The sequence below is a fragment of the Agrobacterium sp. SORGH_AS_0440 genome (assembly GCF_031453135.1).
Lineage (GTDB): Bacteria > Pseudomonadota > Alphaproteobacteria > Rhizobiales > Rhizobiaceae > Agrobacterium > Agrobacterium pusense.
Genome location: NZ_JAVIYR010000002.1, coordinates 2,501 through 117,843, shown reverse-complemented (window position 1 = coordinate 117,843; position 115,343 = coordinate 2,501). Strand labels below are relative to the sequence as shown.

The 115,343-nt window shown below is 58.8% G+C and carries 102 protein-coding genes, 2 tRNA genes, 2 rRNA genes, 1 other RNA gene and 1 riboswitch (1 of these 108 cut by a window edge); of the genes, 51 read left to right on the top strand and 56 right to left on the bottom strand.

Features of this window, described 5'->3' with window-relative positions; genetic code table 11:
- The 5 genes from QE453_RS09790 to QE453_RS09770 all read left to right on the top strand — a co-directional run.
- Window positions 1-308 carry the end of a DUF1045 domain-containing protein gene (locus tag QE453_RS09790; protein WP_161794455.1) on the top strand. 391 nt of this gene lie to the left of the window's left edge, so 308 of the gene's 699 nt are visible here — the last part of the coding sequence; its start codon lies off the left edge, out of view; its stop codon occupies window positions 306-308.
- Window positions 305-1,441, top strand: a complete 1,137-nt coding sequence (locus QE453_RS09785; RefSeq protein WP_004439239.1) for an alpha-D-ribose 1-methylphosphonate 5-triphosphate diphosphatase — start codon at window positions 305-307, stop codon at window positions 1,439-1,441. Before QE453_RS09790 ends, QE453_RS09785 begins: the two co-directional genes overlap by 4 nt.
- Window positions 1,438-2,034 (top strand): phosphonate metabolism protein/1,5-bisphosphokinase (PRPP-forming) PhnN, encoded by a 597-nt coding sequence (gene phnN, locus QE453_RS09780; protein WP_022555393.1) that lies wholly within the window; start codon window positions 1,438-1,440, stop codon window positions 2,032-2,034. Before QE453_RS09785 ends, phnN begins: the two co-directional genes overlap by 4 nt.
- 86 nt (window positions 2,035-2,120) lie before the next feature.
- Window positions 2,121-3,161, top strand: coding sequence for an AraC family transcriptional regulator (locus QE453_RS09775; protein ID WP_022555392.1), 1,041 nt, complete (start codon window positions 2,121-2,123; stop codon window positions 3,159-3,161).
- Window positions 3,162-3,616: 455 nt separating this feature from the next.
- A complete protein-coding gene (locus QE453_RS09770) occupies window positions 3,617-3,862 on the top strand; it encodes a LuxR C-terminal-related transcriptional regulator (protein ID WP_037089505.1) in 246 nt (81 codons plus the stop codon).
- Window positions 3,863-4,082: 220 nt separating this feature from the next.
- Here the strand turns inward: QE453_RS09770 and QE453_RS09765 are convergent, their stop codons facing one another.
- From QE453_RS09765 to QE453_RS09730, 8 genes are all read right to left on the bottom strand, one after another.
- Window positions 4,083-5,072, bottom strand: coding sequence for an Ldh family oxidoreductase (locus QE453_RS09765; RefSeq protein ID WP_022555390.1), 990 nt, complete (start codon window positions 5,070-5,072; stop codon window positions 4,083-4,085).
- 119 nt (window positions 5,073-5,191) lie between these two features.
- A complete protein-coding gene (locus QE453_RS09760) occupies window positions 5,192-6,121 on the bottom strand; it encodes a TonB family protein (protein WP_022555389.1) in 930 nt (309 codons plus the stop codon).
- A complete protein-coding gene (gene exbD / locus QE453_RS09755; RefSeq protein WP_004439234.1) occupies window positions 6,118-6,603 on the bottom strand; it encodes a TonB system transport protein ExbD in 486 nt (161 codons plus the stop codon). The genes QE453_RS09760 and exbD overlap by 4 nt, the downstream gene beginning before the upstream one ends.
- 6 nt (window positions 6,604-6,609) lie before the next feature.
- Window positions 6,610-7,767 (bottom strand): tonB-system energizer ExbB, encoded by a 1,158-nt coding sequence (gene exbB, locus QE453_RS09750; protein ID WP_309776974.1) that lies wholly within the window; start codon window positions 7,765-7,767, stop codon window positions 6,610-6,612.
- 189 nt (window positions 7,768-7,956) lie between these two features.
- A complete protein-coding gene (gene hutC / locus QE453_RS09745; RefSeq protein WP_184285127.1) occupies window positions 7,957-8,694 on the bottom strand; it encodes a histidine utilization repressor in 738 nt (245 codons plus the stop codon).
- Window positions 8,695-8,728: 34 nt separating this feature from the next.
- Window positions 8,729-9,514 carry an ABC transporter ATP-binding protein gene (locus QE453_RS09740; RefSeq protein ID WP_004439229.1) on the bottom strand — a complete coding sequence of 262 codons (786 nt, stop codon included), beginning with the start codon at window positions 9,512-9,514 and terminating at the stop codon, window positions 8,729-8,731.
- Complete coding sequence (locus QE453_RS09735) at window positions 9,514-10,287, bottom strand: ABC transporter permease (RefSeq protein ID WP_004439228.1); 774 nt, start codon at window positions 10,285-10,287, stop codon at window positions 9,514-9,516. Before QE453_RS09735 ends, QE453_RS09740 begins: the two co-directional genes overlap by 1 nt.
- A 134-nt stretch (window positions 10,288-10,421) precedes the next feature.
- Window positions 10,422-11,363 carry an ABC transporter substrate-binding protein gene (locus QE453_RS09730; protein WP_309776973.1) on the bottom strand — a complete coding sequence of 314 codons (942 nt, stop codon included), beginning with the start codon at window positions 11,361-11,363 and terminating at the stop codon, window positions 10,422-10,424.
- A gap of 205 nt (window positions 11,364-11,568) precedes the next feature.
- Between QE453_RS09730 and QE453_RS09725 the strand changes: the two genes are divergently transcribed.
- Window positions 11,569-12,279, top strand: a complete 711-nt coding sequence (locus QE453_RS09725) for a YoaK family protein (RefSeq protein WP_112766038.1) — start codon at window positions 11,569-11,571, stop codon at window positions 12,277-12,279.
- Between the two features lie 12 nt (window positions 12,280-12,291).
- Here QE453_RS09725 and QE453_RS09720 read toward each other — a convergent pair whose 3' ends face one another.
- Complete coding sequence (locus QE453_RS09720; RefSeq protein ID WP_004439222.1) at window positions 12,292-12,810, bottom strand: hypothetical protein; 519 nt, start codon at window positions 12,808-12,810, stop codon at window positions 12,292-12,294.
- 77 nt (window positions 12,811-12,887) lie between these two features.
- Between QE453_RS09720 and QE453_RS09715 the strand changes: the two genes are divergently transcribed.
- A complete protein-coding gene (locus tag QE453_RS09715; protein WP_004439220.1) occupies window positions 12,888-13,526 on the top strand; it encodes a trimeric intracellular cation channel family protein in 639 nt (212 codons plus the stop codon).
- Window positions 13,527-13,601: 75 nt separating this feature from the next.
- Here the strand turns inward: QE453_RS09715 and irrA are convergent, their stop codons facing one another.
- Window positions 13,602-14,021, bottom strand: coding sequence for an iron response transcriptional regulator IrrA (irrA, locus tag QE453_RS09710; RefSeq protein WP_003493135.1), 420 nt, complete (start codon window positions 14,019-14,021; stop codon window positions 13,602-13,604).
- A 316-nt stretch (window positions 14,022-14,337) separates the two neighbouring features.
- Here irrA and fabA point away from each other — a divergent pair, with 316 nt between their 5' ends.
- The 5 genes from fabA to QE453_RS09685 all read left to right on the top strand — a co-directional run bounded on the left by fabA (window position 14,338) and on the right by QE453_RS09685 (window position 18,338).
- Entirely contained in the window at window positions 14,338-14,853 is a 516-nt protein-coding gene (fabA, locus tag QE453_RS09705; RefSeq protein WP_003507274.1) for a 3-hydroxyacyl-[acyl-carrier-protein] dehydratase FabA, read from the top strand.
- Window positions 14,854-14,928: 75 nt separating this feature from the next.
- On the top strand, window positions 14,929-16,152 hold the full coding sequence (gene fabB / locus QE453_RS09700; RefSeq protein ID WP_309776972.1) for a beta-ketoacyl-ACP synthase I: 1,224 nt from the start codon (window positions 14,929-14,931) through the stop codon (window positions 16,150-16,152).
- Window positions 16,153-16,158: 6 nt separating this feature from the next.
- The gene (fabI, locus tag QE453_RS09695; protein ID WP_022555382.1) at window positions 16,159-16,965 is read left to right on the top strand and encodes an enoyl-ACP reductase FabI; all 807 of its coding nucleotides are present in this window, start codon (window positions 16,159-16,161) and stop codon (window positions 16,963-16,965) included.
- 186 nt (window positions 16,966-17,151) lie between these two features.
- Window positions 17,152-17,748, top strand: a complete 597-nt coding sequence (locus tag QE453_RS09690; RefSeq protein WP_004439213.1) for a TadE/TadG family type IV pilus assembly protein — start codon at window positions 17,152-17,154, stop codon at window positions 17,746-17,748.
- Entirely contained in the window at window positions 17,745-18,338 is a 594-nt protein-coding gene (locus QE453_RS09685; RefSeq protein ID WP_107339878.1) for a TadE/TadG family type IV pilus assembly protein, read from the top strand. The genes QE453_RS09690 and QE453_RS09685 overlap by 4 nt, the downstream gene beginning before the upstream one ends.
- A 36-nt stretch (window positions 18,339-18,374) precedes the next feature.
- Here QE453_RS09685 and QE453_RS09680 read toward each other — a convergent pair whose 3' ends face one another.
- From QE453_RS09680 to QE453_RS09670, 3 genes are all read right to left on the bottom strand, one after another.
- On the bottom strand, window positions 18,375-20,144 hold the full coding sequence (locus tag QE453_RS09680; RefSeq protein WP_309776971.1) for a sulfite reductase flavoprotein subunit alpha: 1,770 nt from the start codon (window positions 20,142-20,144) through the stop codon (window positions 18,375-18,377).
- On the bottom strand, window positions 20,141-25,645 hold the full coding sequence (locus QE453_RS09675) for a glutamate synthase-related protein (RefSeq protein ID WP_309776970.1): 5,505 nt from the start codon (window positions 25,643-25,645) through the stop codon (window positions 20,141-20,143). The genes QE453_RS09680 and QE453_RS09675 overlap by 4 nt, the downstream gene beginning before the upstream one ends.
- 405 nt (window positions 25,646-26,050) lie before the next feature.
- Window positions 26,051-27,379, bottom strand: coding sequence for an MFS transporter (locus tag QE453_RS09670; RefSeq protein WP_244405416.1), 1,329 nt, complete (start codon window positions 27,377-27,379; stop codon window positions 26,051-26,053).
- Between the two features lie 306 nt (window positions 27,380-27,685).
- Here QE453_RS09670 and cyoA point away from each other — a divergent pair, with 306 nt between their 5' ends.
- The 9 genes from cyoA (at window position 27,686) to QE453_RS09625 (ending at window position 36,484) form a co-directional block, all read left to right on the top strand.
- The gene (cyoA, locus tag QE453_RS09665) at window positions 27,686-28,759 is read left to right on the top strand and encodes a ubiquinol oxidase subunit II (RefSeq protein WP_034496355.1); all 1,074 of its coding nucleotides are present in this window, start codon (window positions 27,686-27,688) and stop codon (window positions 28,757-28,759) included.
- A gap of 72 nt (window positions 28,760-28,831) precedes the next feature.
- Window positions 28,832-30,835 carry a cytochrome o ubiquinol oxidase subunit I gene (cyoB, locus tag QE453_RS09660; RefSeq protein WP_004439200.1) on the top strand — a complete coding sequence of 668 codons (2,004 nt, stop codon included), beginning with the start codon at window positions 28,832-28,834 and terminating at the stop codon, window positions 30,833-30,835.
- A gap of 6 nt (window positions 30,836-30,841) precedes the next feature.
- On the top strand, window positions 30,842-31,468 hold the full coding sequence (cyoC, locus tag QE453_RS09655) for a cytochrome o ubiquinol oxidase subunit III (protein ID WP_006699805.1): 627 nt from the start codon (window positions 30,842-30,844) through the stop codon (window positions 31,466-31,468).
- A complete protein-coding gene (gene cyoD, locus QE453_RS09650) occupies window positions 31,468-31,863 on the top strand; it encodes a cytochrome o ubiquinol oxidase subunit IV (protein WP_004439196.1) in 396 nt (131 codons plus the stop codon). The genes cyoC and cyoD overlap by 1 nt, the downstream gene beginning before the upstream one ends.
- 173 nt (window positions 31,864-32,036) lie before the next feature.
- Window positions 32,037-32,798 carry an SURF1 family protein gene (locus QE453_RS09645; RefSeq protein WP_309776969.1) on the top strand — a complete coding sequence of 254 codons (762 nt, stop codon included), beginning with the start codon at window positions 32,037-32,039 and terminating at the stop codon, window positions 32,796-32,798.
- Window positions 32,799-32,911: 113 nt separating this feature from the next.
- Window positions 32,912-34,132, top strand: a complete 1,221-nt coding sequence (locus QE453_RS09640) for a phosphopentomutase (RefSeq protein ID WP_278067138.1) — start codon at window positions 32,912-32,914, stop codon at window positions 34,130-34,132.
- Window positions 34,129-35,106, top strand: a complete 978-nt coding sequence (locus tag QE453_RS09635) for an adenosine deaminase (protein WP_060942476.1) — start codon at window positions 34,129-34,131, stop codon at window positions 35,104-35,106. Before QE453_RS09640 ends, QE453_RS09635 begins: the two co-directional genes overlap by 4 nt.
- Window positions 35,107-35,201: 95 nt before the next feature.
- A complete protein-coding gene (gene upp / locus QE453_RS09630) occupies window positions 35,202-35,831 on the top strand; it encodes a uracil phosphoribosyltransferase (protein ID WP_004439188.1) in 630 nt (209 codons plus the stop codon).
- A 131-nt stretch (window positions 35,832-35,962) separates the two neighbouring features.
- Window positions 35,963-36,484: a TIGR02281 family clan AA aspartic protease gene (locus QE453_RS09625; RefSeq protein ID WP_004439183.1), complete on the top strand. Its 522-nt coding sequence runs from the start codon at window positions 35,963-35,965 to the stop codon at window positions 36,482-36,484.
- Here QE453_RS09625 and deoA read toward each other — a convergent pair.
- The 10 genes from deoA to QE453_RS09575 all read right to left on the bottom strand — a co-directional run bounded on the left by deoA (window position 36,477) and on the right by QE453_RS09575 (window position 45,702).
- Window positions 36,477-37,793, bottom strand: coding sequence for a thymidine phosphorylase (gene deoA / locus QE453_RS09620; protein ID WP_107339871.1), 1,317 nt, complete (start codon window positions 37,791-37,793; stop codon window positions 36,477-36,479). The genes QE453_RS09625 and deoA overlap by 8 nt on opposite strands.
- The gene (gene deoC / locus QE453_RS09615; protein ID WP_244405422.1) at window positions 37,790-38,563 is read right to left on the bottom strand and encodes a deoxyribose-phosphate aldolase; all 774 of its coding nucleotides are present in this window, start codon (window positions 38,561-38,563) and stop codon (window positions 37,790-37,792) included. The genes deoA and deoC overlap by 4 nt, the downstream gene beginning before the upstream one ends.
- 2 nt (window positions 38,564-38,565) lie before the next feature.
- Complete coding sequence (locus tag QE453_RS09610; RefSeq protein ID WP_022555368.1) at window positions 38,566-39,366, bottom strand: purine-nucleoside phosphorylase; 801 nt, start codon at window positions 39,364-39,366, stop codon at window positions 38,566-38,568.
- The gene (locus QE453_RS09605; RefSeq protein ID WP_004439175.1) at window positions 39,366-39,782 is read right to left on the bottom strand and encodes a cytidine deaminase; all 417 of its coding nucleotides are present in this window, start codon (window positions 39,780-39,782) and stop codon (window positions 39,366-39,368) included. Before QE453_RS09605 ends, QE453_RS09610 begins: the two co-directional genes overlap by 1 nt.
- 4 nt (window positions 39,783-39,786) lie before the next feature.
- On the bottom strand, window positions 39,787-40,758 hold the full coding sequence (locus QE453_RS09600) for an ABC transporter permease (RefSeq protein ID WP_004439173.1): 972 nt from the start codon (window positions 40,756-40,758) through the stop codon (window positions 39,787-39,789).
- A gap of 6 nt (window positions 40,759-40,764) precedes the next feature.
- The gene (locus tag QE453_RS09595) at window positions 40,765-41,868 is read right to left on the bottom strand and encodes an ABC transporter permease (protein WP_004439171.1); all 1,104 of its coding nucleotides are present in this window, start codon (window positions 41,866-41,868) and stop codon (window positions 40,765-40,767) included.
- A gap of 7 nt (window positions 41,869-41,875) precedes the next feature.
- On the bottom strand, window positions 41,876-43,381 hold the full coding sequence (locus QE453_RS09590; RefSeq protein ID WP_034496172.1) for an ABC transporter ATP-binding protein: 1,506 nt from the start codon (window positions 43,379-43,381) through the stop codon (window positions 41,876-41,878).
- Window positions 43,382-43,463: 82 nt separating this feature from the next.
- Complete coding sequence (locus QE453_RS09585; RefSeq protein WP_004439166.1) at window positions 43,464-44,456, bottom strand: BMP family protein; 993 nt, start codon at window positions 44,454-44,456, stop codon at window positions 43,464-43,466.
- Between the two features lie 214 nt (window positions 44,457-44,670).
- On the bottom strand, window positions 44,671-45,321 hold the full coding sequence (gene msrA / locus QE453_RS09580; RefSeq protein WP_309778115.1) for a peptide-methionine (S)-S-oxide reductase MsrA: 651 nt from the start codon (window positions 45,319-45,321) through the stop codon (window positions 44,671-44,673).
- A gap of 63 nt (window positions 45,322-45,384) precedes the next feature.
- Window positions 45,385-45,702 (bottom strand): hypothetical protein, encoded by a 318-nt coding sequence (locus tag QE453_RS09575; RefSeq protein WP_004439161.1) that lies wholly within the window; start codon window positions 45,700-45,702, stop codon window positions 45,385-45,387.
- 220 nt (window positions 45,703-45,922) lie between these two features.
- Here QE453_RS09575 and QE453_RS09570 point away from each other — a divergent pair.
- From QE453_RS09570 to dnaJ, 3 genes are all read left to right on the top strand, one after another.
- Window positions 45,923-46,012 (top strand) — tRNA-Ser (locus QE453_RS09570).
- A 307-nt stretch (window positions 46,013-46,319) separates the two neighbouring features.
- Window positions 46,320-48,221, top strand: a complete 1,902-nt coding sequence (dnaK, locus tag QE453_RS09565; RefSeq protein WP_004439158.1) for a molecular chaperone DnaK — start codon at window positions 46,320-46,322, stop codon at window positions 48,219-48,221.
- A gap of 89 nt (window positions 48,222-48,310) precedes the next feature.
- Window positions 48,311-49,447, top strand: coding sequence for a molecular chaperone DnaJ (gene dnaJ, locus QE453_RS09560; protein WP_004439156.1), 1,137 nt, complete (start codon window positions 48,311-48,313; stop codon window positions 49,445-49,447).
- Window positions 49,448-49,513: 66 nt separating this feature from the next.
- Here the strand turns inward: dnaJ and QE453_RS09555 are convergent, their stop codons facing one another.
- From QE453_RS09555 to polA, 10 genes are all read right to left on the bottom strand, one after another.
- The gene (locus QE453_RS09555; protein ID WP_244405428.1) at window positions 49,514-50,065 is read right to left on the bottom strand and encodes a DUF924 family protein; all 552 of its coding nucleotides are present in this window, start codon (window positions 50,063-50,065) and stop codon (window positions 49,514-49,516) included.
- A 12-nt stretch (window positions 50,066-50,077) separates the two neighbouring features.
- The gene (locus QE453_RS09550; RefSeq protein WP_006699817.1) at window positions 50,078-50,290 is read right to left on the bottom strand and encodes a SlyX family protein; all 213 of its coding nucleotides are present in this window, start codon (window positions 50,288-50,290) and stop codon (window positions 50,078-50,080) included.
- A 148-nt stretch (window positions 50,291-50,438) separates the two neighbouring features.
- On the bottom strand, window positions 50,439-51,944 hold the full coding sequence (locus QE453_RS09545; protein ID WP_004439149.1) for a tripartite tricarboxylate transporter permease: 1,506 nt from the start codon (window positions 51,942-51,944) through the stop codon (window positions 50,439-50,441).
- Window positions 51,945-51,953: 9 nt separating this feature from the next.
- A complete protein-coding gene (locus QE453_RS09540) occupies window positions 51,954-52,415 on the bottom strand; it encodes a tripartite tricarboxylate transporter TctB family protein (RefSeq protein ID WP_004439147.1) in 462 nt (153 codons plus the stop codon).
- A 100-nt stretch (window positions 52,416-52,515) separates the two neighbouring features.
- Window positions 52,516-53,499, bottom strand: a complete 984-nt coding sequence (locus QE453_RS09535) for a tripartite tricarboxylate transporter substrate-binding protein (protein WP_004439144.1) — start codon at window positions 53,497-53,499, stop codon at window positions 52,516-52,518.
- A 198-nt stretch (window positions 53,500-53,697) separates the two neighbouring features.
- Window positions 53,698-55,044: a sigma-54 dependent transcriptional regulator gene (locus QE453_RS09530; protein WP_244405430.1), complete on the bottom strand. Its 1,347-nt coding sequence runs from the start codon at window positions 55,042-55,044 to the stop codon at window positions 53,698-53,700.
- Entirely contained in the window at window positions 55,041-56,867 is a 1,827-nt protein-coding gene (locus tag QE453_RS09525) for an ATP-binding protein (RefSeq protein ID WP_404977889.1), read from the bottom strand. Before QE453_RS09525 ends, QE453_RS09530 begins: the two co-directional genes overlap by 4 nt.
- 160 nt (window positions 56,868-57,027) lie before the next feature.
- Window positions 57,028-57,213, bottom strand: coding sequence for a 50S ribosomal protein L32 (gene rpmF, locus QE453_RS09520; RefSeq protein ID WP_003507205.1), 186 nt, complete (start codon window positions 57,211-57,213; stop codon window positions 57,028-57,030).
- A gap of 192 nt (window positions 57,214-57,405) precedes the next feature.
- Window positions 57,406-58,125, bottom strand: coding sequence for a DUF1868 domain-containing protein (locus tag QE453_RS09515; protein ID WP_184285121.1), 720 nt, complete (start codon window positions 58,123-58,125; stop codon window positions 57,406-57,408).
- A gap of 75 nt (window positions 58,126-58,200) precedes the next feature.
- Window positions 58,201-61,197, bottom strand: a complete 2,997-nt coding sequence (gene polA / locus QE453_RS09510) for a DNA polymerase I (protein ID WP_184285735.1) — start codon at window positions 61,195-61,197, stop codon at window positions 58,201-58,203.
- A 90-nt stretch (window positions 61,198-61,287) separates the two neighbouring features.
- On the opposite strand from polA, the gene QE453_RS09505 reads away from it, so the two are divergent.
- The 4 genes from QE453_RS09505 (at window position 61,288) to QE453_RS09490 (ending at window position 64,391) form a co-directional block, all read left to right on the top strand.
- Window positions 61,288-61,671, top strand: coding sequence for a hypothetical protein (locus QE453_RS09505; protein ID WP_184285120.1), 384 nt, complete (start codon window positions 61,288-61,290; stop codon window positions 61,669-61,671).
- 42 nt (window positions 61,672-61,713) lie between these two features.
- A complete protein-coding gene (locus QE453_RS09500; RefSeq protein WP_184285119.1) occupies window positions 61,714-62,082 on the top strand; it encodes a hypothetical protein in 369 nt (122 codons plus the stop codon).
- A gap of 318 nt (window positions 62,083-62,400) precedes the next feature.
- Entirely contained in the window at window positions 62,401-62,835 is a 435-nt protein-coding gene (locus tag QE453_RS09495; protein ID WP_035206501.1) for a MarR family winged helix-turn-helix transcriptional regulator, read from the top strand.
- A gap of 164 nt (window positions 62,836-62,999) precedes the next feature.
- Window positions 63,000-64,391: a dipeptidase gene (locus QE453_RS09490; RefSeq protein WP_006699824.1), complete on the top strand. Its 1,392-nt coding sequence runs from the start codon at window positions 63,000-63,002 to the stop codon at window positions 64,389-64,391.
- 385 nt (window positions 64,392-64,776) lie between these two features.
- Here the strand turns inward: QE453_RS09490 and QE453_RS09485 are convergent, their stop codons facing one another.
- Window positions 64,777-64,986, bottom strand: coding sequence for a cold-shock protein (locus QE453_RS09485; RefSeq protein ID WP_003492998.1), 210 nt, complete (start codon window positions 64,984-64,986; stop codon window positions 64,777-64,779).
- A gap of 470 nt (window positions 64,987-65,456) precedes the next feature.
- Between QE453_RS09485 and QE453_RS09480 the strand changes: the two genes are divergently transcribed.
- The 3 genes from QE453_RS09480 (at window position 65,457) to QE453_RS09470 (ending at window position 69,389) form a co-directional block, all read left to right on the top strand.
- Window positions 65,457-65,915: a YbaK/EbsC family protein gene (locus QE453_RS09480; protein ID WP_153776437.1), complete on the top strand. Its 459-nt coding sequence runs from the start codon at window positions 65,457-65,459 to the stop codon at window positions 65,913-65,915.
- A 143-nt stretch (window positions 65,916-66,058) separates the two neighbouring features.
- Window positions 66,059-68,371 (top strand): transglycosylase domain-containing protein, encoded by a 2,313-nt coding sequence (locus QE453_RS09475; protein ID WP_244405432.1) that lies wholly within the window; start codon window positions 66,059-66,061, stop codon window positions 68,369-68,371.
- 289 nt (window positions 68,372-68,660) lie between these two features.
- On the top strand, window positions 68,661-69,389 hold the full coding sequence (locus tag QE453_RS09470) for a sugar transferase (RefSeq protein WP_244405434.1): 729 nt from the start codon (window positions 68,661-68,663) through the stop codon (window positions 69,387-69,389).
- A 79-nt stretch (window positions 69,390-69,468) separates the two neighbouring features.
- On the opposite strand, the gene QE453_RS09465 is transcribed toward QE453_RS09470, so the two are convergent.
- On the bottom strand, window positions 69,469-70,044 hold the full coding sequence (locus QE453_RS09465; protein ID WP_045533163.1) for a cytochrome c family protein: 576 nt from the start codon (window positions 70,042-70,044) through the stop codon (window positions 69,469-69,471).
- 149 nt (window positions 70,045-70,193) lie between these two features.
- Between QE453_RS09465 and QE453_RS09460 the strand changes: the two genes are divergently transcribed.
- Together QE453_RS09460 and QE453_RS09455 are read left to right on the top strand one after the other, a co-directional pair.
- Complete coding sequence (locus tag QE453_RS09460) at window positions 70,194-70,949, top strand: 3-deoxy-manno-octulosonate cytidylyltransferase (protein WP_004439098.1); 756 nt, start codon at window positions 70,194-70,196, stop codon at window positions 70,947-70,949.
- An 11-nt stretch (window positions 70,950-70,960) separates the two neighbouring features.
- Complete coding sequence (locus QE453_RS09455; protein WP_004439096.1) at window positions 70,961-71,824, top strand: prephenate dehydratase; 864 nt, start codon at window positions 70,961-70,963, stop codon at window positions 71,822-71,824.
- A gap of 15 nt (window positions 71,825-71,839) precedes the next feature.
- Here QE453_RS09455 and nudC read toward each other — a convergent pair whose 3' ends face one another.
- Window positions 71,840-72,802: an NAD(+) diphosphatase gene (gene nudC, locus QE453_RS09450; RefSeq protein ID WP_077986523.1), complete on the bottom strand. Its 963-nt coding sequence runs from the start codon at window positions 72,800-72,802 to the stop codon at window positions 71,840-71,842.
- Window positions 72,802-73,230, bottom strand: coding sequence for an HIT domain-containing protein (locus QE453_RS09445; protein WP_006699828.1), 429 nt, complete (start codon window positions 73,228-73,230; stop codon window positions 72,802-72,804). Before QE453_RS09445 ends, nudC begins: the two co-directional genes overlap by 1 nt.
- A 65-nt stretch (window positions 73,231-73,295) precedes the next feature.
- On the opposite strand from QE453_RS09445, the gene ffs reads away from it, so the two are divergent.
- The 3 genes from ffs (at window position 73,296) to QE453_RS09430 (ending at window position 75,693) form a co-directional block, all read left to right on the top strand.
- Window positions 73,296-73,392: signal recognition particle sRNA small type (gene ffs / locus QE453_RS09440), an RNA gene on the top strand.
- 78 nt (window positions 73,393-73,470) lie between these two features.
- Window positions 73,471-75,345: a DNA polymerase III subunit gamma/tau gene (locus QE453_RS09435; protein ID WP_309776968.1), complete on the top strand. Its 1,875-nt coding sequence runs from the start codon at window positions 73,471-73,473 to the stop codon at window positions 75,343-75,345.
- Window positions 75,346-75,369: 24 nt separating this feature from the next.
- Complete coding sequence (locus tag QE453_RS09430) at window positions 75,370-75,693, top strand: YbaB/EbfC family nucleoid-associated protein (protein ID WP_004439084.1); 324 nt, start codon at window positions 75,370-75,372, stop codon at window positions 75,691-75,693.
- Between the two features lie 64 nt (window positions 75,694-75,757).
- Here the strand turns inward: QE453_RS09430 and QE453_RS09425 are convergent, their stop codons facing one another.
- Window positions 75,758-76,393: an MOSC domain-containing protein gene (locus QE453_RS09425; RefSeq protein WP_244405438.1), complete on the bottom strand. Its 636-nt coding sequence runs from the start codon at window positions 76,391-76,393 to the stop codon at window positions 75,758-75,760.
- A gap of 37 nt (window positions 76,394-76,430) precedes the next feature.
- Here QE453_RS09425 and recR point away from each other — a divergent pair, with 37 nt between their 5' ends.
- Window positions 76,431-77,036: a recombination mediator RecR gene (gene recR / locus QE453_RS09420; RefSeq protein ID WP_003507177.1), complete on the top strand. Its 606-nt coding sequence runs from the start codon at window positions 76,431-76,433 to the stop codon at window positions 77,034-77,036.
- A gap of 32 nt (window positions 77,037-77,068) precedes the next feature.
- Complete coding sequence (locus QE453_RS09415) at window positions 77,069-78,334, top strand: lytic murein transglycosylase (protein WP_244405440.1); 1,266 nt, start codon at window positions 77,069-77,071, stop codon at window positions 78,332-78,334.
- Window positions 78,335-78,497: 163 nt separating this feature from the next.
- Here QE453_RS09415 and QE453_RS09410 read toward each other — a convergent pair whose 3' ends face one another.
- Window positions 78,498-80,126 carry an MFS transporter gene (locus QE453_RS09410; RefSeq protein WP_004439071.1) on the bottom strand — a complete coding sequence of 543 codons (1,629 nt, stop codon included), beginning with the start codon at window positions 80,124-80,126 and terminating at the stop codon, window positions 78,498-78,500.
- A gap of 287 nt (window positions 80,127-80,413) precedes the next feature.
- Here QE453_RS09410 and rimP point away from each other — a divergent pair, with 287 nt between their 5' ends.
- The 9 genes from rimP (at window position 80,414) to QE453_RS09365 (ending at window position 91,698) form a co-directional block, all read left to right on the top strand.
- Window positions 80,414-81,010 (top strand): ribosome maturation factor RimP, encoded by a 597-nt coding sequence (gene rimP / locus QE453_RS09405; protein ID WP_004439068.1) that lies wholly within the window; start codon window positions 80,414-80,416, stop codon window positions 81,008-81,010.
- A 63-nt stretch (window positions 81,011-81,073) separates the two neighbouring features.
- On the top strand, window positions 81,074-82,690 hold the full coding sequence (gene nusA / locus QE453_RS09400; protein ID WP_003524306.1) for a transcription termination factor NusA: 1,617 nt from the start codon (window positions 81,074-81,076) through the stop codon (window positions 82,688-82,690).
- A complete protein-coding gene (locus tag QE453_RS09395; RefSeq protein ID WP_004439062.1) occupies window positions 82,687-83,388 on the top strand; it encodes an RNA-binding protein in 702 nt (233 codons plus the stop codon). Before nusA ends, QE453_RS09395 begins: the two co-directional genes overlap by 4 nt.
- A 102-nt stretch (window positions 83,389-83,490) precedes the next feature.
- A complete protein-coding gene (gene infB, locus QE453_RS09390) occupies window positions 83,491-86,226 on the top strand; it encodes a translation initiation factor IF-2 (RefSeq protein ID WP_244405442.1) in 2,736 nt (911 codons plus the stop codon).
- 134 nt (window positions 86,227-86,360) lie between these two features.
- On the top strand, window positions 86,361-86,777 hold the full coding sequence (gene rbfA / locus QE453_RS09385; protein WP_004439055.1) for a 30S ribosome-binding factor RbfA: 417 nt from the start codon (window positions 86,361-86,363) through the stop codon (window positions 86,775-86,777).
- A gap of 3 nt (window positions 86,778-86,780) precedes the next feature.
- Window positions 86,781-87,728 carry a tRNA pseudouridine(55) synthase TruB gene (gene truB / locus QE453_RS09380; protein ID WP_045533173.1) on the top strand — a complete coding sequence of 316 codons (948 nt, stop codon included), beginning with the start codon at window positions 86,781-86,783 and terminating at the stop codon, window positions 87,726-87,728.
- 181 nt (window positions 87,729-87,909) lie between these two features.
- Entirely contained in the window at window positions 87,910-88,179 is a 270-nt protein-coding gene (gene rpsO / locus QE453_RS09375) for a 30S ribosomal protein S15 (RefSeq protein WP_004439050.1), read from the top strand.
- A gap of 279 nt (window positions 88,180-88,458) precedes the next feature.
- Window positions 88,459-90,606, top strand: a complete 2,148-nt coding sequence (gene pnp, locus QE453_RS09370) for a polyribonucleotide nucleotidyltransferase (RefSeq protein ID WP_006699832.1) — start codon at window positions 88,459-88,461, stop codon at window positions 90,604-90,606.
- A 75-nt stretch (window positions 90,607-90,681) separates the two neighbouring features.
- Window positions 90,682-91,698 (top strand): class I SAM-dependent methyltransferase, encoded by a 1,017-nt coding sequence (locus QE453_RS09365; RefSeq protein WP_309776964.1) that lies wholly within the window; start codon window positions 90,682-90,684, stop codon window positions 91,696-91,698.
- A gap of 5 nt (window positions 91,699-91,703) precedes the next feature.
- Here the strand turns inward: QE453_RS09365 and QE453_RS09360 are convergent, their stop codons facing one another.
- On the bottom strand, window positions 91,704-92,648 hold the full coding sequence (locus tag QE453_RS09360; RefSeq protein ID WP_004439041.1) for an AEC family transporter: 945 nt from the start codon (window positions 92,646-92,648) through the stop codon (window positions 91,704-91,706).
- A 463-nt stretch (window positions 92,649-93,111) separates the two neighbouring features.
- On the opposite strand from QE453_RS09360, the gene QE453_RS09355 reads away from it, so the two are divergent.
- Window positions 93,112-94,104 carry an adenosine kinase gene (locus QE453_RS09355; RefSeq protein WP_004439040.1) on the top strand — a complete coding sequence of 331 codons (993 nt, stop codon included), beginning with the start codon at window positions 93,112-93,114 and terminating at the stop codon, window positions 94,102-94,104.
- On the opposite strand, the gene QE453_RS09350 is transcribed toward QE453_RS09355, so the two are convergent.
- Entirely contained in the window at window positions 94,097-94,630 is a 534-nt protein-coding gene (locus QE453_RS09350) for an SH3 domain-containing protein (RefSeq protein WP_034496360.1), read from the bottom strand. The two genes, QE453_RS09355 and QE453_RS09350, sit on opposite strands and share 8 nt — an antisense overlap.
- 180 nt (window positions 94,631-94,810) lie before the next feature.
- Here QE453_RS09350 and QE453_RS09345 point away from each other — a divergent pair, with 180 nt between their 5' ends.
- On the top strand, window positions 94,811-95,815 hold the full coding sequence (locus QE453_RS09345; protein WP_004439034.1) for a D-glycerate dehydrogenase: 1,005 nt from the start codon (window positions 94,811-94,813) through the stop codon (window positions 95,813-95,815).
- A 67-nt stretch (window positions 95,816-95,882) separates the two neighbouring features.
- Here QE453_RS09345 and QE453_RS09340 read toward each other — a convergent pair whose 3' ends face one another.
- Genes QE453_RS09340 through recF form a run of 3 tightly spaced genes read right to left on the bottom strand, consistent with a single transcriptional unit; the run spans window position 95,883 to window position 98,273 of the window.
- Window positions 95,883-96,359, bottom strand: coding sequence for a GNAT family N-acetyltransferase (locus tag QE453_RS09340; protein WP_244405446.1), 477 nt, complete (start codon window positions 96,357-96,359; stop codon window positions 95,883-95,885).
- Window positions 96,356-97,123, bottom strand: a complete 768-nt coding sequence (locus tag QE453_RS09335; RefSeq protein ID WP_244405448.1) for a molybdopterin-synthase adenylyltransferase MoeB — start codon at window positions 97,121-97,123, stop codon at window positions 96,356-96,358. Before QE453_RS09335 ends, QE453_RS09340 begins: the two co-directional genes overlap by 4 nt.
- Before the next feature lie 22 nt (window positions 97,124-97,145).
- A complete protein-coding gene (gene recF / locus QE453_RS09330) occupies window positions 97,146-98,273 on the bottom strand; it encodes a DNA replication/repair protein RecF (protein WP_006699836.1) in 1,128 nt (375 codons plus the stop codon).
- Between the two features lie 152 nt (window positions 98,274-98,425).
- Between recF and QE453_RS09325 the strand changes: the two genes are divergently transcribed.
- The gene (locus QE453_RS09325) at window positions 98,426-99,538 is read left to right on the top strand and encodes an alpha/beta hydrolase (RefSeq protein WP_006699837.1); all 1,113 of its coding nucleotides are present in this window, start codon (window positions 98,426-98,428) and stop codon (window positions 99,536-99,538) included.
- A gap of 25 nt (window positions 99,539-99,563) precedes the next feature.
- On the opposite strand, the gene nrdF is transcribed toward QE453_RS09325, so the two are convergent.
- The 8 genes from nrdF to QE453_RS09285 all read right to left on the bottom strand — a co-directional run bounded on the left by nrdF (window position 99,564) and on the right by QE453_RS09285 (window position 107,750).
- On the bottom strand, window positions 99,564-100,538 hold the full coding sequence (nrdF, locus tag QE453_RS09320; protein ID WP_045533183.1) for a class 1b ribonucleoside-diphosphate reductase subunit beta: 975 nt from the start codon (window positions 100,536-100,538) through the stop codon (window positions 99,564-99,566).
- Window positions 100,539-100,554: 16 nt separating this feature from the next.
- On the bottom strand, window positions 100,555-102,741 hold the full coding sequence (gene nrdE / locus QE453_RS09315) for a class 1b ribonucleoside-diphosphate reductase subunit alpha (RefSeq protein ID WP_081950447.1): 2,187 nt from the start codon (window positions 102,739-102,741) through the stop codon (window positions 100,555-100,557).
- Entirely contained in the window at window positions 102,729-103,127 is a 399-nt protein-coding gene (nrdI, locus tag QE453_RS09310) for a class Ib ribonucleoside-diphosphate reductase assembly flavoprotein NrdI (RefSeq protein ID WP_004439016.1), read from the bottom strand. Before nrdI ends, nrdE begins: the two co-directional genes overlap by 13 nt.
- Window positions 103,128-103,138: 11 nt before the next feature.
- Window positions 103,139-103,360 (bottom strand): glutaredoxin-like protein NrdH, encoded by a 222-nt coding sequence (gene nrdH / locus QE453_RS09305; protein WP_004439013.1) that lies wholly within the window; start codon window positions 103,358-103,360, stop codon window positions 103,139-103,141.
- Between the two features lie 295 nt (window positions 103,361-103,655).
- Window positions 103,656-103,880: riboswitch (cobalamin riboswitch) on the bottom strand.
- Window positions 103,881-104,012: 132 nt separating this feature from the next.
- Window positions 104,013-104,642: a nucleoside triphosphate hydrolase gene (locus QE453_RS09300; RefSeq protein WP_309776961.1), complete on the bottom strand. Its 630-nt coding sequence runs from the start codon at window positions 104,640-104,642 to the stop codon at window positions 104,013-104,015.
- Window positions 104,639-105,421, bottom strand: a complete 783-nt coding sequence (locus QE453_RS09295; protein WP_004439010.1) for an ATP-binding cassette domain-containing protein — start codon at window positions 105,419-105,421, stop codon at window positions 104,639-104,641. The genes QE453_RS09300 and QE453_RS09295 overlap by 4 nt, the downstream gene beginning before the upstream one ends.
- Window positions 105,421-106,503, bottom strand: coding sequence for an ABC transporter permease (locus tag QE453_RS09290; protein ID WP_004439008.1), 1,083 nt, complete (start codon window positions 106,501-106,503; stop codon window positions 105,421-105,423). The genes QE453_RS09295 and QE453_RS09290 overlap by 1 nt, the downstream gene beginning before the upstream one ends.
- A 224-nt stretch (window positions 106,504-106,727) precedes the next feature.
- Window positions 106,728-107,750 carry a sugar ABC transporter substrate-binding protein gene (locus QE453_RS09285; protein WP_004439006.1) on the bottom strand — a complete coding sequence of 341 codons (1,023 nt, stop codon included), beginning with the start codon at window positions 107,748-107,750 and terminating at the stop codon, window positions 106,728-106,730.
- A gap of 264 nt (window positions 107,751-108,014) precedes the next feature.
- On the opposite strand from QE453_RS09285, the gene QE453_RS09280 reads away from it, so the two are divergent.
- Window positions 108,015-109,247 (top strand): ROK family transcriptional regulator, encoded by a 1,233-nt coding sequence (locus tag QE453_RS09280; RefSeq protein WP_309776959.1) that lies wholly within the window; start codon window positions 108,015-108,017, stop codon window positions 109,245-109,247.
- Window positions 109,248-109,298: 51 nt separating this feature from the next.
- Here the strand turns inward: QE453_RS09280 and recQ are convergent, their stop codons facing one another.
- The 4 genes from recQ to QE453_RS09260 form a co-directional block, all read right to left on the bottom strand.
- Entirely contained in the window at window positions 109,299-111,098 is a 1,800-nt protein-coding gene (gene recQ / locus QE453_RS09275; RefSeq protein ID WP_309778112.1) for a DNA helicase RecQ, read from the bottom strand.
- 402 nt (window positions 111,099-111,500) lie between these two features.
- A tRNA-Met gene (locus QE453_RS09270) sits at window positions 111,501-111,577 on the bottom strand.
- 219 nt (window positions 111,578-111,796) lie between these two features.
- A 5S ribosomal RNA gene (rrf, locus tag QE453_RS09265) occupies window positions 111,797-111,911 on the bottom strand.
- 264 nt (window positions 111,912-112,175) lie between these two features.
- Window positions 112,176-114,974, bottom strand: a 23S ribosomal RNA gene (locus QE453_RS09260).
- Between the last annotated feature and the right edge of the window lie 369 nt (window positions 114,975-115,343).

The following is a 115,343-nucleotide window of genomic DNA, read 5'->3' as shown; positions in this document are numbered from 1 at the left end:
CCGAAACAGATATTGCCCGCCGCCGGCCGCAGATGCTGACCGAAAGCCAGCGGGAAAATCTTTCGCTCTGGGGCTATCCGCATGTCATGGATGATTTCCGTTTTCACATGACGCTGACCGGCCGGATCGACGAAAGCGAACAGCCCGCCGTGCATGAGCTTCTCTCCGCACGATTTGCCGAATTCACCGACAAACCCCTCACCGTTTCCGGCCTCGCCCTGTTCATTGAAGAAACGCGCGGCGCCCCCTTCACCGTTCACAGCTGGCACCCGCTTGGCCAGCAGCCAAAGGAAGATGCGACACCATGACTGAGCACGCCCTTTCCAACGCCCGTATCGTTCTGGAAGACGATATTATTCTGGGCTCCGTTCTGATCCGCGACGGCAAGATCGCCGATATCAGCGAAGGCGCCTCCAAGACCGGAGAAGATCTTGAAGGCGATTTCCTGATTCCCGGCCTGGTGGAACTGCATACCGACCATCTCGAGCAGCATTATTCGCCGCGCCCCGGTGTCATCTGGGACAAGATTGCCGCCATTCAGGCCCATGACGCACAGGTGGCGGCCTCCGGCATCACCACCGTATTCGATTGCCTGCGACTTGGCTCGGATGAAGACGGTGGTTTCAAAAAAGGTGAAATGCGGGAAATGGCTGACGCCATCGAGGCGGCGGCGGATCAGAACCGCCTGCGCTCGGACCACCTGCTGCATCTGCGTTGTGAGGTCGCTTCCGCCGATGTGCTGGAGCATTTTGAAGATTTCGAAACCGATCCGCGCGTGCGGCTGATTTCGCTGATGGATCATTCCCCGGGCCAGCGCCAGTTCCAGTCGATGGACCAGTATATTTTCTATTATCAGAAGAAGCGCGGTCTGAGCGACGAGGCGTTCGCCGAATTCGTGCGGCGCAGGCAGGCGGCATCGGCGGAATATTCCGCCAAACATCGTGATTATCTGGCTGCCCGCTGCGCTGAGCGTGGAATCACCGTTGCGAGCCACGACGATGCAACCGAAGCGCATGTCGGCGAAGCAATTGGTCACGGCGTGAAGCTGGCGGAATTTCCCACCAGCGTCGAGGCGGCAAAAGCTTCGCACAGCGCCGGCATGAGTGTCTTGATGGGCGCCCCGAACATCGTTCGCGGCAAATCCCATTCCGGCAACATCGCCGCCCGCGATCTGGCCGAAATTGGTGTTCTGGATGTTCTCTCTTCCGACTACGTGCCCTTCAGCCTGCTCTTCGCGCCGTTCCTGCTTGCCGATCAGGTGGAAGCCATCACGCTGCCGGAAGCTCTGCGTATGGTCACCGCCACACCGGCGCGGACCGTTGGTCTTCACGACCGCGGCCGCATAGCCGGCGGTCTGCGGGCCGATCTGGTCCGGGTTCACCGCGAAGATGGCGTTCCCGTGGCACGTTCCGTCTGGCGTCTGGGCAAGCGCGTGGCATGACCGGCGACGGACAAGACAGCCGGCGCGAGGGATCGCCCGGAACCATGATCGTCATTGTCGGCCCCAGCGGGGCCGGCAAAGATACGCTGATGGATTATGCGTCAATGCAGCTGTCCGGCCGGCCGGGCTTTCACTTCACCCGCCGCGTCATTACCCGCAGTAGCGACGCGGGCGGTGAAAACCACGACGCAGTTTCCATGCAGGAATTCAACCGACTTGAGAGTGAAGGCGCTTTCGCAGTCTCCTGGCAGGCGCATGGGCTGAAATATGGCATTCCGGCCGCTGTCTATCGTCAGCTGGACGCCGGGGACGTGGTTATCGCCAACGGTTCCCGGTCGGCCCTGCCTCAGTTCGGTATTGCTTTTTCCCGCCTGAAGGTCGTGAATATCGTGGCGCGACCGGAGGTTCTGGCACGAAGGCTGGAACAGCGAGGACGGGAGAGCCGCGACGATATCCTGCGACGGCTGGAACGTAGTGCTCTCTGTGTCGACGGCGATTTTGACGTGATCACTGTGGACAACAGCGGCGCGATCGAAGATGCGGGAAAAACAATGATGGAGCTTCTGGAGCAAAGCGTCCGCAACCGTACATAAAATCCCCGGCCGCGCTGCTCGACAAACGGGTGCGCGAGGCTTACCATCAGGCGACAATTTCCAAACATGGTACGCCAAGGCTAGGGATGCCCGAAAAGAGGCTCAGCGACGAAATAACTGTGGTGGCCGGTCTGGCCGCTGGCGTCAGCAATTATGCGCGGGGGCGTGGCATCGATATCGCACCCATCTGCAAGGCTCTTGAGATCGATCCCGGCAATTTCGGAAGTCTCACAGAGCGCATCAGCCTCGATAGATTATGCCGTCTGCTGGAAACCTGCGCCCTGATATCCGGCGACGACGCTTTCGGATTGCAGTGCGCCTCCACTTTTCCCGCCGGCGCGTCCGGTGCTTTCGGATATGGCCTGATCAGCGCCCCGACGGTGCGGGCGTTTCTGCGCTTTCTTCAGGATCACGTCTATTATGCGACCAATAACAGCAATTTCACCATGGTTGCAGATGCGACCGGGGTGACGCTGTCATGGTCCTTTGCACCGGTGATTGTCAAGCGTGATCAATATGTCGATCTGTCCCTGGCAATCCTGATACAGCGGCTCCGCGATATTCTGGGAGAGCGCATCCATCAGATCGAGATTGGGATGGAGCGACAGAAACCCGATAATATTCAATTATTTAAAGAAAGAATGACGAAGCGGATCAGCTTTTCCCAACCGATCCATACCATGCGCCTTCCCCTATCTCTCCTTGAGGTGGCCAATCCGAACGCCGATGAACGCCTGTTCGAATTGATGAATTTGCAGTGCCGGATGCTTCGACCGGAGACATCGGCCGACGCGACGCATTTCATCGATCAGGTGAAGCGGTATATGCAGATGAGGCTTTCCGATGCGGAGCTTTCGCTCAGCGAGATTGCCCCCTATTTCAACCTTTCGGAACGCAGTTTTCAGCGGCGCCTTGCCGAACTCGGGACCAATCTCAACGAGATAAAAGATGCCATTCGCAAGAATGCCGGATTCAAGCTTCTAGTGGAAAGTGATCTTCCGGTCTCCGACATCAGTTACCGGCTTGGATATTCGACCCCAGGTGCATTTTCCCGCTCCGTTTCCCGCTGGTTCGGGGCAACACCTACGGATATTCGCCGGAAACACGCGCATCATTCCGCCGGATAATACATGGCTACAGCATCAATATTTCGGAACGAGGCATTAAAGTTGATGAATATATCAACAGTTGTCGCGATGTGTGCCGAAACATAACAATAAAATGAAAAACTTGGCGCGTCATGTTATTTTATCGGTGGAACACATCGATTATTAGAGCGCCGATCTCCTTCGGGTGTGACGAAAACATTCCAAAGCTTTGAAACTGCATTTTACGCCAGACAGATTGTCGTCGCTGGGCGTCGTTGTCGCAGGCCCTCAATGGCTGGAATAGAACGTCCGCATCGGATTTACAGGCTGCGAAAGCGGCCCCTTACCGCAAAACTCCTGAGGCCAGATGAAACCTATTGGCGAAATTGGCGTTTCTGTTCGCGTGTGGACGGAGCGGCCAACGAGCTGGTGTCGGAGAATGAACACTGCCTGCTCCTGCCCGGGAAGGGCAATCTTTTTTGAGGCTGAAAGAAATGTCTTCAAATACGCCGCATGAACATCGCCAGATGCATGAAGTCGTCCTCTCGGAGCGTGAGCGGCAATATCTGGGGCTGGTCGCGCGGGGCAAACATCCCTCACACGTCGCCGTGATAGTCGGCGCCGACGAGGCGGACGTCAAGGATACTCTGGAAAAGGTGCGCCACAGGCTGGGTGCGACCAATCTGCTGAATACCGTCAGTATTGCCCTGCTGCGCGGCCTGATCGAACAGGAGGCATAATCGCCACCTGCTCAACTCAAGCTTCCGCGACAAAGTCCTTTCCGGAAGCTGAAAACCGGATGAGCGGCTTTCTGCGTCAAAATCCTTCCATATCAATGGCGGGATCGGCGGACCAAATGGCGGCTGGACATGATGTCCGGTCCCATCGATGCAGATAAACGCAGCCATTTACGGTTTACCCGGCGGGTCACGGTCGACCCGCCGGGTTTTTAATGTCCGGTCAAAGCGATTGAATTTCGCCAAGAATATCGCTTTCGATCACGATACCGCTTTCCAACGCCTGTTTGCGGATACCTTGGCTGCGGCGACCGGGCAGGCGGACATTTTCCTGTTTTTCTATCTCCTGGGCGATGAGAGCCAGCCTTTCGGTAAAGGCAGAGCCGCCTGATGATACAGGGTCTATTGCGATAATGGTGTGTCCGAGCGAGGGGGGCGCACCCTTGTCGTCCAGAAGGGAGGAAGCCTCGAAGGCGAAGTTTCCGCCGGTAATTGCAGCGGCCATGATTTCCACCATCAGCGCCAGCGCTGCGCCCTTGGCTTCGCCCGCAGGAACCATGGTTCCTTCTATGGCCTCCTCCGGATCGGTGGTCGGTCGGCCATTTCTGTCAAGCGCCCAGTCGCCCGGAATCGTCTCCCCCTTCTGGCGCGCCGCCATGATTTTTCCGCGTGCGACCTTAGAGAGAGCCAGATCGATGACGAGTGGATCAGCGCCGCCAACGGGCGTGGCAAAGGCAATCGGGTTCGTACCATAAAGCGGCTTGCTGCCGCCCCAGGGTGCCATGGACGCAGGCGCATTGGCGAACATCAGCGCCACGAGACCCGTTTCGGCAATACGTTCGACAGTCAGCGCCATGACGCCGGCGTGATGGGAACGGTGGATGGCGGCGAGCGCGATCCCCTGCTGGCGCGCCATTTCAGGCAATTCCTCAAGCGCGAGATCGATCGCCGGATAGGCGTAACCATGATTGGCGTCGACCGAGAGGACGCCGGGCTTCACCCGTGTGGCCACCGGACGCGCCTTGCCATCGACCTTGCCTACACGGGCCTGACGCACGTAAACGGGTATACGGCGAAAACCATGACCACCCTGCCCGGCGGCCTCGGAGGCGACGAGCGCCTTTGCCACCGAGCGGGCGTTTTGCGGTAGGACGCCGTTGCGCTCAAAGATAGAGGATACGAGATCCTCCGCCTCTGCGATTGAGAATTTCATTCCGGAATGCCTCTGCTTGTGATGTCGTCAAGACCTACACCATCGAAAACATTCGCGAAATATCATTGAGGCCACACCGCGGCACAGGTCGGAAAAAATCGGTCCCGCCAGGGGAGCTGCTAGCGGATGCTGATCGGCAGCGTGATCGTCCTGTTTGCTTCCGGCGGCGGGGCGGGCACGGGCGACGCGCTCTGAATCCAGGCTGCGATCTGCTGATCCACGGACGAATCGCCGGTGGACTGAACAACGCTGACACCGCTGATGGCACCGGCATCATTGACGCGGAACCGCACCGTCGCAGTCATTGCATCGCTGCGGAGTGAACGTGGTTTGCGGCGCTGAATGTGCGAGCGGACTTTCGATCCCCATTTTGCCGGGGAGGCGGACGAGGAAGAAAAGAAGCCGGCATTGCTGCGCGATGCGGCCGTGCGGTCGGATTGCTGGGCTTCCACCTTCGCAGTTTCACGCAGTTCCGAGGCCTGCTGCGGTTTGGGGCGCTGGCGCTCGACCTTCTTTTTCTCTTCAGGCTCTTTCTTTTCCACCTTCTTTTCGACGGGCGGAGGCGGAGGCCGCATGACGGGCAAGGGGACCTCGACATTTTCAAGTTCCGCCATCATCTGCTCCTGAACGGGATCGACGGTCTCAACCGGCTCGGGAACTTCCTGCGGTTCGACGATCTCCTCGACCGGTGGCTCAGGCGGCTGCACCGGCTCCGGCGGCGGCGTTTCGGCAACCGGTTCAGGTGGTGGCGGGGTCTCTTCAGGAGCAGCTTCCTCAACCGGTTCGCTGCTGTCGCTCTTCACTTCCTCGGCGTCCTCGACATCCTGCGCCTGCGTCGTTTCTTCAGTTTGGACGGCTTCCGGTATCGCCGCCATTTCGATCATGATGGCGGCGGGGGGCGGCCCGCCGGCCTCGAGCTCGTCCGGCTCCTGCATCAGATAATAAGCGAACCCGGCATGGACGCTGAGCATCAGCAACGCCGCGGCGGACCACAGCGTCACCTCCCAAAGGCGGGAATGTCGGGCCTGTGGATAGCCGTTTTCACTCATGGCGTCGCGTCCTGCACCGCCGACGGGGCGGGCTGGCCAGCAGCCGGAGGCTGCGACACGGCAGCGGCATTTTCCAGCCCCACAAGGGCGATCTTCAGATAACCGGCATCTCTCAGCAGGTTCATGATTTCCATGAAGTGGCCGTAATCAACCGCCTTGTCTGCACGCAGGAAGATGCGGGTATCCTTCTTGCCACCCGTCTGGCGGTCGATGGCGGCCGCCAAGGCTTCGCGGGCGACCGCATCATTGCCCAGAGTAAGCGAGAGATCGTCCTTGACCGTAAGATACAGCGGCTCCTCCGGTCGCTCCGCGGGTTTTGCGGTGGATGCGGGAAGATCGACATTCACATCGACGGTGGCGAGCGGCGCGGCCACCATGAAGATGATGAGCAGAACCAGCATCACATCGATGAAGGGCGTGACATTGATCTCATGGTTTTCGGAGAGATCGTCACCGCTGTTTTCGCGAATTCCTCCAGCCATGTCCGATCACCGTCCAACCAGCGATACTGCGGGTTTGCTGGTGCTGCCCGGCGGAATGCGGCGGAAATCGAGGTCGCGGCTGACGAGGCGCTCCACGCCGGCTGCGGCATCCGCCAGCAGATGGCGGTATCCGGTGATCGAGCGCGCGAAGACGTTATAGATCACCACTGCGGGAATGGCGGCAACGAGGCCGATGGCGGTGGCCAGAAGCGCTTCGGCAATGCCGGGCGCGACGACGGCGAGATTGGTGGTCTGCGATTCCGAAATGCTGATGAAGGAGTTCATGATGCCCCAGACGGTGCCGAACAGGCCGACGAAGGGGGCGGTGGAACCGATCGTTGCCAGAACGCCCGTCCCGCGTGACATGCGGCGACCGGCATGGGTTTCGATACGCGACAGCGCCGAGGAGACACGTTCCTTGATACCGCCGCCATCGGTGTGTTCGACCACAGCATCGGAAAGCTGCATTTCATGAGTTGCCATGCGCAGCATGAGCGCCGCAGGTCCGCCCTTCTTCTCGACAGCCTCGGTAGCCTCGTTAAGAGTTTTCGCCTTGCGAATGACCCTCAGCGTTGCGCCGGCCCGAACACGCGCACCTGCAAGTTCAACCGACTTTGCAACCCACACCGTCCAGGTCACCAGCGAGGCGAAGGCCAGACCGATCATGACACCCTTCACGACCCAGTCCGCCGCCATGAACATGCCCCAGGGGGACAGGTTGTGTGGGATATCCGCGCGATGTTCGGCACTTGCCGGGTCGGCGCCGACGGGCTCTACCGGGGTTGAAACCTCGTTGGTCGGCGCGGCACCTTCGGGTGTCAGGGCGGGAGCGACTGAAGATTGTGCGGACTGTGCAGGCGCGGCTTCATTGTTTTGAGGTTGTGCAGGCGCCACGGCTGCCGGCTGTTCCTGTGCGGGCATGGAAGGCTGGTTCGGCTGAACGACCGGAGCGTCCGGCGCCGCCGGGGTTTGTGGGGACGGCTGTGCCGGCTGGACCGTTTCCGCTTGCGGTGCGGACTGAATCTGGGGTTCGGATGCCGTCTGAGCGAAAACCGCACCGGCGCTCAATCCAACCAGTAAGGTAACCGTCGTGGCAAGGGAAATGCGCCGTGTCCTGCTTGCCTTGTTGAGAGACGCGGAAGAAGTGGTGGTCGCAACTGACATGTTTTTTATCCCGGATTTCCGTCGATGAACCCATCCGCAGATTGACCGGTTTGAAACCGGGGTCATAACGGATGCCGTCGTAAAAGCTTGACGTTCCGATAATAAACCTGAGTTCTTTTGACAACTATTATATTGCCAAAAGACGACCCGTAAACTCTTCTTTACAAAAAATTGACCGATCTACCGTCTTCAGCTGCTCTGCGAAGGCGAAAACTGCGCAACGAGCGCGTGTCGGTCACCGGGATAGGTGACCGACACGCGGGTGATGTAATCCGTTCCGTGCCAGGTCCGGCGATCGATGACCAGACAGGCGGCTCCCGATCCGATACCCAGCGCGGCGGCATTTTTGCGGTCGGCCGAGACGGCGCTGATGCGATGTTCGGCAGCGCTCCAGGGCACCATCTTCAGCAGCCACGTTCCGGGGCCGATATGCGAAAAATCGGCAAACTCGGCCTCCGGTACAGCAGTGACATTGATGAGGCGCTCTTCCAGACAAAATGGGACACCGCCGGCAAAATGCGTGCAGGTGAGTTCCAGCACGGGCGCATCGGCCGCAAGCGCCATAGCCGCTCCATCGTCTTTACCCGCTGGCCGCAGACGCCGCTGATCGAGGCGATACCTGTAAACCAGCCCGAGTGCCTGCACCTCTCGTTCGATATCGTGGATTTCCAGCACGGCCGATTGCGCGTGGGGCTGACGGACGAAACTACCGAGACGCCGGCGTCTTTCGATAAGACCCCGCTGCACCAGTTCTCCCAAAGCCTTGTTCACCGTCATGCGCGAACAGGCATATTGGCGCGTCATTTCGTGTTCGAATGGGATACGATATCCCGGCGGCCATTCGCCTGACATGATGTGGCGCTCCACATCGTTGCGGATTCGCTCGTGCAGTGACTTTTCCTGAAGATCGGCGCCTGTGCCCCTCATCCCGATGCTTCTATCCTCCCCGTTCCATACCCTGCTATCCGTGAGCGGCGGCGGCGATCGCTTCGCTGCGGATTTCTTCCGTCAGCCTTGCACGCAGTTCGGAAAATTCCGGGCTGGCCTTGACGGTGTAGTGGCGCGGATGCGGCAGGTCGACCGGCGTGATCGATTTGATACGGCCCGGCCTCGCAGACATGGTCACCACGCGCGATGCCATGAAAACCGCCTCCTCAATATCGTGCGTGACGAAAATGACCGTCTTTTGCTCACGCTCCCATATGCCGAGCAACAATTCCTGCATCAGCCCGCGGGTCTGATTGTCGAGAGCGCCGAAAGGCTCGTCGAGCAGCAGGATTTTCGGGCCATTTGCCAGGGCGCGGGCAATGGCCGTTCTCTGCTGCATGCCGCCGGAGAGTTGTTTCGGCCAATGGTTTTCGAAACCACGCAGGCCGACCTTGTCGATATAGCTGTCAACGATCTCCCATTTTTCCTTCTCCGCAACGCCGCGTTCGCGCAGGCCGAAAGCGACGTTTTCACGGATCGTCAACCAAGGGAACAGCGTGTAGGACTGGAACACCATGCCGCGGTCCGCCCCCGGGCCAGTCACCGCCCTGCCTGACAACAGCACCTCGCCCGTTGTCGGACGGTCAAGCCCGGCGATGATGCGCAGCAGGGTCGATTTTCCGCATCCCGAAGGACCGAGGATGGTAACGAAATCATTGCGCGGGATTTCCAGATTGGTGGGCTGCAGGGCCAGCGTCGGCTGCCCGCCATGTACGCCTGGAAAGGTGCGGCTGACGCCCTTGATAACGAGTTCGCTCATCAGGCAAGCCTCCAGGCAAAAAGCTTCCGGTTCAGCGATTTGAACGCGAAATCAGAGATAAGGCCGATAACACCGATGACGATGATGCCAAAGATGATCTGGCCGGTCGCCATCAGCGCCTGGCTGTTGATGATCATGTAGCCGATACCGGAGGAGGCGCCGATCAGTTCCGCGACGATGACATAGGTCCAGGCCCAGCCGAGGACGAGACGGAGGATTTCGGCAATGTCGGGCGCATTGGCGGGAATGAGGACACGGCGCACCACGCCCCGATCCCGCGCGCCCAGCGTATAGGCGGCCTCCACCAGATCCCGCCGCGTGCCGGCGACGGCCACAGCCACCATCAGGATGATCTGGAAGACGGCGCCGATGAAGATCACCAGCAGCTTCTGCATCTCGCCGATGCCGGCCCAGAGAATGAGGAGCGGCACAAAGGCGGAAGCCGGAAGGTAACGCGCGAAGGAGACAAAAGGCTCAAGCAGCGCCTCGATGGGCTTATAAGCCCCCATGGCGATACCGAGGGGGACGGCGACTATGGAGGCCAGCACGAAACCGCCCACGACACGCCAGATCGTCATGCCGATATCGCTGGCAAAACCCTGATCCGTCAGCAGATAGATACCATCCTTCAGCATGGTGACGGGGTCGGCCAGAAAGGTCGGCGACACGAAACCGCCCAGCGTGGCAAAGCCCCAGGCAGAGAAAAAAAGCACGAAGAACAGGATGCCGAGCGCTATCCTCGTGCTGTTCTTTATGGGTTGAAGTGGTTGCATTCTGTCGCCTGTCCCGAACCGGCGCGGCACTTCGCCACACCATCAACATGTTCCCGCACTCAAGACGCGGGAACACTGTCGCGCTTCTTACTGGCTGCAATATCCGGAGAGGGAAATGCAGCTGGCTGTTTCCGTCACTTGATGAAGGACGTGTCCGCGAGGGTCGAAAGATCGGGCTTCGACTTGATTACGCCGATTTCGAGCAGCAGGTCAGCCGATTTTTCGGAAAAAGTCTTGAACTCGCCCTCGAAGAATTTCTGGTTGGCGGCCTTGTCCTGCCATTCGAGGAATTTTGCCGAAGCGGCAAAGGCCTCGCCGGACTGTTTCACATCCGCGCCCATCGTCGCATAGGATTTTTCGGGATCGGCCTTGATAAGATCAAGTGCCTGGAAATAGCTGTCCGCCAGAGCCTTGGCTGCCTGCGGATTTGCCTTCAGGAAGTCTGGCGTGCAGCCAAACGTGTCCATAACCGCGGGATAATCCAGTGTCGTGGCAAGAATCTTACCCTTGTCGGGAGCGGCGCGCACGGTAGAGAGATAGGGTTCATAGGTCATGGCTGCATCGTTCTGTCCGGCGACGAAAGCCTGCGCGGCCGGCCCCGGCTCAAGGTTGACGACCTTCACATCCTTCAGTGTCAGGCCGTTTTCCTTGAGGATCCAGGCGAGGAAGAAATAAGGAGAGGTGCCCGGTGCGGACGCGGCCACCGTCTTGCCCTTGAGGTCCGCGACCTTCGAGACATCGCTGCGCACCGCGATGCCATCGGCACCGTGCGATTTGTCCATCTGGAAAATCTGGGTGGATTTCACGCCATTGGCGTTCCAGGCGATCCAGGTTTCCACCGTGGTGGCGGCGCACTGGATGTCACCGGAAGCGAGAGCGAGATGGCGGCTGGCCTGCGGGATTTTCTTGATCTCGACCTTCAGGCCGTTCTTTTCGAAAATGCCGGCCTGTTTTGCAAGCGTCAGTGGTGCAAAACCCGTCCAGCCCGACATGCCTATCGTCACGGACGTTTCGGCATAGGCGGAAGCGGATGAGAAAAGTGCCGCCAGAGCGGCGAAAACCCAGGTTTTTTTCATGATCGGAACCCCTTTTGATTTATTTTTGTGCGACATTGTTTTTCGCTTTATTTGAGGCATCGTAGGCAGGCATTTTGTATTTGTCTAGACAAAACAGAAAGCGCACGCACATCCCTGGAATGATTGCAAATGCACGGCCAGCCATTCTAGACATAGAGAACGCGGCCGGCGAGCAGGCCCAACGATTTCCCGTATCGAGCTCTCCATGACCAGACAGAGACGTCGTAATATCATCAAGGCCAGAAGGACCGGCACGGGTATCGCGCTGGTTGCCGCCATTTCCTTCATCGCGGGCATGACGGATGCGGTTGGACTGCATATTTCCGGCGACTTCGTATCCTTCATGACCGGCAATACCACGCGCGCCGCGGTTTCAGCGGAAGCGGGCATCTATTCCCACGCCGTGAAACTCCTTGTCGCGATCATTGCCTTTGTGGCGGGCAACGCGGGCGGGATCGTGGTGGCCCACAAGTTCGAGCGGCGTATATTTGCAGTCCTCATGGCGGTCGGATCGCTTGTGGCCATTTCGGCACTGCTTCGTGGCGAGAGCTCGGGCCTCGTGCAATTTTACCTCGTGGTCTTCGCCATGGGCATGGTCAACGCGGCCGTCGAGCATATCGAGGGACTGCCGATCGGCCTTACCTATGTGACGGGTGCCCTTTCCCGTTTCGGCCGAGGCATCGGCCGCTTTCTTCTCGGTGACCGGAGCTTTGATTGGGGCATCCAGATCGTGCCGTGGCTGGGCATGCTGAGCGGTGCGATATGCGGTGCCGTTCTCGGGGCCAAGATGCAGTCGGATGCTCTCTGGGTCGTGGCGGTCGCTGTCTTCGTTGTCGCCATCGCCACACTCATCATTCCGCGCTCACTCCGACAGCGCTATAATCAGAGGGTGAAAATCCGGCGGATTACGCCGTAGCAACCGTTGCGCTCACTTTCGCGAGATCGTGACGAATTTTGTCCCGCGCACCCGCACTGTCATCAGGCAGGGCTCCTTATCAGTACGCTCGCAATAACGCGGATGCATCTTCAGCACGAAGACCATGTTACCAAAACGCTTGATGAAGTCATAACCGTAGATGCGGGCCGTCGCGATCATCAGGTAGCCGCCTTCTTTCACCTGCACGTAAAAATTATAGGGGCATCCCTCGTCATCACAGGCGCGGCCTTTTTCGCCGTCGCAATCCAGAACCCCGTGATTGACGATGGCATCCATCAACCCGTCATTGTTGATATCCAGCCGTGTGACAAAATCGTCGCCGAATGCTGCCACCTTGCACTCGTTGCGGAAATGATCCTTCTCGTAAATCTCCGGATCGCTCACCAGCTGCTGCTGCGCCGAGAGCGCCACCGGGAACATCAAGAGAACCAGCGCCTGAAGAGCGGCAACGAGAGCGATTCGCACGGCATTTTCCTTTGCATCCGTTTGGGTTATGGATGTTGCGATCATCCGGGCGGCCAGCCTAGAGTTTAGTGCTTGCGCGACACTGACGTGTTCGCCGCCCGTGTTCCGGGGGGAACCTTTTCATGACACTTCTGGGTTTTCTCGACTATGCCGGCGTGGCAGTGTTTGCCGCAACCGGTGCGCTTGCCGCTTCGCGCAAGCAGCTCGACCTGATCGGCTTCCTGTTTTTTGCGGCGGCCACCGGTATCGGCGGTGGCACGGTGCGTGATCTCGTGCTCGGCAGAACGCCGGTGTTCTGGGTCATCAACCCCACCTATATTCTCGTCTGCGTCTCGGTGGCGGTGCTGCTGTTCTTCACGGCACATCTGTTCGAATCCCGTTACCGGGTATTGATCTGGCTCGATGCGCTCGGCCTTTCTGCTTATTGCGTCATGGGAGCGGCCAAGGGCCTCGCAGCAAGCGGTTCGGCAACTGTCGCCATTGTCACCGGCGTTCTGACGGCAACATTTGGTGGGGTTTTGCGCGATATTCTCGCCGGTGAGCCCTCCGTGCTCTTGCGGCCGGAAATCTACATCACCTGCGCGCTTCTGGGCTCTTCCACCTTCATTGTCGTCTATTTCTTCGGCGCGCCGCTTTATGCCGCTTCGGCAGCGGGCGTGCTGATGGCCTTTGGGATCCGGTCCGGCGCGCTGATCTTCGGCTGGACTTTCCCGCCCTATAAAGGCAAGCCCGGCAGACGCCCGGAAGATGTCATGAAGTGACCCATGGAACGACGCTGAAAACAGAAATGGCGCCCGCGGGCGCCATTTGCACATCCATTGTCGAACCGAAGAAGTTCAGCCGCGCTTGCGGCGGAGGCGGATCACCACATCCACATGGGCGATTTCCATGCCCTCAGGCGCTTCCGGCAGATTGCCGATCTGGAGATTGTTGACAGGTATATCGAGAACCTCGTTCTCGCCTTCTACGAAGAAGTGATGGTGATCCGACACGTTGGTGTCAAAATAGGTACGGGCACCTTCCACGGCGAGAACCCGGATGAGACCGGCCTCGGTGAACTGATGCAGTGTGTTGTAGACCGTGGCGAGAGAAACGGGCACGCCAGCTGTCACAGCCTCATCATGCAGTTCCTCGACGGTGAGGTGGCGGTCACCTTTCGCGAAGAGAAGATCGCCCAAAGCCACGCGCTGGCGCGTGGGCCTCAGCCCAGAGCGCCGCAGCCTCGTTCCGATATCCAATGTGGCGTCAAATGCCATGCAATCCCATTCCAAACAGAGGTATGCCACCCGTCAATTGCAATAGCATATATCTTTTGCAGGGAATGCTTTCAATAGTTTCAGCGCCGCCGAGTGTCGCAAATGGCCGCAAACCGGCCATTCCTGCAAATTTCCTCTGGTTCCGGCCGGATGGTTCCTGTATGCGGACGGCATATTGAGGTAATGACTTCTGCAAAGAAGGTTCGAAGACAAAGAATGGGGGCGGAACCGCCTCTGCCCTTGCAGCGCTTCATTTTGAACCTAACTTGCTCTAGTGAAGTCGATCAACACCAGTAATTGGGGAAGTGAAAGCGGTATGGCAACGAGGCAATCAAGTTACAATTACGAGGAGATCCTGTCCTGCGGTCGCGGCGAATTGTTCGGCCCGGGAAATGCACAGCTCCCATTGCCCCCCATGCTCATGGTTCACCGCATCACCGAAATTTCAGAAACCGGTGGCGCGTTCGACAAGGGTTTCATCCGTGCCGAATATGATGTCAGCCCCGATGACTGGTATTTTCCCTGCCATTTCCAGGGCAACCCGATCATGCCGGGGTGCCTCGGCCTTGACGGCATGTGGCAGCTGACCGGCTTCTTCCTCGGCTGGCTGGGCGAAGAAGGCCGCGGCATGGCGCTTTCCACCGGCGAAGTGAAGTTCAAGGGCATGGTGCGCCCTCACACCAAGCTCCTTCAATATGGTATTGATTTCAAGCGCGTGATGCGTGGCCGTCTGGTGCTTGGAACTGCTGACGGCTGGCTGAAGGCGGACGGCGAAACCATTTATCAGGCGACAGACCTGCGGGTCGGCCTGTCCAAGGAAAAGGCTGCCTGAGGCAGACGGAATAGTTCAGACAAACGCCGGGCGGCTTCGGTTGTCCAGCCGAAATCTTAAGAAAAGGTCCCTTTCATGAGACGAGTTGTTGTCACCGGCCTCGGTATTGTTTCTTCCATCGGCGGTGATGCCGCTGAAGTCACCGCGTCGCTGCGCAATGCCAAATCCGGCATTTCTTTTTCGCCGGATTTTGCCGAACACGGTTTCAAGTGCCAGGTCTGGGGCAAGCCTTCTCTCGACCCCACCGATCTGGTCGACCGCCGCGCCATGCGCTTCCTGTCGCAGGGCGGCGCGTGGAACCATGTTGCCATGAAGCAGGCAATCGCCGATTCCGGTCTGGAAGAGAGCGATATCAGCGGCAATGAGCGCACCGGCATCATCATGGGCTCGGGCGGTCCTTCCACCCGCACCATCGTCGAAGCTGCCGATATTACGCTGAAGAACAACAGCCCGAAGCGCATCGGTCCGTTTGCCGTGCCGAAGGCGATGTCCTCCACCGCTTCGGCCACGCTCGCGACCTGGTTCAAGATCCACGGCGTCAACTACTCCATCTCTTCGGCCTGCTCCACCTCGGCGCACTGCATCGGCAACGCCGCCGAGATGATCCAGTGGGGCAAGCAGGACGTGATGTTCGCTGGCGGCCACGAGGACCTCGACTGGTCGATGTCGAACCTTTTCGACGCCATGGGCGCCATGTCGTCCAAATATAACGAGACCCCCGACGTCGCCTCGCGCGCCTATGACGTCAACCGCGACGGCTTCGTCATCGCCGGCGGTGCGGGCGTTCTGGTTCTCGAAGAGCTGGAACACGCAAAGGCACGCGGTGCCAAGATTTATGCCGAAATCGTCGGTTATGGCGCGACCTCTGACGGTTACGACATGGTTGCCCCTTCAGGCGAAGGCGCGATCCGCTGCATGCGGCAGGCTCTTTCCACCGTCAAGGGCGACATTGACTACATCAATACCCACGGCACCTCGACGCCGGTTGGCGACAGCAAGGAAATCGGCGCGATCCGCGAAGTCTTCGGCGACAATATCCCGCACATCCAGTCGACAAAATCTCTCACTGGCCATTCGCTTGGCGCGGCCGGGGTGCAGGAATCGATCTACGGCCTCTTGATGATGCAGGAACGTTTCATCGGCGAGAGTGCGCATATTTCCGAACTCGATCCGGAATTTGCGGGCGTTCCGATCGTTCGCAGCCGCATCGACAATGCCAAGATCGACACCATCCTATCCAATTCCTTCGGCTTCGGCGGTACCAACGCCACGCTCGTCTTCCAGCGTCATAACGGATAATTGCCCATGAACGGCATCATGCAGGGTAAACGCGGCCTCATCATGGGCGTCGCTAACAATCACTCCATCGCCTGGGGTATCTCTAAGGCACTTGCGGCACAGGGCGCGGAACTGGCCTTCACCTATCAGGGTGAAGCGCTCGGCAAGCGTGTCAAACCGCTCGCCGCGGAACTTGGCTCCGACTTCATCGTGCCTTGCGATGTCGAAGATATCGCTTCTGTGGACGCGCTGTTTCAGACGATTCGCGAAAAATGGGGCGCGCTGGATTTTGTCGTGCATGCCATCGGCTTCTCCGACAAGAACGAGCTGAAGGGCCTTTACGCGGATACGACGCGCGAGAATTTCAGCCGCACCATGGTCATTTCCTGTTTCTCCTTCACGGAAATCGCCAAGCGCGCCGCCGAGCTGATGACGAATGGTGGCTCCATGCTGACACTGACTTATAACGGTTCGCAGCGCGTCATTCCCAACTATAACGTCATGGGCGTTGCCAAGGCGGCGCTCGAGGCTTCCGTGCGTTATCTCGCTGCAGATTTCGGCCCTCGGGACATTCGCGTCAACGCCATCTCGGCCGGTCCCGTCCGCACGCTTGCGGGTGCGGGCATTTCCGACGCGCGCGCCATTTACGCATGGAACCAGAAGAACGCGCCGCTGAGACGGACGGCGGATATCGACGATATCGGCGGGTCTGCGCTCTACCTTCTGTCCAACCTCTCGCGCGGCGTGACGGGTGAGTGCCATTACGTAGACTGCGGCTATAATATCACCTCGACACCCACGCTCGAGGTACTGTCCAAAGCGGACGCGGAATAATCACCGTCCCTCGTTTATTAAAGCCCGGCCCCGTGCCGGGCTTTTTTCATTTGGCGTCTGTGTCATTTTCATAAATCACTAAAGTATAAATCACCGAGGTAACTGATTTTAAACATCGGTTGATTATGGTCCGCAACAATTCAACGGTTGCGCTTGCCGCATATGCTTAGAGATCGACACTGCCTCATGCGACTGGCCAAACTGAAGCCATTGCTGGAAAAATTCGGAGTTTCGCGCGACGGGACCGCAGCCATCGAATTCGCGATCCTCGCCATCCCTTATTTCCTGGTTGTTTTCGCAATCATCGAAACCTTCATCGCCATGATCGCGGAGCAGGTGGTCGTCAATGCCACCGAAAGCATGGCCCGGCGGCTGAGGACGGGGCAGATCAGCAGTTCGATTTCGAAAGAAGATTTCCGAAAGAACTTCTGCAACGAAGTCTCGGTGATAATCACCTGCTCGGCGGATGAGATCAAGACGGAACAGAAGCTCTATATCGATCTTCGCTCCTTCACCACCTTCAAGGATATCCCCACCGCCATACCTTTGAAGGCCTTCGGAGAATATTACGATCTTGATACGGCGCAATTCGGCTTCAAGCCGGGTGGGCCGGAAACGATCAACATGCTGCGTGTCTATTATCGCTGGCGGGTGACGGCCGATATCATTCGCCCCTATCTTACAAAAATTCGCCCGGCCGATGGATCGATGCCTTCTCACTTCCTGATCGTCGCGACCGACGCTTTCATGAATGAAAAATACACGACAAGCGGGGGCTCCTGATGGCAGGTCTGATTGCCGCCGTGACGCACGGCAGGCTGCGTTTCATTGCGCTTGCTTCACGCTTCGCAAGAGATCGCCGCGGTGTTGGCGCGGTGGAATTCGCGATCATTTTCCCGATATTGCTCGCACTTTATGTGACGTCCTTCGAACTCACCATCGGCTACAATACCTACAAGCGGGCAAGCAGCGCCGCCGCGACGATCAACGACCTGATTTCGAAAACGGGTTCTGTAGACAAGACCTATCTTGCAGGCATGGGGGATGTAGCATCCGCAGTCTTCGCGCCCTATAGCACGAAGGGTCTCCGCCTGAAGATCAGCGGTATCAAAATCGATGCCCAGAAGCAGGCGAAAATCACCTGGTCCTGGGATGAGAAGAACCAGCGGCCCTATGCGGTCGGCTCTGCGGTGGTGGTGCCGACCCGCCTGCTGATTGCTGACAGCTTCCTCATCCATGTCGAACTTTCTGTCCCGCATGAACTGTTGATGTTCATGACCGACATCTCCTCCTCTGGCGTCAAGTCGATCACCATCGGCCGCGATTATTTCTTCAAGCAGCGCGATGCGGAGACAGTCTGCAGCAATTGCTGAATGCACCGTTGCATCTGGATCCCCTCGCGCTGACGACTAGTAGACATCGCGAAGATAGCGCTTTTCGCGCTTCAGCTGGCTGACATATTCGCTTGCTGCTTCCGCAGAGAGGCCGGCCTCGTCAATGATGATCCGGTGCAGGGCATCGTCTACGTCCTTCGCCATGCGGGTCGCGTCACCGCAGACGTAAAAATAGCCCCCCTCTTCGAGCCACTGATAAAGCGCCTTGCCATTCTGCCGCATGCGCGTCTGCACGTAGATCTTTTCCGCCTGATCGCGCGAAAAGGCGAGATCGAGACGCGTCAGCACGCCCGCACGGCTCATTTCACCCAGCTCACTCTCGTAAATGAAGTCCGACTGCCGGTGCTGGTCACCAAAAAACAGCCAGTTCCGGCCGGTGGCGCCCCGCGCCAGCCGTTCCTGCAGGAAGGCCCGGAACGGCGCTATTCCCGTGCCCGGACCCACCATGATAACCGGCGCATCGTCGTTCTGCGGCACACGGAACGCCTTGTTGTGCGAAACGAAAACCCCGGCCGTCCCCCCGGCCTCCACCCGATCTGCCAGATAGGTGGAGCACACGCCGCCGCGCTCGCGGTCGTGAGCGCGATAACGCACGCTGGCGATCGTCAGATGCACGCTGTTTCCCGCGGCAAGGGGGCTGGAGGAGATGGAGTAGGCCCGATGCTGCAGCAGTTTCAGGAAAGTCACGAATTCAGCAAGATCGAAAAGACGCCTGCCGCCAAGATTGAGCAGGTCGAGAATATCCTTGCTCCAGAGAAAGGCGGCCAGCTGCTCCCTGTCGCCGTTCGCAAGAACATGCGCCAGTTCGTCATGACCCGCGCGCTTGCCGATTTCGGCGACCAGTTCGCGCGAGGGCGTCGAGATTTCGAACATGCGGAGAAATGCGTCTCCCACCGAACGATCCAGCCCGGCCACTTCGCTATCGGCTCCCGCCTCGAAATGGTCGAGCAACGCACCAGCCAGTTTCGGGCAGTTGACGGGAACGACACCAAGGGCATCACCCGCCTCATAGCTGAGGCCGCTTTCCCCGAGATCGAATTCGTAATGCCTGATTTCCTTCGATGAAGCCGGACCGGAAAGACGGTGATTGACGCTTAGCCGCGTCAGATAGGGATTCTTCCGGTTCCATTCCTGTGTCACCCGCCTGGGGAGTTGGGCCGGACGAGGCGTCACGACAGTCGCCGCCTGGCCGCCATCGAGCGCAAGTGCAATGGGCAGGGTCTCATCGATCCAGGCGGCGGCAGCGTCCTCGAAGTCTATATCGCAATCAATCCGCGTTTTCATACGTTTGCCGCCGAGCTGCTCAAAGCGCGTATCGATGAGTTTGCCGGCCTGGCAAAATCCGTCATACCCCGTATCACCCAGCGCCAGCACGGCGAAATTCATCGCCTCCAGTCGTGGCGCACCATCAGCGGCAAGCGCTTCCCAGAATAGCTGCGCATTATCGGGCATTTCACCCTCGCCGTAGGTCGAGGTCACGACAATGACCCGTTTCATCGAACCGAGGCGCTCCATGGACACGTCGTCAAGCGCCATCACCTCCGGCTGCATACCCTGCGTGCGGGCGGCGCCGGCGATATCCATCGCCAGCGCCTCGGCATTGCCGGTCTGTGTGCCGAAGAGGATGTTCAGCACGCTCGCCGCCGTCTCGGGAGCGGCAGCGGCGACAGATGCCTCCAGGCCAATGGCCGCGCGGGAGTGGAGCCCGGCTAAAAAACCCGCAAGCCAGGCGCGCTGGTCGCCGTTAAAGGGCGCGTCTTCGGGAATGTAGGGTATCTTCATCATGCTGCCCTGTTCTGACTGGATGCGGCGGTTAGGTCAGGAATGACGCGGGCCGCGAAAAGCTCTTCGAAGCCCGGCAGATGACCGATCTTCTCGATGTTTTTGCGGCTCTGCTGAATGATCCAGCCATAGGTGCCTGGACTGTCCACCGACCAGATGTTGCGGCGCGCCAGTGCCTGCTTGTAGTCATCAAGTCGCTTGGCGGCGATCATCACCGCAAGCTGTCCGTCGCTGTGGTCGGAAAGAGCCTCGCGCGCATATTTCATCAGACGCTGCATTAGGGCATAATCTTCCGTAAGGATGAGATTGCGTACCGCTTTTTCGATGCCGGCGTCGGAAGGACCCGATGCCATCGGCAATCGCTGCAAGGCGATAGCCTGCGCCATGCTCAACACAGTGTAATTGTTGATCAGTGCGTACATGTCTTCCGTATCCGTTTCGCCATAGGCCGGCACGGTGCCGTTCAATACGGACTTGCGATCTCGATAGGCCAGCTTGAACTTCCGCAGCTGATGGGCAGCAAGTGCGGAAGCCAGTTCCTCCAGCAATTCCTTGCGCGGCTTGGCCTTGAGAATTTCGTCACTGTCCTGATAAAGCAGCAGCGCGCGTGGCATGCCGTAAACGAAATTGTGCTGTTCGCTCTCCCAGTTTTCTAGCAGCCATGCGGCCTTCGCTGAGCCAGTCTCCACCGCGTGCCAGTTCAGAAGCTGGTGAACGGCGTGACGATGGATCGCCGCCTGCTCGTCCTCGCCCGTGATGGAGCCAAGCAGGATCGAATCGTGGCTGACTTTCTTCGGCAGGTCGCCATAGGGGTCGTATTGATAGACGAAACCGCCACTCATGCCGTTGCCGAAGCCCTTGCCAAAACTACCGAGGTTAAGCACCGCACCGTTGGTCATGTATTCGCAGGCAAAATCCCCCACGCCCTCCACAACGGCGGTCGCGCCGGAGTTGCGCACCGCAAAACGGTCGCCTGCCTGCCCTTCCACAAAGGTGCGGCCGCCGGTTGCGCCGAACAGTGCGAAATTACCGACCAGCACATTCCCGCCCGCCTCCTGCGAACCGCCGCCGGGAGAACGCACGACGATGGTGCCACCGCAGGCGCTTTTGCCGACGCCGTCATTGCAGGTACCGGTATGGACCATGATCATGCCGTCGTTGCAGAAAGCGCCAAAGGATTGTCCAGCCGAACCTGATGTATCGATGCGCACGGAACCCGCTTCCAGAAATCGACGGCCACGGCTGTCCCGCCTGACGGCCGGCAGCGCATCCGCCTCTTCGTCGGAAAGCTCATGGTTCAGCATACGTTCGATATCGACGGCGAGTTGGCCGCCGACGCTCTTGTTGCAATTGTTAAGGAAAATGTTGCCGCCAAGCTCGATGCTTTCGCGCCCGCCGTCGACCAGTGCCGAGCACACGAGTTCGATGAAGGCATCGTCCAGCGCGAAGTCCTTTTCCATATAGACCGGGCTGTCGATCTTCACTTCCTCGACCACGGTTAGCATTGCCCGGAGGTCAAGCTGGCCAACGCTTGCGGGATGATCGAGTAGGTGAAGAAGATCTGAGCGGCCCCGCGCTTCCCGCAGCGAACGCAGCCCGAGTGCGGCCAGGATCTCGCGCGTTTCATGGGCGATGTTCATGAGATATTGCGCCAGCGCCCGCGGATCGCCGTTAAACGCCTCCTGATTGGTGGTGAGACCGGCCGGGCATTTGATGTTGCAGTTCTTCGCCATGACGCATTTCAACATCATCAGCGCCGTGGTGCCGAATTCGAAACTATCCCCGCCGAGAAGAGCTGATTTGACAACGTCGCTCGCCGTCTGGTGTGCGCCGGAGCAGCGCAACAGCACCTTGGCGCGCAGGCCGGTGGCGCAAAGCGCCTGATGCACCTCGGCAACGCCGATTTCCGCGGCGCGACCAGTATATTTGAGGCTGGTGACGGCCGCCGCCCCCGTGCCGCCGGTATTGCCGGCGACGTTGATGACATCCGCTCCCGCCTTGGCGACACCGACCGCGATCGTGCCGATGCCTTCTGACGAGACCAGCTTGACGATGACCCGCACGCGCGCTGCCTTGGCATCGTGGATGAGTTGGGCCAGATCCTCGATGGAATAGGTATCATGATGCGGCGGCGGCGAGACAAGCTCGACGCCCGGCGTACCGCCACGCGCGGCGGCGATTTCCACCGTGACCTTTGGAGACGGCAATTGTCCGCCTTCGCCGGGCTTTGCGCCCTGGCCGATCTTGATCTCGATCTCTTCCAGCATCGGATCGGCAAGATAACCGGCCCAGACACCGAAGCGGCCCGATGCGAACTGCTTGATGCGCGAGGCGCGAATGGTGCCGTATCGCGATATATGCTCGCCGCCCTCACCGGAATTTGACATGCCGCCAACCATGTTGGTGCCGTGCGCCACAGCCTCATGGGCGGCCGCGACAAGCGCGCCATGGCTCATTGCACCAGAGGCGAGGGTCATGGTGATCTCGCTGGCATTTTGCACGGCATCGAGCGAAATGCTCGCCGGCGCGGCGCGAACAAGCGAGAGGTAATCGGAAGCCTCGCCCCTCGCCTGAACCAGAAGAGCGCCCCCTTCAAGCCAATGTCCGACTATGTCCTCGCCGAAGCGATCGATCAGCGATTGGCCAAGTGCTGCGAGCCTGGCAAGCTCATGGCCGTGCGGGCCGGTCAATCGCAGCCGGAAGGCGCCTTCCTCTGCGCCTTCGCAGAGCAAGCCCCGTACCATGAAGCTGTTATTGCCCTTGCGGGAAAACCGACCCATTTCACGGCGAAACTCTTCCGCCGAACCGGCGAACGTCACATCCGCCGGCAATTCCAGGACATCGCGCAGGGCGGCGGGGCGACGTGCTCTTTCTTCCGCCATCATACGGGCAAATGCGCGGTAGCCGGTCGTCACCTCGAAGGCATCGATCGCCTCCGGGGTCAACCGGTCAAAACTGGTGTGATAATAGGCCGCGTCGTCGAGACCGAAGGCATCTTCCAAGCGGTTGAGCGGCAGGAGACGTAACGCCTCTTCGTTTTCGGTCCCCTTGTCGAAACCGATCTTTTCCTCCGTCATATCCACGAAACCGCGCACGGCCGTCGTGCCATAGGAATGGCCGGCCCCTTCGGCACGCTCCTTGAAAAGACCGAGCAGCGGAATGTCGCTTTTTCCCTTTACAGACAGCGCCTTGCGGTGCCAGTCCGCCACGGCCTGGGCGATGACGGCGAAGCTCACGCCGCCGACCGGCGTTTTCACATTCGGGAAATAACGCTTCAGCACGTCATCTTCCGTATCGAGGAAGTTCGGCTCGAAGAACTCGCCCCCGATATAGCTTTCCGCCGTACACAGGCCCACCTTGCCCATGGTCTTCATCAGCGATTTTTCGGCCGCCTTGGCGAAGCGCTTGAAGGCCTTGTCGGCTTCGCTGCCGAATTTCTCCTCGGCGCGGAACTGCACGGCGAGCGGATAGACCGCCGAAGCGCCAAAGCCGAGACCGGCTGCAATGTGATGGGAGGAGGAGAATTGTCCACTTTCTACGATCAGGGACACACGCAGCCTGAGGCCTTCCTCGATCAGTCGCTGATTGATGGCGGAAACGACCATGATCATCGGCAAAGCGGCACGACGTGCGGAAACATGCCGGTCAGTGATCACGGCAATGCCACCTTCGCCAGCGGCAAAAGCGGCGACCTCGGCGCACAGTCCGTCTATCGCCTCTCTCAATGCCGCTTCATTGGCCTCCCCTGTATCGAAGACGGGCGCATAGAGCATTTCGAAACGGCACACCGGCGTCTCGGTCTGCTCGCGGATGCGCAGCATGTCCAGGTGGCTAAGGATTGGCGAGCGCACGACGATCTGGCGGGCCTTCTTAGCGCCGCTGTTCGGCTTGGCACCCAGGGCCACCCGTAGCGTCATGCCATCAGCTTCGCGAATACTGTCTAGCGGCGGATTGGTGACCTGCGCGAAACGCTGCGAAAAATACTTGGCGACCCCACCTTCCTGATCGGAAAGCGCGTTGATGGCATTGCCGTATCCCATCGCCGAAATTTTTTCGGAACCGGAAGCCAGCATCGGGTCCATCAGGAATTTGAAACTTTCCTGATTGTGCGAATAGGCGACGTAACGCTGGTGACGTTCGAGATCACCATTATAACGCAGCGGTGAGCCCTGCTTTTCCGCTGGCACTTCCGGCAGATCCTCCAGCATGACACGGGCTTCGCGCAGCAGGGATGAATAGTCGCGGCGCGCGGCGAGAAGCTCCAGCGCCTCGACGGTGGAAAAGGCGCGGCGCGCGGCGTGGTCGTAATAAAGCATGCCGCCCGCCTCGATGCGGCCGCGCCGGATAACGCTCTCCGCCGGAAAGGCGATCTGCCCGGCCTCCGACATGACGCAGAGATATTCGTCCGTCTCGACGGTGCGCAGCGGGCGCAGGCCAAGCCGATCGAGGCGCGCGCCGACAATAGTGCCGTCGCCGAAGATCAGCGCGGCCGGACCGTCATTTTTCTCCTCATAGAGAGAGAAATATTCCAGCATCGCCTTCACGCCCGGCGACAGGGTGTCGTCGTTTTCCCAGGCTGGCGGCATCATCGAGACCACAGCGGTAACGAGGTCAAGACCGTCCTCCATAACCCGTGCCTGCAAGGTCTGGTCCAGACGGCAGCTATCGGACTGGCCTTTCGGCCTGACGATGCTGGCATTCTTCGCCAGGGCGACTGCCGCTTCCGACAGGCGGTTCTTCTTGTCGGTGTTGAGTTCGCCATTATGCGCCATCAGGCGGAAAGGCTGCGCCATGGATGGGTGCGGATCGGTATTGGTGGAGAACCGCGTGTGGAAATACATCGTATGCACTTCATGGCGCGGATCCGTCAGGTCGCAGAAATAGGGCATCACCTCATGGGAGTTCAGGCGGCCCTTCAGGACCTGCGTGCGGGCGCTGAGCGAGAGCGGATAAAAGCCGGCGAGATCAGGCACGGTATAAGCAAGCGCCTCAATGGCAATCAGTGCCTTGTGGATACGCCAGTCGAATTCGGCCGGAGTTGCGCATTCGGCCGGAGCAGAGAAAACCCATTGGCGGATCGGCAACCGGTAAGGGATGGCGGCAGCACGGATGGCCGCGTCATTTACCGGTACATCACGGACGGTGAGGACCGAAAATTCCTGCTCCTGCAGCGCGCTGCCGATAATGCCAACCGCCTCATCGTGGAACGCGGAGTTCTGCGGCAGGAAAAAATTGCCGACGCCGAAACGGCCGGCCTGCAAACCGTGTTCGCCAGTTAATTTCCGAAAGAAGGAGAGCGACAAGTCCAGCGACACCCCGGCACCATCGCCGACACCTTCCGCCGACATGCCACCGCGATGCGGGACGGCGCAGAGCGCCTCGTGGCCGCGCTTCAACACATCGTGAGTCTGCACGCCGTCCTTGCGGGTGATGAAACCAACGCCACAGCTGCTTTTTTCAAAAGCGGCATCGTAAAGGCCGAATTTTTGCTCCGTCACGCTCAAGGCTCTCTCCTCTCATTGCGCAATTCGCGCGGCATCGCCTTTTTCCCGAATCCGGCGCGTCAGCCGGCGCTCTGCGGGCGGAGCCGCAGGCGACCTGGCTGCTCCTCTTCTTCTGCTTATCGGCGTTTGATGGCGCGAACGGTCGTTTTGCGGCCGTCAAACGGCTGGGCGGCAATCGCCGCATTTTCGCAAATAATGATCGTGTTCGTTCGCATCGCGTTCCCTGATGGTCGATTTTCAAGCGCAAAAAATACGCCGAATTACGTCAGTATTGCTTACGTAATATTTCATGATTGGGAAAGTCAAGATTAAAATCGATCCGGCGCAATAAAAAAACAAAAACGCCGCGAAATCCGAAAGGATTCCGCGGCGTGACTGCTTCAGGAGTTTTTTAAATTGCCCAGATCACTCAGACGGCATTTCGAGCGTGCGGCTAAACCAGAGGGCAATAAGCGTACACAGGGCGCCCGACATGAGGTAGATGCCGACCGCGAAAAGGCCGAATTTGGACGAAAATCCGAGCGCCACGAGCGGCGCGAAGCCGGCACCGATCAGCCAGGAAATGTCCGAGGTCAAAGATGCGCCGGTGTAGCGGTATTCGCGGCTGAAGCGGGAGGCGAGCGCGCCACCCGCCTGACCGAAGGACAGGCCCAGCAGCGAGAAGCCGATCAGCACGAAAAGATAACGGCCGATATCACCGGAACTGAGGAGAACGGGGGCCACAAGGCTGAAGAGACCAATCAGGACCGCCGCGATGGCGAGAAGTTTCCGCCGCCCTATGCGATCCGCCAGAATACCAGAAACGACAATCATGCCGCCGGCAATGATGGCGCTGACGAACTGTACGAAGAGGAAGTCCGACACGCGCTGGCTTGTGTTGAGAGAAACCCAGCTCAGCGGGAAGACGGTGACGAGATGGAAGAGCGCAAAGCTCGCCAGCGGCACGAAAGCGCCGGTGACAACCACCGGGAACTGCGACCGCAGCATTCTGAACATGGGACGCGGCTCCAGTTCATGCTGTTCCAGCATGGCCTGGAATTCCGGCGTCACGATCATGCGAAGGCGGGCAAAGAGCGCAAGCACATTCAGCGCCAGCGCCACGAAGAAGGGGAAACGCCAACCCCAGGCCAAAAACTCTGCACCGGAAAGCTGCGTGACGAAAACGATGAAGAAGGCGCTGGCGAGGCCAAAACCCATGGCCGCCCCGATTTGCGGCATCATGGCGTACCAGCCGCGCTGCCTCGGCGGAGCGTTCATGGCGAGCAGCGAGACAAGGCCATCCCAGGCGCCGCCGAGGCCAAGGCCCTGACCGATACGGAAAACCGCCAGCAGGCAGGGGGCCAGCATGCCAGCCTCGGCATAGGATGGCAGGAAGCTGATCGCCATGGTGGAACCGCAGAGCGTGAAGAGCGCGGCCATCAGCTTGACGGCGCGGCCGAACCTGCGGTCGATCTGGAGGAAAATCAGAGAACCGATCGGCCTTGCGATAAAAGCGAGAGAGAAGACAGCGAAGGAATAAAGCGTGGCCGTCAGCGGATCCACATAAGAGAAGAAGACATGCGGAAAAACGAGCGCGGAGGCGATGGCGTAAATGAAAAAATCAAAAAACTCCGTCATTCTCGCAAGAATGACTGCAATCGTAATGCGATCCGGATCGACCTTTACGGGGCCGGCACCGTGTCCGTTCGCCTCTGGCGCCTGCCCAAAAGATGGAGCAGCATTCGTATAACTCATAATATTCCTCCTGCGTCATGGACGAACCATTTCATGTAACGCGCAGGCTCCTCTTCCGTTGCGTTACGATGCGACGGATTGTCACACGCACCCTACGTAACGTCAATTGAAGTTTGAGAAGAAAGGCTTGCCCCGCGGGCTTCCTATGCGATAATGCACGCGCTCCGCCTGTAAACGCAGCTTTGACCGCCACATGGTGCATCGCAACGATTTCGCTGCACCGCGACAATATACCTCATTTGAAAAATGATGTTCGGCAATTATTCGCGGCATAATCCAAACTGTACGAGTTCAAAGAACGTGCGCATGATCAAAAAACTCCCATCCGCCCTCCTGGCAATTCCGGCAATGCTGCTGCTCAGCGGCTGTAACCTTGTTGTCATGAACCCCTCGGGCGACGTCGCCATCCAGCAGCGCGATCTTATCATCACGTCCACGGTCTTGATGCTGCTGATCATCGTTCCCGTCATTGCCCTGACGCTGTTCTTCGCATGGAAGTACCGCGAGTCGGCCAAGGCCGAGGATTACGATCCCGAGTGGCACCATTCCACGCGCCTTGAGATGGTGATCTGGTCGGCACCCGTCGCGATCATCCTGATGCTCGGTACCGTGACTTGGATTTCCACCCACCGACTCGACCCTTATCGGCCGCTGGAGCGCATCGACGAGAACCGTCAGGTCACCGCCGATATCAAGCCGATCACCGTCGAAGTTGTGGCCATGGACTGGAAGTGGCTGTTCTTCTACCCTGAACTCGGCATTGGCAGCGTCAATGAATTCGCCGCTCCGGTCGATGTCCCGATCAATTTCAAGATCACCGGCACGACGGCGATGAACTCCTTCTTCGTTCCAGCACTGGCCGGCCAGATTTATGCCATGGGCGGCATGCAGACCAAGCTGCATGCCGTGATCAACAAGGAAGGCGTCTATGACGGCTTCTCGGCCAACTTCTCCGGCCCCGGCTTCTCGCATATGCGCTTCAAATTCCACGGCCTCAGCCAGCAGGGCTTCGACCAGTGGGTGGCCAAGGCAAAGGAAGGCGGCAAGGGCTTCGGGCGCCAGGAATATCTCGAATTCGCCAAGCCTTCGGAGCGCGAGCCGGTGCAATATTTCGCTTCGGTCGATCCGGAACTCTACAGCGCCATCCTCAACCGTTGTGTGGAGCCCAACAAGCTCTGCATGCGTGACATGATGCATATCGACGCCAATGGCGGCGGCGGCAAGGAAGGCATCGACATCGCCAAGGCGCTTAACTCCGTCGTCTGCACCCCGCTTGCGCCTTATGGCGTCGCCAGCGGTCCACAATCCACTCCGGCTGCTATCGAAGGCCAGACTTTCGAACCTGCGGCGCTGCCGGAAACCAAACAAGTCGCTGGCTGACGATACGTCCCGGCATTCTGCGGCGCGGCCTGTCCGCGCCGAATTTACGTCTTTGAATCGCAAGAGGCTAAAATGGTCGTCAACTCCGATCAAACGTCGTTCCTGTTCGGACGGCTAACCTGGGAGTCAATCCCGCTTCACGAGCCCATTCTTGTCGCCACCTTCGCGGCCGTGGCTCTGGGCGGCATCGCCGTCGTCGGCGCCATCACCTATTTCAGGCTGTGGGGCTACCTCTGGAATGAATGGTTCACGAGCATCGATCACAAGAAGATCGGTATCATGTACATCATTCTGGCGCTTATCATGCTTCTGCGCGGTTTTGCCGACGCCATCATGATGCGCGTGCAGCAGGCCATCGCCTCCGGCGGATCGGAGGGATATCTTCCGCCGCATCACTACGACCAGATATTCACCGCCCACGGCGTCATCATGATCTTCTTCATGGCCATGCCGATGATCACCGGTCTCATGAACTTCGTCGTGCCGCTGCAGATCGGCGCCCGCGACGTTTCATTCCCGTTCCTCAACAATTTCTCCTTCTGGATGACCACGGCTGGCGCCGTCATCACCATGATCTCGCTGTTCATCGGTGAATATGCGCAGACGGGCTGGCTTGCCTATCCGCCGCTTTCCGGCATCGACGGAAGCCCGGGAGTGGGGGTCGACTATTATATATGGGGTTTGCAGATCGCGGGTGTCGGAACGACGCTGTCAGGCATCAACCTGATCGTGACCATCATCAAGATGCGCGCGCCGGGCATGACCATGATGCGTATGCCGATCTTCGTCTGGACGTCGCTGTGTTCGAACATCCTGATCGTGGCCTCTTTCCCGATCCTGACCGCAACGCTCGCGCTTCTGACCCTTGACCGCTACGCTGGTACGAATTTCTTCACCAACGACCTCGGCGGCAATCCGATGATGTATGTCAACCTCATCTGGATCTGGGGCCATCCCGAAGTTTATATTCTGGTACTGCCGGCTTTCGGTATCTTCTCCGAAATCGTCGCCACCTTCTCGGGCAAGCGCCTCTTCGGTTACGCGTCGATGGTCTACGCCACTGCCGTCATCACCATCCTTTCCTATATCGTATGGCTGCACCACTTCTTCACCATGGGTTCGGGCGCAAACGTCAATGCCTTCTTCGGCATCACGACGATGATCATCTCGATTCCGACGGGTGCGAAGATCTTCAACTGGCTCTTCACCATGTATAAGGGCCGCATCAAGTTCGACGTGCCGATGCTGTGGACGATCGGCTTCATGATCACCTTCGTCATCGGCGGCATGACCGGCGTCCTTCTCGCCGTACCGCCAGCGGACTTCGTGCTGCATAACTCGCTGTTCCTGATCGCCCACTTCCACAACACGATCATCGGCGGCGTGGTGTTCGGCGTTCTCGCCGGCATCGTCTACTGGTTCCCGAAGGCCTTCGGCTATCGTCTCGATCCGTTCTGGGGCAAGCTGTCCTTCTGGTTCTGGTTCACCGGCTTCTATTTTGCCTTCATGCCGCTCTATATTCTCGGCCTGATGGGCATTACCCGCCGCCTCAGCCAGTTCGAAGACAACTCTCTTCAGATCTGGTTCCTGATTGCCGCCTTCGGCGCCTTCCTGATCGCGCTCGGCATCGCCTCCTTCGTCATCCAGCTCATCGTCAGCTTCCTGAAGCGCGACAAGCTGCGTGACGTCACCGGCGACCCCTATAATGGCCGCACGCTGGAATGGTCGACGTCTTCTCCGCCGCCGCAGTATAATTTCGCCTTCACGCCCGTCATTCATGATGTTGACGCCTGGACGGACATGAAGAAGCGCGGTTACAGCCGCCCGCTGGAAGGCTTCATCCCAATCCACATGCCGAAGAATACCGGCTCGGGCGTCATCATCAGCGCCATCAGCGTGGTGCTGGGCTTTGCCCTGGTGTGGCACATCTGGTGGCTGGCAGTTCTGTCGTTCATCGGCATCGTCGCGGTCTCGATCGCCCATACCTTCAACTACAATCGCGAATACTACATTCCAGCCTCCGACGTCTCCACGGTTGAGGCGGAGCGTACCAAGCTGCTCGCGAAACAGGCGTAACGAAACATGGCTCATACACCTGCACAAAGCGTCGACGGCGCTGAACCACCGGTCTTTTACCTGAAGGAAGACCATCATCCCGAGAACGGCACTTCGATCGGCTTCTGGCTCTACCTGATGAGCGACTGCCTGATTTTTGCCGTGCTCTTCGCCACCTACGCCGTCCTCGGCCGCAGCTATGCGGCCGGACCTTCGGGCGCGGATCTGTTCGATCTCAAGCTCGTCGCCATCAACACCGGCTTCCTGCTTTTCTCCTCCATCACCTATGGCTTTGCCATGCTGGAAATGGAAAAGCAGAAGGTGAAGACGACCCTGGTCTGGCTCGGAATCACCGGTCTCTTCGGCCTCGCCTTCCTTGCCGTCGAACTTTACGAGTTCCATCACCTGATCGAAGAAGGAGCCGGTCCGCACCGTTCGGCTTTCCTGTCGTCGTTCTTCGCGCTGGTCGGCACCCACGGTTTGCACGTCACCTTCGGCATCATCTGGCTCGTCACGCTGATGGTGCAGGTCGCCAAGCATGGCCTGATCGCGGCGAACAAGCGTCGCCTGATGTGCCTGTCGATGTTCTGGCACTTCCTCGACGTCATCTGGATCGGCGTCTTCTCCTTCGTTTACCTCATGGGAGTTCTTTGATGAGTTCCGAAGCACACGCACATCACGACGCGCATGGCGACGACCATCATCACCATGATGGCGCGAGCCACGGCACGTTCAAAAGCTACATGATCGGCTTCATCCTTTCGGTCATTCTGACGGCGATCCCCTTCTGGCTGGTCATGGGCGACGTCCTTGAAAACAAGACGCTGCTCGTCATCGCCATCATGGGCCTCGGCGTCATCCAGATCTTCGTGCACATGATTTATTTCCTGCACATGGACACCAAGTCGGAAGGCGGCTGGACCTTCATGGCGCTGATCTTCACCGTCGTGGTGCTGCTGATCACGCTCTCCGGTTCGCTGTGGGTCATGTACAACATGAACAAGAACATGATGCCGCTGCACATCGAAGATGTGAAAAACCTGCCTTAACCACAAATTGCGGCCTGCCGGAAGCCCGGCAGGCCGCCTTCCGCGCCAACACATAACCCCATGAATCGTAGCGCGATTTATGGGGTTATCTGCTGGAAGAAGCGCATTCGGGGCGATGAGGCCCGGTCAGGTGGACGACACTTCTGCCAGACACGCTTCTCAAGGACCGTGACATGACCAAAACAACGCCCCCCAAGCGCGGCATTCGCCCCGCAGCCATCGTCGTTCTGTTTCTGACCGTCGCCCTGACAGGGCTGCTGCTGGCTCTTGGAACCTGGCAGGTCAAAAGACTTTCCTGGAAGCTCGACCTGATTGAGCGTGTCGAGGCCCGTGCGCACGCGGAGCCCACCGATGCGCCCGCCGCCGGGGAGTGGCCGGCGCTCGGCGAGCCAGCGGAGTACGAATATCGCCGTGTGAGACTTTCGGGCACTTTCCTCAACGACAAAGAGGTCCAGGTCTATACCGTTACCGATCTCGGCCCGGGTTACTGGATCATGACACCGCTGAGACGAGATGATGGCACGAGCATCATCGTCAATCGCGGCTTTGTCCCGTCCGACAGGCGAGATCCGTCATCGCGACAGGAAGGTCAGCCGACAGGCGGCGCGGAGGTCATCGGGCTGATGCGTGCCCCCGAAACAGGCGGGCTTTTCCTCCGCACCAATGACCCCGCAAATGGACGCTGGTACTCCCGCAATATTCCGCAGATATCGCAGGCCTCCGGCCTTACGGGCGTCGCACCGTTTTATGTCGATGCCGATGCGGCACCCAACCCCGGCGGTCTGCCGGTCGGCGGCAAGACAATGCTTACCTTCCCCAACAACCATCTCTCCTACGCCATTACCTGGTACATTCTCGCGGCCATGGTCGTCGCGGCGGGCTGGTATGTGCTGCGCAATCTGAACGCCCCGAGGTCAAAGCAGGGCAAGGATTGAGCGGCCGATTTTACCGAATGGTTCACAAAACCCCTTCCTTCTTCACGTTTTGCTGATCTATAACGACAGTTCGGCCTGACATGCCCGTCGGCGCAGCTTCGTTTCGGTGAGTTATGGCAAGAGCATTTCTTCTCGTTCTGGATTCCTTCGGCGTCGGCGGTGCGCCCGATGCGGAGCACTATGGCGATCTTGGAGCGAATACGCTCGGTCACATCGCGGAATTCTGCGCTGCCGGTGCAGCTGACAGAACGGGACTACGGTCCGGACCGCTGAAGCTGCCGAACATGTGTTCGCTCGGCCTGCTGGAGATCGCAAGGCAGGCAAGTGGTGACATTCCCGTCGGTATGGAGGCGCCGGAACGCATTTTTGGCCTGCATGGCTGCGCCAGCGAGGTTTCGAAGGGCAAGGACACTCCGTCCGGTCACTGGGAGATCGCGGGAACGCCGGTGACGTTCGACTGGGGATATTTTCCGACGGAGGGCGATGCGTTTTCGCCGGAACTGGTGAAAGCGATCTGCGAGGAGGCGGATCTTCCGGGTATTCTCGGCAATTGCCATGCTTCCGGCACCGAGATCATCGCGCGGTTCGGCGAAGAACATATCCGGAGCGGCAAGCCGATCTGTTACACATCTTCGGATTCCGTGTTCCAGATTGCCGCGCACGAAACGCATTTTGGCCTGGGGCGGCTCATCGCGCTCTGCGAGACGGTACGCAAGCTGCTCGATCCGCTGAACATAGGCCGCGTCATCGCGCGTCCCTTCATCGGCGAAACGGTCGCGACCTTCGAACGCACCGGCAACCGCCGTGATTTTTCCGTGCTGCCACCGGAGCCTACTCTGCTCGACCGGCTTGTGGAGGCCGGCCGAAAAGTGCACGCCATCGGCAAGATCGGCGATATCTATGCCCACCAGGGCGTTTCACGCGTCATCAAGGCAAACGGCAACGCCGCCCTGATGGATGCGACGCTGCAGGCTATCGACGAGGCAGAAAACGGCGATCTCGTCTTTACCAATTTCGTCGATTTCGACATGCTTTATGGCCATCGGCGCGACGTTGCCGGTTACGCCGCCGCCCTTGAGGCTTTCGATGCGCGAATCCCCGAAATCCACCGCAAGATGGCGCCTGGCGATATCGCTCTTCTTACCGCCGATCACGGCTGCGACCCCACATGGCGGGGCACGGACCACACACGGGAAAGGGTGCCGATCATGGCATTCGGCCCGGGCATTCGCTCGCGCGATGTCGGCATTCGTTCAAGCTACGCCGATATCGGCGAAAGCATCGCCCACCATCTAGGTATCGAGGCCGGTTCTCACGGCAGGAGCTTCATTTGACATCGCATTTGCTGAAGGCGGAAATTCACTGCCACATCGAAGGTGCGGCCCCGCCCGCCCTCGTCGCGAAACAGGCTGAAAAATACGGGATCGACACCAGCAGCTTTCTGCGGAACGGCCAATATGTATGGTCGGATTTCGCCGAATTCATCCGTTGTTATGATGCGGTGGCACAGGTGTTCAAGACGGATGAGGATTATGCCGTTCTCACCGAGGCCTATCTGACCGAACTCGCGGAAGCCAATACGATCTATAGCGAACTGATCATTTCGCCCGACCATGGCGACCGCATCGGGCTTGGCGCCGACGCTTATCTGGCCGGCATTGCCGAAGGCATCCGGATTGCAAGGGACAAGACGGGTATCGAAACCCGCATCATCGTCACAGGCGAGCGGCACTTCGGTCCGGAGCGGGTGATCGCCGCGGCCGAATATGCGGCGCGCACCCAACATCCGCTGGTGACGGGGTTCAACATGGCGGGCGAGGAGCGTATGGGCCGCGTCGCCGATTATGCGCGCGCCTTCGATATCGCACGCGATGCCGGCCTTGGATTGACCATTCATGCCGGCGAGGTTTGCGGGCCGGAAAGCGTGGCCGATGCACTCGATCTCGTCAAACCATCCCGCATCGGGCATGGCGTGCGGGCAATCGAGAATGCCGGTCTCGTTGCACGGCTCGCCGAAACCGGAACAGTCCTTGAAGTCTGCCCCGGCTCCAATATTGCGCTCAAGGTCTATCCCGACTTCGCCAGCCATCCGCTCAGAGCCCTCAGCGACGCGGGAGTGCGGGTCTGCATCAACTCCGACGACCCGCCATTCTTCTTTACCTCACTTGCACGGGAATATGCGCTGGCCGCCGACGAGTTCGGCTTCAGCGATGGCGAGATAAACAGCATGACCCGCACCGCACTGGAATGTGCCTTCGTTGACGAGGCAACGCGCGGAAGGCTGCTTAAAAAACTCGACGGCGCCTGATGCAGCTGTTGGCAGGGTAAAACCACGAAGAAGGCTTGCGAAAAGCCGACTTTCGGTCAATTACAGGGGCACAAGAAAAAAGGAAGGCCAGTTTCATGGACGGCGTCACAGTCATCGAACATCCGCTGGTGCGGCACAAACTCACCATCATGCGCAAGAAGGAAACCTCCACAGCCGGCTTCCGCCGCCTGCTCAGGGAGATTTCGACGCTGCTCTGCTATGAAGTGACGCGCGATCTTGAAATGACGATGGAAACCATCGATACGCCGCTCGAGACCATTCAGGCACCAGTGCTGGAAGGCAAGAAGCTGGTTTTCGCCTCCATCCTGCGCGCAGGCAACGGCCTTCTGGAAGGCATGCTCGAACTGGTGCCTTCGGCGCGCGTTGCCCATGTCGGCGTCTATCGCGACCACGATACGCTCGAGGCCGTCGAATATTATTTCAAGGCTCCCGAAAGCCTCGATGCCCGTCTGGTCATCGTTGTCGACCCCATGCTGGCGACCGGCAACTCCTCCATCGCCGCCGTGGAAAAGCTGAAGGAGCGTGGTGCGAAGAACATCCGCTTCCTGTGTCTTTTGGCAGCCCCCGAAGGCATCAAGAATTTCCGTGAGGCACATCCCGATGTGCCGATCTACACCGCCGCGATCGACAGGCATTTGAACGAGAAGGGTTACATTGTTCCCGGCCTCGGTGATGCCGGCGACCGCATGTACGGCACCAAGTAACCATTCATCATCGCTTAACCTTTTACGCCATTCGCCGCCCGATCAGCGGCGGATGGCTTTTTCTTTTAAGATTTCGGCATGTTTTGCGTCTATTCTTGCCAGGGGTAACCGGCCCTCGGAGGAGTGAAGACTTGCTGGCGCGCGCGATTTTTCTGCTTGTTGGCCTTTCCATCGGCGCCACGCAAATACCCGTTCTGATGGACAAATTTCAGCCGCGCCCGGAAAGCAGCGTAGCAAAAACCGAAATTGTGGCCGAAGCAGCCAAACCCCAGCCTGTTTCGTTGGGCGGAGTCAATCTGAAAGCTGACGCCCGCGGCCACTTCAACGCCACCTTTCGTATCAACGGCAAATCATTCGACGGACTTATCGACACCGGTGCTTCAACGGTTGCCATCAATGAGACGATTGCACGTCGGCTCGGATACGGCGTCAACAGTCTGGATTTCAAATACGCGATCTCAACCGCCAACGGTCAGACCATGGCCGCCTATGTGAAGCTCGACCGGGTGGAGATAGGCACGATCCGCGTGCAGAATGTCGACGCCATGGTGCTGAAGGACAATGCACTGAGCAACATGCTGGTCGGCATGAGCTTCCTGAAGCAATTATCGTCGTTCAAGGTTTCTGGCGGCGAAATGCGGCTGGTCAGGTGATACGCTCGAGAACGGGTGCAGCGACTTCCGGCGCGTCGTCGCTGATTCCATAGCAGGCCGTTATCGCTTTAATGGCGTAGGCTGCGTCTTCTCCGGACGCTGCATGGACAATGGCAATCGGTTCTCCCTTTTCCACCTTCATCCCAAGAGGCAGAATATTCGAAATACCAACGGCGGGATTGATCCTGTCCGAGGGTTTTCGTCTGCCGCCGCCAAGTCCGACGACGGCGATGCCGAGTTCGCGCGTTGCGCAGGATGTCAGCCAGCCGCTGCTCACGGCCTGGACCGGAAGAGTGACTGGCGCGGACGGCAGATAAAGGAAAGGATTTTCAACGAAATCCGTTGGCCCGCCCAATGCCGAAATCATTCGCGCGAAAATTTCCATTGCCCGGCCGGAGGAGAGGGCGGCCGACGCCAGTGCTGCGCCTTCTTCCAGTGTGGCCGTTTTTTGAGCCTGCACGAGCATTTCCGCCGCGAAAGACAGAACCACGTTTTCCAGACGGCTACCAGCCTTGCGACCAGCCAGAAAATCGAGACAATTGACGATTTCAACGGCATTGCCGGCGGCATCGCCAAGCGGCTGGTTCATATCTGTTATCAGCGCCGTTGTCGGCAAACCTGCGCCAACAGCCACATCGACCAGCGCGCGGGCGAGCGTCCGTGCATCGTCAATGCTTTGCATAAAGGCGCCGTTGCCTACCTTGACATCAAGCACAAGCGTCTGCAGCCCGGCCGCCAGCTTCTTCGACAAGATGGAAGCCGTAATCAGCGGTATGGAATCGACCGTCGCGGTCACATCGCGAATGGCATAGAGGCGTCTGTCAGCGGGGGCGAGGTCACCCGTCTGACCGATGATGGCACAGCCGACCGTCTTCACCGCCCGGCGAAACAGAGCCTCGTCCGGCATGACATTGTAACCGGGAATCGCTTCCAGCTTGTCCAGCGTGCCGCCGGTATGTCCAAGGCCCCTGCCGGAAATCATCGGCACAGCGAGACCACAGGCGGCTACGATCGGGGCGAGCATCAGAGAGACATTGTCTCCAACGCCACCGGTCGAGTGCTTGTCGGCAACCGGCCTGCCGATATCGCTCCAGGACAGGACATCACCGCTGTCACGCATGGCAAGTGTCAATGCCACCATCTCATCCCGGTTCATGCCACGGAAAAACACCGCCATGGCAAAAGCCGCCGCCTGCCCTTCCGAGATGCCGTCTTTCGACAGCGCTTCGATGAATGCGGCGATCTCCTGCGGCGAGAGCGCCAGGCCATCGCGTTTGCGGCGGATGGTTTCCTGCGGGATCAAGCTCAATACCCGCTGGCGGTCCTGGCGGGCTCTCCGCCGGCCAGAACGTTCAGCACGTCGTCAAGGAGACCTGAAGCGCCGAAACGGAACGTCGAAGGCATGGCCCAGTTCGGCGCCATGATGGTTTCCGCCAGCCGCAGGTAAAGTGTCGCGTCCTCCACGGTACCGATCCCGCCGGCCGGCTTGAAGCCCACCTTCTGTTTGCTGTCGCGGATCGCCTGCAACATGATGTCAGCCGCCTCCAGCGTGGCGTTGACGGCAACCTTGCCTGTCGAGGTCTTGATGAAATCGGCGCCTTCGGCAATGGCAATTTCGGAAGCCCGACGGATCAGGGCCCTGTCCTTCAGCTCGCCGGTTTCGAGAATGACCTTGAGCAGCACGGGTGTAGGGCAGGCCTTGCGAACGGCGGCCACCATGTCGGAAACCGCGGTTTCATCGCCCGCGATGAATTTGCGATAGGGAATGACAAGATCGATTTCATCCGCACCGTCGCGGATCGCCACCTCGGTTTCCGCGACCACGGTTGCGACATCAAGATCACCCGACGGAAAATTGACGACCGTTGCAATGCGGATCGCGTGGTCCTTTCCGAAGGCGGCGCGCGCCTGCGCCACGAAACGCGGCCAGATGCAGATGGCGGCCGTATTGCCAAACTCCGTATGCGCCCGCTGGCAGAGCGCGGCGATCTGCTGTGGCGTGCAGTCTTCCTTGAGGTTGGTGAGGTCCAGCAAGGACAAAGTGAGGGCAGCCGCTTCGCGCGGACGCTGGAGTTCCATGGTCACGCTCCTCCTGCGATCATTTCCTTCAGAATGGCGGCAAGCCTTTTGCCACCCACGGGAGCCATGTCCTTGGTTTCTTCATGGCTCAGTTCCGCGCCGGTCATGCCGGCACCGTAATTGGTAATAACCGATGCGGCAGCGACGCGCATCCCGAAAAAGCGCGCAAGGATGACTTCCGGCACGGTAGACATGCCCACGGCATCCGCCCCCAGCAGCCGCGCCATGCGGATTTCCGCCGGTGTTTCGAAGCTGGGGCCAGAGAACCACATATAGACACCGCCGAACAATGGCACCGTCGCACGGATGGCGGCATTGCGCATGGCAAGCATAAGATCAGGATCATAAGCCGTCGTCATGCCGACGAAGCGGCGGTCGCTTTCTTCGCCGATCAGCGGGTTCATGCCGGAATAATTGATGTGATCGGTGATCTGCATGACGGAGCCGGGTGGCATATCCTGCCTGACCGAGCCCGCCGAATTGGTGAGGATGAGCGACTGCACGCCCAGGCCGGCGAGCGCTTCGATGACCGGGCGCATCGCTGCGGGATCACCCTTTTCGTAGAAATGGACCCGACCCGACAGCATCATGACGGGCTCACCGCCGAGATAACCGGCCACCAGTTCGCCCGCATGGCCGGAAACGCCGCCAGCTGGAAAGCCGGGCAGCTCGGTGTAAGGAATGCGGATCGGCTCGCTCACCTCTTCCACCAGCGATCCCAGACCGGAGCCAAGCACGATGGCGACGCGCGGCATGAGGCCGTTCAGGCGGTCCACCAGAATGTCGATCAAACCGTCGGTCATCAGGGCAGCTCGGTCTTGAAGACGGAGGGTAGCAGCTCTTCCATGGTCATGACCTTCTGGACGCCGGTTTCGTCACAAAGATAGATCTTTGTCTCCGGCGTGGCGAACTCGGCGATCTTCTGGCGGCAGCCGCCACAAGGAGAGCAGAGCGGCAGCTTCTCGGCGATAACGGCGACTTCATTGATCTTTTTCGCCCCGCCCATGATCATGGCGCTGATGGCTGATGGTTCTGCGCACCAGCCCTGCGGGAAGGAGATGTTCTCGATATTGGCGCCCTTGTAGATCTTGCCGTCTTCGGCGCGGATTGCCGCACCGACCGGAAATTTTGAATAGGGGGCATGGGCGAAGGCCATGGCCTCTACTGCCGCCTCAAACAGGGCATGGGCCTGCGGATCGGATTTCGGGTCGGAGGACATGGGGTTAACGCTCCTTCGCATAAGCAACGCCACCGGCCTTCGGGGGCTTGGCAACGCCGATGAAACCCGCAAGCAGGATGCAGGTCAGAATATAGGGCATGGCCTGGAATATCTGCACCGGCACTTCGCCGATGCCAGGCACGGATTTACCCTGCATGAAGTTCGCGACAGCATCCAGAAAACCGAACAGAAGGCAGGCGAACATGACCGGCACCGGCTTCCATTTCGCAAAGATCAACGCTGCGAGCGCGATGTAGCCCTTGCCCGCCGACATGTTGGCGATGAAGGCAGCGGATTGAGCCACAGCAAGATAGGCGCCCGAAAAACCGCAGAGAAAACCGGCGACAATGACAGCGCGGAAGCGCATCCATGTCACCGAGATACCAGCCGTATCGACAGCGCCCGGATTTTCACCGACCGCGCGCAGGCGCAGGCCGAAACGCGTTCGGTAAAGCACCCACCAGGACAGCGGCACCGCCAGGAAGGCAAGATAGGTGAGGATGTTGTTGCCGGAAATGACGTTTGCATAGAGCGGGCCGATGAAGGGAACCTCGCGCATGGCATCAGCGCCGGGCAGGATGATCGGGGCAAAACGCCCCTCGCCCGGAAGCTGCGGTGTGCGTCCGCCCTGGCCGAACCAGGCCTGTCCCAGCACCACGGTCAGGCCGGCGGCAATGAAGTTCAACGCCACGCCCGACACGATCTGGTTGCCGCGATTGGTGATGACAGCAAAGCCGTGGATCAGCGAGAACAGGATCGAGACGGCAATACCGGCCAAGAGGCCAGCCCAGGGGTTCGCCGTGATATAGGCAACGCAGGCGGAAGCGAAGGCCGCTGCCAGCATCTTGCCCTCAAGGCCGATATCGAACACGCCGGCCCGCTCGGAAAAGAGCCCGGCCAGTGCGGTAAAGAGAAGCGGAATGGTGAGACGAACGGTCGAGCCCAGAATGCTGACCAGCATATCGAAGAAATCCATGTCAGCTCACCCCTTTGCCAGACGCTGGTAAATGCGGACGATTGCAGGCCGGTACATATATTCCAGCGCGCCGGCGAAAAGGATCACAAGACCCTGAATGACCACGATCATCTCGCGGGTAATGTTGGGCATCTCGAAGGAAAGGTCTGCGCCGCCCTGATAGAGAATGCCGAACAGCAATGCCGCGAAGATGATGCCGAGCGGATGGCTTCGGCCCATCAGCGACACGGCGATACCGACGAAGCCCGCACCGGCGACGAATTCCACCTGCAGACGGGCCGACGCGCCCATAACCGGGTTCAGCGCCATCATGCCCGCCAGACCGCCTGAGATGAGCATGGCGATGATGACGGTGCGTGCATAGGGAATACCGGCATAAATGGCGGCGGAGGGGCTGATGCCGAGCGTGCGCATTTCATAACCGAGCTTGGTGCGCCAGATGAGCACCCAGACCAGAAAACACATCACCAACGCTATCAGGAAGGAGACGTTAAACGGCGCCGGACCAAGCTTCAGGCCGAAGAGAGCCATCAGCCAGTCGAGTTTCGGCAATTGGCCGCCCGGCAGAAAAGTGCGGGTTTCCGGCGCCATCTTGCCGGGCACGATCAGCACGTTCACCAGCAGGTAAACCATCAAGGCCGCAGCAATGAAGTTGAACATGATGGTGGTGATGACCACGTGACTGCCGCGTTTTGCCTGCAGCCAGGCCGGAATGAAGGCCCAGGCGGCTCCAAAAACAGCAGCGCCGATGACGGCGAAGGGCATCGTCACGTACCACGGCACATAACGATCGAGTGCCAGCGCCACCAGTGCCGCGCCAAGGCCACCGACATAGGCCTGACCTTCGGAGCCGATGTTGAAGAGCCCGGCATGGAAGGCGACGGCGACGGAGAGGCCGGTGAAGATGAAACTCGTCGTATAAAACAGCGTGAAGCCGATGGCATCACCACGGCCGAGCGCCCCTTCGATCAGCAGGCGCAGCGCCGCCAGCGGGTTTTCACCGATGGACCAGACAACGAGGCCGGAAATCAGAAAGGCGGTAACGACATTGAGAAACGGCAGGAGGCCGTAAGTAATCCAGTTTGGCAGCGGTACGGAAGCGGTGCTCATTCATGCCTCATGCGGCGATGCCGGCCATCATCAGGCCCAGCGTCTGTTCTTCGGCTTCCGCCGTTTTTTCTCCGACGACCCGGCCTGCGAACATGACCATGATCCTGTCCGACAGCGACCGGATTTCATCGAGTTCGACGGAAACCAGCAAAATCGCCTTGCCAGCATCGCGCATTTCGATGATGCGGCGATGAATGAATTCGATCGCGCCGATATCCACGCCGCGTGTCGGCTGGCCGATGATCAGCATCTTGGGGTCACGCTCGATTTCACGGGCGACAACGATCTTCTGCTGGTTGCCGCCGGAAAAGTTGGCGGTCTTCAGCTGCGGGTTTGGCGGGCGGATATCGTATTTCTCGATCTTCTCGACCGCATCCCTGCGAATGGCCTCGGGGTTGAGGAACGGCCCTTTGCCGTAACGTTCGTCGTGATGATAACCAAGGATGGAGTTTTCATATTCCTCGAATTTCAGCACCAGCCCCATGTGATGGCGGTCTTCCGGGATGTGGGCGAGGCCAAGCCTGCGTAAAATTGCGGGATCGGGGCGATCCACCTTCTTTCCGTCCACCCAGATTTCGCCGGAATAGGGCTTTCGGATGCCAGCGATGGCTTCCAGCAGCTCCGACTGGCCGTTGCCTGCGACACCGGCTATACCGACGATTTCACCTGCTCGGACATCCAGCGAAACGTCATCGACCATGGTGACGCCGCGGCTATCCTTGACGGTGAGATTGCGGATCGACAGAAGAACGTCGCCCGGCGTCGTTTCGCCCTTCTCCACCCGCAGCAGCACCCGTCTGCCGACCATCAGTTCGGCCAGCTCCTCGACGCTCGTCTCGGAGGTCTTCCGGGTCGCCACCATCTCGCCACGACGCATGACGGAGACGGAGTCCGTGATCGCCATGATCTCGCGCAGCTTATGGGTGATGAGAATGACTGTCTTGCCCTGATCACGCAACACGCCGAGGATCTTGAACAGGTGATCGGCCTCTGCCGGCGTCAGAACGCCGGTTGGCTCGTCAAGGATCAGGATCTCCGCGCCACGATACATGGCTTTCAGAATTTCGACGCGCTGCTGGAGGCCGACTGGCAATTCCTCGATCACCGCATCGGGATCGACTTCCAGTCCATAATCGTCTTCCAGGCGCTTCAGCTCCCTGCGTGCACCAGCCCGGCCATTGGCCAGCAGCGCACCGCCTTCTGCGCCCAGCATGACATTTTCCAGCACGGTAAAATTTTCGACCAGCATGAAGTGCTGATGCACCATGCCGATACCGGCATTGATGGCGGCCTGACTATCGCGGATCGAAACCGGCGTGCCGTTCACCCGGATTTCACCGGCATCCGCCTGGTAAAAACCGTAGAGGATCGACATCAAAGTCGACTTTCCGGCACCGTTTTCCCCGATGATGCCGTGGATCGTACCCCTGGCAATTGTCAGATTGATGTTCTTGTTGGCGTGTACGGCACCGAATTTCTTGTCGATGCCCACGAGTTCGATTGCAGGGTCCATATTCAAACCGAAACCTCTCCGAAGGCTGGATATGAAAAGGGCGCAAGATGAAAAACATCATGCGCCCCAGCCACATATCATATCATTTCGGGCAGGAATTGTCCGCCATGTAATCATGGACCTTGACGGCGCCGGAGATGATGTCGGCTTTGGCCTTGTCCACGGCAGCAGTCATTTCAGGCGTGATGAGCGCCTTGTTGTTATCGTCGAGCGCGTAGGCAACGCCGTCTTCCTTGACGCCGAGAGCAACGATGCCAGGCGTGAACTTGTCATCCTTGGCGTCCTTATAGGCGTTGTAAACGGCCAGATCGACGCGCTTGACCATCGAGGTCAGAACCGAACCGGGATGCAGGTGGTTCTGGTTGGAATCGACGCCGATCGAGAATTTCTTGTTGTCGGCGGCAGTCTGGAGCACGCCGATACCGGTCGCACCGGCTGCCGCGTAAATCACATCCGCGCCCTGATCGATCTGGTTTTTGGTAAGCTCGCCGCCGCGCACAGGGTCGTTCCAGGCAGCGCCGGTGGTGCCGGTCATGTTCTGGAAGACTTCGATCTTGTCGTTGGCAGCCTTGGCGCCTTGAGCGTAACCACAGGCGAACTTGCGGATCAGCGGAATGTCCATGCCGCCGATAAACCCGACCTTGCCGGTCTTGGAAGCCATGCCGGCCAGCAGACCGACGAGATAAGAACCTTCGTGCTCCTTGTAGACGACCGAGCGGACGTTCGGCAGTTCAACGACGGAATCGACGATGACGAACTTGGTGTCGGGGAACTCGGCGGCAACCTTTTCCATGGCCGACGTCCAGGCGAAGGATACGGCGACGACAGGGTTGAAACCCTTGCTGGCGAAGTTGCGGATGGCCTGTTCGCCCTGCGTGTCGCTGGTCGGTTCGAAGTCGCGGAATTCGATGCCCGTTTCCGCCTTGAACTTTTCAGCGCCGGCCGCAGCGGCCTCGTTGAACGACTTGTCGAACTTGCCGCCCGTGCCATAGACCAGCGCAGGCTTGATATCCGCGGCGAGCGCGGAGGCCGACATTGCGGCAAGCGCAAAAAGCGTCAGAAGGGATTTTTTCATTGTGCAGCCCTGTTGTTGCAATTGATATTTTAAGGGTCCTCCCGCAATCCCGTTTCCCGGGAATGTCTGCGGAACCGCCAGCCGTTATACCGGCTGTGCTTGCCTCATATCCTTGCATGGCTCAATGAAAAATTCATCCGGTTTTTTTGACCCGGTGGAAAAACTTTGATCTGGCGATTTTTTAGTCTTTCCACCGGGCAGAACTGCAAAAAAACTAGTCGATATTACAGCTTACGCCGGTTCCCCTGAGGCCGCAGTAGCCACCCGGGTTCTTGGCAAGATATTGCTGGTGATAGTCCTCAGCATAATAAAACGTTTCAAGCGGGCCGATCTCGGTGGTGATGGCGCCGGCATGGCCAGCCTCTTCCAGAGCCTGCTGAAATGCGTCTCGAGCTTTCTGCGCCTGCTGCAGCTGCCCTTCCGTCGTCGCATAAATGGCGGAACGATAGGTCGTGCCGATGTCGTTGCCCTGCCGCATGCCTTGAGTGGGATCGTGCTCCTCGAAAAATATCTTCAAGAGCGCCCCGAGCGAGATCGTCGCCGGATCGTAGACAACCTTGACCACCTCGGCATGGCCCGTCTGACCCGTCGTCGTTTCCTGATAGGTCGGATTGCGGGTAAAGCCGCCGGCATAACCGACCGCCGTCACCCAAACGCCGGGCGTCTTCCAGAACAACCGCTCCGCGCCCCAGAAGCAACCCATGCCGAGATAGATGGTCTCGGAGCCATCCGGATAAGGCCCCTTCAGAGGTCTGCCGTTGACGAAGTGAAGTTCCGGCACAACGAGAGCCTCTTCACGGCCAGGCAACGCCGTCTCTTCGGTCGGCATCGTCGTTTTTTTAGAAAGCGTATCGAACAGGAACATTCGGTCCTCCATGCGGCCAGTTCCGCCGCTTCTCACGGTTCACATCCGCGGGCGCCAGCCCCGTCAGACCGACAAACGTCTCGTCGCCTTGTATTTTCTGTAACCGGCCATCCAGCAGAGGAGGGACAGAGCGAGGAAAAAGGCAAACGCAGGCAGTGCCGACAGGGCATTTTCTATGAAGCGCCACGCTTCAGGGTGAATATAGTGAGCCAGAGACGCTTCCACCATGGTTCGCGAAGCAGGAAGAAGATAGTTCCAGACTGACAATATGCCGGTGATGGTGACTGATGACGTGGAAACAGAGCGGATCGAATCGAGCACACCCAGAAAAATCGCTGCGGCGAGGAAAAGAAAGCTCAAAAACCGCAAAAAAGCTTTCATTGGGATACCTCGCTCACGGTCTGCCGCTTACGGCAGCCACATTTTGAAACATTTCCTGCATGGATAAAGGCCGGAAAACGCGATTGCAATCGCATCGAAAGGCATGAAATTGCCGACAATTCAAAAAACTGTCAGATTCGTGTTGATCCCTGCGAATTCATCGGTATATATCGCGCCGTTCCAGTGATTTGCATTCTTCATGACATGCAGACTTGAAAAAGGACAGGTGGCCGAGTGGTTTAAGGCGCACGCCTGGAACGCGTGTGTGCGTGAAAGCGTACCGTGGGTTCGAATCCCACCCTGTCCGCCATTTCGCCCACTTCAAACCATTATAGTGGCATCCCGGAAGTCCTTGTGCCTTCGGCGCCGGACGACAGCGCAGCATAGCGTCAAAGTCGCGTTTTTCGGCTTACGCAAGCCTTGATGGCTATGCATCTGCAAAGAAAGAGTTTCCGGCGCTTTTTTGCTGCCTTTCCCCTGCTCTTGCGCCTTGCAGCCGCAAAAATCGCTCCTTATATACGCCGCATAACAGCAGCGAAGGCTGCAAATCCAAGTCAAGGTGCTGTCAAAGGAATGCCTCACGGGGTTCAGACAGCGCGCTTCAAGGAGAGAAGAGCATGGCAAAAGTAATCGGTATCGACCTTGGCACAACCAACTCCTGCGTCGCAGTGATGGATGGCAAGGACACGAAAGTTATTGAAAACGCGGAAGGCGCACGTACCACGCCGTCCATGGTGGCATTTTCCGATGATGGCGAACGCCTTGTCGGCCAGCCGGCCAAGCGCCAGGCGGTCACCAATCCGACTAACACCCTGTTTGCGGTAAAGCGCCTGATCGGCCGCCGTTATGAAGACCCGACCGTCGAGAAGGACAAGGCTCTTGTTCCCTTCGAGATCGTCAAGGGTGACAATGGCGACGCCTGGGTGAAGGCGCAGGACAAGAATTATTCCCCTTCGCAGATTTCCGCGATGATCCTGCAGAAGATGAAGGAAACCGCTGAAGCCTATCTCGGTGAAAAGGTCGAGAAGGCCGTCATCACCGTTCCCGCCTACTTCAACGACGCGCAGCGCCAGGCAACCAAGGATGCCGGCCGCATCGCCGGTCTTGATGTTCTGCGCATCATCAACGAGCCGACCGCGGCAGCACTCGCTTACGGCCTCGACAAGAAGGACGGCAAGACGATCGCCGTTTATGACCTTGGCGGCGGCACCTTCGATATTTCCGTTCTGGAAATCGGCGACGGCGTCTTCGAAGTGAAGTCCACCAACGGCGATACCTTCCTTGGCGGTGAAGACTTCGACATGCGTCTGGTCGAATATCTGGCCGGCGAGTTCAAGAAGGATCAGGGCATCGACCTGAAGAACGACAAGCTCGCTCTGCAGCGCCTCAAGGAAGCAGCCGAAAAGGCGAAGATCGAACTGTCGTCCTCGCAGCAGACCGAAATCAACCTGCCGTTCATCACGGCTGATGCTTCCGGTCCGAAGCACCTGACGCTGAAGCTGACCCGTGCGAAGTTCGAAAGCCTGGTCGACGACCTCGTGCAGCGCACCGTTGCACCTTGCAAGGCAGCGCTCAAGGACGCCGGCGTCTCCGCTTCCGAGATCGATGAAGTCGTTCTCGTCGGCGGCATGAGCCGCATGCCGAAGGTGCAGGAAGTCGTCAAGCAGCTGTTCGGCAAGGAGCCGCATAAGGGCGTGAACCCTGATGAAGTTGTTGCCATGGGCGCGGCCATTCAGGCCGGCGTTCTGCAGGGCGACGTCAAGGACGTTCTGCTGCTCGACGTGACCCCGCTGTCGCTCGGCATCGAAACGCTGGGTGGCGTCTTCACGCGTCTGATCGATCGCAACACGACGATCCCGACGAAGAAGAGCCAGACCTTCTCGACCGCCGAAGACAACCAGTCGGCCGTGACCATCCGCGTCTCGCAGGGTGAGCGCGAAATGGCGCAGGACAACAAGCTGCTTGGTCAGTTCGACCTCGTTGGCCTGCCGCCGGCACCGCGTGGTGTTCCGCAGATCGAAGTTACCTTCGATATCGACGCCAACGGTATCGTGCAGGTTTCGGCCAAGGACAAGGGCACCGGCAAGGAACAGCAGATCCGCATCCAGGCCTCCGGTGGCCTTTCTGACGCCGACATCGAAAAGATGGTCAAGGACGCCGAAGCCAATGCTGAGGCCGACAAGAAGCGTCGTGCGGGCGTGGAAGCCAAGAACCAGGCTGAAAGCCTCATCCATTCTACCGAGAAGTCGGTGAAGGAATATGGTGACAAGGTTTCCGAAACCGACCGCAAGGCGATCGAAGACGCCATTGCCACCCTGAAGACCGCGGTTGAGGCTTCCGAGCCTGACGCCGACGACATCCAGGCGAAGACCCAGACCCTCATGGAAGTCTCCATGAAGCTCGGTCAGGCCATCTATGAAGCGCAGCAGGCCGAGGCCGGCGATGCTTCTGAAGGCGGCAAGGATGACGTTGTCGACGCCGACTACGAAGAAATCAAGGACGACAAGAAGTCCGCATAATCGCGCGACTTTCCGTCTCCTGACAATTTATGCAAGACATCCGGCTGCCGCGTGCAGCCGGAAATCCATTTGCGGGGCTTGTTAACTGAATGGCGAAAGCAGACTTTTACGAAACACTCGGCGTCAGCAAGACTGCGGACGAAAAAGAGCTGAAAAGCGCCTTCCGCAAACTCGCGATGAAGTACCATCCGGACAAAAACCCTGATGATGCCGATTCCGAACGGAAATTCAAAGAAATCAACGAAGCATACGAAACGTTGAAGGATCCGCAGAAGCGCGCGGCCTACGATCGTTTCGGCCATGCGGCCTTTGAAAATGGCGGCATGGGCGGCGGTGGCGGCTTTGGCGGCGGCGGTTTCGCCAATGGCGGCTTCTCGGATATTTTCGAAGACATCTTCGGCGAGATGATGGGCGGCGGTCGCGCGCGCCGGTCTTCCGGCGGTCGCGAACGCGGTGCCGATCTTCGCTACAACATGGAAATCACGCTGGAAGAAGCCTTCACCGGCAAGACGGCGCAGATCAGGGTTCCGACCTCGATCACCTGCGACGTCTGTTCCGGCTCGGGCGCCAAGCCCGGCACGCAGCCGAAGACATGCGCCACCTGCCAGGGTTCAGGCCGCGTGCGCGCCGCGCAGGGCTTCTTCTCGGTGGAGCGCACCTGCCCCACCTGCCATGGCCGTGGACAGACGATCTCCGACCCCTGCGGCAAGTGCCATGGTCAGGGCCGCGTAACGGAAGAGCGCTCGCTCTCGGTCAACATTCCCTCGGGCATCGAGGATGGCACACGCATTCGCCTGCAGGGCGAAGGCGAAGCCGGCATGCGTGGCGGTCCGGCGGGCGATCTCTACATCTTCCTGTCCGTGCGTCCGCATGAGTTCTTCCAGCGTGATGGAGCCGATCTCTATTGCACCGTGCCGATCTCGATGACGACGGCAGCGCTTGGCGGCACCTTCGATGTCACGACGCTCGATGGCACGAAGTCGCGCGTCACGGTTCCGGAAGGCACCCAACCGGGCAAGCAGTTCCGTCTGAAGGGCAAGGGCATGCCGGTGCTGCGTTCGGCGCAGACGGGCGATCTCTATATCCAGATTCAGATCGAGACGCCGCAGAAACTCAGCAAGCGACAGCGCGAGCTGCTGCAGGAGTTCGAGCAGCTGTCTTCCAAGGAGAATAATCCGGAATCGACGGGCTTCTTCGCCCGGATGAAGGAATTCTTCGACGGCTGAGTGCCGCCGTTCTTCACCATCAGAAACGCCGCCATCCCTTGGACTGGCGGCGTTTTCTTTTTGGGGTCAGCCTGAAAAGCCGCCCTCTTCCAGATATCGCCGCTCCTCCGGTGTCGTTTCCCGCAACAATATCTTGTTACGATGCGGAAAGCGGCCGAAACGTTCGATGATCTCGCGATGTTCTTCGGCGTGATGCAGATAAAGCCCGCCGAGCGGCCGATTGAGACGGCACGCCCGGTGCTGCGCCTCCAGATCTTCTGCGTGAGAAAACGGTAGATAGAAGAAGACCCGCAGATCCTCACTCACTGCCTGATCATGTCCGCGCCGGACGGCTTCATCGGCCAAAAGCCGCGCCAGAGGATCGGTCGCATACATGTGGGCCGTGTCGCGAAAGCAGTTGCGCGGAAACTGATCCAGCAGCAGCATCAAGGCGAGGCTGCTTTCTGCACCCTCCAGCCAGCCATCCAGTTCCCGCCTTGCGGCAGCGAAATGAGCGTCACGGAACCGGTCGTGAAAGTGACTGTCGAAGGCGGCGTCCTTGTCGAACCATTTTTCCGGGCCAGCCTTCTTCCAGAAATCGACGATTTCTTCAGCGAGCTTGGCTGTGTCGTTTTTCATGCTGTTCTCCCGTCAGTAATGCGGTGGCCTTGTGATGGCGGGCGCGTCCAATGACTGCTCCTCAAGACTCAGGAACCGCTCCGTCAGGCGATCAAGCTTGGCGCGGGTCTGTTCAACAACCTTCCACTGCTCCGCCAGCTGGTCCGACAGTTCCTCTATCACCTTCACCTGATGCGCGACCGTTTCCTCGAGCGCGATGATCCGTTCTTCGGTTTCCGACGTCATGGTGACCTCTCTTTCCAGCCCTTCCTTGGGCCTAAAGGCTCGCGAGTCAACTATATGTCGCTTTCGTGAAGCGAATTCGGCATGGCGGAAACAGAGACAGAAAAGCCGGCGATGGAGACATCGCCGGCCTTTTGAGTTTATCGCATTCTCAGTCTTCTTCTACGAAAACCTCTTCGCGCTTCTTTTTCACGCTGGGGAGGAAGACGATGATCAGCACGGCGAGCGCAATGAAAAGCAGGGTGGCGCTGATCGGCCGGGTCACGAAGGTCGACGGATCGCCACGCGACAGGATCATGGCGCGCCGCAGGTTCTCCTCCAGCAGCGGACCGAGCACGAAGCCGAGCAGCAAAGGGGCAGGTTCGCAGCGCAGTTTCACCAGCACGTAACCGATGAAGCCGAAGAAGGCGACGGCATAGAGATCGAAGACGTTTGAATTGACGCTGTAGACCCCGATGGCGCAGAAGGCCATGATGATCGGGAAGAGCACGTAGTAGGGCACCGTCAGCAGCTTCACCCACAGCCCGATCAGCGGCAGGTTGAGGATGACGAGCATCAGATTGCCGATCCACATGGAGGCGATGATGCCCCAGAACAGCGCTGGCTGTTCGGTCGCCACATTCGGACCGGGAACGATGCCCTGAATGATCATCGCGCCGATCATCAGCGCCATCACCGGATTGGCCGGAATGCCGAGCGTGAGCAGCGGAATAAACGACGTCTGGGCGCCGGCATTGTTGGCCGATTCCGGACCGGCCACACCGGCGACCGCACCATGACCGAATTCTTCCGGGTTCTTGGAGACACGTTTCTCCACGGTGTAGGAGGCAAAGGCGGCAAGGATCGCCCCGCCACCCGGCAGGATGCCGAGAGCCGAACCAATGGCCGTGCCGCGCAGAACCGGCCCTACCATTCGCTTGAAATCATCCTTGGTCGGCATCAAGCCGCTAACCTTGGCGATCAGCACCGAACGGGTCCGCTCGTTTTCGAGGTTGCGCAGGATTTCGGCGATACCGAAGACACCCACAGCCACAGCCACGAAATTCAGGCCATCGGCATATTCGCGGATACCGAGGGTGAAGCGCGGCGTGCCGCTATAGATATCCGTTCCGACGAGACCGAGCAGCAGGCCAAGCACGACCATGGCCAACGCCTTGACGATGGAGCCATGGGCGAGCGCGATGGAAGACACAAGGCCGACGACCATCAGCGAGAAATATTCCGCCGCGCCGAATTCCAGCGCGATTGCCGTGAGCGGCGGCGCGAAGATTGCGACGAGGAAGGTTGACACCGTGCCGGCGAAGAACGATCCGATGGCGGCGATGGCAAGCGCTGCACCCGCCTTGCCCTTGCGTGCCATCTGGTAACCATCGATGGCGGTGACGGCAGAGGACGATTCGCCGGGCATATTGATCAGGATCGCCGTGGTCGATCCACCATATTGCGCACCGTAATAGATGCCGGCGAGCATGATCAGCGACGAGACGGGCTCAAGCTGGAAGGTGATCGGCAGCAACATGGCGATCGTCGCCGTCGCGCCGATGCCGGGCAGAACGCCGATGAGGGTGCCAAGCAGCACGCCGATCAGGCAGAAAAAGAGGTTTGCCAGCGACGAGGCGGTGACGAAACCGAGCGCAAGATTATCGAGCAAATCCATCGCTATACCTCAGAAGTTGAGCCAGGGGCCGAAGCGCTGGAAAGGCAGGCCAAGACCATAATTGAAAACAGCGACGGAGAAGACAGTGATAGCCGCGGAAAGAACGACCGCCATCAACGGGCTCATCTTGTGTGAGGCGAAGGACGCAATGAGCGCGCTGAAAAACAGCGCCGGCACAAAACCCAGGCCCCGAACAGTGAAACCGAAAAAGATCGGTGCAGGCAGGATGAAAAATATGCCGCGCCAGGCGATTGCGCCGATGCCCTCGCCAGCCGGCCGGGTTGCGCGCAGGAATATGACGCCGCCAAGCAGGATCAGGATGATCGCGAGTACCAGCGGGAAGTAGCCCGGCCCCATACGGAAGGCGGTTCCGATTTCCAGACCATAGGACTGCAAGGCAAAAAAAACGCCAAGCCCCATAAAAATTGCCCCGCAGACTGCTTCGGCAGGGTCATTAAATAACGACTTCATGAAAGATGCCCCTCCACGGCGGCCGACATTCAGCCGGTTCGCCTGTTAAAGTTGATCACGGTCGACCGGCGGCAGGAAACCGCCGGTCTTTCCGCGTTCATCAGTCGGCATATTGGCCGGCAGCCTCAATCACCGGCTTCCAGCGGGCGATTTCGCTTTCAAGCTTGGCCTTCAGCGCCGCCGGTGTCGCATCGCTTTCCGGCGACGGCGTAGTGCCGAGTTCGGCAAAACGCGCCGCGACATTCTTGTCCTTCAGCGCGACCTGCAGCGACTTGGAGAGCTTTTCGTTGATTTCCGCAGGCGTGCCCTTCGGCGTGTAGATGCCGTGCCAGATGCCGACTTCGAGTTTGGGCAAGCCAGCTTCGGCAACTGTCGGCACGTCCTTCAGCACATCCAGCCGCTTCGGCGAGGTTACGGCGTAAGCCTTCACAGTGCCGCCCTGGATTTGCTTGGTGGTGTTGGTGGTCTGGTCGCACATGATGTCGACCTGGCCACCGAGCAGGTCGGTCATGGCAGGACCGGTGCCCTTGTAGGGAACGGTAACGAGCGGCGTCTCGATGGCGCTCATGAACAGCATGCCGCACAGATGAGAGGCCGCGCCGATGCCGGCATTGGCAACGGTGACCTTGTCCTTGTTCGCCTTGGCGTAATCGATCAGCCCCTTGAGGTCCGTGGTCTCAAGGTTCTTGCGCGACAGGATGGTCATCGGTACTTCCGTGACCAGACCAACATATTCGAAAGCACTGGTCGTGTCGTAAGCGAGCTTTCGATAGAGCGTGGCGCTGGTCGCCATGCCGATGTGGTGGAGAAGGATGGTGTAACCATCGGGATCTGCCGAGGCAACGCGGCCGGCGCCAAGCGTGCCGCCGGCGCCGCCGACATTTTCCACGATGATCTGCTGGCCGAGATCCTTCGACATGGATTCAGCCACAAGACGCGCCACCGTGTCCGTCGGGCCACCGGCCGAGAAAGGCACGACCATGGTGATGTTACGCTCGGGATAGGTCTGAGCGGATGCGGACAGCGCGAAAAGGGAAACGGCAGCGGCGGCAGCAAGGCCGGAAACTGTCTTCAGTATTTTCATCGATTCCTCCCGGATGAAAATGATCGCCACTTCAGCCGCGCATGCTCCTCCATGGCGGCCGGGGTGACGATATTTGCGATCCCGAAGTGACATTCAGCAACGGCACTGTTGCGATGAAACGCAGTTTTATCCGTGTAACCAAAGATAATGGGTGGATTTCAACCCATGACGGCCTAAAGATGGGTGGAAATCCACCCATCACATCTCGGTCATATGCCGGTGAAGCTCGTATTTCTGCATCTTCTCGTAAAGGGTTTTGCGGGAGATGCCGAGGTTCTCATAAACGGATTTCAGATTTCCCCCATGGGCTGCGATGGCCTGCGCAATCAGGCTTTTTTCATATGCCGCGACCCTCGGGGCGAGAGCCGACCTGCCATCATCCTGAAACGCCGGCGACGCATCGGACACGTCGGTTTCCAGGCCCAGCGCGAAGCGGTCCGCAGCGTTGCGCAATTCCCGGACGTTGCCCGGCCATTCCCTGAGCGAAACAGCGGAGAGCAGGTGCTGCGGCACCTCCATATCCTCCCGCCCGTAGCGGGCGGCAGCTTCTCGTACCAGATGGAGGAAGAGCAGCGGAATATCCGGGCTGCGCTGCGAGAGCGACGGCACGAGAATTGTCGCGACGTTGAGGCGGTAAAGAAGGTCGGCGCGAAAACGGCCAGCCGCAACTTCCTGTTCCAGATCTACCTTGCTGGTGGCAATGAAGCGCACGTCGAGTTCGACCGTTTCATTCGAGCCGAGACGGGTAATCACTCTTTCCTGCAGCACGCGAAGCAATCGGCCCTGCAGTTCGAAAGGCATAGAGCCGATTTCATCCAGCAGGATGGTGCCGCCGCGCGCGTGTTCGAACTTGCCATAACGTGGGCGCAGCGCGCCCGGAAAGGCGCCGGCCTCGTGACCAAACAACTCGCTCTCAATCAATGTCTGCGGAAGCGCCGCACAGTTGATCGCGACAAAGGGCCGGTTGGCTCTGCTGCTGATATCGTGCAATGCCCGCGCGACCACCTCCTTGCCTGCGCCTGTATCGCCGACGATTAATGTATCGGCATCCGTCGCACCGATGGCGCGAATGCGGTACCGCAGATCGACCATCACCTGGGTTCTGCCCGGCAGGCGCGTTTCGAGATCGTCATGCTTGCCCGCCACCGCCTTGAGACGGCGATTTTCCAGCACCAGCGCCCGCCGGTCATTGGCCCGCTTGATGATGCCCGCGAGATATTGCGGTGTGAACGGCTTCTCGATGAAATCATAGGCGCCATTGCGCATGGCGTTGACCGCCAGCTGAACATCCCCGTGACCCGTCATCAGAATCACAGGTATTTCCGCATCGAGCTCCCTCACCTTCTGCAGCAGTGTCATGCCGTCCATGCCGGGCATGCGGATGTCGCTGACCACGACACCATCAAAACTGTAGCCGATGAGTTCGAGCGCGTGTTCGGCGCTCGCCAGCATGGTAACGGCAAAACCGGAAAGCTCCAGCGCCTGGGCAGTGGAGAAGCGCAGTTCCTCTTCGTCATCGATCAGCAAAACCCGCGACATGGTCATTCCGCAGCCGCCTCCATGCGCCAGGCGGCGGCGGGCAATTCGATCTCGAATTCCGCGCCCCCTTCCTCATGATTTCTCACCCGCAACTGGCCGCCAAAATCCTTGATGATGTTATAGGAGATGGAAAGCCCGAGGCCGAGGCCACGCCCCACACCCTTGGTGGTGAAAAACGGATCGAAGATGCGATCCGAAATTGCCGGCGGAACGCCTGGTCCCCGGTCGCGGATGAAGACGGAAACCGTCTGGCCGTGCTGTACGGCCTCGAGCGCGATGCGCCGATCCTCGCGCCCCTCCACGGCGTCCGCCGCGTTGGAAATGATGTTGACGAGCACCTGCTGCAGCCGCACCGGACCAGCTTTCACCGCAAGTGACACCGGGCCGAGATTGACATCCAGCACCGCATTGGCGGCCTTCAACCGGGCACCGACGATTTCAAGCGTGTCGCGAAGCACGGTTTCCAGGCTGACCGCAGTCATTTTTTCGTTCGGCTTTCGGGCGAAATTCCTGAGGTGCCTGCTGATCGAGGCCATGCGATCGATCAGCCCCGATATGCGCCTGAGGTTTTCCCTGACCTCGTCCAGCCGCCCGCGCTCTACAAGAAGCGACGCGTTTTCGGCATAATTCTTGGCTGCGGCAAGCGGCTGGTTGATTTCATGCGACAAGGCTGCCGACATCTGTCCGAGCGCCGCAAGCTTGCCCGCCTGCACCAGATCATTCTGCATCTTGCGTAATTGTTTTTCCGTCTGGCGGCGCTCGGCGATTTCGTGTTCGATCTCCTCGTTCACACGCGCCAGATCGGCAGTGCGTTCCTCGACCCGACGTTCCAGCTCCGCCTGGGCTTCTGCCTGATGGGTCAGCCGTTCACGCAGCCGTCGCCGTCTCTGCAGCATCGCCGCGATCAGCGCGGCTGCCAGACACAGGCACAGGATGATCGCGATCATTGCCGTCTTCACCTGTGTCCGCAATGAACCGGTATCCATCAGCACGCTGACGGTCCATCCTGCATCCGCCATCGGCTGAGACAGGACCATATATTCCCTGTCCCCCTCGTTCTGGGTAATCGTCATCAGCTGATGCGAGCCGAAACTGCCGTGTTTCAGCGGCAGTTCCTTCAGTGTGGCATTGGCGTAACGGCGTGAGGCCTCGGTACGCGCCAGTCTCTCGGGCGTCAGCGGCATCAGGCCGGAATAAAGCCATTGCGGTGTGCCGGTCATGAAAATGATGCCTTCGGGATCCGACACAAGAATACGGTTTTCGCCATCGCCGAAGGAGGCCTCTATGCCTTCGATGTCGACCTTGAAGACGATGACGCCCTTTATTTCCGCATTGAAGAGAATAGGCGCGGAGAAATAATATCCGCGCTTGTGCGAGGTCGTGCCGAGCGCGAAGAACCGCGACTGCAGGCCCTTCGCCGCATCCTGAAAATAGGGACGGTAGCTGAAATTCTCACCGACGAAGCTTGTCGGACCATCATAGTTGCTGGCCGCGATTGTCTCGCCATCCAGCGTAATGATGTAGATATCGGAGGATTCCAGCAGGGTGTTGATGGATTTGAGGTAAACATTGGCGCGCTGTCGCAGGGCTTCATCCTTGGGATGTGCGACCAGCTCCTCAATGTCATCATGATCTGCAATCAAGGCAGGCAGCGGCTCGTAACGATTCAACAGCCCGCCAAGGGCGGAGACGGCAAGCCGGAGCGTCGTGCGCCCCTGCTCGGACATTTCACCGAAATAGCTTTCTGCAATGACGCCGCTTCCTTTTGTCACGGCGCCGTAACCGAGGCCAAGACCGAGCATCATCAGCAAAATCCAGCGATATTTCACCGAAACTCCCCTCACGCGGCAGGCATCGAACCCGCTCTCCCGAAGCGAGTGTAGGAGGAGTGACGAGATTTTCCAAGTGAGCGCTGGACACCGTCATAGCTCGCTAAAAACAAAAAACCGGCCACGAGGGCCGGTTTTTGCAAAGTCACGTCGGAAAAGCTTATGCGCTTTCCTTCGGCGTCAGAACCTGACGGCCGCGATACATACCGGTCTTCAGATCGATATGGTGCGGACGGCGCAGTTCGCCGGAGTTCTTGTCTTCAACATAGGTCGCAGACTTGAGACCGTCAGCCGAGCGGCGCATGCCACGCTTGGACGGGCTTGTTTTTCTTTTTGGTACAGCCATTTTTGTTACTCCACTTAAGCGGCGAAACAACGGAACCGGCCAGAACCAAAGGCCGAATGTCGGATGTCTCGATATCGGAAATTTGGCGCGCTTATACATGCCCAAACGGGCTTTGACCAGCCCTGACGCGCATTTTTTCCGATTCGGCAAAAACCATGCGGCAAACTGCCCTCAGGCAATGCCAATCATGCTTCACCTTCTATCGAAAACAACCAGCTCCTTGAAGTGGTTCATATCCCTGAATTCACAGAAAGCCGGCGGACGCATCTCCATAACTGGCGCCGCGGCGCGCAGCTTTTCCAGTTCCTCGTCAAGCATCGCCTGCCAGCGCGGCAGGCACTCAGGCTTGAACCAGCTGATGATGTAGGACAGGGTGATGTGAAACTCGTAGCTGTCATGATCAGGATGGCGATATCCGAAGAAATCGGCGAATGCATCCCGCCACAGGGCCACAATGCGATCATCCTCGGGCGTGGCTCCCGTCAGGACCAGACCTACCGGCCGCAAACCGGTGACCTGCATGTTGAATCCCGGCAGCGCCGGAAAAGCAGAAAGGCGGTCGCGATAATAGTCCGTCATCGTGTCGATCGGTGTATCAAGCGGCATTGTCTGCGGCCAATAGGGCAGAGCACGCCGAAACTCGATGATGCCCTGAAACACCGTCATGTGCAGGCTGGAAGCCGGTGTGAAAGCAAGCTGGGATGCCTCCGGCATATCCAGGAAGCGCCGACGCGTCGCAATGATCGCGTTTTCGGTCTGCGAGCCCCCGACAGGATGGCAGACGACCGTATTGCCCGGCTCAGGCAGAAACTCACCATTCTCATTAAAGCGGCTGCCGAGATGGCGCGGCGGCTGATCATGACAGGCAGCAGAAATATAGCCGAGATCTTTCGAGACGAGCGGGGCGTGCATGGGAAACTCCTCGTGAAGGGTTTCCTCTAATCCGTGCACGCGACACAGCCATGACATAGACCGGCCAAAAGCCGGTCAATGCGCCTCGTCCCAGTTGTCAGCCGCGCGGGCATCCACCTGCAATGGCACCTTCATGGAGATTGCCGGCATGGCCGCATTTTCCATGACCGAGACGACGACGGGCAGAGTTTTCTCGATTTCCGCTTCATCGACCTCGAAGATGAGTTCGTCATGCACCTGCAACAGCATGCGGGCGGACAGGTTTTCAGCCTCCAGCGCCGGTTCGATACGGACCATGGCGCGCCGTATTATATCCGCCGCGGAGCCCTGGATCGGGGCGTTAATGGCGGCGCGCTCGTTGAAGGCCTTCACGGAAGGGTTGGACGAGCGGATTTCCGGATAATGGGCGCGGCGGCCGAAAATCGTCTCGACATAACCGTTCTCACGGGCGAAAGCCTTTGTCGCCTCCATGTAGTCGCGGATGCCGGGAAAACGCTCGAAATATTTCTTGATATATTCGCCGGCTTCAGAACGGGCGATACCGAGCTGGTTGGCGAGACCGAAAGCCGAAATACCGTAGATAATGCCGAAATTGATGGCCTTGGCGCGGCGGCGCACTTCCGAGGGCATGCCTTCGACAGGCACACCAAACATTTCCGAAGCCGTCATGGCATGAATGTCGATGCCGTTTTCGAAGGCGTTGCGAAGCTGCGGAATATCGGCGACATGGGCCAGCACGCGCAGTTCGATCTGGCTGTAGTCGGCGGAAAGAAGCTTGTGGCCGGGCGTCGAGATGAAAGCCGTGCGGATTTTTCGCCCTTCCGCCGTGCGGACGGGGATGTTCTGAAGGTTCGGTTCCGAGGACGACAGACGGCCTGTTGTGGTGGAGGCCAGCGCATAGGATGTATGCACACGTTTCGTCTCCGGGTGGATATATCCCGGCAGAGCATCCGTATAGGTGGATTTCAGCTTCGTCAGCTGCCGCCAGTCGACGATCTTGCGGGGTAGTTCAATACCTTCAGCCGCCAAATCCTCCAGCACCTGTGCCGAGGTCGACCATTGGCCGGTCTTGGTCTTGGAGCCGCCCGGCAGGCCCATCTTGCCGAACAGGATGTCGCCGAGCTGCTTTGGCGAGCCGATGTTGAAACGCTCGCCGGCCAGCTCGTAGATTTCCTCTTCAAACGCTGCCGCCTTCTGGGCGAGTTCGCCGGAAAGACGTGAGAGGATTTGCCGGTCGACGGTGATGCCACGCTCCTCCATATTCGCCAGAACAGGCACCAGCGGACGTTCCAGCCGCTCGTAAACCTTGGTCAGCCGTTCTGAAACAAGCCGCGGCTTCAGCGCCATCCACAGCCGCAAGGTGACGTCAGCGTCCTCCGCTGCATATGCCGTCGCCTTGTCGATGTCGACAAAATCGAAGGTAACGCTCGACTTGCCCGATCCCGCCACGTCCTTATAGGGGATCGGCGTATGGCCGAGCCAACGTTCGGACAGCGAATCCATGCCGTGCGTCGCTTTGCCAGCCTCAAGCACATAGGAGATCAGCATCGTATCGTCGAAACTCTGCATGACGACGCCATGGCGTTTCATGAGCAGATAGTCATATTTGAGATTTTGCGCGACCTTCAGCACGGCCTCGTCTTCAAGCAAGTCCTTGAGACGGACCAGTGCTTCGTCAAAGGGCACCTGGCCTTCGGCGAGCCTGATACCATCGCTGAATAGATCGCCGCCGGAGCCAGTCTTGTGCGTCAAGGGAATGTAGGCGGCGCGTATATCGCTGCCCGAGGCATCCTTGCCATTATCGGCGATTGCCAGCGAAAACCCGACGAGCTCCGCCTGCATCGGATCAAGCGAGGTCGTTTCCGTATCGAACGCGACGACCCCCGTTTCCCGCGCCGCCGCAACCCAGAGGTCCAGCGTCGCAAGATCCCTGATCGTCGTGTAGGCGCTCGTGTCGATCTTGGCGGCGGCAAAAAGCGTCTGGCGGGCGGTGGCAAGATCAGCCGGCGCGCTGCCCTCCCCGACACCTTTCCGCGCCGGAATAGCGGGCGAAGCCGCAGTGCCCGTTACGCCAGCGGCCGCTTCGCCCGCAGTCGGAGCGGCCGGCGCATCGAGATCGGGACCATGGGCGTCAGCGCCCCACTGAACCGGCACATTGGCGGCCTCAATGGCGGAAGCATCGGTCTCTGTCGCTTCGGCAACCCGCCGCGTCAGCGTGGTGAATTCCATCGCCTTCAGGAAGGCAATGAGTTTCGGGCCGTTCTGAGGTTCCAGCACCAGTGCTTCAAGCGGCTGATCCAGCGGCACGTCGGTCCTCAGTGCCACGAGCTGTCTGGAAATACGAGCAAGTTCCGCATTGGCGATGATATTTTCCCGACGCTTCTGCTGCTTGATCTCACCTGCCCGGGCGAGCAGCGTATCGAGATCGCCGTATTCTTCCAGCAGTTGCGCGGCCGTCTTTGGACCGATGCCGGGGATGCCCGGAACATTGTCGGTCGAATCGCCGGTCATGGCCTGCAGGTCGATCATCTTTTCGGGACCCACGCCCCATTTCTCTATGACATCGGGGATGCCGATCTGCTTGTCCTTCATCGCATCGTACATGTGGACATTGGCAGTGACGAGCTGCATCAGATCCTTGTCGGAGGAGATGATGGTGACATCGGCCCCAATGGCCTCCGCCTGCCGGGCATAGGTGGCGATGATATCGTCCGCCTCGAAGCCTTCCGTCTCGATGCAGGGAAGGTTGAAGGCGCGCGTCGCCTCCCGTATCAGCCCGAATTGCGGCACCAGATCTTCCGGCGGCGCCGTGCGATTGGCTTTATAGAGATCATAAAGCTCATTGCGGAATGTCTTTGACGAATAATCGAAAATTACCGCAAAATGCGTGGGCGTCACGCCGACATCGGTGTTGCGGGCATCCTTCAGGAGCTTCCACAACATGTTGCAGAAGCCGGAAACGGCGTTGACCGGCAGCCCGTCCGACTTGCGGTTCAGCGGCGGGATGGCATGGAAGGCCCGGAAAATGAAACCGGACCCGTCAACGAGGAAGAGATGATCGCCTTTTTTCATGGGTAGCATGGATAGCGCGCCAGAGGCGAAAGGTCTATCGTCGAGATCGGATGCGAGGCTATATCTTTGATGATTTCTAGGGAAAAGCCGATGTCGAAAAATGCTGTCTTACAAACTTATTTTGGAGCGCTTTTATTCGCCACTGCGACAGGTCTTTTCGTGTGGTTCAACGGCGAGGATGGGGTTGCTATTTTTCAGAAGTCCCTGCTTGCACCACTTTATCTTCTGGCGACGACGGGACTGCGCCATTTTTTTCCAAGAGAACAAGACCACCGCCGTGGCATTTTGACGATGCTCGAGTATCATGCTCTCGAAGCGGCAGTTCTCGGTGTATTCTTGCTAATTGTCATTGATCCATTGCCCAACGATCTGCGCGGTCAGATCCTCTATTTCTGCCTGTTCGTCATAGTCGTAGGCGGCGCGAATTTTGCTTTAGGAATGCTTCAGAGAAGCAGACATGGTGAGAACCGTTAAATAGATATCACTTTAAAATTTCCCGGAGTTAGGGAGCCTACCTTGCGCGACCGTATAGTATCAGCATTAACAGGTGGGATCTCATTGACCGCCGCCACTGTTCTCCTCTCTTGGTTTGGAGGGAGTGATACAACGGAGATTTTTCATCACGGGCTGCTAGCCATGATGTATTGCACGGCTATCCAAGGGCTCAGCAGTTTTTCCGCCGTCGCATTGCAAAGCCCCGCTGGAACGGCCCTTTATCTTGTCGCCAACGCAGCACTTTTTACTGCGTTTCTCGTTCTGGCCATTTTGCCCTCAGAGCTTGGCGTCGGCCGCCAGGCACTCTTTTTTTTATGTACAACAGCTGCGCTTGCTGGAGTGGGTTTTGCGCTGCTTGTTTACGTGGAGCGCAGGAGGCGAGAGTTTTGAAACGCCGGCTCATACCTTACCGATTTGTAATCCATCTTTCCCTTGAAAAGCCGCATTTGCAGACACATTTCTTAGAGGACGGCGCCTGATCACGCCGTAGTCTGATAGCTGGCTCGTCCCCCGCCGCGTCAGACCGGACAAAGGCCTTTCCCCCTCTCCGGGCCTTTGTCCTCCAATATGACCGCCATGGCCGTCCCCTCCAGGCCATGGCGGTTTTATTTTGCGCCTGTTACCAGCTGGCAAAAACATATCGTGCGATATATATCGCACTATTGAATTGCCGGCGCCGCCTGGCCAAACTGTCTGAGGGACGGAGGAATGGGGTTTTCCCGGGATGAATCGGCCATCTATCTCGCCGCCAAAATGGCGCGGGAGTTCACTATGGCGCTGCAGAAAAGAGCCGCCGCATTGGGCTTCTCTCCCGGCCAATTCCCCATTCTCATCGAGCTCTGGCATGAAGAAGGGCTGACGCAAAGGCAGTTGCTCGACAGAATCGATGTCGAACAGGCAACGCTTGCTAACACGCTCTCACGCATGGAGCGCGACGGGCTGATCGTGCGAAAGACGCATCCCGCTGACCGCCGCGCCCAGATCATCGAATTGACGCAGCGCGGCAGGGACCTGGAAGCGAATGCCATTGCCGCTTCTGAGGCCACCGAAGACATGTTGCTTGCGGATTTCCGGCGTTTTGAACGCCAGCTTCTGCTGGAATATATGCGCCGCGCCATCGAGAGCGCAAAAAAAGCAAAATAGCGGTTCCAACTCGAAACCGCTTCGCAGTTTTCCTGAACTGCTCTATCGTTCCCGCGGCCGCGCGTTTGCCGATTCACGACACGCCGGCCCTTGTTTCCCGCGATGCGCGATGCCCGGATGTTTCGTCTTATCGCCGGGTCACGACAGACATGACAGGATCAGCGATGACAGACGTTTCCCCCATTCTTTCCACTGCCGATGACAATCTCACCTCCAGCCTCGAGCGACTGTTTGAACTCGTCCGCATTCCGTCGATTTCCACGGACCCCGCTTACAAGGCCGAGTGCCGCAAGGCGGCGGAATGGCTCGTGAGAACGCTTTCAGCGCTCGGCTTTACCGCCTCCGTTCGCGATACAGCCGGTCACCCCATGGTGGTGGCGCATCACGATGCGGCCAATGAAGACGCCCCACATGTGCTTTTCTACGGCCATTATGATGTACAGCCGGTCGATCCGCTCGATCTCTGGGAAAACGATCCTTTCGAACCCGCCGTCAAGGATATCGGCGCAGGCCGTCAGGTGATTACAGGACGCGGTACGGCGGATGACAAGGGCCAGCTGATGACCTTCGTGGAGGCCTGCCGCGCCTACAAGGCCGTGAATGGCGGCCTGCCGGTGCGCGTCACCATTCTTTTTGAAGGTGAAGAAGAATCCGGTTCGCCCTCGCTGAAGCCGTTCCTCGAAGCGAATGCGGAAGAGCTGAAGGCAGATTATGCCCTGGTCTGCGATACCGGCATGTGGGACCGGGATACGCCCGCCATTGCCGCGGCGCTGCGTGGTCTGGTCGGCGAAGAAATCGTCATCACCGCCGCCGATCGCGATCTGCATTCGGGTCTTTTCGGTGGTGCCGCCGCAAACCCCATCCACATCCTGACCGACATTCTCGCTGGCCTGCATGACGAGACCGGCCGCGTGACGCTCGACGGCTTCTATGACGGCGTGGAAGAAACGCCCGCCAATATCAAGGCTGCCTGGGAAACGCTGGGCCGCACCGCAGAAACCTTCCTCGGTGAAGTGGGCCTTTCGGTTCCCTCGGGTGAAAAGGGCCGCTCCGTGCTGGAACAGACCTGGGCGCGGCCGACAGCGGAGGTCAACGGCATCATAGGCGGGTACACCGGTGATGGCTTCAAGACCGTTATTGCAGCAAAAGCTTCCGCCAAGGTATCGTTCCGCCTTGTCGGCGAACAGAACCCCGCCGCCATTCGCGAAAACTTCCGGGCCTATGTACGCTCGAAAATTCCGGCTGATTGCTCCGTGGAATTCCACGAGCATGGCGCATCGCCGGCGATCCAGCTTTCATACGATTCACCCGTCCTGACCAAGGCGAAGAACGCCCTTTCGGAAGAGTGGCCCAAACCGGCCGTCGTGATCGGCATGGGCGGCTCTATCCCGATCGTGGGCGATTTCCAGAAGATGCTCGGCATGGATTCGCTGCTCGTCGGTTTCGGCTTGACGGACGATCGCATTCATTCGCCGAATGAAAAATACGACCTGCAGTCCTTCCACAAGGGCATTCGCTCCTGGATCCGCATTCTCGACGCACTGGCCGCGAAATAAAAAAGAGGAGGCGCCACTGGTCGGGCGCCTCCGCTCACTCCAAAAACAAAAAGGCCGGGCAAGCCCGACCTTTCCATCCGTTTTCCGTCAATGCCAGTACATCCGTGGTCAAAGCGGTTCAACGGTCTGATGTTTCAGAGCGCGTCGATTTCCGACGCTGCTTTCACAATCAGGATCATCTGTTTTGGTTAATCTTTGGTTAACGCAACAACAGCGGCATCTTAAGACGCCCCTGACAGTTTTCATCTAAACACTGTTGAACTCTATATCGGTATACGTACCGCCGTTTTCAAGACCCCGCCCGCCGGACTTCCTTCCAAAGAAAAAGGCCGGAAAAATCCGGCCTTTCAGTTCATGCAAGAAACCCTTTCGGGCCTGTTGCGTATCAGGCAGCGACGAGGTTGCCTGCGGACATCTTGCCAGAGCGGCGGTCCTGCATCAGCTCGTAAGAAAGCTTCTGGCCGTCGTTGAGGGCGGTCAGACCTGCGCGCTCAACAGCCGAGATGTGAACGAATACGTCCTGCGAACCGTCGTCCGGCTGAATGAAGCCGTAGCCCTTGGTTGCGTTGAACCACTTTACTGTACCAGTCGCCATAACGATTTCCTTCCGTTGGCAATTGTATTTGCGCTGCGAGCAGCGCGGTCTTGGGGTCGAATTTGAAGGAAAAGATCGTCGTGAGCGTCTGGAAAGACGCCGAAGCTCTGGTCGTCAAACAAATATCGATGGCGAAGTACCTAGGTTGGAAGGGGCTGAAAGTCAAGTTTCTTTGAACGAAACTATCGCATCAGGGGTCCGCCAGGGCTCGAAAAAGGAAGCGCCAAATAGCAAAAACCCGGCGCGGGAGGAGGTGCGCCGGGTTCTTGAAACTGACTGACAATTGGGAGGAGGAGTATTGTCAGTCCAATCGGGCGACGCTGGGAGGAGGAGTGCGTCGCTTCGATGTTTTGAACATACAACATCGCCGCTCAAAAAACAGACATTCTATCGCAGCGCAGCATTGCGATTATTGCATAGCTACGTCGTGACATCTTGAACAACCATTTCTAACCGCCTAACAAATACGCATGTCTATTCAATCCGTCAGAGCATTTTTTGCCGAAAAATCACCCGGGGTGACAATCATTGAAACGGAGGCCAGTTCGGCAACCGTTGCGCTCGCCGCTGAAGCACATGGCGTCGAGCCAGACCAGATCGCCAAAACGATCTGCCTCAAGGCGGGCGATGCAATTCTGCTCGTTGTCACCGCGGGTACGAAACGCCTCGACAACAGGAAATTCCGTGATCATTTCGGAACGAAACCGCGCATGCTGGGGGCGGACGAGGTGGTTGCGGTGACCAGCCATCCTGTCGGCGGCGTATGCCCCTTCGGCTTGCCGTCGCCTTTGCCTGTGTTTTGCGACATATCGCTGAGAGATTATCTTGAAGTGGTTCCGGCAGCCGGCGCTACCAATGCAGCGGTGCGGATTTCTCCCCATGTGATGGCCGAACTGACTAAAGCTGAATGGGTCGACGTCTGCCAATGACGCCGATTTGATCCGGCCTGGGCTTAACCCCGCCTTAAATTGCCGCATTTAAACTCTTCATCCTGGATTAAGGATCGCGCAGGCATAGACGCCTGAGGCCGACAGGGCACAGGCGGTCCCGCAAAAGGAGCGATTTCGGCTGGATGGCAGGCAAGGGTAGATCACGCGAACGGGTAGAACCCTCCTTCGGGGATTTCCACGAGTCCGGTGACGATCTGCGTCTTGACGCCAGCGAGCGCATCAGCGGCACTGCAAAACAGTCGCCGAAGAAACCGAAACAGGCTTCACGCCGACCCAAGGCGACGAAAAACGAAAAGCGCGCCCGCAGCACAGGTCGGGGGGCGACGGGTTTCATCCGGTCCCTCGTCTATTGGTGCATCGTGCTGGGCATTTGGGGCGGTATCGGGATTGCCGGACTTGTGCTTTATTATGGCGCGCGCATGCCGAGTGCCAGCAGCTGGTCCATTCCAGAACGTCCGCCGAATGTGAAGATCGTTTCCGTGAATGGCAGCGTGCTTGCAAACCGTGGCACGACCGGCGGCGAGGCGCTCGCGCTGGAAGACATGTCGCCCTATATTCCACAGGCTGTGATGGCGATTGAGGACCGGCGGTTTTATTCCCATTTCGGGGTCGATCCGCTTGGTCTCGGACGTGCCATCGTCACGAATGTGCTGACGGGGCGAACCGTGCAGGGCGGCTCGACACTGACGCAACAGCTGGCGAAAAACCTTTTCCTTTCGCCGGACAGGACCCTCGAACGCAAGGTTCAGGAAGTGCTGCTGTCCTTCTGGCTGGAGCACAAGTTCACCAAGGATCAGATCCTGGCGATGTACCTCAATCGCGTCTATTTCGGATCCAACGCCTATGGCGTCGAGGCGGCCTCGCGGCGCTACTTCAACAAATCCGCCCGCGACGTCAATCTGGGCGAAGCGGCAATGCTCGCCGGGCTTCTCAAAGCGCCCTCGCGCCTTTCGCCGGCACGGGACCCACAGGCAGCGGAAGAACGGGCGCAGGTCGTGCTGCAATCCATGCGCGACGTCGGTTTCATTACCGATGATGAGATCAAGACCGCCATGTCGCAGCCGCCGACCAAAGCGAAACGCTTCTGGTCCGGTGCCGAACATTACGCCGCCGACATGGTGCTGGAAGAGGTGCGCGGCCTGGTTGGCGAGGTCAAGCAGGATATCGTCGTCGATACGACAATCGATCCCGATCTCGAGCGCGATGCCGAAAAGGCGCTGACCCACGTGCTGCAGGGCGACGGCAAAAAACAGGGCGCCTCCCAGGCGGCACTGGTTTCCATCGATGGTACGGGCGCGATCAGGGCCGTGGTGGGCGGTGCGGATTATGCCGAAAGCCAGTTTAACCGCGCCGCCAAGGCAAAACGCCAACCCGGCTCGGCATTCAAGCCCTTCGTCTACGTCGCCGCCCTCGAATCCGGGCTTACGCCCTATACCATTCGTAATGACGGGCCTGTTCGTATCGGCAACTGGACCCCGGAAAATTATGAGAAGAAATTTCGCGGCGAAGTGACACTGGCCACAGCGCTGGCCAACTCCCTGAACACCATCGCCGCCCAGCTGGTGATGGAGGTCGGTCCCGAGCGGGTGACACAGGTGGCGCATCGCATGGGCATCGAATCGGAGCTGCAGAACAATGCCTCCATCGCGCTCGGCACTTCGGAAGTGTCGCTGATGGAACTGACAGCTTCTTATGCTCCCTTCATGAATGGCGGCTATAAAGCCACGCCGCACATCGTGAAGCGTATCACCGATGCCGATGGCAAGGTGCTTTATGAAAACAAATATGACAATCCGCCACGGGTGCTGAGCGAAGAAATTGCCGCCACGATGAACGGCATGCTGTCGCGCGTCATCACCGAAGGTACCGGCAAGGCCGCGCGCCTGCAGGGCTGGCAGGCAGCGGGGAAATCCGGCACCACTCAGTCTTTCCGCGATGCGCTCTTTGTTGGCTATACGAGCAATCTGACGACCGGCGTCTGGTTTGGAAACGACGACGGCACCTCCATGAAAAAGGTCACGGGCGGCGGCCTTCCTGCAAGGGCGTGGAAAGAGTTCATGACCGCGGCTCATTCCGGTCTTTCGCCTTCGCCCCTCTTCGGTCTTGGTGCAGGCGGCGTGCCGCCGCTCATGGATATGCAGCAACCGGCGCCGGAGAATGCGCCCTCCTCCATTGGCGACATCATTTCCAACGCGCTGGGCGGCGGAACGACTGATAACCGCGCCTATCCCGCGGCGCCGGCATCACCCGCCCCGAATCAGCCAGATGGGCAGCCGGGAGGGCTGACGCCGCCGGCCAATATTCCTTCGCGGGATATCGAACCCCGTTATTCCGCCGGCAACGGCCCTGTGCCGCCGGCCGATATTGGCGGTGAAGCGCCTGACGTGTCGGGACCGAAACAAACCACCCTGCTCGACATTCTGATGGGTCGCTGACAGGTTTTTAAATCGTCGCCAAGTCCCGGGAACGAAGGACGAAGCGACCGAGGTCCACGTCCTTCACCCCTTTCGTTTCACGCTTTTCGGTGGCCGAACCGGCCGCCGCCCCATCCACGGCGGCGAATCGGTGCCTGAAGCGCAACACCTGCGTGCATACGTTAACTTTAGATTGATATTTGCCCAGACGCGGCTACATTTCGGATGACTTTTTAGGGTAAATGAATTATTAATCGTTCATATAAATTAAATTTCTTCTATCAAAATAAGTTTTTCAGGATCCTATATTATGTTGGGTACTAAAGGCTCATCCCATGCCGTTTTTTTCGGCGATCCCTATTCCTCGGCCATCACTTTCGAGACACCGGAAACGCAGCCCTGCACTTTTGAGAAACGGGTATCTCCACTACAACGCGGCCAGTTCGCGCTCAAAAGAACGATGGACATTGCGGGGGCGTCCATCGCCCTCGTCGCACTGGCTCCCGTCCTGCTGACGGTGGCAGCGCTCGTCAAACTCGACAGCCGCGGGCCGGTCCTGTTCTCGCAGGTCCGCTGGGGCATGAATGGACGGAAGATTCGCGTCTATAAATTTCGCTCAATGAGAACAGACATGTGCGACGCCACCGGCGTGGCGCAAACAGTGAAGAATGACCCGAGAATAACCCGCATCGGCGCCATTCTCCGGCGCACGAATATTGATGAGCTGCCACAGCTCATCAATGTGCTCAAGGGTGACATGTCGCTGGTCGGACCGCGCTGCCATGCCATCGGCATGCTGGCGGCCGGCCGTCTCTACGAGGAGCTGGTTCCGCACTATCACCTGCGGCACCGGATGCGGCCAGGCATCACGGGACTTGCCCAGATGCGGGGCCTGCGCGGGCCAACGGATCGCAGCGACAAGGCAAGGGCACGCATCGTATCCGATCTTTATTATGTCGAAAACTTTTCGGTCTGGCTGGATGTCAGGATCATGGTCGGAACAGTGATTTCCGAGTTGCGGGGCGGCAAGGGCTTCTGATCTTCGAGAGGCAAGGCAAGATTGCGAAAAGAAAAGCCCGGCATCTCTGCCGGGCTTTTCTCATGAACTGTCGTCACCTTCAATTTGTCGGCGCGGGAGCTGCAGCCGGGTCCGGCAGCGGCGCCGGGTTCGCAGACAGCGTGCGGAGATAGGCAATAAGATCTGCTCTTTCCGTTTCTTTCTTCACACCCGCAAAGCCCATGGCCGTGCCTGGAACGTGCTTTTTCGGGGCTTCGAGAAAATAGTTGAGATGATCGTAATCCCAGTGCTCGGATCCACCCTTCGAGAAATCCTTCATCGCTGCGGAGTAGCTGAAACCTTCGTGGCTGGCGATCGGCCGGTTGACGACATCGAAGAGATTGGGGCCGACCTTGTTTGCACCACCACTCTCTCCGGTATGACAGCTCGTACATTTCTTGAAGACCGCTTCGCCCTTGGCGGCGTCCGCGCTGGCGAGCAACTGTGCGATCGGGGTGGCCGCAGCCGCCGCTTCCCCGCCGCCCGTTCCGCCGCTGCTTTCTTCCGCGACGATGGCGTAACCTTCCTTTTCGGGCGCGGGCGCATGGAAAATGCCCTCGGACGCAATCGACACCGACATCAGGACGAATACTGTACCCAGAAACGCCCCAACGCCCATATTAACATAAGAATTCATCTAAACGCGCTCCCTCGCATCCGCTCGATATAACGGGCATCTTGAAATTGCTCGAAAGCTATGGCTTTTGCACAGCCTGCGCAACTTGAATAATGCTCCCCACACCGTGACGTTTTGACACTTTTCGGGCGGGATTTGAAGGGTGTCGGATGAATAATCGGGATTTCGAGAAAGCTGTCGTCCTCATACCGGCGCGAATGGCCTCCACGCGCCTGCCCGGCAAGCCGCTTGCCGACATTGGTGGCAAGCCGATGATCGTGCAGGTTGCGCAGCGGGCACGTGAGGCCGGCGCGGAGCGAATCGTCGTCGCGGTCGATGACGAACAGGTATTTTCGGCGGTTCAAAATGCCGGTTTCGACGTGATGATGACGCGTGACGACCATCAATCCGGTTCGGATCGCATTTTCGAAGCGCTGCAGAAGGCCGACCCCTATGGCAAGGCGGAATATGTCATCAATGTTCAGGGCGACCTTCCAACCATCGAGGCGGAAACTATACGCGCCTCGTTGCGCCCGCTGGAGAACGCCGCCGTCGACATTGCGACACTGACGGTCGAAATCACCGACGAGGAAGAAAAAACCAATCCGAACGTAGTGAAAGTTGTGGGCAGCCCACTTTCCGAAACACGTCTGCGCGCGCTTTATTTCACCCGCACCACCGCGCCTTACGGCGAGGGGCCGCTTTATCATCATATCGGGCTCTACACCTATCGCCGTGCTGCGCTCGAGACATTCGTGAGTCTACCGCCCTCACCGCTGGAAAAGCGCGAGCGGCTGGAGCAGCTGCGTGCTCTCGAAGCGGGCATGCGCATTGATGCCGAGATCGTCCGCTCCGTACCGCTCGGTGTCGATACACCGCACGATCTCGAAAAAGCCCGCAAAATTCTTGCAAGCAGAACCCTTTAACGGACAGTCCCATGAGCTTGATCACCAATCGCATTGCCTTTCAGGGCGAATTCGGCGCGAACTCCGACATGGCCTGCCGCGACATGTTTCCGAACATGGAACCATTGCCGTGTCCGACATTCGAGGATGCGTTCAACGCCATTGAAAACGGCGAAGCCGATCTCGGCATGATCCCGATCGAAAACACTCTGGCCGGCCGCGTGGCGGATATTCATCACCTGCTGCCGGAATCGCGCCTGCATATCATCGGCGAATATTTCATGCCGATCCGCTTTCAGCTGATGGTGATGCCGGGCGTGAAAAAGGACGAAATCCGCACCGTCCACAGCCACATCCACGCACTTGGCCAGTGCCGCAAGATCATTCGTTCCAACGGCTGGAAACCCGTCATCGCCGGCGATACGGCAGGATCGGCAAGACTCGTTTCCGAAACGGGCGACCGCAGCATGGCGGCGCTTGCGCCGCGTCTTGCCGCCAGCCTTTACGGTCTCGATATTCTCGCCGAGAATGTCGAGGATTCGGAAAACAACGTCACGCGCTTCGTAGTGCTGTCCCGCGATGAAAACTGGGCCAAGCGCCAGTCGAGCGAAGAAATCGTCGTCACGACCTTCGTTTTCAACGTCCGCAACATTCCCGCGGCACTCTACAAGGCCATGGGTGGCTTTGCGACGAACGGCATCAATATGACGAAGCTCGAAAGCTACCAGCTCGGCGGCAAATTCGTGGCGACGCAATTTTATGCCGACATTGAAGGCCATCCCGATGACGAACCCGTGCGGCATGCGCTGGACGAGCTGCGCTTCTTCTCTGAAAAAGTCCGCATTCTCGGCGTCTACAAGGGCCATGCGATGCGCGGCAAGCTCAACCAGAGCTGAGCCTGCCGCGATCTCCTACTTCGGCCATTCCACCCAGTCGCGCATCAGGCGATGCGCTATGGCTCCCATGGGCGGCGCAGAAAGACCTTCGCCCGCCGGGGCCTCCAGCATCTTTGCCACCTCTTCCCGCGTGAACCAGCGGCAATCCTCAAGCTCGACCTCATCGCGTGCGATCTCAAAAGACAACGCCTCGGCATAACAGCCGATCATCAGCGTATGCGGCATCGGCCAAGGCTGGGAGGCGTGATAACGGACGCGGCCGATTTCGACGCCGGATTCCTCGTGCGTTTCACGGCGAACAGCCTGTTCGATGGTCTCACCCGGTTCCACAAAACCGGCGAGGCACGAATACATGCCCGGCGCAAAATGCGCTCCGCGGCCAAGCAGGCACAGATCGCGCTCGATATCGATCGTCATCATGATGACGACGGGATCGGTGCGTGGAAAAATAGTGTGGCTGCAGGCGGCGCAGATGCGCTTGTAGCCGCCGATTCGCAGCTCCATGGCCCCACCGCATTTCCCGCAAAAGCGGTTGTCGGCGTTCCAATGTGTGAGGCTGACGGCCTGGGCGACCTCGCTCAGCAATTCCTCTTCCAGCAGGTGATCGCGATAAAGCGTGCGGGCGTCGGCAAGCTTGTAGTGGCTCGCCAGCTGGTCTTCGGCCACGGCAACCGGAACGGCGATTCGCGGTTCGCCGGTCTCCCGATATCCAAGCAGGACGGCATTGTCGAAATCCGGCTGCAACTCGGCCAGCTCATAGGCGGAAAACAGGGGGTCGATGACCTGTTCGTCATGCTTCAGGACAAGCCGGCTGCCCGAAAAGGCGAAAATATGAGTGCCGTCGACTTTCAGGGCATCGGCAACGCATTCCTCCGTCCGCTTTTCCGCGAAACGATCGAGGGCATTTTTGGAAAAAGCCGTCAGCAGACTTGCTTCGGGATGGGGGGCAGTGGTTTCAAAAATTTTCATGGAAATCATCAGAGTGCGCCGGAGATTTTTTTCATCAAAGTTTCCTTTTCGCCCGCGGCATAAGGCACGGGCGTCCCGTGACCCCAGATGGGGCCGGGCCAGCAGGTGTCGCCTTCATTGCGGGCGATAATATGGACATGCAGTTGCCGGACGATGTTTCCCAGAGCGCCCACATTGATCTTGGTGGCCGCGGTAATTTCTTTCAAGGCGGACGCGACAAGATTGGTCTCGAATGTCAGAACGGCCTGATCAAGCGGAGTAAGATCGAACAGCTCGCTGACGCCCTCTCGCTGCGGCACCAGCACCAGCCATGGCCAGCGGCTGTCATTTTGCAAACGCAATTCACATAGCCCCAAACGCGTCACGAGCACGCTATCGCGCGCCAGTCTTTCGTCCAGCTGGAATGTCTCCAAGGTGTCCTCCATGTTTGTTTTCATTGTGATAGCAGTTTTTTGAATGCTTGGCTTGCATTTGCTGTCGATATTGCCGATATGTGGCCCCGGGAGGTTGGTGGTGGACGAGCCACTCGCCAACCGGGTCAGGTCCGGAAGGAAGCAGCCCTAACGAGCCCGGCACGGGTCGCCGTGCCAGCCTCCCACCTTTTAAAAGACGTGCTCAGCTTTCGCCGGGCCAGTTCAGCGCCCCAAGACAAACTGGCAAAACAAACTGGCGAGGCGATGAACGACAGCGTACCCACCATATCAAGCGAATCCCAGGTCGGGACCGGCTATCGGGTACTGGCGCGCAAATATCGCCCGAAGGATTTTTCCGATCTGATGGTCGGACAGGAGCCGATGGTCCGCACGCTGACAAACGCGTTCGAGACCGGACGTATTGCGCAGGCCTATATGCTGACCGGCGTCCGCGGCGTGGGCAAAACGACCACGGCCCGCATTCTCGCCCGAGCGCTGAATTACAAAACCGACACCATCGACAAGCCGACCATCGATCTGCGCATTCCCGGTGAACATTGTCAGGCGATCATGGAAGGTCGCCATGTCGACGTGATCGAGATGGACGCCGCCTCCCATACCGGCATCGACGATATTCGCGAAATCATCGAACAGGTGCGTTATCGCCCTGTCTCGGCGCGTTACAAGGTCTATATCATCGACGAAGTGCACATGCTGTCGACGCAGGCTTTCAACGGCCTGCTCAAGACGCTGGAAGAGCCGCCGGAGCATGTGAAGTTCATCTTCGCCACAACGGAAATCCGCAAGGTTCCGATCACGGTTCTGTCACGATGCCAGCGTTTCGACCTGCGCCGCATCAGTGCCGCCGATCTCGTCGGCCTTTTTACCGCCATCGCCGGCAAGGAAGGTTTCGAAGCCGAACCGCAGGCGCTTTCGATGATCGCCCGCGCGGCGGAAGGGTCTGCCCGTGACGGCCTGTCGCTGCTCGATCAGGCAATCGCCCATGGTGGTGGCCGGGTGGAAGCTGAAGCGGTACGCGGCATGCTCGGTCTTGCCGACCGGGCCCGCATCGTCGATCTCTTCCAGCATGTCGTCAAAGGCGATGTCGCGGCCGCTCTGTCGGAATTCAACGGTCAATATGAGGCGGGCGCGAACCCGGTTGTGGTCCTTAACGATCTCGCCGATTTCACCCATCTCGTGACCCGCATGAAATATGTGCCGGATGCAGCGGAAGATCCGTCGCTTTCTGAAATAGAACGCGTGCGCGGTGCGGAATTTGCCGATACGATTGCGGTCACCGCGCTTTCGCGCATCTGGCAGATGTTGCTGAAGGGCATACCGGAAACGGAAAATGCCTCGCGCCCGGCCGGCGCTGCCGAAATGGTTCTCATCCGGCTGGCGCACGCTGCCAATCTTCCCGCACCCGAAGATGCTGCCCGGCGCTTGCTGGAGCTTTCGAACGGTGACGGGGGTTACGCCAATGGCGGACCTTCCGGTGGCGGCAATGGCGGCGGTGCTCGCGCCTATTCGTCAGCACAGACCGTGGCCGCGGGACGACCTGTCGATCTTACCACCCAGCGCCAGGCAACGCCACAGACCTCCGCCATACTGCGCGCCATTCCAGATAGCCGCCCGCAGGAGATGCAGGTCGCAGCACCGAAAACGGAGGAGCGGCCGGAGCCGAAAGTTCCCGTCAGTTCCGTGCAGGATATTGCCGATCTGTGTCAGAAGAACCGCGATCCCGTCATGCGGGCGAAAGTGCGCAACTTTGTACGGCTGGTACGGTTGGAGCCCGGCCGGCTCGATATGCGCCTCGGGGAAGGTGCCCCCGGCTCCCTGCCCGGCGAACTTGGCGTCAAGCTCAAGGAATGGACTGGCATCCACTGGATCATCAGCCTCAGCAAGGAGCAGGGGGAACCGACCCTTGTCGAGGCTGAGGGCAACGCACGGGACGCGCGTCTTGTCGATGCACGCCAGGACCCTGATGTGGCTGCCATCCTGGCGCAGTTTCCCGGCGCAAAAATTACCGACGTGCGCATCCGCGCCGCCGCACAGGATGAGGCTGAAGAGATCGCGCCGCCATCGGTTGCCGAATCGAGTGAAGGCGACATCCTTCCCGGCGACGACATCGAGTTTTAAACAAAAAGAACAGGAGATTGGCACATGCGTGACATCATGGGCATGATGGGCAAGGTCAAGGAAATGCAGGCCAAGATGGAGAAGGTGCAGGAAGAAATCGCTGCGCTCGAAATCGAGGGGCGTGCTGGCGGCGGTCTGGTAACCGTCATTCTGAACGGCAAGGGTGAAATGCGCGGCCTGAAAATCGATCCCTCGCTGTTGAAGGAAGACGAGGTGGAAATCCTTGAGGACCTGATCGTCGCAGCGCATAAGGACGCCAAGCAGAAAGGCGAAGCGCAGGCGCAGGAAAAGATGGCTGGGCTGACCGCCGGCCTGCCGCTGCCGCCCGGCATGAAGCTGCCGTTCTGATATAACCGATCTAAAGAGAGGGCGAAGCGCATGGAGCGGGCGCCCTCCTTGTCCCATGACGGCTTCAAGCTTCCAGCATCGCGCGAAACCGGCTCGCCAGCGGCGTTTCCAGAAAGGCCCGGCGTTCGGCTGCGTTGAGCTGCATGGGGCGAAAGCGCTGCAGAATGGTCGGTATTGGCAGCTTTAATCCCTGATAGGGTTTGAACACGATAGCCTCCCCGGCAGCCAACATGCCGCCTTTCAGCACCCGGCAGTAGAACCCCGGTTGGCCCGCCCGACGGAAACGCAGTGCGAAATCGGGATCGCCGATGCGAACCGACAGGGTGGCGCAGGGAATGCGGGCGGCGGTCACTTCCAGCTCAACGTCATTTGCCGAGAACCTGTCGCCAACGTGGAGTTTTGCGCTGTCGACACCGTCAAGAACGAGGTTCTCACCAAAAAACCCGGGTTCGACCGCAAAGCCCAGAGAGCGGGACCAGAAGTCGAGATCGGCGGAGCCCATGACGTAAATCGCCTGATCCGGCCCGCCGTGATGTTTGCGATTGCAGACGGCGTCACTGACGATGCCTTCCGCATCGACCATGACGGGACCCTGCACGGCGTGTTTGAAGATGCCCGTCTTCGTGGTCTTTCCCGGCAGCCTTTTCGCCTCGCCCCGGCACACCGCCCTGATTTTCATGAACAACCCTTTGCGCTTCATGATTCCCGTTTCCCGATTTATGCAGTAGAAAGCGCTCATGGCAAAACGAGTCACCGGCCCCGAAATCGAAAAACTGATCCAGCTCCTGGCAAAAGTGCCGGGGCTTGGGCCCCGCTCGGCGCGGCGGGCAGCACTGCATCTCATCAAGAAGAAGGAACAGCTTCTCGGGCCGCTGGGCCATGCCATGGGCGAGGCCTATGACAAGGTGAAGATCTGCTCCTGCTGCGGCAACGTCGATACGATAGACCCCTGCACCGTCTGCGCCGACGACCGGCGCGACCAGTCGGTCATCATCGTGGTGGAAGATGTGTCTGATCTCTGGGCGCTGGAGCGGACGGGTGCGATGAACACTGCCTATCACGTGCTGGGGGGCACTCTGTCGCCGCTCGACGGGGTCGGGCCGGAGGACCTGAACATCAAGGGCCTGATCGACCGTGTGAGCGCCGGCGGCATCCGCGAGCTCATCATCGCCGTCAATGCGACGGTGGAAGGGCAGGCAACCGCCCATTACATCACCGACCGCCTCTCCGGTCTCGACATCAAGATCACCCGGCTTGCGCATGGCGTGCCGGTGGGCGGTGAGCTCGATTATCTCGACGAGGGCACCTTGACGGCCGCGCTTCGGGCGCGAACGACAATCTGAAGTCCCCCCCCGTCATTCAAAGAGGAGACCGAATGCGAAACCGTCTTGCCCCGAAGGCACTGGCTGCCCTTCTTTCCGTTTTTTCAGCAACGACGGCGTTGGCGCAATCGGCACCGACAGGAGCAGCGGCAGCCCGATATGATGCCGAATTTAATGCCTGGCTGAAAAAGGAAATCTGGCCGGAAGCGCGCAAGGCCGGCATTTCGCAAAGGACGCTTGAGGCCACGCTCAGCGGTCTCTCCATCAGCTGGAACCTGCCCGATCTCGTCATTCCCGGCCAGAAGCCGCCGAAGGAGCAGAGCCAGAGCCAGGCGGAATTTTCCTCGCCCGGCGCCTATTTCTCGGAAAAGCGGCTGCAGGGTCTTGCCGCCACCGGGCGTTCGCTTGCTTCCACCCACCGGGCGACGCTGCGCCGGATAGAGGCGAAATACGGTGTGCCGGGTGATATCGTCGTTGCGATCTGGGGCCGCGAATCCGGTTTCGGCCGAGCCAAGCTGCCGCATTCCGTGGTCGATGTGCTGGCGACGAAAGCCTATATGTCCACCCGCAAGGAGATGTTCCGCACCGAGCTGATCGATGCGCTGAAGATCGTCGAGAGTGGCGATATCGCGGCCTCTCGCATGATGGGCTCCTGGGCCGGCGCGCTCGGCCAGCCGCAGTTCATGCCGTCGAGCTATCTGAAGTATGCCGTGGACTTTGATGGCGACGGCCACCGCGACATCTGGAACTCCGTGCCGGACGCGTTGGCATCCATAGCTAACTATCTTTCTCAGCGTGGCTGGCAACGCAATCGCGACTGGGGTTTCGAAGTCTCGATCCCCGCCAATGTTTCCTGCGCGCAGGAAGGGCCTGATCTCGCACGACCTGTGGCGGACTGGGCGAAAATGGGCATCACACGCATTTCCGGAAAAGCCTTCCCGGCCAATGACCTCTCTGCCGATGGCATGATGCTGGTCCCGGCTGGGCGGCATGGGCCGGAATTTGTGGTGACGCCGAATTTCTACGTCATCAAGGAATATAATAATTCCGATCTTTATGCGCTTTTCATCGGCAATCTCGCTGACCGCATCGCCCACGGCGCGGGGCCGTTCCAGGGGGAATGGGGCAATGTCGGATCGATGCTGCGCTCGGATGTTTTAGCGATGCAGAAGGCGTTGGTCGCCAAGGGCTACGATGTCGGCAAGGCAGATGGCCTCGCCGGTTTCAAGACGCGCCGCTCACTCGGGGACTGGCAGTTGAAAAACGGGCTCGCTCCAACCTGCTTTCCCGATGCGACGTTGAAGGCGAAGCTGAAGTAGCGTTGCTGGCAGCGTGTGAAAACCTCTCCTCCGTCATGCTCGGGCCGGTCCCGAGCATCTGCAACCGATTGATTTAATGATAGGTGTTTGGATCCTCGGGACAGGCCAGAGGATGACGGGGAGAGTGTGGGAAGGGCATCGCCACTCACTTACCCATCGTCTCTCAATGCTGATCGGTATGAGGCTTGTGAAAGATATCGTCGGTCGGCGGGATGGTCTGACGTTCGATCATCCGGTGCACCCGTGGCCGCGTCTTGCCGCGGTGAAGCTCCAGCAGCCGGTCCCAGGCCTCTGCATCTGCCTGGGTGCGGCGGTGATTATGGCGGACATATTCCACCCAGGTCGGCACGTGGTAGCTTTCCGTCCAGATGTCGGGGTTTTCGAGATCCCGCATCAGGTTCCAGTTGCGCGCGCCGTCACGAATGCGAATGCGGCGGCGCTCGGCCATCAGCGGCAGGAATTCGCCGAGATCCTCGTCATGGATTTCGTAGTCGATGAGGATGGCGATGGGCCCGCTGCGCGGCTTGATGTCCAGTCTCAGCGGCGGCTCCACGAAACGGTTGAGCGGATCGAGATTTAGCGAGGCAAAGGCTGGCATGGCGAGCTTGAGGCCGACGACGACGCCAAGCAGCATCAGTGCGCAGGAACAGAGCAGCGAATAGGAAATGCCGTAATCTTCCGCCAACTCACCCCACAGCCAGCTGCCGACCGCAATGCCGCCGAAGGTGAGCGTCTGGTAAAGCGAGAGCGCCCTGCCAACCACCCATCGCGGGGTGGAGAGCTGGACAATGGTATTGAAGAGCGACAGTGCCAGCACCCAGCAGGCGCCGGCAACGGTCAGCACCAGTGACGTGATGATCGCGCTCGTGCTCACCGCCGTTACGCCGGCGCTGAAGGCGAAGCCTAGAAATGCGACGCGCACGATCCATTCGCTGGACAGCACCTCGCGCAATCTCGCGCTGATCAGCGCACCGCCAATCGCGCCGACGCCGAAGGCACCCAGCATGACGCCATAGGTCAGCGGGCCGCCTTCCACGAGATCGCGGGCGACGATGGGCATCAAGGCGAGGATGGCGCTGGCTGAAAGGCCGAAAAGGAAGCCGCGCACCAGCACCTTGCCGATATTGGGCGACATCGCCACATAACGCATGCCGGCCGAAATGGCGGCCAGAAGCTGCTCCCGCGGCAGGGTCGAGGCATATTTGGGCGGCTGCCAGCGAAACAGGGCGTAGATCAGCGTGAAATAGCTCAGCGCATTCACGAAAAATGCGGCGGCCGCACCGGCGGCGGCGACGATGATACCGCCGATGGCCGGGCCGACACTGCGGGTAATATTGAAGCCGACACTGTTCAGCGTGACGGCGGCAGGCAAATCCTCGCGCGGCACCATTTCACCGACGGATGCCTGCCAGGACGGATTGTTGAGGGCCGTGCCACAGCCGATCATAAAGGTGAAGAAAAGCAGAAGCCACGGCGTGAGCCAGCCGGACCAGGCAAAAACGGTAAGCAGCACGGACGCCGTCAGCATCAGCAGCTGCGCCGAAATCATGATGCGGCGGCGGTCGAAACTATCGGCCAGCGCACCTGAAATCAGCGAGAACAGCATGATCGGCAAAGAGGTGGAGGCCTGCACCAGCGCGATCATGTTTTCCGAACTGGAGAGCGACGTCATCATCCATGCGGCGCCCACCGCCTGGATCAGTCCACCGAAATTCGAGGCAAGGCTCGCGATCCAGATTCGTCTGTAAGTCAAATGCCTTAAAGGCGCGAGTGGCGATTTACGGTCAGGCACGCTCTGTCCACTTGATGCAACTGCGATTTATCAAACGGCAACTATAGACAGTGCCGAAAATCATGCCAGCCTTTCCCGCACGGGAAGGGTGAAAATATGGCCGAGGGCGCAGCGGAAGCGAGTCTACCCGCGAAAACCTTGCAATCCTGCACCGATGGGTCTATATGACCACTGAAATTCTTGATCGCTTGATGAAGAGTGGGGCCGCAAGGCTCCGCTCTTTTTCGTTAGGCGAACCGGAAACAGAGGGCTGAAAGCCCGGCGACAATCCAAAACCGGAAGGCCAGATGGCAGACACCGCACACGAACCGCGACTTATAACCGAAACCGGCATCGACCAGCGTATTGCCGAGATCATCGAACCCGTTCTGACGGGTATGGGCTATGTTCTGGTGCGCGTGCGGCTTTCCAATCAGAACGGCATGACGCTGCAGGTGATGGCGGAACGGGAAGACGGCACGATGACCGTTGAGGACTGTGAAGCCATTTCCATGGCCATTTCACCGGTTCTTGATGTGGAAGATCCGGTCGATAAAGCGTATCATCTTGAAGTTTCCTCGCCCGGCATCGACCGGCCGATGGTTCGCAAATCGGATTTCACCCGTTGGCAGGGCCATCTGGTGAAGGTCGAAACCTCCATTCTGGTCGAGAACCGCAAGCGGTTTCGCGGCAAGATCGTTGAGGTTGATGCTGACGGTTTCAAGCTGGAACGCGACCAGATCGCTTATGGCGAAGAGCCGACCGTCGTTATTCCGTTCACTGCGCTTTCCGATGCGAAGCTCATTCTGACGGACGACCTTATTCGTGATGCGCTGCGGGCAGACAAGGCGGCCAAGGCCGCTGCCGCAAACCAGAACGACGAAAACGAAGCAGACGAAGACTAATTCCAACGTAAAGCCCGGAAAACGGGCGATCCCCGCAATTATGCGACTTACGGAGATAAAAAAATGGCAGTGAGTGCTAACCGGCTTGAGCTTCTGCAGATCGCCGATGCTGTGGCGCGCGAAAAGGTCATCGACCGCGAAATCGTGCTTGCCGCAATGGCCGACGCTATCCAGAAAGCCGCCCGCTCGCGCTATGGTTCGGAAACCAATATCCGCGCTGATATCAACTCCAAGACCGGCGAAATCCGCCTGCAGCGTCTTCTGGAAGTTGTCGAAGCGGCTGAGGACTATTCGACCCAGATCCCGCTGGAGCTTGCCCGCGACCGCAACCCGGACGCCAAGCTCGGCGACTTCATTGCAGATCCGCTGCCGCCAATGGATTTCGGCCGTATCGCCGCCCAGTCCGCCAAGCAGGTCATCGTGCAGAAGGTGCGCGAGGCCGAGCGTGACCGCCAGTATGACGAGTTCAAGGACCGTATCGGCGAAATCGTCAACGGCACCGTCAAGCGCGTCGAATACGGCAACGTCATCGTCGATCTCGGCCGTGGCGAAGGCATTATCCGTCGTGACGAGATGATCCCGCGCGAAAACATGCGCTACGGCGATCGCGTACGCGCCTACGTCTACGACGTTCGCCGCGAACAGCGTGGCCCGCAGATTTTCCTGTCGCGTACCCATCCGCAGTTCATGGTGAAGCTCTTCACCATGGAAGTGCCTGAGATCTACGACGGCATCATCCAGATCAAGTCGGTTGCCCGTGATCCTGGCTCACGCGCCAAGATCGCCGTCATCTCGAACGACAGCTCGATCGACCCGGTCGGCGCCTGCGTCGGTATGCGCGGTTCGCGCGTTCAGGCCGTCGTCGGCGAACTCCAGGGTGAGAAGATCGACATCATTCCATGGAGCCAGGAGCCGGCGTCGTTCATCGTCAATGCCCTGCAGCCGGCGGAAGTCGCCAAGGTCGTTCTGGATGAAGAATCCGAGCGTATCGAAGTGGTCGTTCCCGACGAGCAGCTGTCGCTCGCCATCGGCCGCCGCGGTCAGAACGTGCGTCTGGCATCGCAGCTGACCGGCTGGGACATCGACATCATGACCGAGCAGGAAGAATCCGAGCGTCGCCAGAAGGAATTCAACGAGCGTACGGCCCTGTTCATGGAAGCGCTCGACGTCGACGAAATGGTCGGCCAGGTTCTGGCTTCGGAAGGCTTCGCGCAGGTTGAAGAACTGGCTTATGTGGATCTCGACGAAATCTCCTCGATCGATGGCTTCGACGAAGACACCGCCGATGAAATCCAGACCCGCGCCCGCGAATATCTGGAACGCCTGGAAGCCGAAATGGACGCCAAGCGCAAGGAACTCGGCGTTTCCGACGAATTGCGCCAGATCGACGGCCTGACCTCGCAGATGATGGTTGCGCTCGGCGAAGACGGCATCAAGACCATCGAAGACTTTGCCGGCTGTGCAGCGGACGATCTCGTTGGCTGGAGCGAGCGCAAGGACGGCGAGACGAAGAAGTTCGAAGGCATCTTCTCCAAGCTCGATGTTTCGCGCGTCGAGGCCGAGAACATGGTGGTGCAGGCTCGCCTTCTGGCAGGCTGGATCACCGCCGAAGAGCTCGCTTCCGAACAGGAAGCTGATGCGGAAGCTGCCGAGGAGGCGGATACCGCCGAGCAGGAATGACATCGCAGGCGCATGAGCCGGACGAGCTGCCCGAGACTGACGATGACGGGCGGATCAAAGGCGACGTCAATGGACGTATGTGCATTGTGACACGGCAGAGCGGATCGCCAGATGAGCTGATCCGCTTCGTCGCAGGCCCGGACGGCGACGTCGTTCCGGACCTGAAACGCCAATTGCCGGGACGCGGCTGCTGGGTGACACCCGAGCGCGCCCTGATCGAGAAAGCCATCGCGAAGAAGCTCTTCGCGCGGGCTCTGAAACGTGACGTCAAGGCCGGGCCTGAGCTTCTCGCTCTTCTCGACCGTCTGATGGCCCAGCATGTGGCTGGCATGATGAACATGGCGCGCAAGGCGGGCCAGTTCATCAGCGGCGCGACGAAGGTCGATGCTGCCGTCCGGTCCGGGAACGCGATCGCCGTGTTTCACGCGACCGACGCTGCGGCCGATGGCGTCAGAAAACTGGACCAGGCCCGCAAGGCCTGGGCACTCGGCAGCGATGCCGGCAATGAAATTCCGTCCTTCCGGCTCTTTAGCGAAGCCGAAATGGACGAGTTGATGGGCCAGAATGCTTTTATCCATGCCTGCGCGCTTGCAGGGCAGGCGGGTGAGGGTGTAGTGAAGCGCGCAACGATGCTTGAGCAGTACCGCAATGGCGGTCGGGCTCATGCGGAACGCGACGCTGCCCGGACAGAACAATGACGCGGTTGCCCGATATGAACGGTCGCCGCGTTCCGATGCAGCAATTGAACGACGAGACCTGATGAACGTCATCCGGTTCTCGTCCGAAGGAACGGGAACGGAATGACCGACAACAACGACGACAAGACACTCAACGCGCCTGCCAAGAAGACTCTTACCCTGAAGCCGGGCGGGATGAATCAGGGCACCGTGCGGCAGGATATGGGTCGAGGTCGCACCAACGCGGTTGTCGTGGAAACACGCAAGCGCCGCCCCATGCGTCCCGAAGACGAGAAGCAGGTACATTCGGCTGCGGCGCCCGCTCCGAAGCCGGCGGCTCCCGCCGCCGCCGCACCTCGTCCACAGGCTCCGCAGCCACGCATCCACCAGCCCAGCAACCAGCAGCAGCGTCCGGGTTCTTCCCCTCCGCAGCAGCAGCGTCCCGGCTCGTCAGCGCCCCAGCAGCGCCAGCCGGAGCGTCCGCGCGGCAATGTTCTGCATGACCTTTCCGCCGGTGAAATGGAAGCCCGTCGCCGCGCACTGATGGAAGCGCAGGCCCGTGACGTCATTGAAGCCAAGCAGCGCGCCGAAGAAGAGGCTCGCCGCAAGGTGGAAGAAGAACGCCGCATTGCCGCGGAAAAGGAAGAGGCCGCCCGCCGCGCCGCCGAGGAGGCTGAAGCAGCAAAGCTCGCGGCAAGCCAGCCGGCCGCGGAAGCAAAATCCGAACCGGCCGCTGAAAAGCCGGTTTCTGCCGCTCAGCCGGTGCCGCGCGCCGAGGCTCGTCCTCAGCCCGCCGCTGCCCCTGCCCGCCCGGCCACCGAAACTGCCGCTCCGCGCGGTCGCCGCACTGACGGCGACGAGGAGGACGATCGCGGTGCACGCCGTGGTAACCTGCCAGTCCGTGGCAAGGTTGCAGCGCCGGCGCCGGCCAAGCCGGCTGCACGCCTGAAGACAGAAGAAGAACGCCGCCGTGGCAAGCTGACCGTTACCTCGTCCAACCTGGATGAAGACGGTACGCCACGTGGCCGCTCCATGGCATCCATGCGCCGCCGGCAGGAAAAGTTCCGCCGCAGCCAGATGCAGGAGACCCGCGAAAAGGTAATGCGCGAAGTGATCCTGCCGGAAACCATCACCATTCAGGAACTGTCGCAGCGCATGTCGGAACGTGCCGTCGACGTCATCAAGTTCCTGATGAAGGAAGGCCAGATGATGAAGCCGGGCGACGTGATCGACGCCGATCTGGCGGAACTGATTGCGGTCGAATTCGGCCACACCGTCAAGCGCGTTTCCGAATCCGACGTGGAAGAAGGCATCTTCAACCAGGCGGACGACGAAGGCGAAATGCTGCCGCGTCCGCCCGTCGTGACGATCATGGGTCACGTCGACCACGGCAAGACCTCGCTTCTCGACGCCATCCGTCAGGCGAACGTTGTTGCCGGCGAAGCCGGTGGCATCACCCAGCATATCGGCGCCTACCAGGTCGAGAAGAACGGTCAGAAGATCACCTTCATCGACACCCCCGGCCACGCCGCCTTCACCGCCATGCGTGCCCGTGGTGCGCAGGCGACGGATATCGCCGTTCTGGTGGTTGCCGCAGACGACAGCGTGATGCCGCAGACGATCGAGTCCATCAACCACGCCAAGGCGGCGGGTGTTCCGATCGTCGTTGCGATCAACAAGATCGACAAGCACGAGGCGAACCCTGAAAAGGTTCGCCAGCAGCTTCTGCAGCACGAAGTCTTCGTGGAATCGATGGGCGGTGAAGTTCTTGACGTCGAAGTTTCGGCCAAGAACAAGCTCAACCTCGACAAGCTGCTTGAAGCGATCCTGCTGCAGGCCGAAATCCTTGACCTCAAGGCGGACCCGAACCGCACGGCGGAAGGTACGGTCATCGAAGCCGAGCTCGACCGCGGCCGCGGCGCCGTTGCCACGGTTCTGGTTCAGAAGGGCACGCTGAAGCCCGGCCAGATCATCGTTGCCGGTGATCAGTGGGGCCGTGTGCGCGCGCTCGTCAACGACAAGGGCGAACATGTCAAGGAAGCCGGTCCGGCCATGCCGGTCGAGATTCTCGGTCTTTCCGGGACGCCGTCGGCCGGTGACCGTTTCGCGGTTGTCGAAAATGAAAGCCGTGCTCGCGAGATTTCCGAGTACCGCCAGCGTCTGGCACGCGACAAGGCTGTCGCACGTCAGACCGGCCAGCGCGGTTCGCTGGAACAGATGATGAGCCAGTTGCAGACGTCGGGAATGAAGGAATTCCCGCTGGTCATCAAGGCAGACGTGCAGGGTTCGGTCGAAGCCATTATCGCTTCGCTCGACAAGCTCGGCACCGACGAAGTCCGCGCTCGTATCGTTCATTCGGGTGCTGGTGCCATCACGGAATCGGATATCTCGCTTGCCGAGGCCTCCAATGCCGCAATCATCGGCTTCAACGTTCGCGCCAATGCACAGGCACGTACGGCTTCCGAACGCGCCGGTATCGAGATCCGCTACTACAACATCATCTACGATCTGGTGGATGACGTGAAGGCGGCGATGTCGGGTCTGCTTTCGCCGGAACGTCGCGAGACCTTCCTCGGCAATGCCGAAATCCTCGAGGTGTTCAACATCACCAAGGTCGGCAAGGTCGCGGGTTGCCGCGTCGTCGAAGGCAAGGTGGAACGTGGTGCGGGTGTTCGTCTGGTACGCGACAACGTCGTTATCCACGAAGGCAAGCTCAAGACCCTCAAGCGCTTCAAGGACGAAGTCAACGAAGTGCCTGTTGGTCAGGAATGCGGTATGGCCTTCGAAAACTACGAAGACATCCGCGCCGGCGACACCATCGAGTGCTTCCGCGTCGAACACATCACGAGAACGCTCTAAAGCATTTCCAGGAAAAGTGGACCCCCGGTTTTCCGTCCAGAAATGCGATAGAACAAAGAGCGTTCTCGCCGCAAAACAGGACTTTACTGTCGGGCGCCGGCTTACCGGCGCTCGCTCCGTTTGAGGCATAACCCATGGCAAAAGCTACATCATCGGCCCCTTCCCAACGCATGCTGCGCGTCGGCGAACAGGTGCGCGCCGCCCTGACCCAGATTCTCCAGCGCGGGGAAGTCCGCGACGATCTGATCGAAAGCACCGTCATTTCCATTTCGGAAGTGCGCATGTCTCCCGATCTCAAGATCGCGACAGCTTACGTGACGCCGCTCGGCGTTGCCGACCACACCGATATCATCACGGCACTCAACCGCCATGCCAAGTTCATGCGCGGCCGCCTCGGCCCGCAGCTCCGGCAGATGAAATACATGCCGGAACTGCGTTTCCGCGACGATACGAGTTTCGACAATTATCAGAAGATCGACGCGCTTCTACGCTCGCCCGAAGTGCAGCGCGATCTTGGACCTTCAAACGAAAAAGACGACGAACAGAACTGAAGCATGTCCAAACCACGCAAACAGCAGAACCGCAAACCCAAGGGCCGTCCGATTTCCGGTTGGCTGATCCTCGACAAGCCGCTCGATTTCGGCTCTACCGAGGCCGTCTCCAAGATCAAGTGGCTGTTCAATGCCCAGAAGGCAGGCCATGCCGGCACGCTTGATCCGCTAGCCTCCGGCATGTTGCCGATCGCGCTTGGTGACGCCACCAAGACCGTACCTTACGTCATGGACGGCCGGAAAATCTACGAATTCACAGTGACCTGGGGCGAGCAGCGCACGACCGACGATCTGGAAGGCGACGTGGTCGAATCTTCCGATCAGCGCCCGGACGAGCAGGCGATCCGCGATCTTCTGCCCAATTATACTGGTGTGATCCACCAGACACCGCCGCAGTTCTCCGCCATCAAGATCGCCGGTGAAAGGGCTTATGATCTGGCACGTGACGGCGAGACCGTGGAGATTCCCGCACGCGAGGTGGAAATCCATCGCTTGACGTTGCTCGCCTGCCCGGATGCCGATACGGCCCATTTCGAAGTGGAATGCGGCAAAGGCACCTATGTGCGGGCGCTGGCGCGTGACATGGGACGCGATCTCGGCTGTTTCGGCCATATCTCGGAATTGCGCCGCACCATGGTCGCGCCCTTCGGCGAAGACATGATGGTGCCGCTCGAGACGCTGACGGCACTGGAAGCCGTTGAAGACCGCGACGAGCGGCTGGAAGCGCTGGACGCCTATCTGATCGACACGGCCGAAGCGCTTTCCGCCCTTCCCCGCCTTATTATCAATGACGATCAGGCGCACCGGCTGAAGATGGGTAACCCTATCCTGCTGCGCGGGCGCGATGCGCCGGCCAGCCATCCGGAAGCCTACGCTACGGCACATGGCAAGCTGGTCGCCATTGGCGAAATCGGCGAAGGCGAGTTTCGCCCGAAGAGGGTTTTCGGCTGAGTCGGAGCGTCACGCGTTTGCTGACGCGTGGCGGAGCGCTGTCAATCGCCTCTTTCCATTGCACCCGGAATAGTTTATAGGCAGCGCCAGCTTGGGCTTTGCCTTCGCTTTTCATGGCCAGAGCTGGACGACATCCCGGCTCTAGGCGTCCCGTTTTCCTTAAAACTGAAAGGATCGTCCGATGTCGATTACTGCAGAGCGTAAAGCCGCCCTCATCAAGGAATATGCAACGAAGGAAGGCGACACCGGTTCGCCGGAAGTTCAGGTCGCAATCCTTACCGAGCGGATCAACAACCTGACCGGTCACTTCAAGGATCACAAGAAGGACAACCACTCGCGTCGTGGCCTTCTGACCCTGGTTTCGAGCCGTCGTTCGCTTCTCGACTATCTGAAGAAGAAGGACGAAGCCCGTTACACCAAGCTGATCGGTGCTCTCGGCATTCGCCGCTAATAAGGTTTCCGGCGGGCTTCTCAATGATGCCCGCCGGTTTTTAATTCCGGCCCTTCAGGCCGCATGATTTTCCGGGCGTTTGCCGCAGATGTGGCCCCCGGGCGATAAGGGTGAACCGGATGGGCCGGTGCCGCCTTTTTCAACCGCAGACCTGTCATGGGGCAGGATTGCCGGATGCTTGCCCGTCCAAGCCTCCCGCTGTCTTGCCCGTGATTGAGTCACAGCGCTGCCACGGCCGGTCACGATGACCGGGCGGGCAGCCACAACCAAGGACAAGATATGTTCAATCAACACTCCGTGGAAATCGAATGGGCAGGCCGCCCGCTGAAGCTCGAGACCGGCAAGGTTGCCCGTCAGGCTGATGGCGCCGTCATCGCAACCTACGGCGAGACCATGGTTCTCGCGACTGTGGTTTCCGCTAAGTCTCCGAAGCCGGGTCAGGATTTCTTCCCGCTCACCGTCAACTATCAGGAAAAGACCTACGCAGCCGGCAAGATCCCCGGCGGTTACTTCAAGCGTGAAGGCCGTCCGAGCGAAAACGAAACGCTGGTCTCGCGCCTGATCGACCGCCCGATCCGTCCGCTCTTCCCTGAAGGTTACAAGAACGACACCCAGGTTGTCGTCACCGTTATCCAGCACGACCTGGAAAACAATCCTGACATCCTCTCCATGATCGCCACATCCGCGGCGCTCACGCTTTCCGGCGTTCCCTTCATGGGCCCGGTCGGCGGCGCGCGCGTTGGCTACATCAACGGCGAATATGTTCTGAACCCGCATCTCGACGAGATGGATGAGTCGGTTCTGGACCTGGTTGTTGCCGGCACGCAGGACGCCGTCCTGATGGTGGAATCGGAAGCCAAGGAACTGAACGAAGACGTCATGCTCGGCGCGGTCATGTTCGGTCACCGCGGTTTCCAGCCCGTTATCGATGCGATCATCAAGCTCGCCGAAGTTGCCGCCAAGGAACCGCGCGAATTCGAACCGGAAGATTTTTCCGCTCTCGAAAACGAGATGCTGGCACTCGCCGAAGCTGAACTGCGCGACGCTTACAAGATCACCGAAAAGGCCGCCCGTTACGCCGCCGTCGACGCCGTCAAGGCTAAGGTGAAGGCGCACTTCCTGCCGGAAGAAGGCGAAGCCAAGTACACGCCGGAAGAAATCGGCGCTGTCTTCAAGCACCTTCAGGCCAAGATTGTTCGCTGGAACGTTCTCGACACCAAGAGCCGCATCGACGGCCGCGACCTGTCGACCGTTCGCCCGATCGTTTCCGAAGTTGGCATTCTGCCGCGCACGCACGGGTCGGCGCTCTTCACCCGCGGTGAAACCCAGGCGATCGTTGTTGCGACCCTCGGCACCGGCGAAGACGAGCAGTATGTCGACAGCCTCACCGGCATGTACAAGGAACGCTTCCTGCTGCATTACAACTTCCCGCCCTACTCGGTCGGTGAAACAGGCCGCATGGGCTCTCCGGGCCGTCGTGAAATCGGCCACGGCAAGCTCGCATGGCGCGCTATCCGTCCGATGCTGCCGACCGCCGAACAGTTCCCCTACACGCTGCGCGTCGTTTCCGAAATCACCGAATCCAACGGCTCCTCGTCGATGGCAACGGTCTGCGGCACCTCGCTTGCACTGATGGACGCAGGCGTTCCGCTTGCCAAGCCGGTTGCCGGTATCGCCATGGGCCTCATCCTCGAAGGCGACCGTTTCGCGGTTCTTTCCGACATCCTCGGTGACGAAGACCACCTCGGCGACATGGACTTCAAGGTCGCAGGTACGGCTGACGGCATCACCTCGCTGCAGATGGACATCAAGATCGCCGGTATCACCGAAGAGATCATGAAGATCGCTCTGGAGCAGGCACAGGGTGGCCGCAAGCACATTCTCGGCGAAATGGCCAACGCCATCACCGAGAGCCGTGGCCAGCTCGGCGAATTTGCGCCGCGCATCGAAGTGATGAACATCCCGGTCGACAAGATCCGTGAAGTCATCGGCTCCGGCGGCAAGGTCATTCGCGAAATCGTCGAAAAGACCGGCGCGAAGATCAACATCGAAGACGACGGCACCGTCAAGATCGCTTCTTCTTCCGGCAAGGAAATCGAAGCGGCCCGCAAGTGGATCCACTCCATCGTTGCGGAACCGGAAGTCGGCGCCATCTACGAAGGCACGGTTGTCAAGACCGCCGACTTCGGCGCTTTCGTCAATTTCTTCGGCGCCCGTGACGGCCTCGTCCACATCTCGCAGCTCGCTTCCGAGCGTGTTGCCAAGACCTCCGACGTCGTCAAGGAAGGTGACAAGGTCTGGGTCAAGCTGATGGGCTTTGACGAGCGTGGCAAGGTTCGCCTGTCCATGAAGGTTGTCGACCAGGAAAGCGGCAAGGAAATCGTTGCCGACAAGAAGAAGGAAGACGGTGAAGCCGCTGCCGAATAAGGCCGCGCCACCAAATCCTGTCGAGGCGCGGGTTTTGCCCGCGCCTTTTTTCTATTCTACCGTGAGGATGCTCCCATGAGCCGTGACGCCGTAAAAACCCTTTTCCATCCCTTTGCCTCTGACATGCTTGCCATGCCGAAAGACGGCGAACGCGTTCTTTTTCTGGGAGCGGAGGCGGGTCCGCGGCTCGACGGTTTCGACGCGGAGGTCGTCGCGGTTCAGCATCTTCGGCCGCTCTATCGCGCTCTTGAGGCTCAGGGTGCAAAGGTCACTCCGGATATTTCGGGCGAAGATTACGATGCGGCGCTGCTGCTTTGCGGCAAACACCGCGGCGAAAATGAAAACCGTGTCGCTGAAGCGCTTTCCCGGGTGAAGGCCGGCGGCCTGATCGTCGCAGCCGGATCGAAGGAAGACGGTATTCTGACGCTGCGTAAGACGCTGACAAAGCTCGGCATCGAGGTGGACTCGACGCCGAAATATCACGGCGTCGCCCTGTGGTTCAAACGGCCGGACGATATCTCTGCCGTCGTGTCGAAACTTGCTCAGAAGCCCGTGACGGTGGAAGGCCGCTTCACCGCCCTGCCCGGCATGTTCTCGCATGACCGTGTGGATGATGGTTCGGAACTGCTCGCATCGCGCCTGCCGACCGATTTCGACGGCAATGCTGCCGATTTCGGCGCCGGCTGGGGTTATCTCTCCATCATGCTGGCGGAAAAATCGCCGCGCACAGCCCGTATCGATCTGTTCGAAGCGGATTGGAATGCGCTCGAATTCGCCAAGACCAATCTTCTCGAAAACAACCCTCGCCTGACGGCGCGTTTCTTCTGGCAGGATCTGGCAAACGAGCCGCCGAAGGAGAAATACGACCTCATCATCATGAACCCGCCTTTCCATTCAAGTGGACAGGCGGCGGAGCCGGCGCTGGGTCAGGCCTTCATCAAGGCCGCGGCCGGGGCGCTGCGCAGCGGTGGCAAGTTGCTGATGGTCGCCAATCGCGGCCTGCCCTATGAGCCGGTGCTGGCAGCAGAATTCCGCACCAGCACGGAAGTATGCCGAAATGCCCGCTTCAAGATTCTGAGCGCCCAGAAGTAAGAAAATCAGCTCAATAGCCAGGCCCATAGCGACACGGAAAGGACACCGGTCGCCGTGGATATGCTGATGGTTGAGGCCGCAACGCTGTGGCCGATGCCGAAACGGTTGGCGATGAGCCAGGCATTCACGCCCGTTGGCACCGACGAGGTGAGGACAAGCGCCGCCGTCCATTCACGGCTTAGCCCGAGTACATGGCCCATGGCCCAGACACAGGCTGGCAGGAGCAGCAGTTTAAAAAAAGTCATGGTGACGGCAATGCCCATATTGCCGCGGATGGTGTATTTCGTCAGCGCCATGCCCAGCGAAATCAGGGCTGCGGGTCCTGCCATGGAGGCGATCTGATCCACCACTGTTTTCAGGACAGGCGTCAGCGCCAGACCAGAAACATTGGTCGAAAGCCCTATGACGAGGCCAATCACAAGAGGATTGGTGACGAGATTTCTGCCGACCTGCTTGAAGACCGCGGCCGTGCTGCGCTTTTCTCCACCGATTGCCTTGTGCGTTGCATTTTCCATCAGGATCGTGCCGGCGATCATCATGACCGGCAGGTGGATGGCGAGCAGGATGGAAAGGGCAACCAGCCCTTCGTCGCCCACGGAGCGACCGACAAGAGGCAGGCCAATGAAGATATTATTCGCAAAGGCCGAGGAGATGCCGGCAATGACGGCGATGCGGACATCCTGCTTGAACACATGGCGGGTGACGATATGCCCGACTGTCCAGGTGACGGCCACGCCAGCAAAATAAGTGAGCCAGAGCCGGAACGGCGAGGCACCGTGGAAATTCGCTTCCGCAAGGGTGCGGAAAATCAAGGTCGGCACGGCGATCTTGAAGACGAAGTCGCTCAAGATCTCTCCTGCGTCTGCCCGGAAGAGGCCAGCTCTCACGGTCAACCAGCCGATCAGGATGAGAATGAAAATCGGGGCGACATTCGCGGCAACGGCAGACATGGAGGGAAAGCTTTCGCGGCTTTTGCGGGAGGATACTCCGCTTTAGAGCCTTTTCGGCCGGAATGGAATCGCGAAAACGCTTCATGTTCCGGTTTTAATCGCGGCATGGAAGGCTGGGCAGCCTTCCCACCACGTCTACCGGGCGGGCGTCCGGCCCATGCGATGGTGACGTCTGCCAAAAAGAAAAAGCGGGGTCTCCCCCGCCTTTTATGTCCGTTATATGCCGCCAGTACATCCGTGGCGGAGATAACGGTTGAGCCAGAAGACCTCATGTCTTCCATTTCGGTACGCATTCACACACCTCTGCTCTGGTCGCAGAGATAGCTTAACCATATTACAGGCAAATGACGCGTTTTCTTCTTTCGCGCAGAACCGCATATTTCCGCTTTAGGCTTTTCTTGCAGCCAGAAATGTTTAAGACCTTTGAAAAAGACGCACACCCCGTGCGAACCGGATAGGGCCAATGACGAAATTTGACGTACTGACTGTCGGCAATGCCATCGTCGACATCATTTCCCGCTGCGATGACCGCTTTCTCAACGACAATGCCATTACCAAAGGGGCGATGAACCTCATAGACGCAGAACGGGCAGAGCTGCTTTATTCGCTGATGGGGCCGGCTCTCGAAGCCTCCGGCGGCAGCGCTGGCAATACGGCGGCGGGTGTGGCGAATTTCGGCGGCAAGGCTGCCTATTTCGGCAAGGTGGCGGAAGACCAGCTCGGCGAAATCTTCCAGCACGACATCCGCGCTCAGGGCGTTTATTTCGAAACCAAGCCGCAAGGCACCTTCCCGCCAACGGCCCGTTCGATGATCTTCGTGACCGAAGATGGCGAGCGTTCGATGAACACCTATCTCGGCGCCTGCGTCGATCTGGGCCCTGAGGATGTGGAAGATGACGTGGTGGCGCAGACCAAGGTCACCTATTTCGAGGGTTATCTGTGGGATCCGCCGCGCGCCAAGGATGCGATCCGCGAATGCGCCCGCATTGCTCATGAAAACGGCCGCGAAGTTTCCATGACGCTTTCCGACAGTTTCTGCGTCGGCCGTTACCGTGAGGAGTTTCTCGATCTGATGCGCTCCGGCACAGTGGATATCGTTTTCGCCAACAAGCAGGAAGCGCTTTCCCTTTATGAAACCGACGACTTCGAGCTTGCGCTGACCAGGATCGCCGCCGACTGCAAGATCGCGGCGGTGACGATGAGCGAAGAAGGCGCGGTTATCCTGCGCGGCACGGAACGCGTGAAGGTGGATGCCTATCCGGTGCATGACGTGGTCGACACGACGGGTGCGGGCGATCTTTTCGCCGCCGGCTTCCTGTTCGGTTATACGCAGGACCGGTCGCTCGAAGATTGCGGCAAGCTTGGCTGCCTTGCGGCTGCCGCTGTCATTCAGCAGGTCGGGCCTCGTCCCATGTCATCGCTGAAGGCGCTTGGCGAGAAGCACGGCCTTATTTAAAGGCTTCACCCGGGTAAGCACCCCAGATTTCGCCCTGCGAAACCCAGCCCGAGGCCTGACCGGCCTCGGCGCGACACCAGTCCCCATTGCATTCGCCGATCCTGAAGACCACGCCCGGCTCAAGTCGTGCCACAACGGCAGCGCCCGACTGCGCTTCACGGCGCATGTTCACATAAACTTCCTTGCCCTTGCCCCGCATCCAGGGGGCCGCTACGGCCGTGCGCTCACCGGAGAGAAGGGCCTGGTTGACCCAGCCTTCCGTCCCATCGGCATCACGGATCCGCCGCCAGTTTTCATATTCCTGGATGATCTCAACCGGCATCCCGGATTTCAGATACATCCATGACACGGCGTAATCCGTGCTCGGACCGATGCGCATGTTCACGCGTTTGGATTTCAGGCTGACAAAACGCGGCAGCGGCAGGCCGCTGGCGCCTTTCGCGGCGCCCTGCGCCATGGCGTCGGTTGCCGCACCGAGGAGGCCCAAAGACAATGCAATGCAAACAATAGAAACCACACTGCGCATGCCCATTTCCGTTTCCCGCCTTCTGCAAACCGGATGATATTTAAGGAGGCTCGTTTCCACATGCCTCAAGCTTCAGCGAGTTTTGTTTGTCTTCGCCGGTGGGTCTGGTAGAAACGCCCTGATTGAAAGAAATTATCGCTCTTTCTGGTTAATGACTTCTGAACAAGGCAGCGGCAAACGATGACCCCCAAGAAGAGACCGACAGTTTATATCACCCGCAAATTGCCTGATGTCGTCGAAACCCGAATGCGCGAACTTTTCGACGCAGAACTCAATATCGATGACACCCCGCGCAGCGAGGAAGAACTGGTCGCCGCCATGCAGCGGGTGGACGTGCTGGTGCCAACGGTCACCGATCGCATTACCGCCCCGATGATCGAGCAGGCTGGACCGCAGCTGAAGCTGATCGCGAGTTTCTCCAACGGCATCGACCATGTGGATGTGGACGCCGCGGCCCGCAAGGGCATCACCGTGACGAACACGCCCAACGTACTGACCGAGGACAGCGCCGATATCACCATGGCGCTGGTGCTGGCCGTACCGCGCCGCATGATCGAGGGCACACGCGTGCTTGCCAATGGCGCGGATGAGTGGCTCGGCTGGTCACCAACCTGGATGCTGGGACGGCGCATTTCCGGCAAGCGTATCGGTATTGTCGGGATGGGCCGCATCGGCACCGCGGTGGCGCGGCGCGCCAAGGCTTTCGGGCTTTCCATTCACTATCACAACCGCAAACGCGTCAATCCGGCGACGGAGGCGGAGCTCGAAGCGACCTATTGGGACAGTCTCGACCAAATGCTGGCGCGGGTGGACATCGTTTCCGTCAACTGCCCCTCGACGCCCGCGACCTATCACCTTATTTCCGCCCGGCGGCTCGCACTGATGCAGCCGACGAGCTACATCGTCAATACCGCGCGCGGCGACATCATCGATGAGGCAGCGATGATCCAGTGCCTGCGCGAGGGCAAGATCGCCGGCGCTGGACTGGATGTCTACGAGAACGAGCCTGCGGTGAACCCCAAGCTCATCAAGCTTGCCAAGGAAGGCAAGGTGGTGCTGCTTCCACATATGGGTTCAGCGACAATCGAAGGGCGCATCGAGATGGGCGACAAGGTCATCATCAATATACGCACGCTGTTCGATGGTCACCGCCCACCGAACCGGGTGCTGCCCGGGCGAAACTGAGTTCTGAGACAGAGGCCCGAAGATCGGACCTCCCGGTTCTTGTCAATCGCGCCGGAGGGAAGTCGCTTCAGCCGAGGATCTTGGTCATCTCGATCGAGGTCGTGCGATCATATCCCGCATGGGCATTTTCTGCCGTCTTGACGAAACCCCAAGCCCCGAACTTTGCATGATTGGCGACAAGCTCAATCCGAGTTTCCAGCCGTAGCGCCGGCAGCGCCAGTTCACGGGCCAAGGCCTCGGCTTGCGCCAGCAACATTTTACCGATGCCCTTTCCCTGCGCTTTCGGGGAAACGCACAATTTGCCGACGTAAAGACAGGATGGCGGCTCCGGCCTGCAGAAAAGGCAGCCCAGCAGTTCATTCCCGTCCAAAACCACGAAAGCAATCTCCGCCCTTGCCTTTTCGGCGAGATTTTTAGGCGTCAGGCGATGGGCTGAAGATGGTGGGTCGATGACGCCATCCATGTAAGCGAAGGACGTCATGATAAGCGCCAGCAATTCATGCCAGCGGTCGAAGTCGTCGCCAATTCTTTTGATTTCCATCATGTTTTCTTTGTCCCTTGACGCCGCTTGTATCGCACTGTTTCGAAACGCGCCGACAGTGCGTCATAGAGGAGCAGACGGCCAATCAGCGGTTTGCCGGCACCGGTGATCAGCTTGATCGCCTCCATGGCCATCAGCGTGCCGATAACGCCCGTCAGCGCGCCGACAATCCCTGTTTCCGCACAATTCGGGATGAGCCCCTGCGGCGGCGGCTCGGGAAACAGGTCACGATAGCCGGGCAGCAACGTGCCTTCGGCATTTGTTTCATAGGGCTTCAGCACCGTCACAGAACCATCAAAACGGCCAACGGCGCCCGTCACCAGCGGCCTTTTTGCCGTTTCCGCCGCGTCCGCTGCGGAATATCGAGTGTCGAAATTGTCCGATCCGTCAATCAGCAGATCGAAAGATTGCAAATGATCATGCGCCCAGACCTGCGAAAAGCGGTCTTCGTACACGATTGTACGCACATGAGGGTTAAGGCGAGCAATGGCCTTTCGGGCACTTTCCGTCTTCTGCTCGCCAATCGTCCCGCTATCGTGGATCACCTGGCGCTGAAGGTTGGAGAGAGACACGACGTCATCGTCGATCATGCCGAGTGTGCCGACGCCGGCGGCGGCGAGATAATGGAGCACGGGCGCACCGAGACCACCCGCCCCGATGACCAGCACGCGCGCGGCCTTCAGCCGTTGCTGGCCTGCACCGCCGATTTCCGGCAGCAGGATATGGCGTTTGTAGCGTTCTATTTCTTCCGGGCTCAGCGGGTCCATGTCGCACTCCCTCTCTTTGCCTTCATGCGGTGATGCTCCCGTGGGATACATTGAAGAATTGTGCCCGCTCGCCAAGGGCGGAGAACATGGCCGCATCCGTTCCAGTCATGAAACTCTGTCCCCCCAGCGCGTGGATGAGATCGAACAATGCCGCCCGCCTGCCCTCGTCCAGATGAGCGGCAATCTCGTCCAGCAGCAGAACCGGTGCATAACCCGTCATGTTGGCGGTCAGCTGCGCATGCGCGAGCACCAGACCCACCAGCAGCGCCTTCTGCTCCCCCGTCGAACAGCGTTCGGCTTCCATGTCCTTTTCCGCATGCCGCACGAAGAGATCGACACGGTGCGGCCCATCAAGCGTGCGCCCGGCGGCAGCGTCCCGGTAGCGACCTTCACGCAGCATCAAGCCATATTCGTCTTCCAGATCGACGGCGGGACGGTTGAGGCCATCATCCATAAAGCCGGAAAGCGACAGCGTCGCTGAGGGGAAGGCCGCATCGCCCCTCCGCCCTTCGATCAAACTCCGGAGCAGGCCGAGCATCTCATAACGGGCAACCGCCATGGAGATGCCGAGTTCAGCCATCTGCTTTTCGATACCGTCCAGCCAGACCGGATCAAAACGGCCCTCGGAAAGCAGTCTGTTACGCCCACGCATGGCTTTGTCAAAATCGCTGGCGCGTCGACCATGGGCGGGATCAAGCGAAAGCACAAGTCGGTCAAGGAAACGCCGGCGGTCAGACGATGAGCCTGTAAAAAGGCCGTCCATGGCGGGGGTGAGCCACAGGACACGCAGATGGTCGGTCAATTCATCGACGGATTTGACTGCCGTGCCGTTCAGCCGCAGCCGGCGCGACACCACCTCGCCATCGCCTTCAATCCCCGTGCCGATCGCGACCTCGCCATCCATGCCATCGACATCTGCGAAAATAGAAAAGCCGGTGGCTTCCGCACCCACGCGCGTGACGTCGGACAGGACCGCGCGGCGAAGTCCGCGTCCGGGCGACAGAAACGACACCGCCTCCAGAAGGTTGGTCTTGCCGGACCCATTGTCGCCGGTCAGCACCACATGGCGGTCATCCAGGGAAAGCGACGCCACCGCGTAGTTGCGGAAGTCCGTGAGTTTCAGTCGGGAAAGCGAGACCTTGTTCGTCATGGTTACGGCCTAAAACGAAGCTGCCCCGATGGCAAGGCGGCTCTTGTCCATGTTTATTGCCTAGCGCCGAAACCATGCGAATTATTCAGTAGTGGCAACTTTTTTAGCGGGCGGTTATTTATAGCCGGTTCGTTATCACCGGTAACTCTTCCATGCGTCTCCTCCTGCCTCTTTTCATCATGCTCGGTCTTCTTTCCTCCTGCGCCGGACGGCCGGGAGCGGACGTGCTGCAAGCGGTCGACACCAGGGCGAAGGATGCCAAAATCGTGACCGCCTATGTGGCAAGCACGCGCGAAAAAAGCGAGGAGGCCCAAAAGGGCTTCAGTGCGCTCAGAGCGGCCGAACCGAATTATGCCCGCTTCGACATTTCGATACCGCCCACCCACAAGAGTGGAAAAATTGAGTGGTCGACCGGCAAACCCGACGCGAAGAAGGATTTTGTCGTCACGCAGGCGCAGATGTTGAGCAAGGCTCGTTTCAACGATGACCTCGGAGATATCACCCGCTCCGGCAAGCAGATTGCGCTTTTCGTGCATGGCTATAATTACAGCTATCAGGAAGCGCTTTTCCGGGCAGCGCAGATGGCAGCTGATGCCAATCTGGATGGTGTGCCGCTGGTATTCTCCTGGCCCTCGCAGGCGAATGTCGCCGGCTACGTTGCCGACAAGGAATCGGCGACCTACTCCCGTGACGCACTCGCCAATCTGCTGACAGACCTCACACGCCATTCTCCACGCAAGAACATTGTCGTTTTCGGCCATAGCATGGGCGGCTGGCTGGTCATGGAAGCGCTACGCCAATTGCGTTTCGAGGGGCGAAGCGACGTTATTGCCAAGCTGCAGGTGGTTCTTGCCGCGCCCGACATCGATGCCGATGTCTTCCGCAAACAGATCGAGGTGGTTGGCCGGCTCAACCCGCCGCTCACCGTTCTGGTTTCCAAGGACGACCGCGCCCTGAAAGCCTCCTCCATACTGGGCGCGGACGTCACGCGGATCGGCGCACTTGACGTCACGGATCCGAAGGTGCAGGACGCCGCCCTCAAGGAGGGCGTTCAGTTCGTGGATATTTCCAAGCTGAAGGCGTCGGACCCGCTCAACCACGACCGCTATGCTGCTTTGGCGTCACTCGTGCCGCAGCTGGAGGCAAGCCGCAACGGCAATGGACAAAACGGCATCGGCCGTGCGGGCGCTTTCGTGTTCGATGCTATCGGCGCGACCGTATCGAGCCCCTTCCGACTTGCCAGCCAGGTGGTGAACCCGCAGTAAAAATACTGCGGGTTACCCGAAGGTTTCAAAAGTCCCAGTCTTCGTCCTCGGTCGCGACCGCCTTGCCGATGACGTAGGACGAACCGGAGCCGGAGAAGAAGTCGTGGTTCTCATCTGCATTGGGCGAGAGCGCTGAAAGGATCGCCGGATTGACCCGGCAAGCCTCGGCGGGAAACAGTGCCTCGTAACCCAGATTCATCAGGGCCTTATTGGCGTTGTAGTGCAGGAACTGCTTGACGTCCTCGGTCAGGCCGACGCCGTCATAGAGGTCCTCGGTATATTTTGCCTCGTTATCGTAAAGCTCAAGAAGCAGGTCGAAGGCGAAATCCTTGATCTCCTGCCTTTCGTTTTCATTAAGGCGGTCTATCGTCCTTTGGAACTTGTAGCCGATATAATAGCCGTGCACGGCCTCGTCGCGGATGATCAGGCGGATCAGGTCCGCCGTGTTGGTAAGCTTGGCGCGGCTTGACCAGAACATCGGCAGGTAGAAGCCGGAATAGAACAGGAAGCTTTCCAGAAACACGCTGGCGATCTTTTTCTTCAGCGGATCGCCGCTGTCATATTCCCGCATGATCAGTGCGGATTTGCGCTGCAGGAACTCGTTTTCCTCCGACCAGCGATAGGCATCATCGACGTCAGGTGTCAGGCAGAGCGTCGAGAAGATCGATGAATAGGACCGGGCGTGCACCGCTTCCATGAATGAAATGTTTGAGAGAACCGCCTCCTCATGCGGTGTTGCCGAATCTGCCATCAGGCGCACCGCGCCGACGCCGTTCTGGATTGTGTCCAGCAATGTCAGGCCGGTGAAGACACGGATCGTCAGTTTCTGCTCCTCGGGCCTCAGTGTTCCCCAGGAGGGGATGTCGTTGGAAAGCGGCACCTTTTCCGGCAGCCAGAAATTCGAGGTCAGGCGGTTCCAGACTTCCAGGTCCTTGTCGTCCTCGATGCGGTTCCAGTTGACCGCGCGGATGCGGGACACAGGTTTTACGGCGATGTTCATTGTCTTGTCCCTCAAATCAGAGCGTGCAGGAAACGCAGCCCTGAACCTGCGTGCCTTCCAGCGCCATCTGGCGCAAACGGATGTAGTAGATGGTCTTGATGCCCTTCTTCCAGGCATAAATCTGTGCCCGGTTGATGTCGCGGGTCGTGGCCGTATCACGGAAGAACAGCGTCAGAGACAGGCCCTGATCGACATGCTGGGTGGCCGCCGCGTAGGTATCAATGATCTTTTCAGGGCCAATCTCATAGGCATCCTGGTAATACTCGAGATTGTCGTTCGAGAGATAAGAAGCCGGGTAATAAACTCGGCCGATCTTGCCCTCTTTACGGATTTCGATCTTCGAGACGATCGGATGAATGGAGGATGTGGAGTGGTTGATATAGGAGATCGAGCCTGTCGGCGGCACTGCCTGCAGGTTCTGGTTATAGAGGCCTGATGCCATGACCTCCTGCTTCAAGACCTTCCAGTCTTCCTGGGTCGGAATGGCGATACCGGCCTTTTCGAACAAGTCGCGGACCTTTTCCGTCGCGGGCAACCATTCCCGGTCGGTATATTTGTCGAAATATTCGCCCGAGGCATATTTGGAGTTTTCAAAGCCCTTGAAGCTCTGGCCTCTTTCCACCGCCAGCCGGTTGCTGGCGCGGATAGCGTGATACGTCACGGTGTAGAAATAGATATTGGTGAAATCTATGCCTTCCTCCGAGCCATAAAAGATGCGCTCGCGCGCCAGATAACCGTGCAGGTTCATCTGACCGAGCCCGATGGCATGGCTTTCGTCATTTCCCTTTTCAACAGACGGAACGGAGGAGATGTGGCTCATGTCCGACACCGCCGTCAGTGCCCTGATGGAGGTTTCAATGGTCTTCCCGAAATCGGCCGAATCCATTGCCGCGGCGATATTCAATGAACCGAGATTGCAGGAAATATCCTTGCCCATGTGACTATAGGAGAGATCGGCGTTGAACGCGCTCGCTTCGCTGACCTGCAGGATTTCCGAGCAGAGATTGCTCATGCTGATGCGACCGGCAATCGGATTGGCGCGGTTCACCGTATCCTCAAACATGATGTAGGGATAACCGCTCTCGAACTGGATTTCGGCGATCACCTGGAAGAATTCGCGCGCCTTGATCTTCTTCTTGCGGATGCGGCTGTCGGCGACCATCTCGTGGTATTTTTCCGTCACCGAGATTTCGGTGAAGGGCACGCCGTAGACCCGCTCCACATCATAGGGAGAGAACAGATACATATCCTCGTTGTTGCGGGCGAGCTCGAAGGTGATGTCGGGGATGACGACGCCGAGCGACAGGGTCTTGATGCGGATTTTTTCGTCGGCGTTTTCACGCTTGGTATCGAGGAAACGCATGATGTCGGGGTGGTGGGCATGCAGATAGACAGCACCCGCACCCTGGCGGGCGCCGAGCTGGTTGGCATAGGAAAACGAATCTTCCAGCAGCTTCATTACGGGTATGACACCGGAGGACTGGTTTTCGATCTGTTTGATCGGCGCGCCAGCCTCGCGAATATTGGTCAGTGAAAGGGCAACGCCGCCACCGCGCTTGGAGAGCTGCAGCGCCGAATTGATGGAGCGGCCGATGCTTTCCATATTGTCTTCCACGCGCAGCAGGAAACAGGAGACCAGCTCGCCGCGGCTCTTCTTGCCCGCGTTCAGGAACGTCGGGGTCGCCGGCTGGAAGCGGCCGGAAATGATCTCGTCGACCAGATTGCGTGCCAGCTGCTCATCACCGCGCGCAAGGGAAAGCGCCACCATGCAGACGCGATCCTCGTAACGCTCCAGATAACGTTTTCCGTCGAAGGTCTTCAGCGTGTAGGAGGTGTAATATTTGAACGCACCGAGGAAGGTCGGAAAGCGGAATTTCCGGGCATAGGCCTCGTCATAGAGGTCACGAACGAAATTGAAGGAATACTGGTCCAGCACCTCCTGTTCGTAGTAGCCCTCCGCTACCAGATAATCGAGCTTTTCCCTGAGGTTATGGAAAAACACCGTGTTCTGGTTGACGTGCTGGAGGAAATATTGGCGGGCAGCAAGACGATCCTTGTCGAGCTGGATTTTTCCGTTCTCGTCATAAAGGTTCAACATCGCGTTCAGCGCGTGGTAGTCCAGGCCTGCATCGAGCGGCGTCTGGCTTGCGGCTGTTGGCTGTTTGGTGTCCTTGCGCAGCGCGCTAGCGGTCAGCGTGTCCAAAATCGTTCCAATCCATGTTTGACGTTGGCGACATCCTCCTCAGTGCCGAGAAGCTCGAAGCGATAGAGAAACGGCACTGCGCATTTGCGCGAGACGATATCTCCGGCGGATGCGAAAGCTGCGCCAAAATTGGTGTTTCCCGCCGCGATGACGCCGCGAATGAGATTGCGGTTGGAGGGCTCGTTTAAAAACCGGATGACCGGCTTCGGCACGGCCCCCTTGGTGCCGCCGCCGCCATAGGTGGGCGTGACGAGCACATAGGGTTCCGACACCTGAGGCACGTCATCCTCAGCGCCGAGCGGCAGGCGAAGCAACCGCCGCCCCAGTTTCAGAAGGAAACGATGGGTGTTTTCGGAACGACTGGAATAATAGACGATCAGACCCATCGCCTGCCGCCTCAGCCGATCGAGCCGATCATGTCCGGCCGGAACCCCGCCCAATGGCGTTCACCGGCAACCACCACCGGAACCTGCATGTAACCGAGACCACGGACATGATCGAGAGCGTCAGCATCTTCGGAAATATCGACGATCTCATAGGGAACGCCTATGCGGTCGAGCGCGCGATAGGTGGCGGTGCACTGGACGCAGGCGGGTTTGCTGTAAACGGTGATGGTCATAATTTCCCTTTCGAAGCTATTTTGGACGCGGCAAAGCGTTGCCGATTGCAATCGCAATCGGGCGGCAGTGGTTTTGTCATTCAGGTGGGGCGTGCTCTCTCGGAGTTTCCTCGGGAAATCCGACTGGTTCTCCTGGAACTGCTGAAAGCCGCAGAAAATCACTCCCTACGCAGACGAGCGTAGCAACTCAAAAATATGCACTGGCATGACTTCACCCCGAAGCTTGTTCTGGAGGGGGCAGAAAAGGGCGCACGCAAATCATCTGCGTCTACACCTTCCTCCGGACACCCCGCCCGTGGACGTTTGCGCTCAAGGCAGGTCTCCTGACTCGCGGGTCACAACATCTATTCCGGCCTTCCCGGAGCGCTCAGCTCCAGTGACTCAAATCGGAACGATGCTCGCCGCTTACAGTTGCGGGGGCAGTTTCGGCCTTGCTTCACCACGATGGCGTTACGCACCGAATTCCCGTCTTAGCTCCCAATCCTTGCGAATCGGAAGAACCTCGAACACCACATATAGTATATGAGGAAATTTTCTCGTCAATAAATAGACACACAAAAGCCCCGCCCTGTGGATCAAAAAGATTCAACACATGGTCAACAATGACTTAACGGCGGGCCGGACACACCGCGCGGGAGATGAAGATCCTAATCTATTCCCAGATATCGATGTGGATATCGGCGGGACGGGCGTTTTCGATCACCCTTTTCCCGTTGGGAAGATCGTTTGCGAAAAGCTTGGCGTGGATCTGAGCTGCATCGAGACCATAACCCAGCCATCTGTTTCGCAGCCTCTCTTCCAGCACCGCGACGGACGGACCCACGAAGATAGTGAGATCAAAGCTTCCGGAAAGGTTTGTCCAGGGCGCTTCGTTCAGCAGCAGATAATTGCCCTCGGCGAGGATGAAGCGTGTTTCCGGAGCAATCGCACGGGCAGACGCAATGGCGATTTCACGGGAGCGATCAAACACCGGGACAAGCACCTCCTGCCCGCCCTTGCGAACGGCGGAGACGATATCGAGGAAGCCACGCACATCGAATGTTTCCGGCGCACCCTTCCTTGGCAGCAGTCCTCGCTCTTCGAGGATGCCATTGTCCATATGGAAGCCGTCCATGGGCAGAATGGCGGCCGTTTCGCCCCGTGCGCGCAAGGCGTCGCAAAGAGCATCCGCCAACGTGGATTTGCCGGCCCCAGGGGGACCGGCAATCGCGACGATGAAACGGGCGTGGCCTTCTGCCCGCTGAAGAACTTCTTCGACGATCGTCTCAAGCTTCAGCGTCATGCGGCGAGCGTTTCCTTCGGTGCTTCCTTGGCACCGGTCATGAAGGCGACGGCATCCGACATGGAATAGTCCTTCGGGTTGATGACGCACAGGCGCTTGCCAAGCCGATGGATATGGATGCGGTCGGCAACCTCGAAAACATGCGGCATGTTATGCGAAATCAGAACGATCGGCAGGCCGCGGGAACGCACGTCGAGAATAAGTTCCAGGACACGGCGGCTTTCCTTGACCCCAAGCGCGGCAGTCGGTTCGTCGAGGATCACGACCTTGGAACCGAAGGCGGCTGCACGTGCCACCGCGACGCCCTGGCGCTGACCGCCCGAGAGGGTTTCCACCGCCTGATTGATGTTCTGGATCGTCATCAGGCCGAGTTCCGACAGTTTTTCGCGGGCGAATTTTTCCATGGCCGGACGATCCAGCGCGCGGAAGAGGCTGCCCTGTATGCCGGGCTTACGGATTTCCCGGCCAAGAAACATATTGTCGGCTATGGAAAGTGCAGGAGACAAGGCCAGGTTTTGATAGACGGTCTCAATACCCGCCTTGCGCGCCTCAATCGGCGAACGGAACTGCACAGGCTGGCCCTCCAGCCGGATTTCCCCCTCATCGGGCGTAACCGCGCCTGAAATCGCCTTGATGAGAGAGGATTTTCCGGCGCCGTTGTCGCCGATCACGGCCAGGATTTCGCCCGGATAGAGATCGAAATCGGCGTGATCGAGGGCGGTCACACGGCCATAGCGCTTGACGAGATTGCGTGCTGTGAGAATGGGTTCTTTTGTCATCAGCCTGCTACCTTTCTGATCCACTGGTCGATTGCGACAGCCAAGATGATGAGGACGCCGATCAACAGATAGGTCCATTGCGGGTCTGTCCCGATAAGCCTGAGGCCGAGCGAAAAGACGCCGACGATCAGGGCACCGAAGATCATGCCCATGATGGAGCCGCGTCCACCGAACAGTGACAGACCGCCAATAACCACCGCCGTGATGGATTCGATGTTGGCGAATTGGCCAGCAGTCGGCGAAACCGACCCGATGCGGCCGATGAGAGCCCAACCGGCAAAGGCGCAGATGAGGCCTGACAGGGTGTAAACAGTGGTCAGCATACGTTTGACATTGACACCGGCGAGCTCTGCGGCATCCGGATCGTCACCCACGGCATAAAGATGGCGGCCCCAGGCGGTGCGGTTCAGGACATACCAGAGCAGAGCAACAAGCAGAACCATGGCGATGACGCCGTAGGTGAAGACCGCATTGCCTATACGAAGATTGGCGCCGAAAAATTGCAGGATCGGTGCCTGCTGGGCAATGTCCTGAGCCCGGATCGTCTCATTTGCGGAATAGAGGAAGTTGGTCGCGAGCACGATCTGCCACATGCCAAGCGTGACGATAAAAGGCGGCAGGCGCATGCGCGAAACCAGAACGCCATTTATGAAGCCGCAGAATGCGCCAACGGCGAGACCACAGAGAATGGAGAGCTCCGCTGGCAGACCGTAACGGAAAGTGAACTGCCCCATGACGACCGAGGACAGAACCATGATCGCGCCGACCGAAAGGTCGATGCCCGCCGTCAGGATGACCAGCGACTGTGCCGCGCCGACGATGCCGACGATCGCGACCTGCTGCAGGATGAGGGTCAGCGAAAAGGCCGAGAAAAACTTGCCGCCAAGGAGCAGGCCGAAAATAATCAGCGACAGCACCAGAACGATAAGCGGCACGGCTGCCGGGCTGGAATGGAGAAAGTGCTGGAATTTTTCCAGCGCGCTCTTGTCGTGCGTATCGAAAGCGGCGACCTGCGTCGAACTTCCGGAGAGCACTTTTTCAAATTCATTATGCGGCTGAGCCCGCACCGGCTGATCGCTCATGGATTTTCCTCCCGATCGCTCCATCGCATCCGCCCTGACACCGAGGTCTATCTCCAAAGAGAGTGATGCGTAGATTTCAAAGTGTTGAAGCGGCCTTTGTCATCCCCGAAGGGCGCGCAACGCGCTCGTTTGTTCCTTTGTCCGATCCCCCGGATCGTGCCTGATATTCATTCTGGCCCAAGGGCGGGGGCACGAATGCCCCCGCGGGTTTCAACGGTGAGGCATCAGCCCCAGCATTTGTTGAGACCTTCCTTCGTATCGATCGAGTCGAGGCCCTTGACCGGCTTGTCGGTTACCAGCGTCACGCCGGTGTCGACAAAGTTCTTGCCTGCTGTCGGCTTCGGCTTTTCACCCGTGTCCGCAAACTTCTTGACGGCTTCGACGCCAAGCGCCGCCATCAGCAGCGGATATTGCTGCGAGGTCGCGCCGATAACGCCCTCCGCGACGTTCTTGACGCCCGGGCAACCGCCATCGACGGAAACGATCAGCACGTCCTTTTCACGGCCGACGGCCTTCAGCGCCTCATAAGCGCCGGCAGCCGCAGGTTCGTTGATGGTGTGGACGACATTGATGGTCGGGTCCTTCTGCAGCAGATTCTCCATCGCCGCGCGGCCGCCTTCCTCGTTACCATTGGTGACATCGTGGCCCACGATACGCGGGTCGTTCTCGTCACCGATCTTGTTGATGTCCTTCACATCAATGCCAAAGCCCTTCATGAAGCCCTGGTTGCGCAGCACATCCACAGTCGGCTGGGAAGGGGTGAGGTTGAGGAAGGCGATTTTTGCGTCCTTGGCCTTGTCGCCCAGCGTGCCGGCGGCCCACTTACCGATCAGCTCGCCAGCCAGAAGATTGTCGGTGGCAAAGGTGGAATCAGCGGCATCGACAGGCTCCAGAGGCGTGTCGAGGGCAATGACCAGAAGCCCCGCATCACGTGCCTTCTGCACGGCCGGAACGATGCCTTTGGTATCCGATGCTGTGATCAGAATACCTTTGGCGCCATCGGCGATGCAGGTCTCGATCGCTGCGACCTGGCTTTCGGAATCGCCGTCGATCTTGCCTGCGTAGGATTTCAGCGTCACACCAAGCTCCTTGGCCTTGGCAGTCGCGCCTTCCTTCATCTTGACGAAGAATGGATTGGTGTCGGTCTTGGTGATGAGGCAAACAGATGTGTCGGCGGCGGAAGCGGCGGAAGCGAAAGAAACGCCAAGCGCAAGCGCGCCCAGAAGAGCGGAAACAGTGGTCTTCATGAGATCCTCCCAATGGATATTTGAGCACCTATTCGGCTACCCGACGATCTCGTCTCCTCCGAGAACAATGATCGTTAGCTCCGATGGAACCACCAAAGGAACCGGCTGTCAATAAATAAATCCGATTGAATTATTAATTCTGTGTGGCATTCTGAGGCCCGGCATGGAGGAATATCGCCAATGACGTTTACGTTGCGATAGCAAGATTGCCATAAAGCCAGCTGTATCGGCCGCGGCAGATATGGAAGGCGGGAGGATGACATTATGAGACAATCTGTCGAGACGGCGCAGCAAGCGCCGCCCACTACCATGGATATGAGCGGTGGCGCCAACCAGATCGGTGTGCGCGCTTATAACGAGCGGCTTGTGCTCTCCCTCGTTCGCCGCCATGGCGGGTTGTCAAAAGCCGAAATTGCCAGACTTTGCGGTCTCTCCGCGCAGACCGTTTCGGTTATCATGCGCTCACTCGAAAAGGACGGACTTCTCATCCGCGGCGAAAGGCTGCGCGGCAAGGTCGGCCAACCATCGACCCCAATGCGCCTCAATCCCGACGCCGTGTTCTCCTTCGGTGTCAAGATCGGCCGGCGCAGCGTCGATCTGGTGTTGATGGATTTTGTCGGCCACATCAGGCTCAAGCTTCGCAGGACCTACCCCTATCCGCTGCCGGAATGGATATTGCCCTTCGTGATCGAGGGTATGGCCGAACTGGAATCGAAGCTTTCCCCCGCAGAACGGCAGAAAATAGCCGGTGTGGGTATCGCCGCCCCGTTCGAACTCTGGAACTGGGCGCAGGAGGTCGGGGCGCCGCAGATTGAGATGGAACGGTGGCGGGATGTCGATATTCGGGCGGGCATCGCCGAAAACGTCAGCTACCCGGTGTTTCTGCAGAATGACGCAACCAGCGCCTGCGGTGCTGAACTGGTATTTGGTGCGGGCCAGAATTATACCGATTTTCTCTACGTCTTTATCGGCTCCTTCATAGGCGGCGGCGTTGTCCTGAATTCAGCGCTATTTTCTGGAAAGACCGGTACCGCAGGCGCAATCGGCCCACTGCCCGTCCAGGGGGAGGATGGTAATACCGTTCAGCTCCTCAAAATCGCATCCATCTTCGTTCTTGAGAACATGCTGCGCGAAAGAGGCATCGATCCGCGCCCCCTCTGGTTCTCGCCCGACGAATGGATCGATTTTGGCGAACCGCTGGAAAGCTGGATCGGAAAAACTGCGGCAGCCCTAGCCCAGGCTGTCATCGCCGCAGCATCCATCATCGATTTTTCCAGCGTCATCATTGATGGCGGCTTTCCGGACTGGGTCAGGACAAGGATCGTTGCCGCCACCCGGGAGGCGCTCAAACGCCACGATCTTCAGGGCGTCACGCTGCCGGAGATCGTCGAAGGCGCCGTCGGCAGCCAGGCGCGTGCAATCGGTGGCGCCAGCCTGCCCTTGTTTTCCCGTTACCTCATCGATCAGAACGTTCTGTTTAAAGACACGACCGGCTGACCCGGCTCATGTGACTTTTTTCTGACGGGATTTCCTCTGGGTGTCGGCCGGTCAGTCGCTGGCGGCATGCTGCATGATCGCCTCAAGAAAGGCCGGACCGTAACGTTCCAGTTTGGTATCCCCCACGCCTGGAATCTGCGCCATCTCCTTCACGGAGACCGGTTTTGCGGCGGCAAGCTCGATGAGCGTCTTATCGTGAAAAATCACATAAGGCGGAACGTTCTGTGCGCGGGCGATTTCCATGCGTTTTGCGCGCAGAACCTCGAAGAGGCCGCGGTCAGCGTCTGGCAGGGCGGCAGATGCGGCGTTTCGCGGCGCCTGCTGCCGGGGCGCAGATGGTATTCTCAGCATCAGCGACGGTTTTTCACGCAGGAACTGCCTCCCGTCGGCGGAAATGGACAATCCGCCGTGTCCGGACAAATCGACATCAATTAGTCGCAACGCGACCAGCTGGCGAAGAATGGCGCGCCAGGTGCGATTGTCGTGCTCCTTACCGATGCCATAAGTGGTTATGCGATCATGCCCGAATCGGGAAATCCTTTCGTCTTCGATGCCCAGCAGGACGCGGATGACATAGGCTTGTCCGAATCTTTCTCCGGTGCGGTAAATACAGGAAAGCAGTTTTTGGGCGGCTATGGCGCCGTCGAACAGATCCGGCGGCTCCGCGCATGTATCGCAATTGCCGCATGGCTCGCATCTGTCGCCGAAATAGGAAAGCAATATCTGCCTGCGGCAGCTTGCCGTCTCCGCAAGACCGAGCAGCGCATCCAGCTTCTGCCGCTCCATATGTTTGCGCTGATCCGCGGCGTCCGATTCCTCGATGAAACGATTACGCAACCCAATGTCTTCATAACCGTAGAGCATGAGCACGTCGGACGGGAGACCATCACGGCCTGCGCGGCCGGTCTCCTGATAATAGGCTTCAATGCTGCCGGGCAGATCAATATGGACGACAAAACGTACGTCCGGTTTGTCGATGCCCATGCCGAAGGCAACCGTCGCGACGATGATGACGGCTTCGCCGTGCTGGAAACGGGTCTGGTTCTCCTCCCGCGCGGCTTTGTCCATGCCGGCATGATAAGGCAGTGCGTTACGTCCTTCTTCGCGCAGCCAGGCGGCCGTTTCCTCGACCTTGCGTTTCGACAGGCAGTAAACGATGCCGCTTTGGTCTTCCCGGTCTTTCAGAAAACGTCTGAGCTGAGCGCGGGGATTATCCTTTTCCATGATCGCGTAGCGGATATTGGGACGATCGAAACCCGCGATGAAGGCATCGTCCGCTTCGATAACCAGATGGCCGAGGATTTCGGCGCGGGTAGGTTCGTCGGCTGTTGCCGTCAGCGCCATGCGCGGCGTATTCGGAAAACGCTCGATAAGCAGATCGAGTTGGCGATAGGGCGGACGGAAGTCGTGCCCCCATTGCGAAAGGCAGTGAGCCTCATCGACAGCGATCAGCGACAGATCAATGGATTGAAGTGCCTCGAGAACCTCCGGTTTGAGAAGGGTTTCCGGCGCAGCATAGAGAATATCGACATTTCCGGAGCGCATGGCCTGCCAGAGCGCACGCCGCTCTTCCGGCGAAAGGTCGGAGTTGAGTGCCTCGGCCCGCACGCCGGCCTGCCGAAGCGCCGCCACCTGATCGACCATCAACGCGATCAGCGGCGAGACGATCAGCCCCATGCCTTTGCGGGCGAGCGCCGGAATCTGGTAACACAGTGACTTTCCACCACCCGTCGGCATCAGCACGAAGGCGTTGTTTCCAGCCATGACATGCCGAATGATTTCCGCCTGTCGCCCACGGAAGCTGTCATAGCCGTAAACGGTCTTGAGGATTTGCAACGGATCGTCGTTCACGGCTTCTTCTTCTGTGTCTGGAGGATGGCGCATCATCGCCAGTTTCGGTTCCATGGCAATCCCGAATGTGGAATTGGCCGCTAAGACAGAAGCTGCGTCAGGCGTTGGCGTACAGAAACCGCTTGAGGCACGCCGACATCACAAGCCATCCGGTCGGGTCCTCCCCGGAGGGACGCCTGGAACGAGCGGCTTCCTGTATGGCTTCAGATTGCACGGCTTCGGGCCAGGGTCGCATCCGAGACTTTGTGAAGCCGGGTTGTTTTCGGATTGTTCGACTGTGTTTGGGTGCATCCACTTGCGCGCGTGCTCGGGGGCGGATTTGTGCTAGTGTTATGCTATGCCCAAAACGCAAGAAAGCCCTCTTTTGGGAGAGGGCTTTCGTGTTTGCTTTCTTCGTAATTTTGGTTGCGGGGGCAGGATTTGAACCTGCGGCCTTCAGGTTATGAGCCTGACGAGCTACCGGGCTGCTCCACCCCGCGTCCAGCGCATTCGGCAAGGCCGAATGTCGCGGTTACGTCGTTGCTTTAGCGACGACGGATCTTTGCCGGAGTAAATTGCGGAGCAATTTATCTCCTGTAAGGGACGCACTTGGCGTTTTCCTTAAGTTTTGTCTTAAACTGCAAAAGGCCGCTTTTGGCGGCCCTTTTTTTTCGGCTGGGCCGAGGGATGTGATGAGAAGATTTTGATGCGTTTTGCAGACCTGGCAGCGACCTACTCTCCCGCGTCTTGAGACGAAGTACCATTGGCGCTGGGGCGTTTCACGGCCGTGTTCGGAATGGGAACGGGTGCAGCCGCCCCGCGATAACCACCAGGTCGGCAAAACGCAACATTGTTCATGTTTTCACATGAACGTTGTTTTCGAGAAGCTGGAGAGCTCAAGGCTCTGTTTAATTTACACGTCGTTTCTGTGACTTATCCGTATGTTGCCTTGCTCGAGGTCGAGCGTGGCGCCCATACAGGACGCTAGTCCGTCGCCAATCGTTTGGCGCGCCGTCTGCAGCGTAGTGGCCGAAGGCCACGTCAGCGTGAAGACAGAACAGATCATCAAGCTCCGCTTGATGAGCATGAACAATGGGAACGAAGAAGTCGATCGAGCTATTAGTAACGGTAAGCTTCACACATTGCTGTGCTTCCACACCCGTCCTATCAACGTGGTCGTCTTCCACGGCTCTGATAGGGAACACTCGTTTTCAGGTTGGTTTCCCGCTTAGATGCCTTCAGCGGTTATCCATTCCGTATATAGCTACTCTGCTATGCCCTTGGCAGGACAACAGATCCACCAGAGATACGTCCATCCCGGTCCTCTCGTACTAGGGACAGATCCTGTCAATATTCCTACACCCACGGCAGATAGGGACCGAACTGTCTCACGACGTTCTGAACCCAACTCACGTACCGCTTTAAATGGCGAACAGCCATACCCTTGGGACCTGCTCCAGCCCCAGGATGCGATGAGTCGACATCGAGGTGCCAAACAACCCCGTCGATATGGACTCTTGGGGGTCATCAGCCTGTTATCCCCGGCGTACCTTTTATCCGTTGAGCGATGGCCCTTCCACACGGGACCACCGGATCACTATGACCGACTTTCGTCTCTGCTCGACTTGTCAGTCTCGCAGTCAGGCTAGCTTATGCCATTGCACTCGACGACCGATTTCCGACCGGTCTGAGCTAACCATCGCGCGCCTCCGTTACTCTTTCGGAGGCGACCGCCCCAGTCAAACTACCCACCATACACTGTCCCGGATCCGGATAACGGACCGCGGTTAGACATCCACGAAGATAAGGGTGGTATTTCAAGGATGGCTCCACAGAAACTGGCGTCCCTGCTTCAAAGCCTACCACCTATCCTACACATGCCTTGGCGAATGCCAGTGTAAAGCTATAGTAAAGGTGCACGGGGTCTTTCCGTCTGACCGCAGGAACCCCGCATCTTCACGGGGAATTCAATTTCACTGAGTCTATGTTGGAGACAGCGGGGAAGTCGTTACGCCATTCGTGCAGGTCGGAACTTACCCGACAAGGAATTTCGCTACCTTAGGACCGTTATAGTTACGGCCGCCGTTTACTGGGGCTTCAGTTCAGAGCTTGCACCCCTCCCTTTAACCTTCCAGCACCGGGCAGGCGTCAGACCCTATACGTCGTATTGCTACTTCGCAGAGCCCTGTGTTTTTGATAAACAGTCGCTACCCCCTGGTCTGTGCCACCCCATCATACTTGCGTACAAAAGGGTCACGCTTCTTCCGAAGTTACGCGTGCAATTTGCCGAGTTCCTTCAACATAGTTCTCTCAAGCGCCTTGGTATACTCTACCTGACCACCTGTGTCGGTTTCGGGTACGGTCTATACGGTGGAGCTATTTCCTGGAACCTCTTCGCCGCCCAACCAATCCAATAAGGTTGAACAACACACGAGATCCGTCACTACCACCAGGCCCACGAATATTAACGTGGTTCCCATCGACTACGCGTGTCCGCCTCGTCTTAGGGGCCGGCTAACCCTGCTCAGATTAACTTTAAGCAGGAACCCTTGGTCTTTCGGCGAGGGAGTCTCTCACTCCCTTTATCGTTACTCATGTCAACATTCGCACTTCCGATATCTCCAGCAGCCCTCACGGGTCCGCCTTCACAGACTTACGGAACGCTCCGCTACCACTTGCATTGCTGCAAATCCTCAGCTTCGGTGCATGGCTTTAGCCCCGTTACATTTTCGGCGCAAAGACCCTTATTTAGACCAGTGAGCTGTTACGCTTTCTTTAAATGATGGCTGCTTCTAAGCCAACATCCTGGTTGTTTTGGGATCCTCACATCCTTTCCCACTTAGCCATGACTTGGGGACCTTAGCTGGAGGTCAGGGTTGTTGCCCTTTTCACGACGGACGTTAGCACCCGCCGTGTGTCTGCCGACTAGTACTCCTCGGTATTCGGAGTTTGGTTAGGATCAGTAAGACGGTGAGTCCCCATAGCCCATCCAGTGCTCTACCCCCGAGGGTATTCGGTCGACGCTCTACCTAAATAGATTTCGCGGAGAACCAGCTATTTCCGAGTTTGATTGGCCTTTCACCCCTAGCCACAAGTCATCCCGAACTATTGCAACAGTTATGGGTTCGGCCCTCCAGTTGGTGTTACCCAACCTTCAGCCTGCTCATGGCTAGATCACTCGGTTTCGGGTCTAATGCAACTAACTCAATCGCCCTATTCAGACTCGCTTTCGCTGCGCCTACACCTACCGGCTTAAGCTTGCTAGTTACACTAAGTCGTTGACCCATTATACAAAAGGTACGCCGTCACCCTTGCGGGCTCCGACTGTTTGTAGGCATCCGGTTTCAGGTTCTATTTCACTCCCCTCGTCGGGGTGCTTTTCACCTTTCCCTCACGGTACTTGTTCGCTATCGGTCATGCACGAGTACTTAGGCTTGGAGAGTGGTCTCCCCATGTTCAGACAGGATTTCACGTGTCCCGCCCTACTCAAGGACAATGACTGTTCTACGCGTAAGGGGCTATCACCCTCTATGGCCGACCTTTCCAGATCGTTCCGCTTTATTCATCATTGCCACTGGCCTGGTCCGCGTTCGCTCGCCACTACTTGCGGAGTCTCGGTTGATGTCCTTTCCTGCAGGTACTTAGATGTTTCAGTTCCCTGCGTTCGCTTCTTACCCCTATGTATTCGAAAGTAAGATACCTTATCACAATGCTTGGAAACCCAGGCCGTTCGTTAAAACAGACTGGATTTTCCAAGCATTTAAGGTGGGTTGCCCCATTCGGAGATCCATGGATCAAAGCTTATTCGCAGCTCCCCACGGCTTTTCGCAGCGTATCACGTCCTTCTTCGCCTGTGCATGCCAAGGCATCCACCAAATGCCCTTAATTCACTTCTTCGTTCTCATTGTCTATGCTCATCCATAGCCGTTCCAAAGGAACGGCAACCTGATTACCTTTTACAATCAAGTCCTTCCTGATGACATCGACGTGTCGGTATGGTCTTCATTGAGGGCACGCCGGTGCACCTCGAAGCCATACCATTAAGACCAGCTTCTCGAGATATCATCCGGTGATGCGCGGTCAGGCAACATCAATCCAGCATTCCCATCAGATGAAGGCCTAAACCTTCAAACAACAAAAATGCCTCGGACAAGCTTTCCTACCTACCTCCAATCCCTCCACCAATTCCGGCCGACTAAGCCATCTCAAGGTTTCACAGGGACTGGGCTCGGACGTTTCAAACCACAAGGGCTCAAAACACCTGGA

What these genes read in the sequence shown, in the direction of transcription:
- QE453_RS09785 (WP_004439239.1), top strand. Translation starts at nt 305, where the DNA reads ATGACTGAGCACGCCCTTTCCAACGCCCGTATCGTTCTGGAAGACGAT.
- phnN (WP_022555393.1), top strand. Translation starts at nt 1,438, where the DNA reads ATGACCGGCGACGGACAAGACAGCCGGCGCGAGGGATCGCCCGGAACC.
- QE453_RS09775 (WP_022555392.1), top strand. Translation starts at nt 2,121, where the DNA reads ATGCCCGAAAAGAGGCTCAGCGACGAAATAACTGTGGTGGCCGGTCTG.
- QE453_RS09770 (WP_037089505.1), top strand. Translation starts at nt 3,617, where the DNA reads ATGTCTTCAAATACGCCGCATGAACATCGCCAGATGCATGAAGTCGTC.
- QE453_RS09765 (WP_022555390.1), bottom strand. Translation starts at nt 5,072, where the DNA reads ATGAAATTCTCAATCGCAGAGGCGGAGGATCTCGTATCCTCTATCTTT.
- QE453_RS09760 (WP_022555389.1), bottom strand. Translation starts at nt 6,121, where the DNA reads ATGAGTGAAAACGGCTATCCACAGGCCCGACATTCCCGCCTTTGGGAG.
- exbD (WP_004439234.1), bottom strand. Translation starts at nt 6,603, where the DNA reads ATGGCTGGAGGAATTCGCGAAAACAGCGGTGACGATCTCTCCGAAAAC.
- exbB (WP_309776974.1), bottom strand. Translation starts at nt 7,767, where the DNA reads ATGTCAGTTGCGACCACCACTTCTTCCGCGTCTCTCAACAAGGCAAGC.
- hutC (WP_184285127.1), bottom strand. Translation starts at nt 8,694, where the DNA reads ATGAGGGGCACAGGCGCCGATCTTCAGGAAAAGTCACTGCACGAGCGA.
- QE453_RS09740 (WP_004439229.1), bottom strand. Translation starts at nt 9,514, where the DNA reads ATGAGCGAACTCGTTATCAAGGGCGTCAGCCGCACCTTTCCAGGCGTA.
- QE453_RS09735 (WP_004439228.1), bottom strand. Translation starts at nt 10,287, where the DNA reads ATGCAACCACTTCAACCCATAAAGAACAGCACGAGGATAGCGCTCGGC.
- QE453_RS09730 (WP_309776973.1), bottom strand. Translation starts at nt 11,363, where the DNA reads ATGAAAAAAACCTGGGTTTTCGCCGCTCTGGCGGCACTTTTCTCATCC.
- QE453_RS09725 (WP_112766038.1), top strand. Translation starts at nt 11,569, where the DNA reads ATGACCAGACAGAGACGTCGTAATATCATCAAGGCCAGAAGGACCGGC.
- QE453_RS09720 (WP_004439222.1), bottom strand. Translation starts at nt 12,810, where the DNA reads ATGATCGCAACATCCATAACCCAAACGGATGCAAAGGAAAATGCCGTG.
- QE453_RS09715 (WP_004439220.1), top strand. Translation starts at nt 12,888, where the DNA reads ATGACACTTCTGGGTTTTCTCGACTATGCCGGCGTGGCAGTGTTTGCC.
- irrA (WP_003493135.1), bottom strand. Translation starts at nt 14,021, where the DNA reads ATGGCATTTGACGCCACATTGGATATCGGAACGAGGCTGCGGCGCTCT.
- fabA (WP_003507274.1), top strand. Translation starts at nt 14,338, where the DNA reads ATGGCAACGAGGCAATCAAGTTACAATTACGAGGAGATCCTGTCCTGC.
- fabB (WP_309776972.1), top strand. Translation starts at nt 14,929, where the DNA reads ATGAGACGAGTTGTTGTCACCGGCCTCGGTATTGTTTCTTCCATCGGC.
- fabI (WP_022555382.1), top strand. Translation starts at nt 16,159, where the DNA reads ATGAACGGCATCATGCAGGGTAAACGCGGCCTCATCATGGGCGTCGCT.
- QE453_RS09690 (WP_004439213.1), top strand. Translation starts at nt 17,152, where the DNA reads ATGCGACTGGCCAAACTGAAGCCATTGCTGGAAAAATTCGGAGTTTCG.
- QE453_RS09680 (WP_309776971.1), bottom strand. Translation starts at nt 20,144, where the DNA reads ATGATGAAGATACCCTACATTCCCGAAGACGCGCCCTTTAACGGCGAC.
- QE453_RS09670 (WP_244405416.1), bottom strand. Translation starts at nt 27,379, where the DNA reads ATGAGTTATACGAATGCTGCTCCATCTTTTGGGCAGGCGCCAGAGGCG.
- cyoA (WP_034496355.1), top strand. Translation starts at nt 27,686, where the DNA reads ATGATCAAAAAACTCCCATCCGCCCTCCTGGCAATTCCGGCAATGCTG.
- cyoB (WP_004439200.1), top strand. Translation starts at nt 28,832, where the DNA reads ATGGTCGTCAACTCCGATCAAACGTCGTTCCTGTTCGGACGGCTAACC.
- cyoC (WP_006699805.1), top strand. Translation starts at nt 30,842, where the DNA reads ATGGCTCATACACCTGCACAAAGCGTCGACGGCGCTGAACCACCGGTC.
- cyoD (WP_004439196.1), top strand. Translation starts at nt 31,468, where the DNA reads ATGAGTTCCGAAGCACACGCACATCACGACGCGCATGGCGACGACCAT.
- QE453_RS09645 (WP_309776969.1), top strand. Translation starts at nt 32,037, where the DNA reads ATGACCAAAACAACGCCCCCCAAGCGCGGCATTCGCCCCGCAGCCATC.
- QE453_RS09640 (WP_278067138.1), top strand. Translation starts at nt 32,912, where the DNA reads ATGGCAAGAGCATTTCTTCTCGTTCTGGATTCCTTCGGCGTCGGCGGT.
- upp (WP_004439188.1), top strand. Translation starts at nt 35,202, where the DNA reads ATGGACGGCGTCACAGTCATCGAACATCCGCTGGTGCGGCACAAACTC.
- deoC (WP_244405422.1), bottom strand. Translation starts at nt 38,563, where the DNA reads ATGGAACTCCAGCGTCCGCGCGAAGCGGCTGCCCTCACTTTGTCCTTG.
- QE453_RS09610 (WP_022555368.1), bottom strand. Translation starts at nt 39,366, where the DNA reads ATGACCGACGGTTTGATCGACATTCTGGTGGACCGCCTGAACGGCCTC.
- QE453_RS09605 (WP_004439175.1), bottom strand. Translation starts at nt 39,782, where the DNA reads ATGTCCTCCGACCCGAAATCCGATCCGCAGGCCCATGCCCTGTTTGAG.
- QE453_RS09600 (WP_004439173.1), bottom strand. Translation starts at nt 40,758, where the DNA reads ATGGATTTCTTCGATATGCTGGTCAGCATTCTGGGCTCGACCGTTCGT.
- QE453_RS09595 (WP_004439171.1), bottom strand. Translation starts at nt 41,868, where the DNA reads ATGAGCACCGCTTCCGTACCGCTGCCAAACTGGATTACTTACGGCCTC.
- QE453_RS09590 (WP_034496172.1), bottom strand. Translation starts at nt 43,381, where the DNA reads ATGGACCCTGCAATCGAACTCGTGGGCATCGACAAGAAATTCGGTGCC.
- QE453_RS09585 (WP_004439166.1), bottom strand. Translation starts at nt 44,456, where the DNA reads ATGAAAAAATCCCTTCTGACGCTTTTTGCGCTTGCCGCAATGTCGGCC.
- msrA (WP_309778115.1), bottom strand. Translation starts at nt 45,321, where the DNA reads ATGTTCCTGTTCGATACGCTTTCTAAAAAAACGACGATGCCGACCGAA.
- QE453_RS09575 (WP_004439161.1), bottom strand. Translation starts at nt 45,702, where the DNA reads ATGAAAGCTTTTTTGCGGTTTTTGAGCTTTCTTTTCCTCGCCGCAGCG.
- dnaK (WP_004439158.1), top strand. Translation starts at nt 46,320, where the DNA reads ATGGCAAAAGTAATCGGTATCGACCTTGGCACAACCAACTCCTGCGTC.
- dnaJ (WP_004439156.1), top strand. Translation starts at nt 48,311, where the DNA reads ATGGCGAAAGCAGACTTTTACGAAACACTCGGCGTCAGCAAGACTGCG.
- QE453_RS09555 (WP_244405428.1), bottom strand. Translation starts at nt 50,065, where the DNA reads ATGAAAAACGACACAGCCAAGCTCGCTGAAGAAATCGTCGATTTCTGG.
- QE453_RS09550 (WP_006699817.1), bottom strand. Translation starts at nt 50,290, where the DNA reads ATGACGTCGGAAACCGAAGAACGGATCATCGCGCTCGAGGAAACGGTC.
- QE453_RS09545 (WP_004439149.1), bottom strand. Translation starts at nt 51,944, where the DNA reads ATGGATTTGCTCGATAATCTTGCGCTCGGTTTCGTCACCGCCTCGTCG.
- QE453_RS09540 (WP_004439147.1), bottom strand. Translation starts at nt 52,415, where the DNA reads ATGAAGTCGTTATTTAATGACCCTGCCGAAGCAGTCTGCGGGGCAATT.
- QE453_RS09535 (WP_004439144.1), bottom strand. Translation starts at nt 53,499, where the DNA reads ATGAAAATACTGAAGACAGTTTCCGGCCTTGCTGCCGCCGCTGCCGTT.
- QE453_RS09530 (WP_244405430.1), bottom strand. Translation starts at nt 55,044, where the DNA reads ATGACCATGTCGCGGGTTTTGCTGATCGATGACGAAGAGGAACTGCGC.
- rpmF (WP_003507205.1), bottom strand. Translation starts at nt 57,213, where the DNA reads ATGGCTGTACCAAAAAGAAAAACAAGCCCGTCCAAGCGTGGCATGCGC.
- QE453_RS09515 (WP_184285121.1), bottom strand. Translation starts at nt 58,125, where the DNA reads ATGCACGCCCCGCTCGTCTCGAAAGATCTCGGCTATATTTCTGCTGCC.
- polA (WP_184285735.1), bottom strand. Translation starts at nt 61,197, where the DNA reads ATGAAAAAAGGCGATCATCTCTTCCTCGTTGACGGGTCCGGTTTCATT.
- QE453_RS09505 (WP_184285120.1), top strand. Translation starts at nt 61,288, where the DNA reads ATGTCGAAAAATGCTGTCTTACAAACTTATTTTGGAGCGCTTTTATTC.
- QE453_RS09495 (WP_035206501.1), top strand. Translation starts at nt 62,401, where the DNA reads ATGGGGTTTTCCCGGGATGAATCGGCCATCTATCTCGCCGCCAAAATG.
- QE453_RS09490 (WP_006699824.1), top strand. Translation starts at nt 63,000, where the DNA reads ATGACAGACGTTTCCCCCATTCTTTCCACTGCCGATGACAATCTCACC.
- QE453_RS09485 (WP_003492998.1), bottom strand. Translation starts at nt 64,986, where the DNA reads ATGGCGACTGGTACAGTAAAGTGGTTCAACGCAACCAAGGGCTACGGC.
- QE453_RS09480 (WP_153776437.1), top strand. Translation starts at nt 65,457, where the DNA reads ATGTCTATTCAATCCGTCAGAGCATTTTTTGCCGAAAAATCACCCGGG.
- QE453_RS09475 (WP_244405432.1), top strand. Translation starts at nt 66,059, where the DNA reads ATGGCAGGCAAGGGTAGATCACGCGAACGGGTAGAACCCTCCTTCGGG.
- QE453_RS09470 (WP_244405434.1), top strand. Translation starts at nt 68,661, where the DNA reads ATGTTGGGTACTAAAGGCTCATCCCATGCCGTTTTTTTCGGCGATCCC.
- QE453_RS09465 (WP_045533163.1), bottom strand. Translation starts at nt 70,044, where the DNA reads ATGAATTCTTATGTTAATATGGGCGTTGGGGCGTTTCTGGGTACAGTA.
- QE453_RS09460 (WP_004439098.1), top strand. Translation starts at nt 70,194, where the DNA reads ATGAATAATCGGGATTTCGAGAAAGCTGTCGTCCTCATACCGGCGCGA.
- QE453_RS09455 (WP_004439096.1), top strand. Translation starts at nt 70,961, where the DNA reads ATGAGCTTGATCACCAATCGCATTGCCTTTCAGGGCGAATTCGGCGCG.
- nudC (WP_077986523.1), bottom strand. Translation starts at nt 72,802, where the DNA reads ATGATTTCCATGAAAATTTTTGAAACCACTGCCCCCCATCCCGAAGCA.
- QE453_RS09445 (WP_006699828.1), bottom strand. Translation starts at nt 73,230, where the DNA reads ATGAAAACAAACATGGAGGACACCTTGGAGACATTCCAGCTGGACGAA.
- QE453_RS09435 (WP_309776968.1), top strand. Translation starts at nt 73,471, where the DNA reads ATGAACGACAGCGTACCCACCATATCAAGCGAATCCCAGGTCGGGACC.
- QE453_RS09430 (WP_004439084.1), top strand. Translation starts at nt 75,370, where the DNA reads ATGCGTGACATCATGGGCATGATGGGCAAGGTCAAGGAAATGCAGGCC.
- QE453_RS09425 (WP_244405438.1), bottom strand. Translation starts at nt 76,393, where the DNA reads ATGAAGCGCAAAGGGTTGTTCATGAAAATCAGGGCGGTGTGCCGGGGC.
- recR (WP_003507177.1), top strand. Translation starts at nt 76,431, where the DNA reads ATGGCAAAACGAGTCACCGGCCCCGAAATCGAAAAACTGATCCAGCTC.
- QE453_RS09415 (WP_244405440.1), top strand. Translation starts at nt 77,069, where the DNA reads ATGCGAAACCGTCTTGCCCCGAAGGCACTGGCTGCCCTTCTTTCCGTT.
- rimP (WP_004439068.1), top strand. Translation starts at nt 80,414, where the DNA reads ATGGCAGACACCGCACACGAACCGCGACTTATAACCGAAACCGGCATC.
- nusA (WP_003524306.1), top strand. Translation starts at nt 81,074, where the DNA reads ATGGCAGTGAGTGCTAACCGGCTTGAGCTTCTGCAGATCGCCGATGCT.
- QE453_RS09395 (WP_004439062.1), top strand. Translation starts at nt 82,687, where the DNA reads ATGACATCGCAGGCGCATGAGCCGGACGAGCTGCCCGAGACTGACGAT.
- infB (WP_244405442.1), top strand. Translation starts at nt 83,491, where the DNA reads ATGACCGACAACAACGACGACAAGACACTCAACGCGCCTGCCAAGAAG.
- rbfA (WP_004439055.1), top strand. Translation starts at nt 86,361, where the DNA reads ATGGCAAAAGCTACATCATCGGCCCCTTCCCAACGCATGCTGCGCGTC.
- truB (WP_045533173.1), top strand. Translation starts at nt 86,781, where the DNA reads ATGTCCAAACCACGCAAACAGCAGAACCGCAAACCCAAGGGCCGTCCG.
- rpsO (WP_004439050.1), top strand. Translation starts at nt 87,910, where the DNA reads ATGTCGATTACTGCAGAGCGTAAAGCCGCCCTCATCAAGGAATATGCA.
- pnp (WP_006699832.1), top strand. Translation starts at nt 88,459, where the DNA reads ATGTTCAATCAACACTCCGTGGAAATCGAATGGGCAGGCCGCCCGCTG.
- QE453_RS09365 (WP_309776964.1), top strand. Translation starts at nt 90,682, where the DNA reads ATGAGCCGTGACGCCGTAAAAACCCTTTTCCATCCCTTTGCCTCTGAC.
- QE453_RS09360 (WP_004439041.1), bottom strand. Translation starts at nt 92,648, where the DNA reads ATGTCTGCCGTTGCCGCGAATGTCGCCCCGATTTTCATTCTCATCCTG.
- QE453_RS09355 (WP_004439040.1), top strand. Translation starts at nt 93,112, where the DNA reads ATGACGAAATTTGACGTACTGACTGTCGGCAATGCCATCGTCGACATC.
- QE453_RS09350 (WP_034496360.1), bottom strand. Translation starts at nt 94,630, where the DNA reads ATGCGCAGTGTGGTTTCTATTGTTTGCATTGCATTGTCTTTGGGCCTC.
- QE453_RS09345 (WP_004439034.1), top strand. Translation starts at nt 94,811, where the DNA reads ATGACCCCCAAGAAGAGACCGACAGTTTATATCACCCGCAAATTGCCT.
- QE453_RS09340 (WP_244405446.1), bottom strand. Translation starts at nt 96,359, where the DNA reads ATGATGGAAATCAAAAGAATTGGCGACGACTTCGACCGCTGGCATGAA.
- QE453_RS09335 (WP_244405448.1), bottom strand. Translation starts at nt 97,123, where the DNA reads ATGGACCCGCTGAGCCCGGAAGAAATAGAACGCTACAAACGCCATATC.
- recF (WP_006699836.1), bottom strand. Translation starts at nt 98,273, where the DNA reads ATGACGAACAAGGTCTCGCTTTCCCGACTGAAACTCACGGACTTCCGC.
- QE453_RS09325 (WP_006699837.1), top strand. Translation starts at nt 98,426, where the DNA reads ATGCGTCTCCTCCTGCCTCTTTTCATCATGCTCGGTCTTCTTTCCTCC.
- nrdF (WP_045533183.1), bottom strand. Translation starts at nt 100,538, where the DNA reads ATGAACATCGCCGTAAAACCTGTGTCCCGCATCCGCGCGGTCAACTGG.
- nrdI (WP_004439016.1), bottom strand. Translation starts at nt 103,127, where the DNA reads ATGGGTCTGATCGTCTATTATTCCAGTCGTTCCGAAAACACCCATCGT.
- nrdH (WP_004439013.1), bottom strand. Translation starts at nt 103,360, where the DNA reads ATGACCATCACCGTTTACAGCAAACCCGCCTGCGTCCAGTGCACCGCC.
- QE453_RS09300 (WP_309776961.1), bottom strand. Translation starts at nt 104,642, where the DNA reads ATGACGCTGAAGCTTGAGACGATCGTCGAAGAAGTTCTTCAGCGGGCA.
- QE453_RS09295 (WP_004439010.1), bottom strand. Translation starts at nt 105,421, where the DNA reads ATGACAAAAGAACCCATTCTCACAGCACGCAATCTCGTCAAGCGCTAT.
- QE453_RS09290 (WP_004439008.1), bottom strand. Translation starts at nt 106,503, where the DNA reads ATGAGCGATCAGCCGGTGCGGGCTCAGCCGCATAATGAATTTGAAAAA.
- QE453_RS09285 (WP_004439006.1), bottom strand. Translation starts at nt 107,750, where the DNA reads ATGAAGACCACTGTTTCCGCTCTTCTGGGCGCGCTTGCGCTTGGCGTT.
- QE453_RS09280 (WP_309776959.1), top strand. Translation starts at nt 108,015, where the DNA reads ATGAGACAATCTGTCGAGACGGCGCAGCAAGCGCCGCCCACTACCATG.